The sequence below is a fragment of the Pseudodonghicola flavimaris genome (genome assembly GCF_030164425.1).
Lineage (GTDB): Bacteria > Pseudomonadota > Alphaproteobacteria > Rhodobacterales > Rhodobacteraceae > Pseudodonghicola > Pseudodonghicola flavimaris.
In genome coordinates, this window is the sequence record NZ_JASNJD010000019.1 from 1 (window position 1) to 98,213 (window position 98,213).

Below are 98,213 nucleotides of genomic sequence, written 5' to 3' on the forward strand. Positions count from 1 at the left end.
GGAAGTTAAGTGCCGTCGCGCCAATGGTACTGCGTCTCAAGACGTGGGAGAGTAGGTCACCGCCAAACCTAATAAGCGCTCTTGTATCTCTATATACGATAAAATTTACCCAAACATAAAAGCAATCTCAGTTCTTAATCGCGTCGCTTCGGTCCGATGCGCAGAACGCTTCCCTGGCTGACAGCTCGAAACCCTCGCGCTATACCTCACACACACATCGTGAGACCAAAGCCATGAGCCTGATCGACATTCGCAAACGCGCCCTGCAGACCGAGACCATCTATCGCGAAATCGGCCCGGCGCCGTCGGCACCGGTGCGGATGGCTGCCGCCCTCGCGGTGATCGCCAACCCCTATGCCGGCCGCTATGAACCCGATCTGATGCCCTTCATGGCGGAATTGCGCAGCCTCGGCACCGCGCTTGCCACCGAACTGGTGGAGACGTTGGGCGGGGCCGAACACATCGAAGTCTATGGCAAGGCGGCCATCGTCGGGCTCAATGGCGAGATGGAGCATGGCGCGCTCTGGCACGAAGCCGGCGGCTGGGCGATGCGCGAGGTATTGGGCGCTCCCAAGGCGATCGTGCCCTCGAACAAGGCCGTCGCCGTTGCCGGGTATCGGCTGATGGTACCGGTCCACAACATCCACGCCGCCTATGTCCGCAGCCACTTCAGCAGCATGGAGATCGGCCTGCAGGACGCGCCCCGGCCAGATGAAATTCTCTATGCGCTGATCATGGGCACCGGCGGGCGGATCAACCCCCGCGCCGGCGGATTGCGCAAACAGGATATTCAGGGCGAGGACGGCCAGCGCTGAGGTCATCGGCTTTTGCCCCGGGCGACCAGCCTGTGCTAGACCAAGGCCGGAAACCGGCAGAGGAGGCCCCGGCGCATGACCCAGGAAATCGAATGTTATCGTGGGGTTGTCCACCCCTGGCTATGCGACGCCATGGGCCATATGACCACCCGCCACTATACCGCGATGTTCGATGACGGGTCCTATCACCTGCTGGCGGAACTGGGATTCGGGCCGGAGATGCTGGCCCGTCGTCAGGGCTTTGCCGATGTGAATCTGAACATGACCATGCAGGCGGAACTGGCGGCCGGGGATCTGACGGTGGTCTCCGGTCGGGTGATCCGCATCGGCGGCAAATCCATGGTCCTCGGCTACAGCATGCGCAACCGGACGACCGGCGATCTGGCGGCGGAGCTGATCGCGACGACGGTGCAGTTCGATCTGGAGGCGCGCCGCGCCATCGAGGTTCTGCCGGTCATCCGCGACACGGCCCGCCGGCTGTTTCCCGAGGCCGAGATCGCCCCGGGATCGGCGGCGTGACCGCAGGCCGGATGTGACGCCGGTGCCGCAGAGCCCTGTTGCCGCGCAGCCGCGGGCGGAAGGCCAGCTGACCCTCTCTGCCAAGCGGCAGGGGGCGAACAGTGTGCTTGATCGCTATCGGCCGAGTGGTGCGATGAAGGCGATGTTCCCGCGCCGCCCCGGGCCGTTGCAGGCCATCGCCATCAACAGCGCCGGAGGTATCACCGGCGGCGATCGCCTGGCCATCGCGGCAGAGGCGGGGCCGGGCGCGCATCTGATCCTGACCACCCAGGCGGCGGAGCGCGCCTATCGCGCCGCCAGCGGCTGGGGCCGGTTCGACACGGAGCTGCGGGCGCGGGCCGGATCGACCCTGTTCTGGCTGCCGCAGGAGCTGATCCTCTATCAGGGCGCGGCGCTGTCCCGCAGCCTGACCATCGCGCTGGAGGCAGACGCCCGCCTGTTGATGGTGGAGCCGGTGATCTTCGGTCGCACCGCGATGGGGGAGCGGCTGACCGAGGCGGCCTTTCGCGACCGGATCGCCATCGACCGCGACGGCAAGCCGCTCTATCGCGATGGGCTGCGGCTTGAGGGCGATCTCTCTGCCCGGCTCGCCCGGGCCGGAATTGGCGGTGGCGGCGGTGCCATGGCTTCGGTTCTCTATGTCGCACCGGATGCGGATGCCCATCTGGCAGCGCTTCGGGCGGAAATGCCCCCCACCGGGGGCGCAACCCTCTTGCGTCAGGGCGTTCTCGCGGTCAGGCTGATCGCCGAGGACGGGTTTCACCTGCGCCGCCATCTTCTGCCGGTCCTGGATCGGTTGAGCCAAGACACACTGCCGACGTCCTGGAGACTGTGACCTATGCAATTGACCCCACGCGAGAAAGACAAGCTGCTGATCGCCATGGCCGCCGAAGTGGCGCGCAAGCGGTTGGCGCGGGGCGTCAAGCTGAACTACCCCGAGGCGATCGCGCTGATCACCGATGCGGTTGTCGAAGGCGCCCGTGACGGCCGCTCCGTCGCCGACATGATGGAGGCCGGCGCCGAGGTGATCACCCGCGACCAATGTATGGAAGGCATCCCCGAGATGATCCACGAGGTTCAGGTCGAGGCCACCTTTCCCGACGGCACCAAGCTGGTGACCGTCCACAACCCCATTCGCTGACCAGCCAGGAGAGCCCAGATGATCCGTCCGCTGAAACACCTGATCCCCGCCCTCGCCCCCGCCCTGCTGATCGCCCAGCCGGCGCTGGCGCATCTCAACCCGGGCGAGCATGGCTCTTTCCTGGCCGGGGCGACGCATCCGATCTCGGGCGCCGATCACGTTCTGGCGATGGTCTGCGTCGGGCTCTGGGCCGCGCTGCTGGGCGGCCGGGCGCTGTGGATGGTGCCGGCGGCCTTTGTCGGGGCCATGAGCGTCGGTTTTCTCACCGCGCTGGGGGGCCTGCCGCTGCCCTTCGTTGAACCGGTGATCCTGGCATCCTCGGTGGTGCTGGGGCTGCTGGTCGCGGTGGCGGCACGGCTGCCGGTTGCCGCCGGCGCGGCTGTTGTCGCGGGTTTCGCGCTGTTCCATGGCCACGCCCACGGGGCGGAGATGGGCGGTGCCCAGGCGATGAACTATCTGGCGGGCTTTGCCGCGGTCACCGCCGCGCTGCATGTCGCCGGGCTGGGCTTCGGCCTGCTGCTGGGCAAGGCCAGCCGCCAGCCGATCCTGCGCGGGACCGGTCTTCTGGTTGCCGCCGCTGGTTCCGCCCTGGCGCTGGCCGGCTGAGGAGGCGCGGCGATGATCCCCGGAGAGCTGTTTCCCGCTGAGGGGGCTCTGACCCTCAATGCCGACCGCGAGGCCATCACCCTTATGGTCGCCAATACCGGCGACCGGCCGGTGCAGGTCGGCAGCCATTACCACTTCGCCGAGACCAACCCGGGGCTGGACTTCGACCGCGAGGCCGCCCGGGGCATGCGTCTGGATATCGCCGCCGGTACCGCCGTGCGGTTCGAACCGGGTCAGCGCCGCGAGGTGCGGCTGATCCCGATGTCCGGAGCCCGGCGCATCTACGGCTTCAATCAGAAGGTGATGGGGGCACTGTGACGGGGAATGTGCCCTTCGCGCCCCTCGCCTTGTCGAACACGCAACAGAGGGTCGCGCCCTCCCAGGGGGGAGGAGCGGGCGTGATCCGGATCGCAGGCGATCCGGGACGTCCTGTTCGTTTCCCCGTCTTTCGCTTCAGCCCAAAGGGGATGTTCTGATGCCCACCCAAATCTCCCGCGCCTCCTATGCCGCCATGTTCGGGCCCACCGTGGGCGACCGGCTGCGGCTGGCAGATACCGATCTGATCATCGAGGTGGAGCGTGACCTGATCGCCGAACGTGCCGGCGCCGCCACCAGCGGTGGCTCGGGTGCCAATGCGCTCTCCTACGGCGAAGAGGTCAAGTTCGGCGGCGGCAAGGTGATCCGCGACGGTATGGGGCAATCCCAGGCCACCCGTGCCGAGGGTGCCGTCGATACCGTCATCACCAATGCGCTGATCGTCGACTGGACCGGCATCTACAAGGCCGATGTCGGTCTCAGGAACGGGCGCATTCACAAGATCGGCAAGGCCGGCAACCCCGACACCCAGCCCGGCGTCGATATCATCGTGGGCCCGGGAACCGAGGCGATCGCGGGGGAGGGCAAGATCCTCACCGCCGGCGGCATGGACAGCCATATCCACTATATCTGCCCGCAGCAGATCGAGGATGCGCTGCACTCCGGCCTGACCACCATGCTGGGCGGCGGCACCGGCCCCGCGCACGGAACGCTTGCCACCACCTGCACCCCCGGCCCCTGGCACCTGGGGCGGATGTTGCAGGCGGCCGATGCCTTCCCGATGAACCTGGCCTTCGCCGGCAAGGGCAACGCGTCCTTGCCCGCGGCGCTGGAGGAACAGGTGCTGGCCGGCGCCTGCTGCCTGAAGCTGCATGAGGATTGGGGCACTACCCCCGGCGCCATCGACTGCTGCCTGGGCGTCGCCGACGACATGGACGTGCAGGTGATGATCCATACCGACACGCTGAATGAATCGGGTTTCGTGGAAAACACCGTCGCCGCCTTCAAGGGCCGCACCATCCATGCCTTCCATACCGAAGGCGCCGGCGGCGGCCACGCCCCCGATATCATCAAGGTCTGCGGTGAGGAGTTCGTGCTGCCGTCGTCGACCAACCCGACCCGGCCCTTCACCCGCAACACCATCGAGGAACACCTCGACATGCTGATGGTCTGCCACCATCTGGACAAGTCGATCCCCGAAGATGTCGCCTTTGCCGAAAGCCGGATCCGGCGGGAAACCATTGCGGCCGAGGATATCCTGCACGACATGGGGGCGTTTTCGATCATCGCCAGCGACAGCCAGGCCATGGGCCGGGTGGGAGAGGTGCTGATCCGCACCTGGCAGACCGCCGACAAGATGAAGAAACAGCGTGGCCGGCTGGCTGAGGAGACCGGCGACAACGACAATTTCAGGGTGCGCCGCTATATCGCCAAATACACCATCAACCCGGCCATCGCCCATGGCATCGCCGGTGAGATCGGCAGTATCGAGGAGGGCAAACGCGCCGATCTGGTGCTCTGGTCGCCGGCCTTCTTCGGAGTGAAACCGGATATGGTGCTGATCGGCGGAACCATCGCCATGGCGCAGATGGGCGATCCCAATGCCTCGATCCCGACGCCGCAGCCGGTCTATTCCCGGCCGATGTTCGGTGCCTATGGCCGCAGCGTCGAAAACTCGGCAGTGATCTTCGTGTCGGAGGCGGCGCAATCCGACGGCATCGCCGCGCGGCTGGGGCTGGCGAAACAGACGGTGGCGGTGAAGAACACCCGCGCCATCGGCAAGAAGGACCTCAAGCTGAACGACGCCACCCCGAAGGTCGAGGTCAATCCGGAGACCTATGAGGTGCGCGCCGACGGGGAACTGCTGACCTGTCAGCCGGCGGAGGAGCTGCCGATGGCACAGCGGTACTTCCTGTTCTGAGGGGGAGCGCAGCTAACCCGAACCCGTTGTTTCCAAGAGACCGAAGCTTCGTACTCGGCCTCTGGTCGGGTGCGGATCGGGGCTGAAGTCCCGGGGGACAGCCATTCGATGGGGGAGGGTGTTTCAACTCCTCCCCCATTCGCCCCTTTGCCTTCCCGACAGGAAGGGGCCAAACTGACAGAAACCGCATGCCGGGGATTGGCCCGCCGTCGCCACGCCGCCCCGGACACTTCCAAGGACGACCCAGATGACCGATCTTCCCCTGGCCCAGAGCTTTCACCGCAAGGGTGAATGGCAGGGCGATGCCGAAACCGTTTCGCTCGATTACGACGGCCGCTTTCTGCGGCGCAAGAAACTGGTAACCGCGGCGGGGCTCGCCTTCGTTGTCGATCTGCCTCAGACCACCTCTCTCGACGATGGCGATGCGCTGATCCTCTCCGACGGTCGGCTGGTGGCGATCCGCGCCGCGGCGGAGGAGGTGCTCTGCATCACCGGCCCGCTGTTGCCGCAGCTCGCCTGGCATATCGGCAACCGGCACACCCCCTGCCAGATCGCCGCCGACCGGTTGGTGATCCAGCGCGACCCGGTGATCCGGCACATGCTGGAGCATCTCGGCGCCACGGTGACCGAGGAAATCGTCCCCTTCACCCCCGAGGGCGGCGCCTATGGCCATGGGCGCACCCACAGCCACGAACATGTGCATACCGCTCATGGCGACCACGCCCATACCCACGCGCATGGGCACAGCCATTCCCACAGCCATGACCATGACCACGGCCACGCGCATGACCACGGCCCTGAACATTCCCTCTGACCCTGCGATGGCGGGGTTCGACGCCGGGCTGCTGACGCTGGCACAATGGATGTCACCGGCCTACCCGCTGGGCAGTTTCGCCTATTCCCACGGGTTGGAAAGTGCGATCCGCGCTGGCTGGATCGCCACGGCCGCCGATCTTCGGGGCTGGCTCGAAGATCTGCTGCAGGACGGCTCCGGCCGTGCCGATGCCAGCTTTCTCTGGGCCGCCTGGCGGGCGGAGACCGAGGCGGCGCTCCTCGCCCTCGATGCCGAGGCGCGGGCCTTTTCCCCGGCGGCGGAGCGGCAGCGGGAAGGCGCGCGGCAGGGGGCGGCCTTTGCCCGCTCCACCGCCGCCGTCTGGGGGATCGCCCTGCCGGAGCTGCTGTTGCCGCTGGCCATCGGTCGGGCGGCACGGCTGATGGGGCTGGACCCGCAGGCCGCCTGCGCGCTCTACCTGCAGTCCTTCACCTCGAACCTGGTGTCGGCGGCGGTGCGGCTGATCCCGCTGGGGCAGACCGAAGGCCAGCAGGTTCTGGCGGCGTTGTCGCCGCTCTGCCCGCGCATCGCGGCCGAGACATCGGCAGGCGATCCGGCGGCGGTTTACTCCAACGCCTTCCTGTCGGATATCGCCGCCATGACCCATGAAACCCTGGAACCGAGGCTTTTCCAATCATGACCCAGATGAACGGCCCCCTGCGTATTGGTATCGGCGGCCCGGTGGGCGCCGGCAAGACCACGCTGACCGCCCGGCTGGCCGAGGCGCTGAAAGATGACTATTCGATCGGCGTGATCACCAATGACATCTACACCCAGGAGGATGCCGAGGCGCTGATGCGGATGCAGATCCTGCCCGGCGACCGCATCATCGGGGTGGAGACCGGCGGCTGCCCGCATACCGCCATCCGCGAGGACGCCAGCATCAACCTAGCGGCCGTGGCCGAGATGCAGGCGCGCCATCCGGAGGTGGAGATCGTGCTGATCGAATCCGGCGGCGACAATCTTTCGGCCACCTTCAGCCCGGAACTGGCGGATGTGACCGTCTATGTCATCGATGTCGCCGCGGGCGAGGAAATCCCGCGCAAGGGCGGGCCGGCGATCACAAAATCCGACCTGCTGGTGATCAACAAGACCGACCTGGCCCCCTATGTCGGCGCTTCGCTCGACGTGATGGACCGCGATGCCGCCCGGGTGCGCAGCGGCCGGCCGTTTCTCTTCACCGCGCTGAAGCAGGCGGAGGGGGTCGACCGGGTGGTCGGGGAGCTGAAGTCCATCGCGGGCCTCTGATCCGGGAGGCCCCGGCCTGCCCCGTCCCGATCTGTCACGGGGTGCCGAGGATCTCCTCGACGATGGCGGAGAAGATGGTGGCGCCGATCGGGATCAGATCGTCGGGAAAATCGAAATCGGGGTTGTGCAGCGCCGGGTGATCCTCGCCGGAGCCGAGCAGGAGAAATCCCAGCACCGCCTCCGCCCCGAAGCGGCCGAAGTCCTCGGAGGCGCGCATCGGCAGCGGCTCGGGGCCATGCGGCCGGCCGATCCGATCCAGCGCCCGGGTGACGATGACGGCGGCCTCGGCATCGGTGCTGGTGGTCAGGAAGACATCCTCATAGCCGATCTCGACCGCCAGCCCATGAGCGGCGGCCTCGGTCGCGACCAGCGTCTCGGCCTCGGTCACCAGCCGGTCCATGCGCGGATCGCTCAGCGCCCGCAGGGTGACGAAGATCTCGGCCTCGCCGGGGGCGATACCGAAGGCGGGTTCGCCCATCCGCGCATGGGTGACGGTGGCCAGGGCGAAATTCCCGCCGGTCTCGGCGCCGCCGGATCCCAGCGCGGTCAGCGCGGGCATCAGCGCCGCCATCGCCGGCATCGGCGACACCCCGCGTTCGGGTTGCGAGGCATGGGCCGTGCGGCCGGTCAGCCGGATCCGCATCCCACGAGAGGCGCAGGCCCCGGGCCCGGCATTCACCGCCACATGGCCCAGTCGCATGCCTGGCATGTTATGGATGGCAAAGGCATAATCCGGACGCAGCGGTTCGAACCCGGGATCGGCCAGCACCCGCGCGGCGCCGGCGCCGTCTTCCTCGGCCGGCTGGAACAGCAGCACGACCGATCCGCGCGGCGGCCGCTGCCGGCCCAGCAGCCGCGCCATCGCCGCGAGCATTGTCATATGGCCGTCGTGTCCGCACAGATGCCCCTTGCCCGGTAGCTCGGAGGCATGCGCCGCGCCGGAGGTCTCCTGGATCGGCAGCGCATCGAGCTCGCAGCGCAGCAGCACCCGCGGCCCGGGCTCCACCCCTTCGTAGAGCGCAGCAACCCCGGTGCCGCCCAGCCCGGTCACCAGACGCTCCGGCCCTGTGGCCGCCAGCATCGTCGCGACCCGGCGGGCGGTCTCCACCTCCTCACCCGACAGCTCGGGATGGCGGTGCAGCGCCCGTCGCCAGGCGGTGAGCTCGTCGATATCGGTATTGCTCAGGCGCGGTGTGGTCATGATCCCTCTCCGGCGGTCGCTGCCGGGGTCAGAGCAGCTTGCGCTCCAGCCCCTTCAGCATGTCGATACAGTGCCCCAGCTGCTCAAGGCTGAGGTATTCATTGGCCTTGTGGGCCTGGGCGATGGACCCGGGCCCGCAGACCACCGCGCTCATCCCGATGGACTGGAACAGGCCGGCCTCGGTGCCGAAGGCGACCAGGTCGGTGTCATTGGCGCCGGTCAGCTCGCGCAGGATGTCACGGGCCTCGTTGGCCTCCGCCGGTTCCAGCCCGGCCACCTCGCCGATGGTTTCCAGATCGATCCGCGCCTGCGGGTGCACCGCGCGCATCGCCGGCAGCAGCACCTCCCGGCAATAGGCGTCGATCTCGCCCCGCACGTAATCGCGGTCGCTGGCGACCACCGGGCGCATCTCCCAATCGACGCTGCATTGCCCGGCGATGACGTTATGGGCGACACCGCCTTCGATCCGGCCCACCTGCAGGGTGCTCCACGGCGGCTCGAACCGGCTGTTCACCGGCACCCGGGTCTTCAGATCGTCGCGCAGCTCCAGCAGCCGGCCGATATAGCGGGCGGCATATTCCACCGCCGAGACGCCACGGTCGGGTTGCGAGCCATGGCCTTCGAGCCCGTGAAACCGCGCGGTGTACTCGCAGCAGCCCTTGTGGCCCTCGATGATCCGCATTTCGGTCGGTTCGCCGATGATCGCCACCGCCGGTCGGACGCCGACGCGGTCGATCTCCGCCACCAGCTGGCGGGCGCCGAGACAGCCGACTTCCTCATCGTAGGTGAAGCAGAAATGCACCGGGCGGCGCAGCGGCAGATCGGCATAGGCCGGCGCCATCGCCACGGCGGCGGCGATGAACCCCTTCATGTCACAGCTGCCCCGGCCATAGAGCCGATTCTCGGCCCGCCGCATCCGGAACGGATCGGACAGCCAGCCGTCTTCCTCCGCCGGCACCACATCGCTGTGGCCCGACAGCACGATCCCGCCATCCGTCTCCGGTCCCAGCGTGGCGAAGAGATTGGCCTTTATCCCGCTGTCGTCGGTCATCAGATGCACCCGCGCACCGCTCTGTTCCAGGCGGTCGGCGAGATAGGCGATGATATCCAGATTGCTGTCGGCAGAGACCGAGGGGAAGGCGATCAGATCGGCCAGGATATCGGCGGCGGTTTGGGTGTCGGGCATTGCGGGGCCTCTCTCGGTGGGGGGAAAGGGCGGGCAGGGCGGCATGGCCTCTCTCTGCGGTCGCAGAAGTCGGGCGATATTGCAAGGGGCGGGGGCCGCGACGGCGCCGCAAAGGCGGGCGTCCGGGCGCAGCCGCCGGGAGGACGACCAGACCGGCGGGGCCTTTGCCCGGCGGCGGGGTTCCCCGGCGGGCCGAAATCTGCACACTGGCGGATATGACGCTGACGCTTGCCGATATCTTCGAGGCCGCGCGCCGCCTGCGCGGGGTGGCCGATAATACGCCGCTGGTGCCGTCGCCGGCGCTCTCCGCCCGGGTCGGGCAGGAGGTGCTGCTGAAGCTGGAGATCGCCCAGCCGATCGGCGCCTTCAAGCTGCGCGGAGCGCTGAACGCGGTGGCGGCGCTGCCGGCGGACTGTCCCGGCGTGACCTGCTGTTCCACCGGCAACCACGGGCGCGGGGTGGCCTGGGCGGCGGCGCAGCGCGGTCTGCGGGCGGTGATCTGCATGTCCGCCCTGGTGCCCGAGGCGAAGGTGGCCGGTATCCGGGCGCTGGGGGCCGAGGTCTTCATTCACGGTCGCAGCCAGGACGAGGCGATGGCCGAAAGCCGGCGGCGCGCCGCGGCGGAGGGGCTGGTGGAGATTTCCCCCTTTGACGATGCACGGGTGATCGCCGGGCAGGGCACCATCGGGCTGGAGCTGATGGCGGCGCGCCCGGATCTGGAGACGATCCTGGTGCCGCTGTCGGGCGGCGGGCTGGCGGCCGGGGTGGCGCTGGCCGCCCGGTCCATCAAGCCGCAGCTCCGGGTGATCGGGGTCAGCATGGCGCGGGGCGCAGCGATGGCGGCCTCTCTGGCGGCGGGCCATCCGGTCGAGGTGACCGAGCAGGCCAGCCTCGCCGACAGTCTCGGCGGCGGCATCGGTCTGGACAACCGGCTGAGCTTTGCGCTCTGCCGCGCTCTGCTCGACGACGTGCTCCTGGTGACGGAGGAGGAGATCCGCGACGCCATGCAGCTGCATTTCTTCGAGGACCGGCTGGTGACCGAGGGCGCCGGCGCGGTCGGGGCCGCGGCGCTGATGTCGGGGCGCCTGCCGCCGTCACAGGGGCCGGTCGCCACCATTCTGACCGGGCGCAATCCGGACATGGCCGGTTTCCTCGCCCTGATGGCAGGGGAAGACATCGCGCTCGGCGATCTGATCATCCGGGGGAAGACCTATGGCACATGATATCCGCATCGTGACGGAGGCGGAGTTGCGCGCCGCGCTCAGTCTCGATCTGACCATGGTGGAGGTGATCGAACGCGCCTTCGCGGCACTGGCCGAAGGTGGTGTGGTGATGCCGCCGATCCTGTCGATGGAGCTGCCGCAGGTGCATGGGGAGGTCGATGTGAAGACCGCGTATCTGCCTGGTTTCGACGGTTTCGCCATCAAGGTCAGCCCGGGGTTCTTTGACAATCCCAAGCTGGGCCTGCCCAGCCTCAATGGGCTGATGATCCTGCTGTCGGCGCAGACCGGTCTGGTCGAGGCGGTATTTCTGGACAACGGCTATCTCACCGATCTGCGCACTGCCGCCGCCGGCGCCGTCGCCGCCCGCCATCTGGCACCGGAGCGGGTGGAGACCGCCGGGGTGATCGGCACCGGGGTGCAGGCGCGGCTGCAGATGCAGGCGGCGCATCTGGTGCGCCCCTTCACCCGCCTGCTGGTGCATGGCCGCGATCCGGCCCGGGCCGAGGCCTGCGCCGCCGATCTGTCCCGGCTGCTGGGCGTTCCGGCGGAGGTGCGGGCAGAGGCCGCCTCGCTGCTGGCTGACAGCCAGCTGGTGGTCACCACCACGCCGGCGCGCAGCCCGGTGGTGATGGCCGACTGGCTGCACCCGGGGCTGCATATCACCGCCATGGGATCGGATCAGCCCGGCAAGAACGAGATCGAACCCAGGGCGCTGATCGCCGCCGATCTCTATGTCTGCGACCGGGTCAGCCAATGCGAGCTGTCGGGGGAACTGGAGGCGGCGGTGTTGCAGGGGCTGTGGACCCGCGGCACGCCGCCGGAGCTGGGCCAGATCGTCGCCGGCCAGCATCCCGGGCGGCAGCGGGTGGAGGAGGTCACCATCGCGGATCTGACCGGAACCGGGGCACAGGACACCGCCATCGCCAGCCATGTGCGCCGGCTTCTGGGGCAGACCGGCACGCTGATCCGGGCCTGAGCGCGGCCCGGGAACCGGCGCTGTTTCGCGCGCCTGCCGGCTCTGCTACCAGCGGAGAGAGGGTTTGGAGAGTGAGACGGGATGAGCGGTCCGGACAAGCGTGATATCGACATTCTCAAGGTGCTGGCCGCAGAGGGGCGCATCACCAAGACCGAATTGGCCGCCCGCGTCGGCCTGTCGCCGACGCCGGCCTGGAACCGGCTGAAAAAGCTGGAAAAGGCGCGGATCATCGAAAGCTATCAGGCGCGGATTAATCTGAAGAGGGTGGCGCCCTCGGTCACTGTTTTCGTCGCCGCCGAACTGGCCGATCACACTGCCGCCAGCTTTCGCGCCTTCGAGGACGCGGTGCAGCAGCACGACCGTATCGTCGCCTGCTGGGCGCTGGGCGGCGGATACGACTACCTGCTGCAGATCGTCGCCCGCGATATCGACGATTACCAGCGGTTCATCGACGATCTGCTGGAGGCCCGGCTGGGGCTGGCGCGCTATTTCACCTATGTGGTGACCAAGCCGGTGAAATCCGGGGGGGTGCCGCCGCTGGAGCTGTTGCTGGGCGATCCCGGCGCCGCCGACTGAGCCGGAGAGGAATCCTCTGTCAGAGCCACCCGGGGCAGAGGATTTTTCTGCATGGGCGGCGGAATTCGGTCCCGATCGCTGCCACGGCTCTGCCATGTTCCGGACATCTCCGCTGCGCAACCCCGCGCGGACCGGCCGGGGGCATCCTGTGTCGGCCCGTGCCGGTGTCCGGTTCTTGCCGACGGGCGCAGCGGATCCACCGCCACAGGAGCCGCCGCGATGCTGAAGAACGATCAACTCGAGACCTGGGATCGGGAGAATTTCTTTCATCCCTCCACCCATCTGGCGCAATTCGCCCGGGGTGAGCTGCCGCAGCGGGTACTGACCGGCGGTTCGGGCTGTCATATCGAGGATCGTGACGGGAACCGGCTGCTCGACGCCTTTGCCGGGCTCTATTGCGTCAACGTCGGCTATGGCCGGAGCGAGATCGCCGAGGCCATCGCCGCCCAGGCGAAGGAGCTGGCCTATTACCACGCCTATGTCGGCCATGGCACGGAGGCCTCGATCACCCTGGCCAAGATGATCCTGGACCGTGCCCCCGACCACATGAGCCGGGTCTATTTCGGCCTTGGCGGTTCGGACGCGAATGAGACCAACATCAAGCTGGTCTGGTATTACAACAACGTGCTGGGCCGTCCGGAGAAGAAAAAGATCATCTCGCGCTGGCGCGGCTATCATGGCTCCGGGCTGATGACCGGATCGCTGACAGGGCTGGAGGGGTTCCAGAAGACCTTCGATCTGCCGCTGGACCGGGTGATCCATACCGATGCGCCCTACTATTTCCGCCGCGCCGACCCGGGCCAGAGCGAGGCGCAGTTCACCGACCAATGCGTCGCCAGTCTTGAGGCGCTGATCGAACGGGAGGGCGCCGATACCATTGCCGCCTTCATCGGCGAACCGGCGCTGGGCACCGGCGGGCTGGTGCCGCCACCCGAAGGCTACTGGCCGGCGATTCAGGCGGTGCTGGACCGGAACGACATCCTGCTGATCGCGGATGAGGTGGTCACCGGTTTCGGCCGGCTCGGCAGCATGTTCGGCTCGGGCCACTATGGCATCCGCCCCGATCTCATCACCATCGCCAAGGGGCTGACCTCGGCCTATGCGCCGCTGTCGGGCTCGATCGTTTCCGACCGCATGTGGAAGGTGCTGGAGCAGGGGACCGACGCCTATGGCCCCATCGGTCACGGCTGGACCTATTCGGCGCATCCCATCGGGGCGGCGGCTGGGGTCGCGAACCTCAGGCTGCTGGACGATCTCGGCCTGGTGCGCAACGCCGGCGAGATGGGCGCCTATCTGAAGGCGGCGCTGACCGAGGCGCTGGGCGATCACCCGCATGTGGGCGATATCCGCGGCGAAGGCCTGCTCTGCGCGGTGGAATTCGTCCGCGACCGCGACAATCGCAGTTTCTTCGACGCGGCGGAGAAGGTCGGCCCGACGGTGGCGGCGCGGCTGCTGGATCAGGGGGTGATCGGCCGGGCCATGCCGCAGGGCGATATTCTGGGCTTTGCCCCGCCGTTCTGCCTGACCCGGGCGGAGGCGGATGAGATCGTCGCCAAGACGGTCCGGGCGGTGGCGGCGGCCGGGCTGTGACCCGGGGCTGATCGGGGCGGGCGGTGCCGGCCGCCCGCCTGCGAAATCAACCTTTGTCGTTTTGCGTAAAATGTCCCAGAATGCCGGGAGTATCTGTTCGGGTGGCATTTTACGGGGGCCGGGAATGAAAACGGGACTTGCACTGATCGTCGTGACACTTGCCCTGGCCGGCTGCGGCCAGCGCTATGCCGAGGCATGGTATCAGCGCAAGGCGCAATGCGCCGGCGGCGACTACACCGCCTGTTCCGAGATCGGCCATCAGGCCCGCGCCGCCATGGGCGGGCCATCGGTGTCGCCAGCGGCCAGCGCCGTACCGATGCCGCTGTCGACCCCGATCATCGACTGAGCTCGGGGCGCCGAGGCGCGGGCTCAGAACATCCCCAGCAGCCGCCACCACAGGTAGTCGAGCGGGATGAAGATCAGGAAGGTCAGCGCCACCAGCGACAGGGTCATCTTCAGCAGTGGCCGGGTGGATTCGCCGGCCAGCCCCATCGCCACGATCAGCGGGCCGATCTGATAGGGAAAGAACACCGTCGAGAAGCCGATCACCTGGGTCATCACCACGGTTTCGAGCGGAAGGCCGGTGGCATTGGACAGATCCTGTGCGATCGGGGTCAGCACCGCCGGCAGCCCGGCCATGGTGGTGAAGACGCCGGTCAGGATCCCGAGGGTGGAGATCGACAGGAAGTTCAGGAAATCCTGCCCCTGCTGCAGCGGCAGCAGCGCGGTGACGTGATGCGCCACGATCGGCCCCAGCCCGGTCGAGGTCACCACCGCTCCCAGCGCCAGCGCCCCGGAGATGAAGAGGATCACGCCGAAATCCACCGCGCCTTTGAACACCTTGGGCGGTACGAAGCCGGTTTGCGGTGTCAGCAGCACCAGAGAGGTGGCCAGCCCGATCCAGGCCGGGTTCAACCCGTGCATCTGGTCGGTGGCCCAGAGCGCCACGGTCACCAACAGGATGCCGAGCAGCGCCAGCTGCCGCCGCGCCGCCCCGGGCCGGTGATCGAAGCCGGGGGCGGGCCGGTCGGTGGTGACTTTGGCCGGGAAATACAGCAGCACCAGCAGCACGATGGCGATGGATTTGACGATGCCCAGCACCGGATAGTGCAGCAGCAGGTAATCGGCATAGCTGAAATGCAGCCCCAGCGTTCGCTCTGCCACCCCGGCCATCACCACATTGGGGATATTCGATGGCAGGATGCCGAAGCTGGGCATATTGGTGCCGAAGGCGATTACCACGGCCACGCCAGTGCGCCCCTTGCTGCCCTTGTCCAGCCCCAGCACATCGGCCAGTGCCATGCCGACCGGCACCAGCACCGCCGCCCGCCCCATCGAAGAGGGCATGAGAAAGCCCATGATGGCGCCGATCAGCATCAGCCCTGCGATCAGCACCGCGTAGCTGTGCGAAAGATGCGGCCGCGCCAGGGTGCCGATCCGGGCGCCCAGCCCGGAATGGGTGATCGCGGCGCCGATGACGAAACCGGTGACCACCAGCCAGATCGCGGTGGAGGAGAAACCGGAGAACACCACCGTCGGTGGCGCCAGATCCAGCAGCAGCAGCGTGGTGAAGAAGAAGGCGGAGCCGACATAGGCCGGCACGATCCCCGTCGCCCAGAGCCCGAGCGTGAGCAGCACCACGCCGAAGGTCAACGCCTGGCTCTGGTTCAGGCCGCCCGGCAGGCTGAGCGAGACGGCCAGCGCGACCAGCGCGATGACGATGATGATGAGTTCCTTGAAATATCGCATGAGGGGATCCTGGTGGCAGGGAAGGCGCGATAGAGACCTATGAAATCTCTCAGGAATGCTCTAGAACGACATTATGCCAAAACATGTCGAATATCCGTCAAGCCCCCTGCGTGAGCCCACCGGCGACGGGTTCGATCTGTCGCCGCGGCGGCCGGTGATCGCCCGCTGCGGCACGTTGGGCAGCGGTTTTGCGGTGCAGCCGCATGCCCATCCGCGGGCGCAGCTCGTTCTCTGTCTCGACGGAACGTTGCGGCTGCGGGCGGGAGAGGATGTCTGGATGGTGCCGCACAAGCACGCGGTGTGGATTCCCGGCGGTCAGCGGCACCAGCTGTCGACCCAGACGGCGCTGCGCGTGCGTCACCTCTATGTCGCGCCGCAATTTGCCGCCCGCGCCGGGCTGCCGCAGAGCTGCACGGTGCTGCGCGGCTCGCCGCTGTTGCGTGGCATTGTCGAGCGTCTGGCAGAGGTGGCCGACCCGGCGGCGCCGGCGGCCCGGCGTCTGGCCTGGGTCGCCCTGGACGAGATCGCCAGGCTGAGGCCCGCCGCGCTGCATCTGCCCGGCGCGCGCGACAGCCGGCTGGCCATGGCGATGGCGCATTTCCTGCGCCATCCCGAGGAACGCCGCAACCTGGCCGAGGTTGCCCGCGACATCGGCACCTCCGACCGCACGCTGGAGCGGCTCTTCGTGGCGGAGACCGGCATGACTTTTCGTGACTGGCGCGGCAAGCTGCGCTGCATGGTGGCGCTGGAGGGGATCGAGCGGGGCGAGACCAGCACCGCGCTGGCCGGGCGGCTGGGCTATTCCAGCCCCTCGGCCTTTATCGCCGCGTTTCGCCGGCAACTGGGGGCGCCGCCCTCGGCCTTTCGCAAGGATGCGGTCTGACCGGGGCGAGGCGCCTGCCCGGTCAGATCAGCGCCATCAGGATATCGGCAACCGACAGCACCAGCAGCAGGGCGAAACAGCTGAGAATGCCGTATTTGCGGCCCCAGCTGCGATCATCGCGCTGCATGCCATAGGCATGGGCGGCGCGCGACAGGATCAGCACGATCCCCGCCAGATGCACTGCCAGCGCCGGGGCGCCCTGCGCCTCCAGCGCGCCGATCAGGATCAGGGTGATCGGCGCGTATTCGGCGAAATTCGCATGGGTGCGCACGCGGCGGTTCAGCGTGTCGTCGCCGCCGTCGCCCAGCGACTGTTTCAGGACAACGCGCTGCTTGATCACGTGGAACGACAGGAAGAGATACATCAGGCCGGCGAGACCGGCGTAGAGGGCGGTGATGGTCAGGGTCATGGGTCCGTTTCGTCTGGCTGTGGGATATCCGCGCTCCAGCTCATATTCCGAAATCGTTGAGTGTCGATGCACAGCCGCCGTGCGCCGATGCGCTGTGACTCCTCGTCGCGGCGCGGGGATGAAAATTTCACCGCCCGAGGGGGAGGGGGCATCCGATTGCGGGCGATGGGAGGCACCGTGCCGTGACGGCGCGGATCGCCTTGGCCGTGTGGGCCGGCAGTCGAGGGAAGGAGGGATCGCAGACAGGCGGAACTGACCGGGCAGACTGGTGCGGCGGGATGTCGAGCCGCTGCCGCGCGGCCGAGGGAGGCCACGGGGCCGAAACCCCGCGGCGGAGCCGGGGTCAGGCAGATTTGGCCAGCGCGGCCGCTTCGGCCCGGGCCTTCAGCCAGTCTTCCAGCCAGAGGGTCGAGACCGCGCCGGCGCGCACATCCGGGTCCTGCACCAGCGCCCGGTGCAGGCTGGCAGTGCTGGGGCCGGGGCCGATGTCCAGCTCGCTCAGCGCACCGGCCATGCGGTTCAGCGCCCCGTCGCGGCTGCTGTCCCAGACGATCAGCTTGCCCAGCAGCGAATCGTAATAGGGCGGCACCTTGTAGCCGGGATAGACGCCGGTATCGAAGCGTACACCGGGGCCGCCGGGCAGGGTCAGGGTTTCGATCACTCCCGGCGCCGGGAAGAAGTGCCGCTCCGGGTTCTCGGCATTCAGCCGTACCTCGATGGCGTGGCCGGTGCAGCGGATGTCGTCCTGACGCAGCGATAGCGGTGCGCCGCCGGCGATCAGCAGCATCTCGCGCAGCAGGTCGACGCCGGTGATCATCTCGGTCACCGGATGCTCCACCTGGATGCGGGTGTTCATCTCGATGAAATAGAACGCCTCGCGCTGCATGTCGTAGAGATACTCCAGCGTCCCGGCACCGCGATAGCCGACCTCTTCGGCCAGCCGCACCGCCGAGGCGCAGAGCTCCTGGCGCACGGTCTCGGGCAGGAGCGCGGCGGGCGCCTCTTCCCAGACCTTCTGACGGCGCCGCTGCAGCGAGCACTCCCGTTCGAACAAATGCACCGCCCGGTTGCCGTCGCCGAGGATCTGCACCTCGATATGGCGGGCTTTCTGGATGAAGGCCTCGATATAGAGCCCGTCGTCGCCGAAGCCGGCGCGCGCCTCCGCCATGGCGGTGGGGACGGTGGCGATCAGCTCCTCGCGGGTTTGGGCGATGCGGATGCCGCGGCCACCGCCGCCGGCCGCCGCCTTGACCATGACCGGATAGCCGATCTGTTCAGCCACCGCGACGGCGCTGTCGAGATCGGCGATGCGCCCGTCGCTGCCCGGCACCACCGGCACCCCTGCGGCCAGCGCCGCGGTCCGCGCGTTCACCTTGTCACCCATGCGGTCGATGGTGTCGGCGTCGGGTCCGCAGAAGATCACCCCCATCTCTGCCACCCGGCGGGCGAAATCGGCGTTCTCGGACAGAAAGCCATAGCCGGGATGCACCGCGTCGGCGCCGCTGTCGCGCAGCGCCTGCAGGATCCGCTCCACATCCAGGTAGGACTTCGGCGCCGGGGCCGGGCCGATCACCCTCACCTCGTCGGCGAGCCGGGCGGCCAGCATGTCCTGATCGGCCTCGCTGACCACCTGCACGGTGCGGATGCCCAGATCGCGGGCGGCCCGGATGATGCGCACCGCGATCTCGCCGCGGTTGGCGATCAGAAGCTTGCGGATTCCGGACATCAGGCCTGCTCGATCTCGCAGACCGGGGCACCCGGTTCGATGCTCTCGCCATCGGCGGCGCTGTAGCCCTTGAAGGTGCCGGCCAGTTCGGCCTCCACCGGCATGAAGGATTTCATCACCTCGATCAGCGCCAGCGTATCGCCGACGGCAACGGCGTCACCGGGGGTCTTGAACGGCTCCGCATCGGGCGAGGGCTTGTGATAGAGAATCCCGGGAAGCGGTGCTTCGATGGTCTGCAGGGACATGGTCGGATCCTTTCGTTGTCTCAGGAGAGGCGGGCAAGAACGCGGGAGAGCGCGGCGATGAAATGGTCGGCGTCGGACTTCTTGAACACCAGAGGCGGCCGGATCTTCAGCACGTTGGCGGCCTTGGCACAGCCGGAGATCAGCACGTTTTCGTCCCGCATGCCGTTGACGATGGCCGTTGCGGCGGCGGCATCGGGGGTCTTGGCCGCGGCATCGCTGACCATCTCCACGCCGATGAACAGGCCGGCGCCGCGCACATCCCCGATGGCGGGATAGCGGGTCTGCAGGTCGCGGAAGCCGTCGCGCAGGTAGTCACCCATGACGCGGGCGTTCTCGACCAGCCCTTCGTCCTCGATCACGTCGAGCACGGCGGTCGCCGCGGCGATGGCCACGGCATTGCCTCCGAAGGTGTTGAAATAACGCGCCTTGCGGCCGAATTCCTCGACCACCTCGGGGCGCACGGCGACGCCGGCGACGGGAAAGCCATTGCCCATCGGCTTGCCCATGGTGACCAGATCGGGGATCACCCCGTGACGTTGAAAGCCCCACATCGCATCGCCGGTGCGGCCGAAGCCCGATTGCACCTCATCCGCGATATAGAGCGCGCCGGCGGCCCGGGCCGCCTCGACTGCCGGTTTCAGGAACCCGGCGGGATCGCCAAAGACGCCATCGCTGGCGAAGATGCCGTCGCAGATGAACAGCGCGGGCTTGATCCCGTGGCGCTTCAGATCGGCGAAGGCGGCGGCGACGCTGGCGCCGAAGCTTTCGGCCAGCCCCTCGGTCACCCGATAGCTGTCGGGCGCCGGCACGGTACGCACATGGGCGCCGAGGTCGACATTCTCGCCCAGCGAGGGGGAGAACTCCGACACCGCCTGGGTGATGCCGTGATAGGCGGTCTCGGTCACCACGATGCCCTTGCCGCCGGTGAAGCTCTGGGCGATGCGCACCGCCAGATCGTTGGCGTCCGACCCGGTGCAGGTGAACATCATGTGGCCAAGGGCATCGGGCATCGTCGCCAGCAGTCGTTCGGCGTAATCGAGGATGGCGCCGTGCATATAGCGGGTGTTGGTGGCCAGGATGCCGGCCTGACGCGCGATCGCCTCGACCACCCGGGGGTGGCAGTGGCCGATCGAGGTGACGTTGTTATAGGCGTCGAGATAGCCGGTCCCCTCGGGATCGTAGAGCCAGACCCCCTCGCCTCGCACCAGATGCAGCGGGCGTTCATAGAACAGCCGGTAGGCCGGGCCGAGCAGATCCTTGCGGCGGGAGATCATCTCTCCGGTGGCCGGATCCAGATCGGCGCGGCCCTCGACAAAGGCATTCACCATGCCGGTATCGGTCGTCATCTTGTCACTCCAGTTCGCAGGCGCGCAGCAGCCGGTCGGTGACGGTGCTGGGATCGAGCGTGGCGAAACGCTGCATCGCCAGCCGCGCGGGGCCGTTGTTGCGCAGGATATAGGCGGCATTCTCGGGGTAGCGGCGGGCACGCCACCCGGTGATGGTGATTGAGGTCACCAGCCGCGCCACGATCAGATCGCGCAGCACGGCGATCTCTTCTGGCAGCAGCGGGGTGACCGCGTGATAGGCCCCGACCATCCGCGCCACCGAGGTGAGCGGATCGTCGTGATGGGCCAGGTAGGAGGCGGCGACAGCCACGTCGATGGCCAGCTGGGTATCGACCATATCGCCGAAATCCAGCACGCCGGAGATCTCGCCGGGGCGGTCGGGATCGACCACCAGATTGTGGTGGTTGAGATCGTTGTGCACCACCTGATGGCGCAGCTCTGTCAGGCGCGGCAGAACCCCGCTCTCATAGGCGTCGAGCTCGGTACGGACGGCCTGTTCCAGCGCGTCGCCGGCCAGCGCCGACAGCAGCGGCCGCAGCCGCGGCGCATTGCGGATATCCCAGAGGATCTCGTGCCGGGCGCCGGGGTGGGTGAAATCGTGCAGTGCGCGGCCCAGCCGGGCGAGGATGGCGCCGATCCGGCGTTCCATCTCCGGTCCGACGCCGACACGGTAGAGCGGCTCGCCCTCGACCCAGGTCAGCACCCGCACCACGCTGGTGCGCCCGTCCGGCAGGGCCAGCGTCACTTCGAACCGACCATCGCGGGCGGCGACCATCTTCGGCACCGGCAGGGTCGGATCGGTTCGCTCCAGCCAGCGCAGCGCCTCGGTCTGGAAATTGGTGTTTTCCGGCGATTCCTGCGGGTTGGAGATTTTCAGCGCGAAGGCGCGGCCATCCCCGGCGACCATGTGGAAATTCTGGTCGCGCTCGCAGGCGATTTCCTTGGCGCGGGCGGCGATGCCGTAGGTCTCGCGCAAAAAGGCCTCTGCCTCGGCCGCCTGGATGCGCGGTGGCTGGCTGGCCAGCAGCCCGGCCAGCAGCGGATCCCCGCTCAGCAGCAGATCGTCCCGGTTCATCGTTTCAGACACGCTCCAGCACCTCGGGCCGGGTCATCGCATCCAGATGCGCCCGCAGCCGGCCGGCTTCGTCCCGGTCGATCCGGCGGAAATTCAGCACCTCTCCCGGTCGGGCCTGTGCCAGTTTCCAGAAGGCGGCACTGGCCACGGTGAAGGGGTTGATGAAACCGCCGGTGCTGGGGGAATCATTGACCAGGATGATCGGCGTCTGCCCGGCCAGATTGACCGCGCCCATCGGATAGCCGTGGTCGATGATGTTTGACGGGTCCTGCCCGTGATCGGGATTCTTGTCGGTGGCACGGGCGGAGAAGGCGAACTCCGGTCCGGTCAGGCGCACGCCGGTGCGGCTGCTCTTGGCCTGGATCGCCCAGTCGGCGGAAAAGAAGGTCTCGACTGTTTCCGGCGTGAGCCAGTCGTCGTTGGGCCCGGCCAGCGCCTCAACCTGCCAGCGTTTGTCGGAGGATATCACCGGGCGGGCGGCTTCTGGTACCTGCGACAGGGTGACATCGGTGGTCGGGGTGCCCAGCGGTACGCTCTGGCCGGCGGTCAGCGCATGGCCGCCGACTCCGGCCTGATGGAACACCGCGCGCGATCCCAGAACCGGATCGGTGGCGATGCCGCCGGAGATCGCGATATAGGATCGCGCCCCGCGCATCGCCGGCCCCAGAGCCAGCGTCTGGCCGGCCCGGATGGGCAGGGTGGTCCACATCGGCACCGGTTCGCCGTCGATCTTCGGGCGCATGTCGGCACCGGTCACCGCGACCAGCGCGTCGGTCTCCAGCGTCAGGGTCGGGCCGGCGAACTGGCACTCCAGCGCCGCGGTATCGCGGTCGTTGCCGACCAGGATATTGGCCTGACGGAACGACCAGGCGTCGAACGGCCCCGACAGCGGGAACCCCTGTTCCAGAAACCCGATGCGGCCGGGCAGTTCCTGAACGCAGGTCTGCAGGCCGGGTTTGTCGGTGGTGAAGCTGCGGCTCATGCCTTGCCCTCCTGTGCCTGCGCCTGTTCCTTTGCCCAGTCGAGGTAGAGATCGACGGAGAAGATCTGATAGTCGATGATGTCGTGCCGGAAGCTTCCTTCGGCGACGCGGGCCTTGATGTCTTCGTACTCGTCCATTCCCACGGGCAGGAAACGAACCCGGTCGCCGGCGCGGAACAGGGCCAGGCTGTCCTGGAAGTCGGGCAGGCGCTGGGCGCCGTCATAGGTCGGCGCCGGGGTGTGGCCGATCAGCTGATAGCCGCCCGGGGTCGCGTCAGGATAGATGCAGGTCAGCGCGCCGCCGATGCCGATGGCGCCCTTGGGGGTGTCGGTGCGCGGCGGGTTGTATTTTGGCGCGATGATCCGTGCCTCCGGGCGCAGCGGCAGCAGCGAACAGAGCCCGGGCCAGAACCCCAGCGCGGCCACCCAGTATTCGGAGCTGGAATGGCGCCGCCGCAGCGCTGCGCGGTCGGGCAGGCCGTTCAACTGGCAGACCAGATCCGGATCCGGGGTCTTGTCGGGATAATCCTTGCGATAGGCCGCGATGCAGGCGGTGGTCTCGGGGTCATCGTAGAGGACGGGGATGGTGATCAGCCGGCTCGGCAGCGATCCGGTCACGCCGCGGCCCATCTCGGCATAGATGGTTTCGATCTCGTTGCAGAGATCCTCATAGGATATCCGGTCGGGATCGTAGTTGACCTGGAAGGAGGCGAGTTCCGGGATCAGATCCTCGATCGCCGCGATCCCGGCGGCCCGCACCGCCGCGACCAACCGGTGGACGATGAAGTTGATGGTGAAATCCATGCCATCGCCCAGTTCGATTTCGATGGCCCGGTCGCCCCCCGGATAAAAACGCAAAGCGTCATAGAGCATGTGGCTGATATCTCCCTTCGGTTGGGCAGGCGGGTCCGGCACGTGGTCTCGGCTCTGGACGTCGCCCGCAATTTCGTATATCATATATCAAATAGCGTCAACGAGATTTCTGTGTATTTTCCGGGCCGATACAGTATTCGGGAGATGCGCAACGGGAAGGATCACATGAAGAAGATCGAGCATCAGCCGCTGAGTGACCGTGCCTATCAGGCCATCCGCGAAGGTCTGCAGGAGGGGGTGTTTCAGCCGATGCAGCCCATGGTGATACGGACTCTGGCGGCGGAATACGGTATTTCGGCCACGCCGATCCGCGAGGCGCTGCAGCGGCTGGTGGCGGAACGTCTGCTGATCGTCTTGCCCAACCGCTCCATCGTGGTGCCGCGGATGACGCGGCAGCGTTTCCTTGAGCTGATGCCGATCCGCACCTCGCTTGAGGGGATGGCGGCGCGACTGGCCACGCCGCAGTTCTCCAAGGCCGAGCTCGATGCGCTGCGCAATCTGGTGCAGCGGGTGTCGGAGACCACCCGCACCTACGATGCCAAGACCTATCTGCTGCTGAACCGGGAATTCCACTTCGCGATCTATGAAAAGGCCGGCAACCCCGAGCTTTTGCAGATGATCAACGATCTCTGGCTCAAGGTCGGGCCGGTCTTCACCGGTCTGTTCGACGACAATTACTACCGGCAGCATGCCAACGACGAACACCAGAACATCCTGGCCGCGATCGAGAAGGGCGATGCCGAGGCGGCGGAGCATTTCATGCGCCAGGATATCGACATCGCCGCCAAGGCGCTGCTGCCGCTGATGCCCGAAGAGGCGGAGGCCTGAGCGGATCGCCGCGGGGGTCGGGGGCATCTGCATCTGCGGCCGTCTCCGCCTCAGGTCCGGTTCAGCCGGACGAACAGCAGCCAGAACACCGCGCTCAGCAGGGGCAGGGTGATCAGCAGGATGATCGACGACAGAGAGAAGATGATCGGCACCTGGCTTTGCTGCGCGGCGGCCTGAATCCAGTTCCAGACCGGCATGGTTTCATCGGTGCCGCGCAGGAAGATCGTCCGCATCACCTCGTTGAACGACATCAGGAAGCCGAACAGCCCGGCGCTGACGATGCCCGGCATCAGGATCGGGAATTCGATGTCGCGGAACACCTGCCAGTCCGAGGCGCCCAGATCGCGGCCGGCCTCGATTAGCGTCCGGTCGAAGCGCAGGGTCACCACCAGCACGATCAGCAGCGCATAGGGGAAGGCCCAGACGTAATGGCCGACCGCGATCGACCAGAACCCCAGGTCGAGCCCGAGCACCGAGCGGCCGAAGATGAACAGCGCCGCGCCCATCGACATCCCCGGCACGAAGAGCGGCAGCACGAACATCAGCAGCACCTGACCCGGGCGTTTCATCGTCGGCACCGCGCGGCCGATGATGGTCGCGGTCACCGCGCTGATCAGCCCGACGATCAGCCCGATCACCACGCTCGCCAGCATCGGCATGTGCCAGGCGTCGCTGGCGAAGAGCGCGCGATAGTGCTGCAGCGAGAACGGTCCCGGGATGCCGGAGAGCGGGTCGCGCGAAATCGACAGGAGCACCAGCCAGAGCAGCGGGAAATAGATCAGCGCCAGCATCAGGTAGCCGGCCCATTTGCCCAGGGCTTTCCAGGCGGGGCTGTAGCTGATCTCGCGCCGGGTGTGGGCGGCATGGGCTGCGGTTGCATCGGTCATGGCAGGTCCCTTTTTCTCAGCGCAGGGTCAGCCCGGCACCGCCGAAGCGGCGCAGGATCAGCATCAGAAGGCCCAGAAGCACCAGCAGCAGGCCGATGACGAAGGCGGAGAGCGCCGCCACCACCGGATAGCGCAGCGCGGTATAGGCGCTCTCGATCGAGGAGGAGAGCAGGTTGACGAAGCCACCACCCAGCATGCCGGGTTCGACCCAGGCGGCCAGTGCCGGCCCCAGCGTGAAGACGAAGCCTGCGACGACGCCGGGCAGCGACAGCGGCACGATCACCCGCCACAGCGTCTGCGCCGGGGTGGCGCCCAGATCGTTGCTGGCCTCCAGCAGATTGTCGTCGATTAGGGTGATCGCCATGTAGATCGGCAACACCATCGGTGGGAACAGCGCCGGGATCATGCCGAAATGCACCGAGAATTCGGAATAGAGCAGCCAGTCGACCGGCTGATCGGTCAGTCCGGTGGACAGCAGGATGGTGTTGATCAGCCCGCCCTGTCCCAGGATGGCCCGCCAGACGATGGTGCGCGACGACAGATCCAGGAAGAAGGGTATGGTCAGCAGCGCCAGCACGATGGCGCGGCCCAGGCTGCTGCGGCAGCCCTTGGCCAGCCACAGCGCGAAGGGAAAGCCCACCGCCAGCTCGATCAGCGTGACGGTCAGCGCCACCCGCAGCGTCCGCAACGTCACCTCGAACCGGCCGGAGGAGAACAGCCCGGTCCAGGTGTCGAGCGAGGGCGTGTAGACGGTCTGGAAATATTCGGTGGTGAAGAAGCTGAAGACGAAGAGGATGATCAGCGGCACGATCACCAGCACGAACCAGGCGGCGGAAATCCCCCAGAAGGCCAGCTTCGCCACCGGTGGGCGCAGCAGCGGGCGCCGGCGCGGTCTGACCGCGGGCGCGGCTCCGTCGATTTCGGTATTCATCGTCATCTTCTTACCTGTGTGATCGCAGCGCGTGAGCCGCGCGGCGGCAAACCGGAGACCGGGGCCCGCAACGCTCAGGATCGCGGGCCGCCGGCGGGGAGACCGGCCCGCCACATAGGGGCGAACCGGGAGAGAGGCATCAGGCGTTCAGGAACCGCTGCCACTGGTCTTCGATATCGGCCGAATTCTGCGGCGTCGTGGTCGAGACGAAGGGTTTGGAGAACTTCTTGGCGACCTTGGCCTCGGTGGCCTTCAGCGCGGCGACTTCCTCCGCGCTCCAGCCGTTTTCCTCGGCATAGGCAACGCCCAGATCCATGTTCGGGCCGGCGTAGCCGCGGTCGCGGGCCTGCAGCGCGCGGTATTCGCCGCCGAGGAAATAGTTCAGCACCTTGTAGATCGCGTCGACGTTGTCGCGCTCCATCGCCTGTTTGGCGACATAGGCGCCATGGCCCCACTTGAAGTAGCCTTCCTTGGTATAGGCATAGCGGGTCGCATCCGGGCCCAGCACCAGGTTGGCCTCGCGCACGGCGGGTTCCCAGCAGTTGATGACGTCGACTTCCTCGTTGGTCAGCAGCTGGATCTGCTCTTCGAAGGCGCCGTAGAGGGTGCGGAACTGGCCGGCCTTCTTGCGTTCGATCAGGAAGTCTGCGACCACCTTGGCCTCATCCCCGGTCATGTCGGCGACATTGCCGATTTCGGCCTTGCCGGTGGACTTCAGGTAGAGCGCGGCGCTGGGGAAGGAATAGGCCCAGCCCTGACCGAAGGCGACGCGGCCACGGGTGTTCTCGTCGTCGAACATCAGCGACCAGGACAGTTCTTCTTCGCTGTCGGGTGCCATGCCCAGCTTGGCCGGGAAATAGCCGAAGCTGTCGGCGTTGCCGATCACCGGCACGCCCCATTGGGTGCCCTTGGGGTCGGTCACCACGTCAGAGCGTTTCCAGTCGTCCGAGGTGCGATCCCACAGCGTCAGCTCCGGGTTGTCGGTCTCGATCTCGGCATAGAAGCCGCGCGGGCCCAGGATGTCCTCGGTGCCGCTTTCGAAGATGAAGAGATCGGTGCTTTCGCCGAGGTTCGAGGCCATGATGTCGCGCATGAAGACGCCGACGTCGTTCGAGGTGCCGGACAGCTCGCAGCGCACGCCGATGCTGGCTTCCATCGGGCTCCAGTCCTTCAGCGCTGCGGTGGGCACGCCATAGGCCTTGACCACCGGCATATCGGCGGCGCGGGCGGCACCGGGCAGCATTGCCGCGGCGCTTCCCAGCGCGGCGGTGCCGGCCAGGGCGCTCATGCTCTGCAGCAGGCTGCGCCGGGTCAGCTGGACCTGGTCCGTGGTTGAGAATTTGTCTTTCATGTCAGGCTCTCCTGTTGATTGATTGTCTTTATTCGGGGTCTTTTCAGGTTCCGTCGGCGGCGAAGATCACCGCGTCCTCGACCTTCCAGCCGAGCCGGTGCAGCGTTTCGGTCTCGCCCGGGGCGCCGTGCCAGCTGCGCAGCCGCAGCTGCCCGGCCGGGGTCTCCACCAGCATGTCGGTGTATTTGCCGCGATAGACCTTGCTGCTGAGCGTTCCGTCGAGCCCTTCGGCCCCGGCGGCCACCGCGCCGATCCGCTCCGCCCGCAGCGCCAGGTTCACCGCATCGCCGGTTTGCAGGGCGGCATTGGTCAGGGTGCCGCGCACCCGGGTGCCGCCGGCCAGTTCGACCAGCCCCAGCGTCGCGTCGCGCTCGATCAGCCGGCCCGGCAGGATGTTCTCATAGCCCATGAAATCGGCGGCGAAGCGGGTCTGCGGCCGGTCGAAGAGATCGAGCGGCCGACCGCTCTGTTCGATCTTGCCGTGCCGCATCAGCACTACGCGATCGCTCATCGTCAGCGCTTCTTCCTGCGAATGGGTGATGTAGACAAAGGTCATGTCCAGCTTGCGCTGCAGCTCCATCAGCTCCAGCTGCATGTCCTGGCGCAGCCGCTCGTCCAGCGCCCCTAGCGGTTCGTCCAGCAGCAGCACCAGCGGCCGGGTGACCACGGCCCGCGCCAGCGCCACCCGTTGGCGTTCGCCGCCCGACAGCTGGCGGATCGACCGGTCGGCCTTGGCCTCCAGCTGCACCATCGCCAGCGCCCGGCGCGCCTGGGCGGCGGCGTCGGTGGCGTTGACCTTGCGGATGCGCAGCCCGTAGGCGACGTTTTCCAGCACGCTCATATGCGGAAACAGGGCGTAGTTCTGAAACACGGTGGTACAGCGCCGCTTGGCCGCGGGGACATCGGTGACGTCCTCGCCGCCGATCCGCAGCCGCTTGACCGAATAGGGTGTTTCCAGCCCGGAGATCACCCGCAGCATCGTGGTCTTGCCAGAGCCGCTGGAGCCGAGGATGGTCAGAAACTCCCCCTTCTGGGCCGAGAGGGAGACATTGGAAAGCGCCGTGACCGTGCCGTATTTATGCACGACATCGGTCACCTCTAGCATGGGTTCGGTGGTCGGGTCCGTCATGGGTATTCCTTGGCCTTGATGGTGCGGGTCATCGCCGCAACACGGCGGTTTCAAGCGTCAGAAGATGCAGCGCCAGCGACAGGCTGGTGTCGAGCAGGCTGCGGGACAGCCGGGCGGGGTCGGCCAGCGGTGGCAGGCTGCGCGCCCAGTCCGCGTGACCATCGTCAAATCCGGCGTTGCGGCGCAGCACCCGCTCTGGCGCGCGCAGCGCTTCGGCCACCAGACGCCGGGCGGCACGGTCGGCGCCGGCGGGCGCATCGGCGGGGGCGCCGGCCTCCAGCAGGTCGGCCACGGCGGCCAGTCCGGCGCCGGCGCCGGCGATCTGGCCGCCGGTCCTGGCAGAGCGCAGCGCGCTGAGCGCACGGGCCATCCGGCCGCGCAGCCCGGGATCGCAGCGGTCGGGGCCGATCATCAGTTCGACCCACCGCCCGGACAGCCGGGCGTGGCGGCGTTCGGCATGTTCGCGGTCATAGGCCAGATAGCGATGCCGTGCGATCTCGCCCGCGATCTCGCGCAGGCGCCGGGCGACGGCGGCGCTGTCGCCGCCGGGCTCGGTCAGGGTGAAGCGGTGGCCGTTGCGCTTGAGTTGGGCGGCGCTGCCCAGCATCTCTGGCTGCAGCGTGTCGAGTGGTTGGCCGGTTTCCTCCGCCACCAGGGTGGCGCCGGTGGCCACTGCCAGATCGGCCAGGATCTCGGCGGCGCGCGGGCCCTTGTCGCGCGGGGTCAGCGCCGCGACCCGCAGCACACCCGCGGTGCGGTTGCGTTCCAGCAATTGCCGGGCGGCGCCCTCGATGCCGCGGGCCGCGATCACCAGGCTCTTGTTGCTCCGGGCAAAGCCGTCGATCACCGGCACCAGCCGCGCGAAATCCGAGATGATGTCGTTGGCGACGATCAGATGCACCCGCTCCATGTGATCCAGCATGCCGGAGAGCAGCGGCTCCATCTCGACGGTGAAGCCGGTGACCTGGTTCAGCGCCACGCCGGGTTCGTCGCGATCCGAGAGCTCGACATGACCCTCGGGGCCGGCGGCGTCCAGCGCCTGCCCCAGCAGGGCGGCGGCGTCGGTGGGCAGATCGGCGGCGGTGAGCAGCGCGCCGGTCTCCTCCGTCACCTGGGTTTCCTGCGCGAAATAGGCGTCGAGCTCGGGTTTCAGGGCGGTCACCGCACGGCTCAGATGGGTGGGGTGTTCTCCGGCGGCCAGCGACCGGGCGCCCTGGGTCAGGGCGGCGTCGAACATCACCGCCAGCCGGGCACTGCCATCCTGCAGATCCTGTTCGGCGCTGACCAGCGCCTCGCGCAGCAGGACCTCGGCCGGGGCCTCGCCGCAGAACCGGCGGGCGATCTCGGTGCCGGTTTCGGCCCGGCGTACCGCGGCCCCGGTGCTGTAGAGCACCGCACGCCCCTCCGGCCCCAGCGCCGCGGCAATGGCCCGCAGCGCCGGCGCCAGAGAGCGGATCACCCCCCGGCGCAGGTCTTCTCCGGCGATGGTCTCTGTCGCGCTCATGCGGTCTCCAGCATGCCTTCTGCCTTGAGCGTCTCGAACACTGCCTTGGCGACGGCAATCGAATTGGGGGTGTCGGAATGGACGCAGATACTCTCGGCCACGACGGGCACATCCTTGCCGTTGACGGAGCGGGTGACGCCGTCCTTCAGCGCCCGCAGCACCTTTTCGGTCACCGCCTCGGCGCTGATCGGCGGATGCTCGCGCGAGATGATCTGACGGCCGTCGTCGCCGTAATCGATGTCGACGTAGAATTCGCAGGAGAAGGGGATGCCGCGGCGGGTGAAGACCTCGGACATGCAGCAGTCGGAATAGGCGATCACCGGCAGGCCGAAGGTTTCGGCGGCATCGGCGATGGCCTCGGCCACCGGCATTTCGTTTTGGGCCATTCCGAACAGCGCGCCGTGGGGCTTGATATGCGACAGCTCCATGCCCTCGGCCCGGGCGAAGGCCTGCAGCGCGCCGGTCTGGTAGATCACCAGCGCGGCGACCTCTTCCCGCGTCATCTGCATGCGGCGCCGGCCGAAGCCTTCGCGGTCGGGCAGCCCGGGGTGCGAGCCGATGGCGATGCCCGCCGCCTTGGCCGCGCGCACGGTCTTCTGCATCACCACGGGGTCGGAGGCATGGAAGGCGCAGGCGATATTGGCGTGGGTCACATAGGGCATGCAGGCGGTGTCGTCACCGAAGGAATAGATGCCGAAGGATTCCCCCATATCGCAGTTGATGGTCACCATGTTACGCGCCCCTAAATTGATATATCATGTAGCGTATATCAATTGTGGGAGGGGGAGCTGTCAAGCCCGCTGTTCCCGGGAGGCCGGTGCAGAGGGGCGTTGCGCCCAATTTAAGGCCATTCGGGAGCGGGCGCAGGCTGTCTGGCCCGGCGCGTCCGCCGCACCGGCGGTTGTGCGGTGCGACTCATCGGCAAGCGGCGGGTCGAAACGGATCGGGGCGCCCGAAGGGGCGCCCCGTTGGTATATTGGTGGTCTGTGAGACAGTCGGCGGGCGCAGAGCCCGCACCAGTGGCGGACGGGTCAGGCCAGCGTCGACAGCAGCCCGGCCATCATCCGGGTGCGCGGTACGATCATGTCCTCGTCGATATGTTCGCCCAGCGTATGCAGCCCGGCGCCCTTCACCCCCAGCGAACAGAGGCTGGGAATGCCCATCGCGCCGGTGAAGTTGGCATCGGAGCCGCCGCCCTGGCTGCCATGCGGCATGGCATAGCCCAGTTCTTCGGAAATCGCCTTGGCCTTCTCGTACAGCGCCATGGTGCCGGGCATGTCGGGTTCCCAGACCGGGCGGGTGACGCCCCGGGTGACGGTGAATTTCACCCCGTTGCGCTCGCCCGAGAGCGCCAGCATCTTTTCGATCCCGGCGTCCAGATCTTCCTGCTTCTTGGCCATCGACAGGCATTCGCCGCTGGCGAAGGAGGGCACGCAGTTCACCCATTGGCCCGAAGCGATGTTATTGCAGGAGAAGGTGCAATCCTCCGTCGTCATCTCCTCGATCTCGATGATCCGCTTGGCCAGTTCGCGCACCGCCGAAATCCCGCCTTTGACATTGGCGCCGGCATGGCTGGGCTTGCCCTCGGCGGTCAGGTTGAACCGGGCGATGGCATAACGGCCGGTGGTCACCCCGTTGTCGGGATGCGACGGCTCGGGGCAGAGCACGTATTTGGCGCGCTTCGCCTCGGTCTCGATCAGCGTGCGGGTGGCGGGCGTGCCGATCTCCTCATCCGGGGTGAAGAGGGCGACGATCGGCAGCGGCGTCTCGATGCCGGCGTCCTGAATCGCGCGGATCGCCTCCAGCGTGATGAAGTTGCCGCCCTTCATGTCCTGGATACCGGGGCCATAGACCTTGCCGCCTTCGCGGCGGAACGGGTTCTTGGCCAGCGTCCCGACCGGATGCACCGTATCCATATGACCGGTGATCATGATCCCGGGCGTGCCCATCTTGGGATGCGGGAAATGCGCCCGCACCGATCCGCCCAGCCCCATGATGCCGGGGATGCGTTCGATGGTGGCGCCCAGCTCGGCGCATTTCATCGCCACCAGATCCATCATCCGGTCGCAGGCGGCGCCGTCCCAGGTGGGGCTTTCACATTCGATCCAGGGCTTCAGGCCCTCGACAATGGTATGGGTGTCGAAGGAGAGGTCTTTCCAGGTGGTCATGCTGCGGCTCCGCGGGCGTTGATCAGGTTGACATAGATGCTGGCGCCCACCGGCAGGATCGCATCGTCCAGCACATAGCCGGGGTTATGCGGGGCGATGGTGCCGGAATGGCCGACGGTACAATAGGCGCCGGGCACCACCCGCAGCATGTCGGCGAAGTCTTCCGAGCCCATCGCCAGTTCTTCGCGCAGGCCGGTGTGATCGCCGCCGACAACCGGGCCGGCGGCTTCCAGAACGGCTTCGGCCAGGGCGTCGTCGTTCACCAGGACGTCGAAGACATTGCGGATGTCGACGTCGATATCCACCTCGTAGCCCTGTGCCGCACCGGCGCAGAGCGTGCGGATCCGTTCCGAGATCAGCTCCCCCACTTCCGGGTCGAAAAACCGGATGGTGCCGCCGAATTCGGCCTCGTTCGGGATCACGTTATAGGCCGCACCGGAGTGCAGCTTGGTGACCGAGACCACCGCCGGCTTGGTCGGCGGCAGGTTGCGCGAGACGATGGACTGGATCTGCTGGACCAGCGTGGTGGCGATGATGATCGGATCGCGGCTGCCCTCGGGATGGGCGCCGTGGCTGCCCCGCCCGGTGATGCGCACGTCGAAGAAGTTCGACCCGGCCATCGCCGTGCCCTTCTTGATCCGCACCACGCCGGGGTCGTCCATGGTGGAATTGTGCATGCCGTAGATTTCGTCGCAGGGGAAACGGTCGAACAGACCGTCGGCCAGCATCGCGCGGGCGCCGCCCAGACCTTCCTCCGCCGGCTGGAAGATGAAGACGGCGGTGCCGGCGAAATCCGGATTCTCACTGAGATACCGCGCCGCGCCCAGCAGCATGGTGGTATGGCCGTCATGGCCGCAGGCATGCATCACCCCGGGCGTTTTCGACGACCAGGGCAGGTTGGTTTCCTCCTGGATCGGCAGCGCATCCATATCGGCGCGCAGGCCGATGGTCTTGCCGGGCTTGCTGCCCTTGAGCACGCCGACGACGCCGGTCTTGCCGATGCCGGTGGTGACCTCGATGCCCCAGCTCTTCAGTTTCTCGGCGACGATGCCGGAGGTCCGCACTTCTTCAAACCCGAGTTCGGGGTGTTCGTGCAGATCGCGACGGATCGCGGTGAGATCGTCGGCATAGGCCGCGATATCTTCAATGACCGGCATGGCGGTCTCCTTCCTGTGGTCCTGAATTCCTAGGCGGGCTTGAACTCGGGCCCCAGCGCGCCGACGCGAACCCCCTCGCGCAGACGCTGCCAGGGCAGCAGCGCCGGGTCGACCGCCATCGGCCCGGGCGCGGCGCAGACCATCAGATGCGAGGCGATGGGTTCGAAATCGGCGCGGAAGTGGACCGAGCTCTTGACGATGAGAATGGGTTCCCCGGTCGGCTCGATTCCGACCTGACGGAACATCTCCTGATCGGCCATTTGCGCCTTGGAGGAGACCAGAACGATCCTGAGATCGCCGATCTTCAGGCAGGCGGAGAGCCCCATGTTCAGCACCCGGCCGCGATAGAACGGGCCGGTGGCGGTGAAAGTTCCGTCGGAGAGATGTTCGACCAAGAACTCCGCCTCGAAGGGGCTGTCGCCGGCGACGCCGGATTGGCCGCCGATGGACATGGTGATGCTGGCGCCTTCGCCGGCGGCATGTGCCAGCTTGGCGGCGGCCGGGTCATAGAGGTTGCCGATGGCGCCCTTCGCCCCAAGCGCCACCATCGCCCGGATCATGCCGGTGGTGTTGCTGTCGGCGCCGGCGCCGGGGTTGTCCTGGGTGTCGGAGATCACAACCGGCCCCTGGCGCCCCGGCTCTGCCGCCAGCCGCATCGCTTCGGCGACGCCGTCCTCCGGGGTCCAGACCTTGCCCTTGAAGGCGGGTTCGGCCGCCTCGATGGCGGCCATCATCTTGTCGGCGGCGTCATCCGCCTCGGGGCCATAGGCCAGAACGGTCATCTGGCATTCGGGGAAATCGGCGGCGGGAAAGCCCATGTTGAAGCTCATGTCGCGGTCGTCGCCGGACAATTCGCGCAGCAGGTCGTACAGCCCGCGCGCCGGTTCGGCATGGGTGCATTGCCAGGCGATGGCGGTCAGGAAGGGGGCGACGCGCATCGCCTTTTCCGGTTTCGGCGCGGTCAGCATCCGCTCCAGCGCCCTGGCACCGCGCAGCCCGGTTTCGGCCATGTCGACATGCGGATAGGTGCGGTAGCTTTCCAGCACATCGGCCTTGTCGAACATCTGCGCGGTGACATTGGCATGCAGGTCGAGACAGACGACAATGGGGATGTCGTCGCCCAGCTTTTCGCGCAGCCGTGCCAGAAGCTCGCCTTCGCCATCGTCGTGATGTTCGGTCACCATCGCGCCGTGCAGATCGAGAAACACGCCATCGAGCGGCAGCTCCGCCTCGATCAGCGCGATCATTTCCCCGGCGATCCGCTCATAGGCGTCCTCGGTCACATGCGCCGAGGGCGAGGTGGCGCAGAACAGCGTCGGACGCAGATCCCATCCCGCGGCCTCGCCATGGCGGATGGCGCCGGAAATCGCGGCGTTGATGTCGTGGCAGGTCTCGATGATCTCGGCCCCGCGCATCATCCGGCCCGACCCGCCGCCATGGGCGAAATCGTCATAGGTGGCCTTGGACGGGCCGAAGGTGTTGGTTTCATGCAGAAAACCACCGATCGCGATGCGGGGGGCAGTCATGGTCACTCCGTGAGAACAGGTTGGGGCAAGGAAAAGGGGCGGCCCGTCAGGCCGCCACCGGTCGGAAGTTTGCGAAATCCCAGTCGCGGCCCGGCGCGGCGGCCAGAAGCGATTGGGTATATTCGTGCTGCGGGTTGCCCAGCACATCGGCGGTTGCGCCCAGCTCGACCACCTCGCCGCGCCGCATCACGCAGACCTCATCACAGATCTGCGCCGCGACCCGAAGATCGTGGGTGATGAAGAGGATCGCGATGCCGGTGCGGCTCTGCACCTCGTCCAGCAGTTCGAGAACCTGCGCCTGAACCGAGACGTCGAGCGCCGAGACCGCCTCGTCCGCGACCAGCAGCTCGGGCTCCATCGCCAGCGCGCGGGCGATGGCGATCCGCTGTCGCTGACCGCCCGAGAACATATGCGGATAGCGCTGCGCCGCCGAGGCCGGCAGCCCCACCAGTTCCAGCAGTTCCGCCGCCCGGGTGCGGGCCTGTTCCTTCGGCGTGCCGTAGTTGACTGGCCCTTCGATGATGCTTTCCTCGATGGTCAGCCGCGGGTTCAGCGACCGGTAGGGATCCTGGAACACCATCTGCAATTTCTTGCGGAACGGATGCAGCCCCTTGCGGGTCAGCCCGCCGATCTCCTGATCGCCGACGCGGATGCCGCCCGAACTGGGGTCGATCATCCGCATCACGCAGCGCGCCACCGTGCTCTTGCCCGAGCCGCTCTCGCCGACGATGCCGAGGGTGCGGCCGGCCGTCAGGTCGAAGGTGACGTCACGGGCGGCATGGGTGGTCTTGGCCTTGGAAAGGAAACCGCTGCCGCCGTAGATCTTGTTCAGTTCGGTCACCCGCAGCGCCGGCTTCGGGCTGGTGGCGGGACGGGGGCTGCGCGGCACCAGCGAGGGCACCGAGGACAGCAGCCGCCGGGTATAGTCCTTCTTCGGCGCCGTGAGGATCTCCTTGACCGGGCCGTCCTCGACCAGATCGCCCTGGTTCATCACATAGACGCGGTCGGCGATCTCGGCGACAACGCCCATGTCATGGGTGATGAACAGAACCGCGGTGCCGTGGTTCTGCTGCAGGTCCTTCATCAGTTTCAGGATCTGCTTTTGCGTGGTCACGTCCAGCGCGGTGGTCGGTTCGTCCGCGATCAGCAGCCGCGGTTCCAGCACCAGCGCCATGGCGATCATGATCCGCTGCCGCTGGCCACCGGACAGCTGGTGCGGATAGCTGCGCGCCACCCGTTCGATATCGGGCAGCCCCACCTGCTCCAGAATATCCATCACCTTGGCGTGGCATTCCGTGTTGGACAGCTTGGTGTGGGCCTGCAGAACCTCGGTGATCTGTTCGCCGACCTTGATGACCGGGTTCAGCGCGGTCATCGGTTCCTGGAAGATCATCGACATCCGGGTGGCGCGGGCATCGCGCAGCTGTGCCGGCGTCAGGTCCAGCAGGTTTTCCCCGTCGAGCAGGATGCGCCCCGAGGTCACCTTGAGCGACCCCTTGGGCAGCAGCCCCATGGTCGCCAGCGAGCTGACCGATTTGCCGGAGCCGGATTCGCCCACCAGGCAGACGGTTTCGCCTTCGTTGATCTCGATCGAGATGCCGTGGACGACTTCGATACCGGATTTTGAATCGACGGAGACATGCAGGTCTTCGATTTGCAGGACAGGCATTCTCAGTCCTCCCTTTTGCCCATGCGGGGATCGAGGATGTCGCGCGCGGCATCGCCCAGCAGGTTGATCGACAGGATACACAGCGACAGCGCCAGACCCGGCCAGAGGATCAGCATCGGTTTCAGGCGGAAATAGATCCGCGCCTCGGCCATGATGTTGCCCCAGGTGGGCGTCTCGGTGGACACGCCGGCGCCGAGAAAGCTCAGGATCGCTTCGGTCAGGATCGCCGAGGCGCAGACATAGGTGGCCTGCACCGTCAGCGGCGCGAAGGTGTTGGGCATCAGATGGCGCCACAGCACCCGCGGCATCGAGGTGCCGAGCGCGATCGCGGCCTCGACATAGGGTTCTTCCCGCGCGGTCAGCACGATGGAACGGACCAGACGCACGACGCGGGGGATTTCCGGGATGGTGATGGCGGCCATCACGGTCCAGATGCTGGCGCCCATCAGCGACACGATGGCGATGGCCAGCAGCACCGAGGGCATTGCCATCAGGCCGTCCATGATCCGCATGATGATGGCGTCGGCGGTGCGGAAGAAGCCCGACACCAGACCGATGGCCAGCCCCAGCACCACTGCCATGATGGTGACGCCGATGCCGATCACCAGCGACACCCGGGCGCCGTAGATCACCCGGCTCAGCAGGTCGCGGCCGAAGTTGTCGGTGCCCAGCGGGAAGTCGCCCGAGGGCGGTTTCAGGCGCATCACCGGATCCTGCAGGATCGGATCATGCGGTGCGATGAAGGGGGCGAAGATTGCCGCCAGGATGATCAGCGACAGCACCACGGCGGCGATGATCGGCGCGGCGCCGACACGGGCGGCCAGCTGGCGGGTGGAGAGAGGGAAGGCGCCTCGCATGGTTTTTTCGGCCATCAGTACCGGATCCTCGGGTCGAGCAGGGAATAGGAAAGGTCGATCAGCAGGTTGACCATCACGTAAACGCCGGAGGTCAGCAGGATCAGCGCCTGGATCACCGGGTAGTCGCGGGCAAAGATGCTGTCGACGGTCAGCCGGCCGAGACCGGGAATGTTATAGACGCTTTCGGTTACCACCACGCCGGAGATCAGCAGCGCGAAACCGGTGCCGATCACCGTCATCACCGGCACCGCGGCGTTGCGCAGGGCGTGGCGGAACAGCACCCGGCGTTCGGTCAGCCCCTTGGCACGGGCGGTGCGGACGTAATCCTCGTTCAGCACGTCCAGCAGGCTGGCCCGGGTCATCCGCGCGATCAGCGCGATATAGATCGAGGCCAGCGTCAGCGCCGGCAGCACGGCGCGGGCGGCAAAGCCGGCGAAATCGTCAGAGGGCGCCTTGTAGCCCTGCACCGGCAGCCATTTCAGATCGATGGCGAAGAGCTTGATCAGCAGATAGCCGATCACGAAGACCGGGATCGAGAACCCGAGGACCGAGAAGGTCATCACCAGGTGGTCGACCCAGCTGCCTTGTTTCCAGGCGGCGAGAACGCCCATCGGCACCGCGATGGCGACCGACAGAGACAGGGTGATGATGGCGATCCAGATGGTCGGCCACATCCGGTCTGCGACCAGGTCGATCACCGGTTTGTTCGAAATCAGCGAGGTGCCGAAGTCGCCCTGCAGCAGCGCACCGATCCAGCGGACGAATTGCACCAGCAGCGGATCGTTCAGCCCCAGCGACTCGCGGATGCGGTCCAGCTGTTCGGGTGTGGCCATGTCGCCGGCCAGGATCGCCGCGGGATCCCCGGGCGTCAGACGCAGCAGCAAAAAGACGAAAACGGCCACGACAAGCATCACCGGGATGGCGGCCAGTACGCGGCGAAGTAGGTAGATGGGCATCTCGGGTCCTTCCGGCGGGGTCGTTGCCCGGCCGGAAGGATCCGGCCGGGGGGAGTGCTATTGGGTCAGGCGCGCGTCAGGTCGGCGCGCGCCCGGGTCACGAGAGGAGCGTGATCACTCCTTCTCGACACCCCAGAACACCGGGAAGGGCGCGTTGACGACGCCTTTCAGGCTGGTGCTCCAGCCCGAAGGGGCGAAGTACTGGCCGAGGTGGATGTAGTTCACGTTGTCCATCACATGCGCCTGGATTTTCTGCGCGATGGCTTTCTGCCCTTCCAGATCCGGGGTCGAGGCGAAGTCGTTCAGCATCGCTTCGATCTCGGGGTCGGTCGGCCAGCCGAACCAGGCCTTGTCGCCACGGCCGTTCAGCATGATGCTGGCCAGCGGGTTGGAGACTTCCGGAACGATCCAGCCGGTGAAGAACAGGTTCCAGCCGCCTTCCGACGGTTTCGCCTGGCTGGCACGGCGGGTCACCAGGGTCTGCCAGTCCATCGGCTGCAGGTCGACGTTGAAGCCGGCGTTGCGCAGGGCCTGCGCCGCCACGATCGGCTGGGCGGTCAGGGTGGCGACGTCGGTGGGCTGCATCAGGACAATCGGGGTGCCGTCATAGCCGGCTTCTTCCAGCAGTTTCTTGGCGCCTTCGATATCGCCGCCGGTGGTCAGGCTTTCCGACCCGTCGGAGAATTCGAACGGGGTGCCGCAGCCGAAGATCGCGCCGCAGACCTGGAAGTAATCGGGGTTGCCGATCATGGCGGTCAGCACGTCTTCCTGGCTGATCGCCTTCAGGGCCGCCTGGCGGATTTTCTTGTTGTCGAACGGCGGGTGCAGGAAGTTCATCCGGCCGATGGTGACAGCGCCGAGTTTCTTCAGCACGTCGACCTTGACGTTATCCAGCCCTTCCAGCAGCGGCAGCAGGTCGACCGGCACGCCTTCGACATAGTCGACTTCGCCGTTCATCAGCGCGTTGATGGTGGTCTGCGCGTCGGGCATGGTGACCCATTCGACGCGGTCGACCTTGACGTCCTTGGCGCCGGAGAACCAGCTCTGCGGGCCGGGGGCCGGCACGTAGTCGTCGAACTTCTCATAGACCACTTTCACGCCGGGCTGGAATTCATCTTCCACCAGCTTGAAGGGGCCGGAGCCGATATATTCGGTGATCGCGGTATCGGCGGGGGTGTTGGCGATGCGCTCGGGCATCATGAACAGCGCCAGACCCGACGGTTTGGCCATCGCCTGCAGGGTGTAGGGGAAGGCCTCTTTCAGCTTCAGAACGAAGGTCTTGTCGCCGGTGGCTTCCAGGCTTTCCATGCGGTCGTTGATCATCTGGCCGCCGCCGTCACGCACCATCCAGCGCTTGATCGAGGCGATACAGTCGGCCGGGGTCACTTCGCCGCCGTCGTGCCATTTCAGGCCGTCACGCAGGGTGAAGGTATAGGTCAGCCCGTCTTCGGAAACGTCGAAGTTCGCCATCTGCGGCTGAACCACGAAATCCGAGTCCACCGCGACCAGCGTGTCCCAGATCATGAAAGCGTTGTCGCGCGTGATGTGGGCGGTGGTGATCACCGGGTCCATCACACGCAGACCGGAGTGCATCACGGCCGTGATGGTGGTTTCGGCGGCTGCCGGCAGGGCCGAAAGCAGGGCCATCGCCGAAGCTCCGAGGATTCCGGTGCGGAGATTCCTCCAGATGGATGTCATCGTTATTCCTTCCTGTTGTCGTCTCGTTTTTTGAGCGGTCAGTTTCGGGGTGGCATCCCCAACGCGTGGAGCGCGTTTTCAGTATCGAAGCGGCGGCTTGTCGTTCGGAAGCGAAATGGCGTCGAAAAAGGGTCTTTCCTTAAACCGATTAAATATTGTGCAGTTTCCGGGCGGGCGCGGGAACGCCCCGGTCGGGGCGCGAATTCGCCCGGCTGTGCCGCCGGGCCGGGCGGCGCGAATCCGGTGTCGCCGCAGCGCGGCTTGACGCCGCAGGGGCCCGGATCCCAAGCTGGCTCCGCCCGAACTCCGCACCTTTGCGGGCGTTCCCCGGCCGTCCCGACCCTCTCAAGCCTCCTGCATCAGAAAGTGACTGACATGTCTCTCGACCAGCCTCTCGACCCCAGTTTGCGCGACACCCTGGCCCAGGCCGTGAAGGAGGGCTTCGACGATCAGATCGCTCTCACGCAGGAGTTCGTCCGCCGCCCGTCGCAGCGGGGAGAGGAGCATGCGCTGCAGGACTTCATCTTTGCCGAGCTGCGCGGCCGTGGCTATCAGATGGAGCGTTTCGCCATGGATCCGGAGGCGCTGGCCAACCATCCCGGCGCCGGGAAATGGAGCCCGCAGCATTCCGAAGCCCCGATCGTCGTCGGCATTCACCGTCCGCGGGAAGAGGCCGGGCGGTCGCTGATCCTGCAGGGCCATGTCGATGTGGTGCCGACCGGGCCGGCGCATATGTGGACCGATCCGCCCTATGGCGCGGTGATCCGCGACGGCAAGATGTACGGTCGTGGTGCCGGCGACATGAAGTCCGGGCTGGTCTGCGCCATCTCGGCGCTCGACGCGCTGCGCCGGGCCGGCTGGCAGCCGGCGGCGACGGTCTATCTGCAATCGGTGGTCGAGGAGGAAAGCACCGGCGACGGCGCGCTGATGGCGCATATCCGCGGCTATAAGGCCGAGGCCGCGCTGGTGCCCGAACCCACTGGCGAAACCCTGGTGCGCGCCAACCTCGGCGTGATCTGGTTCCGTGTCGAGTTCGAAGGCATCCCGCGTCACGTCAGCGAGATGGGCGAGGGCGCCAATGCCATCGATGCCGCCATCCGCACCATCGCGGCGCTGCGCGAGCTGGAAATGGCCTGGAACGACCGGCGCGGCGAACACCCGCTGTTCGGCGAGATGGCCAAGCCGATCAACCTGAATGTCGGGCGGATCGAGGGCGGCGAATGGGCCTCCTCGGTGCCGGCCACCGCGGCGGTGGATTTCCGCATCTCGCTGCTGCCGAACTGGGATGTCAAAGACTGCGCCGCCGAGATCGAGGCGCATCTGAAGGCCTTTGTCTCCGGGGATCCCTTCCTGTCGAACAACCCGCCTCGGCTGATCTGGAACGGCTTCATGTCGGATGGCTACGAGCAGCCCGAAGGCACCGAGGCCGAGGCGGTTCTGGCCCGCGCGCATGAGGCGGCGATGGGCCGTCCGCTGGAGGCGAAGGCGACCCCGGCCTATATCGACACGCGGATCTACGCGCTGTTCGACCAGATCCCGTCGCTCTGCTACGGGCCGAAAAACGCGCTGTCGCACGGGTTCGACGAATATGTCGAGATCGACTCGCTGGAGCGGGTGACGCTCTCCATCGCTCTCTTCATCGCCGAATGGTGCGGGCTGGAGCCGGTCGACCCGGCCTGAGCCCTTCCGCGCTGGACGCCGGGCCGCCTTCAGGCCCGGCCGATCGCCGCCACCGTCTGCATCAGCGACGGCGAGACCGCGCGGGCGAATTCCTCCGGCGTCCAGTCCGAGGACAGCCCGGAGATGGTCACCGCCGCCACCGGCCGGCCGAGCGTGTTGGTAACGGCCGCGCCAATGGCGATTTCCCCGGGCAAAAGCTGTTCCACAGCAACGGCATAGCCGGTTTCGCCGGCCTTCTCGACCTCGGCCATGATGGCGTCTTCGTCGATCAGCGTCTGGGCCGTATAGCGTTGCCGGTCAGACCGCCGGATCAGATCGCGGGCCTCATCCTCGGGCATTCGCGACAGCACGGACCAGCCCGCCGAGGTGCAGTAGATCGGCACACTCAGCCCCACCATCATCGCATGCAGCACCTCCCGTTTCGGCGGCAGGCGAAAGGCATAGACCAGACGGGTGTCGTCGATCAGCGACAGGTCGACCCGTTCGTTCACATTGCGCCGCAGGTCGAGCAGCAGCGGCACCGCCGGTTGCAGTTGCCGGTTCAGGCGCATGGCGTCGAAGATGTGATCGTAGATGCGGATGCCCGGCACATAGCCGCGGTCGTGCGGGTCGCGCTGCAGATAGCCGAGCTGGCGCAGCGTATGCACGATCCGCTGCGTGGTGCTGCGGTCCAGGCCGGCGGCGCGGGCGATTTCACTCAGGCTCATCGGCCGGTCGGTTTCGTGAAAGGCGGACAGCACCATCATCGTCCGCGCGGTGGCTCGGATGAAAAGGGGATCATTCTCCGCGGCCTCATCCAGGTGGCGGGCACCCGATTCGGTGTGGGGGCGGGAACGGTTCACAAAACGGGTCATGGCGGGCCCTCGCGCTGGAATTCCGGTAACGACAGGTGCCGTTCAAAAGTCGCCCAAAATTTGGGCACGGCGGGCTCTGGCGGGCGAAATCGCAAATTGTATCTGATTACGGTTTAAGCAGATTATTAACAGATCATCGGTGATCACACTGCAGTATAGCTGTATCGCTGAGTGATACGCAAGGCTTAGTGAGAAAGGCGTTCGAATCACGATTTGTTGGTGCGCGCGTTCCGCTGCCCGACTGGCGCCATCGGCCCGATCCGGCGTGGACCGGCCCACCCGGCCGGTAATCGACGGCTCGGGGACATGCTGACGCGGGCCTGGTCGTCGACCAAGCGGTTGCATTTTCATGTGATTGGTGACCCAGCGTCAGTTTGCCGTCCCGCCATCAAAGGTGGCGATTGCGCAGGGCCGCAGCAGGAGATGTCGACGGGCTGCTGCCGGGGGGGGACCGGGAAGGGGCCCGCGGGCCGGCGCGGGTCATGGGCTGGCCGGGCGGCGAGGGTGCCGCCCGGGGAAACGCGGGCGCGGCTCAGATCTTCAGGTGGTCCAGGATCCTGTCGCGGCTGCCGAGCTCGGCGGTGCCGGAATCGTCGATCTCGCCCAGTTTGAGAACCGCCCAGCGGTCGGCCACATCGAGGGCGAAGTTCAGGTTCTGCTCGACCAGCAGGATGGTGGTGCCGCGATCGTTTCGCTCGGCGCGCAGGGCAGTGGCGATCCGTGCGATCACCGTCGGCTGCAGCCCTTCCGAGATCTCGTCGATCAGAAGCAGATCGGGTTTCAGCATCAGCGCCCGGCTCAGGATCAGCATTTTCTGTTCGCCCCCCGACAGGGTTCCGGCCTTCTGTGTCAGCCGGTCGCGCAGGAAGGGGAAATGGACGAACACATGCTCCAGCGCGGCTTCCAGCTCCCGGTCGGACCGCACCGCCAGGCGCAGGTTGTCGCGGATGCTGAGATCGGTGAACAGCGGCTGCTCCTGCGGCGCATAGCCGACGCCGGACTGGATCAGCACCTTGGGTGCCGCGCCGACGATGGAGCGGCCATCCAGCCGGATGTCGCCGCTGCGCGCCGGCACCAGCCCGAGGATGGTCTTGAGCAGGGTGGTCTTGCCCATGCCGTTCTTGCCCATCAGGGCGAAGATCTCGCCCTTGCGGACCGACAGCGATAGCGCCTTGATGATGGCGACCGGGCCATAGCCGCTGGTCACCCCTTCCAGCGCCAGCTTGGTCTCGGACTGCGGGGTGTCAGACATGATCGCCTCCGGAATAGATGGTCTTCACGATATCGGAGTTCACGACCTCCTCGACCGAGCCGTCCAGTACCAGCCGGCCCTGATGCAGCACCACGATGCGGCTGGAGATATCGCGCACGAAGTCGAGATCGTGTTCGACCAGGATGGCGGCGAAGCCGAGCTCGTTGGTCAGTTTCTTCAGGATGGTGCCGATGGTGGTGCGCTCGGCCTTGGTCAGGCCGGCGGTGGGTTCGTCCAGCAGGATCATCCGCGGCTCCAGCGCCACCACCATGGCCAGCTCCAGGCTCTGCTTCTGGCCGTGGGACAGCAGCGACACCTCGGCCGTCAGCAGCTTGTCCAGCCCGGTCAGCTGCAGGATTTCGATGGCCGCCGGCGGCAGGCTCAGCCGGTCCGAGGCGGTGACGATGCTGGGGGCCTCCAGCGCGGCGCGCGACATCCGCAGGCATTCAGCGACGGTCAGGCTCTCGAACACGCTGGCAACCTGGAACTTGCGGCCGACGCCAAGGGCGACGATCTGGTTCGGCACCATCCCGGCGATGGACTTGCCGGCGATGCGCACCACCCCGCCCGAGCTTTCCTTGCCGTCGGTCAGGCAGCGCATCATCGTGGTCTTGCCGGCGCCGTTGGGGCCGACCAGGCTGACCAGCTCGCCCGGTGCCACGTCCAGCGTGATATCGGTCAGCACCTTCTGGCTGCCATAGGATTTTTCCAGCTTGTCGATGCTGAGGAGCGGCGCGTCGGAGGGGGCGGCATGGCTGCGTGGCGGCTGCGGCACCAGTTCAGGCCCGGCACCGGCCACCACCTCGCCACGGCCGCGCCGGGTCAGGCGGGTGACCAGCGCGGCCAGCCCGTTGGGCAGGAAGATGATCATCACCACGAAGAGCGCCCCGACCACCAGCTGCCACAGAAACGGCAGTTCGCCCGACAGGCTGGCGCTGAGGTAATCGATCCCGATGGTGCCCAGGACCGGGCCGAGGATGGTGCCGCGACCGCCCAGGGCGGTCCAGACCACCAGTTCGGTGCCAAAGACGAAACTGGTGTTTTCCGGGGCCACCACGCCGGAGGCATTGGCATAGAGAAAGCCCGCGAGCCCGGCGACTCCGGCCAGAACGGCGGTCAGCAGGATCTTGATGCGCTGGGTATTCAGCCCGAGATAGGCGCAGCGGGTTTCGTTGTCGCGGATCGCGGTCAGGATGCGGCCGCTGTCCGAGCGCACAAAGATCAGCGCCCCGAGCGCGACGATCACCAGGCTGATGCCGGACAGCCGGAAGAACCCCTCCAGCCCGAAGGGCAGGCCGAAGTAACCGACCATGCCGCTGCTCGACCCGGTCAGGGTGCCGCCGGAATAGATCAGCTGAGTCACCACGATGGGAAAGACCAGAGAGATCACCGTGGCATAGATCGGGGTCGAGCCGTAGTAGAACGACAGCCAGCCGACGATCACGCCCAGCACGATCGGCACCAGGATCGCCAGCAGCAGCGCCAGCGCCATCAGGCTGGGAGAGCTGCCGATATGGGTCAGCAGCATCGCGGTGGCATAGGCGCCGACACCGAAGAAGGCGGCCTGGCCGAAAGTGAGGATACCGGTGAAGCCCCACAGCAGATCGACCGTGATCGCCAGGATCGCGTAGATCATCGATCGCGTCAGCACGTTGATGCTGAACCGGCTGAGGACCAACGGGCCGAAAATTACCAGGGCCAGCGCGACCAGCGCCAGAAGACCCAGCAGGAGAACGCGGCGCCGGACGGCGGCGTTGCGCGGGAGGGAGGCGGCAAGCGTGTCAGGCACGGGCGAAGCCTTTCGAACTGATGCGGAGGACCAGCGCGCTCAGCACGGCGACGGTGATGCCCCCGAGAATCGGGCTGATGAAGGTGGAGACGAGAACCTGCGCGCCGCCGAAGACCAGGCAGGCGATGGCCAGCGCGCCGAAGGAGGAGCCGGCCACCATCACCAGCATGAAGGAGCCGATCAGCCAGGAGACGCCCATGGTGGGGTCGACGCTGGTCAGGGGCGTCAGCAGGACGCCGGCCAGCGCGGTCAGCCCGGTGCCGATCATGAAGGTGAAAAGCCGGATGCGGGTGGTATCGAGACCCAGCGCGCGCGCCAGCGGCTCGTTCATGATGATCGCGCGGGCCGACAGGCCCAGCCGGGTGCCTTCCAGCAGAAAGGCAAAGCCGAGGCCGATCACCAGCGCCGCCGCCAGGGCGAAGATACGATAGAGCGAATAGCTGATGCCGAGGACATGAATGGTCCCGGAGAGCAGGTTCTCGGTGAATTGCACGTCGCGGCCGAACCACAGGGTGATCAGCTGGCCGATGACGATGCCCAGTCCCCAGGTGGCCAGGATCGCATCCAGCGGCCGGGCATAGAGCGGCCGCACGATCAGCCGCTCGGTCACGCCGCCCAGCACCGCTCCGGCGACGAAGGCCAGCGGCAGGGCCAGCCAGGGGTTCAGCCCAAGCCCGCCGGTCACCACGGCGCAATAGGCGCCCACGGTCAGCCAGGCGCCATGGGCGAAGTTGACGATTTCCAGCACGCCGAAAATGGCGAGAAGACCCGCCGAGACGATAAACAGGATGGCCGCAGTGGTCACGATATCCAGGAGAAGGGTCATCACGCCGGGGTCCTTTCGCGGGTTCGGAGAGGCAGCCGGGGCAGGACCCCGGCCGCCGTTTCAGGTCAGAGCTTGGGGCACTGTTCGCCCGGGTCGACATCCTTGAAGGTCTCGACCACCACGACCGAGCCGTCTTCCTGCACCTGACCCAGGTACATGGTCAGCGGCGCATGGTGCTGCTTGCTCATCTGGATGGTGCCGCGCGGGCCGGTGAAGGACACCTCGGGAAGCACGTCCAGAACCGCCTTGGCGTCGGTGGAGCCGGCTTTCTCGACGGCGGCCTTATAGAGGTAGACGGCCTCGTACTGCGGCACCGACAGATCGTTGGGGGTGCGCAGCTCATCGCCGAACTTGGCTTTCATCGCGTCGAGGAAGGCCTTGTTCTCGGCGCTGTCGATGCCGGTGACGTAGGAGGCGGAGATCAGGATGCCGGCGGCATCCGCGCCCATGCTTTTCGCGGTGCCCTCATCCACGGCCAGGTTGGCGTAGGGCAGGTCGACACCGGCGCCGCGCAGCTGCTTGGTCAGGGTCACGTTGGGGGCGCCGCCCGCGGTGGAGGTGATCATCGCTTCGGCGCCGGAGGCCTTAAGCTTGGAGATGATCGCGGTCCAGTCGGTGCCGTCCATCGGCAGGTATTCCTCGCCGACGATCTCGCCACCGGTGCTTTCGACATAGCTGCGGGCGAAGTCCAGCATGCCGCGGCCGAAGGCATAGTCGCTGCCGATCAGGAAGTATTTCTTGGCGCCCTCTGCATTCAGGTAATCGACGATCGGCGGCACCTGCTGTTCCGGCACCCAGGCATCGACGAAGAGATAGGGGTTGCAGGACCGGCCTTCGTAGAAGGAGGTGTAGATGTAGGGCACGCGGCCACGCGACACGATCGGCAGGCCGGCGTTACGGGCGGCGCTGGTCTCCATCGAGATCAGCACGTCGACTTCCTTCTGGAAGACCAGCGAGTCGAAGGCCTTCTGCGCGCCCGCCGCGCCGGAGGCGTCATCGGCGATCACCAGCTCCAGAGGCCGGCCCAGAACGCCGCCGGCGGCGTTGATCTCCTCGACCGCCAGCTCGGCCGATTGCACCACCGACGGGGCGACGACGCTGTTGGCGCCCGACAGCCCGACCGGCACGCCGATGCGAATGGGATCCTCTGCGGCGAAGGCCGCGCCGGCCAGCATGACGCTGGTCACGGTTGCGATGAGAGAGGGGAGTTTCATTGTTCTAATTCCCTGTTTGGATTGAGGTTGAGGGGAGGAGGAGGCGGGGTCAGCTGTAGACGTCCGTGCGTCTGTCGCCGAATATATCGTTGAATTCATTCAGTTTTCGCTTGGCCGGGACATCGGCCGGGGTGATCTGCGCATAGAGGATGTCTTCGTCCTCACGGCTGGCGGGGCCAGCCAGCGGCCAGCCGGTGGCATCGATGATCAGGCTCTGGCCGATGAAGGGCTGGCCGCGCTCGGTGCCGACCCGGTCGGCGCAGGCGATGAACAGCCCGTTGGAATGCGCGGCCGCCTTGTGCAGGATGTTCGACATCGCTTCGGTCTGGGGATCCTGGTCCGGCATCGGCACCCAGTTGGTGGGCACGCAGATCACCTCGGCCCCATTTATCGCCAGCTGGCGGAAGGTCTCGGGGAACCAGCCGTCATAGCAGATGGCGATGCCGATCTTGCCCAGCGGCGTGTCGAAGACCGGCAGCCCCAGGTCGCCTTTCCTGAAAAACAGGTTCTCCCGATACCACAGGTGCATCTTGCGATAGGTGCCGATGTAGCCCTCCGGCCCGCAGAGCATGGCGGAGTTGTAGAAGCCGCCATCGGCGGCCTCGGCCAGCCCCGAGACGATGTGGATGCCGAGTTCGGCCGCAAGGGCGATCAGCCGCTGCGCGCTGATACCCTCCGGGATCGGTTGCGCCAGATCGGCCAGCTCTTCGGCGCTGTCAAAGACATAGCCGCTGTCGGCCAGTTCCGGCAGAACGATCAGCCGTGCCCCATTGGCATGGGCCTGGCGCACGCGGGTTTCGATGGCCTCCAGATTGGCCGCGAGTTCGCCGATCTTCGGTTCGAACTGGATGCAGGCGATGGTTACGGGGGCGGAATGATCAGTCTCAGGGGGCACGTCGGTCTCCAAAACGCAAAAAGCCCCCGCCCACGGTCGAAGACCGCGGTATCGGGGGCTGCATAGCCGGGATGTAGAGCGGCAACCTTGCCGCAGAGCAATCCTGCTCGTCGCCCCAAAGCTGTCACGCGGAGCGATCCGGTTCAATTTCAATATTTAGGCAAATGCACGATTTTTCAGCTCTATTTTTCAGCGCTCGTGAAACATCGGCGCCGTATCAGCGCTTCAGGCCCAACCGGCGCATGGTCTCATGCGCGGCGATCAGGTCCTCGGCGATGGCGGCCATGGTGATCCGCTCCGAGGTCGCCTGATCGCGCAGCAGGCGATAGGCGGCATCCTCCTCCAGCCCCTGTTCGTCGACCAGCAGGCGGATCGCCCGATCGACCAGCCGCCGGCCCTTCAGCGTGTCTTCCAGTTTGCGCACCTTGGCCGAAAGCCGCGCCTCGTAACCGTGTCGATAGCGGGCCAGGGTGAACTGGGTCAGGATGCCCAGCGGGCGCAGCGGCTTGCTCATCACCCCATGGGCGTTGAGATCGTAGATCGCGCGCAGCGAGGTCGGGCTTTCATAGGTGACGACGGCGATGATCGCCGGATCGTGGCCTTCGAAGACCTGAACCGCCTGATCGGTCGCGGTATCCTCGACGCTGACAAAGACGGTATCGGTGCCTTCGGGCAGCACGGCGGGCAGCGGCCAGGCGGCTTTCACCTCGCAGCCGAGCCGGCGCAGCTGGCCGATCAGAACCTCGCCATCCTCGTCGCGGGGATGGATCACCAGCACCCGCGCCCGACGCAGATCCTCGAGTATGCGGCGGGGGTGCCCCTTCATGCCCATTCCCGCAAGGACGGCTCGTCGAACCGGGTGGTGGCCAGGTAGGGATCGGGATGCACCGGGCTGGCGCCCTCCCAGACGATGTCGAACAGCCCGTCGGGCCGCGCCACGCCGATGCGCGGCGTCAGCCAGGTGTGCCGGGTCTCCGGGTCGACGTGAATCCGGCCGCCGGGAGCATCGAATTCCAGCCCCAGAACCTCCTGTCCGATGCGGCGGGTGTCCATGGTGCCGACCCGTTCCAGCGCCCGCGCGAAGAGATGCACCTGATTATAGGCCGGCTCGGACCAGACGCTGGTCACCGCCGATGCGCCGAAGCGCGCCTTGTAGGCCGTGACGAAGGCCCGGTTGGTGGCGGTGTCGAGGGTCTGGAAGTAGCTGGCCGCGAGGATATGGCCGGCGCATTTCTCCGGCCCGATGCGGGCGATCTCGCCCTCGGCCATGGTCAGGCTGGCGATCGGGCAGCGGCTGCGGTCGATCCCCGCCGCGTCGTAGAGCGTGTAGAAGGCCTGTGCCGAGGTGCCGACGAGAGTCGAGAACACCGCGTCGGGGCGTTTTTCCTCGATCTCGCGGATCAGGGCGATTTCCTCCGCCGCTGTGGCGCCCAGTGGCAGGTAGTGTTCGGCGACGGTCTCTCCACCGCGGGCCTCGATCAGGTCGCGCATGATCCGGTTGGATTCCCGCGGGTAGATATAGTCGGACCCGACGAAGACGATGCGGCCGCCGTAGCTTTGCAGCAGGTAATCGGCCAGCGGCAGGCACAGCTGGTTCGGCGTGGCTCCGGTATAGATCAGGTTTTCGCAATATTCGAAGCCCTCGTACATCGAGGGGTAGAACAGCAGCCCGTTGTGGCGTTCGACCACCGGCAGCACGGTCTTGCGGCTGCCCGACATCGAACAGCCGAAGATCACGTCCAGCTCCTCCTCGGACAGCATCTGCCGGGCCAGCATGCGATAGGCGTCGTTGTCCGATCCCGGGTCGCGGGCGATGGGAACGATGGGTCGCCCGAGAATCCCGCCCGAGGCGTTGATCTCGTCGATCGCCAGGACGGTACCGTTGTAATGCTCGGTTTCGGTGACGGCGGTGGTCCCGCTGCGCGAAAAGAGCACCCCGGCTCTCCAGCCGTCCCGTGCGGATGGGCTCATGTCAGATCGTTCCTCGTGTGAAGCCGCCCGGTCGGGGCTCCGGCCAACATAGGCGCCGCGCGGCGGGCGCCGCAAGCGCCAGAGGGGTTCTGGGGGGGAGGGGCGCCCATCGCCGTCAGGCGGGGAGGAGGCCGGAACCCGGTCGTAGCGCGAGGAGGCTAACCGATTGAGAAGGCTGAAAAAACAAACACTCCCGAAGGAGGCCTTCGGGAGTGTTTTATCGTTGGTTGCGGGAGCAGGATTTGAACCTGCGACCTTCAGGTTATGAGCCTGACGAGCTACCGGGCTGCTCCATCCCGCGCCAATGCGGCCTACCTAATTAAAAGCCCGGGGAACCACAAGGGCGCCAGAGCGACTTTTTTCAGCTTTTTGTCATTTTTCCGTTACAGCCGGCATCCGGCCGCGAAATCCTCTTTGACCGCGGGGGCGGGCGGCGAATTCCGGGCTGGTTTTTCGCCGGGTCGCGCTCCAGATTGGCGCCGGTGACCGGGTAAGGAGTGAACTGAGTGACCGAGGCAGGGGCGCATCCGTCGCCGGGCTGGCCGATCTACGATTCGGCACCGCCTTTCATCGATCTGGATCTGGGCGCGGGGCAACCGCGGCTGCGCGGTCAGCCGGTCTGTGACCTGGGCCGGCCGGTGCCGCGGCCGGACGGTGGGCGACCCGATGGCGTCTACGCCCGCTGGGCGTGGGACGGCAGCCGCCTGCGGGCCGAGGTCGATCCGCTGGGCTATTACTCTCTCTTTATCTATCGCAAGGGCAGCCGGGTGATGATCTCGCCCTCGATCCTGCAGCTGATCGCCGAGGGTGCGGATCCGGCACTCGACCCGGCGGCGCTGGGGGTATTCTATCGGCTGGGCCTGTTTCTGAACGACGATACGCCGTTTCGCCACATCCGGGCGCTGCCGGCCGGGGGAGCGCTGATCTGGCAGGACGGCGTGGTGACAGCGCCTGAGGATCGCAGTTTCATTCCGCCTCAGCGGCAGCTGAGCCGGGCCGAGGCGGTCGACGGGATCATCGAGATGCCGCGCCGGAGCCTGCGCCATATCCTGGACGCCTGGGACGGGCCGATGCTGATGCCGCTGAGCGGCGGGCGGGATTCGCGTCACATCCTGCTGGCACTGGATCACCTCGGGCGGCGGCCGGATCTGTGCGTGACGGTGCAGCAGTCCACCATGCGGCGCGACCCGGATGCCGATTCCGCCCGTGCCCTGACCGACCGGATGGGGATTGCGCACCAAGTGCTGAACCAGCCGCGCAGCCGGCCGCACGATCAGTTCCGCAGCCAGATCCTCAACAGCCTGTGTTCGGACGAACATATGCAGATGATGCCGCTGCATGATTTTCTGATCGGCGGGCCCTGGGCGGTGTTCGACGGCATCGCCGGCGACATCCTGACCAACCCCGATGACGATGCGGCGGGCTATTTCGCGCAGGCGGCGCGGGGGGATTTCACCGGCATCGCGCGCGATCTGATCGGTGGCCACGGTCGGGTGATCGGCAAGCCGGGGCAGGCGGATGCGGCGGGCCGCGCCTATGCGCCGGTGCCGCTGGAAGAGACCATCGCCTATGTCGGCGAGACGGTGGCACGGTATGGCGATGCCGCCGACCCCTATCAGGCGTTCTGGTTCTGGAACCGCACCCGGCGCGAGATCAGCCTGATCTCCACCGCGATGCTGGGATCGGCGCAGGCGGTGTTCTGCCCGTTCCTCGATCAGGACTATGTCCGCTTCTGCCTGTCGCTGCCCTTCGCGGTGACCCGCGACCAGCAGTTGCACAACGAGGCGATCCGCAAAGGCTATCCGGCCTATGCCGATATCCCGTTCTCCGAAGGATTCGCGCCGGATTACGGCCGGGGCAGCAGCCGGGCTGAGAAACTGCGGATGGTGTTGCAGGGGGCGGCAGTGCTGTTGTCGCTGCGGCCCGGGCATCCGGCGGCGGAGTTGCTGCGTTATCTGCGCGGGCATGAGACGCTGCACCGCCGCCCCGGTGAGGTCCTGCAGCTGCACCACCTGTTGCTTTCTGCGCTGGACGCGGATTTCGCCCGCGCCCTGCTGGAGCGCAATGCCCGGATGGCGGCGGGCTGAGCGGCCCTTCCCCACGGCGGGGTCTTTGGATAGACCCGCGGCCATGATCTGCCGCAGTCATATCAAGGGCGATGCGCCCTCAACCGCCGTTTACTCCGATTGCGAGACCTATCGTTACAGCCTGACGAGGGTCTGGGATCCGGCGGGGCGGCGGCTGCTGTTTCTTATGCTCAACCCCTCCACCGCGACCGAGGTGCAGAACGACCCGACCATCGAACGCTGCGAGCGGCGGGCGCGGGCGCTGGGTTTCGGCGGCTTCCGGGCGGCGAATATCTTCGCGCTGCGGGAAACCGATCCCCGGGCGATGCGCCGGGCTGCCGATCCGGTCGGGCCCGATAATGACGCCGCGATTCTCGACGGGCTGGATTGGGCCGATCAGGTGATTGCCGGCTGGGGCACACATGGGGCGCATCTGGGCCGCGGTGCGGCAGTCGAGGCGCTGCTGCGGGGAACCGGCCGAACGGTGCATCATCTGGGGCTGACCAGAGAGGGCCATCCGCGCCATCCGCTCTATATCGCCTATGCCCGGCAGCCGGAGCTCTGGTTTCCGACCTGAGCCCGGGGCGTCGCGGCGGCGGGCAAATTCCTTTGCCAAAGCCGGCAAAACCGCCTATACGCCCGCATCCCGTGGCGGAATCGCTGCGGGTTTTCTCCATGGGCCTGTGCTGGACGACATCCCGGCCTGCGCCATTCCTCTAACCTGTAAAGGAGACCCCGATGTCGATCACGCCGGAAGAAAAAGCCCGTGTCATGCAAGAATATGCAACCAAGGAAGGCGATACCGGTTCGCCGGAAGTCCAGGTTGCTATCCTCAGCTCGCGCATCGCGACCCTGACCGAGCACTTCAAGACCCATAAGAAAGACAACCACGGCCGCCGTGGTCTGCTGAAGATGGTCGCCCAGCGTCGTAAGCTGCTGGACTACCTGAAGGCCAATGACGAAGCCCGCTATCAGTCGCTGATCGCGCGTCTGGGCCTGCGTCGCTAAGCCTTTCGGTCTTGCGAAATTTCGGCGCCCGTTCCGGTTGGAGCGGGCGTTTTTCGTGGGCGGCAGGCAAACGGCCGCCCAATCGCCGCCGGAGCATGAGCGAGGCCTTGCCGGCCCGCGGTCTTTGCCGTTGAAGCGCCCGGCCGCTGCCCCAAATCTGCGTCTCAGACCAAGAGCCTGCCTGGAGTTTCGCATGTCCCCCGATCATCCCGACCGTCGTGCCGTCCTCGCGGCCGCCCTGAGCGCCGGGGCGTTCTGCGTCCTGCCCGAGGTCGCCCGTGCCCAGAGCGTGGATATCGCCTCCGGGGCGGCGTTGGGCCCGGCAGAGCCGTTTTCCTTCGCCCGGCTGCGCGATATGGCCCGGGGGCTGTCCAAGGCGCCCTTCGTGCCGATGCCGATCCCAGATGCCGCGGCAATCGACAGGATCGACTATGATGCGCACGGGCAGATCCGATTTCGCCGGGACCGGGCGCTCTGGGCCGGAGATCCGGCCGACAACCCGGTGCAGTTCTTCTTTCCCGGCCGCTATTTCCCGCAGCCGGTCCATATCTATGTGGTCGAGGACGGCACCGCGCGCGAAGTGCCGTTCTCCCGCGAATTCTTCGACATTCCCGCCGACAGCCCGGCGCAGGAGCTGACCCATACCGAGGGCTTTGCCGGGTTTTCGGTTCAGGACGCCCAGACCCGGCTCGACTGGATGGCATTCCTCGGAGCCTCCTACTGGCGCACGTCGGGCTATTCCGGGCAGTTCGGCCTGTCGGTGCGCGGGCTGGCGTTGGACACCGCCATCGCCGACGGGGCGGAGGAATTTCCGCGCTTCACCCGGTTCTGGCTGGAGCAACCGGGCGACGGAAGCCTGATCACCTACGCGCTGCTGGAAAGCCCGCGCGCCACCGGGGCCTATCGCATCACCTCGCGCCACGATCATGGCGTGGTGCAGGAGGTCTCGGCCGATATCTTCCTGCGCGGCGATGTCTCCCGACTGGGGCTGGCGCCGCTGACCTCGATGTACTGGTTCGGCAAGCACGACCGCCAGATCGCCGCCGACTGGCGGCCAGAGGTACATGACAGCGACGGGCTGGAAATTCACGCCGGCAACGGGGAGCGCATCTGGCGGCCGCTGAACAACCCGCCGCGGGTGATGGCCAACAGCTTCGCGACCCGGGGGCCGCGTGGCTTCGGCCTGATGCAGCGCGAACGCGATTTCGCGCAGTATCAGGACGATGGCGTGTTCTACGACCGCCGCGCCTCGGCCTGGGTCGAGCCGCTGGAGGACTGGGGCGAGGGCAGTGTCACCCTGATCGAACTGCCGACGGAGGACGAGACCTTCGACAATATCGTCGCCTTCTGGACCCCCGCTGAGGCGGCGGTGGCCGGGCGTGAATATCAGCTGAACTATCGGCTGAGTTGGCTGGAAGACGCCCCGTTGCCGCCGGCGACTGCGCGGTTCCGGGCGGTGCGGCTGGGCAAGGGCGGTGTGCCCGGCCAGCCGCGCCCGGCCGATACCGTCAAGGTGGTCTGCGATTTCGATGCCCTGGGTCTTGAGGGGGTGACGCGCGGGCCGCTGACCCGCCCGGTGGTGACCGCCAGCCAGGGGGTGGTGTCGGCGGAGGTGGCCTATCCCATCGTTGGCCAGAGCGGCTGGCGGGCGCTTTTCGATATCGACTTTTCGGCGCTGGCGCCCGAGGACGACAGGCCGATCGACCTGCGGGTCTATGTGGCGCATGACGGTGCCGCCAAGACCGAGACGATGCTGTTGCAGCTGTTCCCGAGCCAGCTGCGCGCCCTGCTGAAGGCGCGACCCTGATCTGGGCCTGACCCGCGTCTGATCCCGGCGTGACCCGGCTCTGACCGGGTCTTGCCGCCCTGACGCAGTGTTTCCCTTTCGCATCAGTCCGCCCGCCGCCGCGAGCTCCGGTCCGGGGCGGCGCATGAAATCCCTTGCGACGTGGTTTCACGGCAGATCATGGTGCCGTAAAGCTATTGTTTACCTAAGGGAATTCTCAGATGACATCTTTCCGCCGATGCCCGGAGGGCCGGATTGCCACGCCCCTGTCCCGGTGGCCCGGGCTGTTGCCGTTTCTGGCGCTGTCGGTCTGGATGCTGCTGGCGATCCTGCCCGGGCGCCTCGCCGCCGAGACCCTGCCGCGGGAGGTGCGCGTCGGCGTCTATGTCACCAGCGTCTTCGATGTCGAGCCGAGCGATGGCGGCTTCGGCATCGCCGGCTATGCCTGGTTCATCGATCCGGAGGGCACGTTCGACCCGGAACACGGCATGCAGCTGCTGGCGCGCTCGGCGCAGACGCGGATTTTCGTCGATACCGAGCTGGAGGATGGCGCCCGCTACGCGGTTATGGAATTTCAGGCGGTTTACGATCACGCCTTCGATGTGCGCAATTACCCCTTCGACCGGCAGAGCCTGCCGATGGTGATCGAGGCAGCCTCGACCGTCTCCGACATCGTCTTCGTGCCCGATACCAGGGATTCCCGGGTGGCCAGCAATGTCCGGGCCCCGGGGTGGAGCGTGGCGGGGTTCGATCTGGCCAGTTCTATGGCGACCTATGACACCGGTTTCGGCCATCGTGCGGGCCATCCCAGCTTTTCCCGGCTGACCGCGACGGTGTCGCTGGCGCGGAACATGTCGCCCTTGCTGTTCGAGAAATTCAGCGGGTTCTTCGTGGCCTTCGCGATCACCGCGCTGGTGATCTTCGTTCCGCTTGAAGAACTGGGGATCCGGGTGGGCATGTCCACCGGCTCGGTGTTCGCGGCGGTGTTCAACCGCTACCGGCTGGAGGATGCGGTGGGTTTCGATGCGGTGTTCGGCCTGATCGACCAGGTGTCCTTCCTGATCTTCAGCCTGATCATCGCGACGTTGTTCTTGTCGTTGTTCTCGCACCGTTTGAGCAAGCGCCGCGGGCCTGCCGTGGCGACCCGGACCGACCACCGGCTGGGGCTGACGATTCTGATCGTGCATGCCGCGCTGCTGGCGCTGGCCTTCGGTGTGGTGCTGTTCTGAGGGGAGGCAGCTACCGCTGCCGGGCCTGCGGGTCGGGCAGCGGGAAGATCAGATCGTAGCCCCAGTTGAAGACGAAGGCATAGACCAGGTAGAAACCGGCCAGGCTGATGTCCATCGTCAGCGCCTGCCACAGGCCGACATCCAGATACCAGGCAATGAAGGGCATCAGCCCGGCCAGCAGGGTGATCTCGAAGAGCACCGCATGCACCAGCCGGTGGCCCAGGCCCTTGCGGACAGAGCCGGTCAGCCGCAGCAGCAGCCGGTCGAAGGCGAGGTTGTAGCCATAGTTCAGCCCCATCGCCAGAGTCGAACCGGAGATGGCCACCACGCTGACGGCGTGGGGGGGCATGCCGAAGACCCACATGCCCAGCGGGGTCACCAGCGCCAGGCCGAGGATTTCGAACAGAATCACATGGCGGATACGGTCGCGGGGGCTGCGCATGGGGGTGTCTCGGCTCGGCTCGGGTCAGATGCTCCGGGCCGTCCCGTCTGCTGGTCCCGCGCCGGCCGGGCGCGGAGGAGGTCGTCCTCGCTTCCGCGTGACTATAGCGCCGGGGGGCGCGATCGCAACCGTCGCGCGGCGCCGATCCGGGGCGATGGCGGCGCGTTGCGTCAGCGGGGACTGCGGGAACTCCCTGCTTTCCAAACAGGGCAAACTCCTGTATGCGCGCCCCATCTGAGACGTGACGCCTTCAGCTCCTGGGCACATGCAAGAGGATAGGGGGCGGCGGCAATGGGGCCGCCAAGCAAACGGGAGACCCGGGATACGCCTGGGAGTGCTCTCTAACAGGATACCATGATGTTTGACGTAACGACGAAATCTATGCAGTGGGGCGAGGAAACCCTCACTCTGGAAACCGGTAAGGTTGCGCGCCAGGCCGATGGCTCGGTGATCGCGACGCTCGGTGAAACCAGTGTGATGGCCAACGTCACCTTCGCCAAGGAACAAAAGCCCGGTCAGGACTTTTTCCCGCTGACCGTGCATTACCAAGAGAAATACTATGCCGCCGGCAAGATCCCCGGCGGCTTCTTCAAGCGCGAGGCGCGCCCGACCGAGAAGGAAACGCTGACCGCGCGCCTGATCGACCGGCCCTGCCGCCCGCTGTTCGTCCCCGGCTTCAAGAACGAAGTGCTGGTGATGTGCACCGTGCTGAGCCACGATCTGGTCAACGATCCCGATATCGTCGCCATGATCGCCGCCTCCGCCGCGCTGACCATCTCGGGCGTGCCCTTCATGGGCCCGATCGCCGGCTGCCGCGTCGGCTTCGTCGATGGCGAATACGTGCTGAACCCGACCGTGGACGACATGCACCAGCTGCGCCTGAACCCGGAGCAGCGCCTGGACCTGGTTGTCGCCGGCACCAAAGACGCCGTTATGATGGTGGAATCGGAAGCCTACGAGCTGACCGAAGCCGAAATGCTGGGCGCCGTGACCTTCGCGCATGAACAGATCCAGCCGGTGATCGACCTGATCATCGCCCTGGCTGAAAGCGCCGCGAAAGAGCCGTTCGACTTCACCCCGCCGGATTACTCCGCGCTTTACGACGTGGTGAAAGCCGCCGGTGAAGAGCAGATGCGCGCCGCATTCGCCATCACCGACAAGCTGGAGCGTCAGGCCGCCGTGGCCGCCGCCGTCGAGGCGATCAAGGCGACGCTGAGCGAAGAGCAGCTGGAAGATGCGAACCTCGGGTCCGCTATCAAGAAGCTGGAATCGGTCGTGCTGCGCGGCGATGTGGTCAAGAACGGCCGCCGGATCGACGGCCGTGCGCTGGATCAGGTTCGCCCGATCGTGGCCGAAACCGGCCTGCTGCCGCGGACCCACGGGTCGGCGCTGTTCACCCGGGGCGAAACCCAGGGTCTGGTCGTGACCACGCTGGGCACCGGCGATGACGAACAGTTCATCGACGCGCTGCATGGCAACTTCAAATCGAACTTCCTGCTGCACTACAACTTCCCGCCCTATTCGGTCGGCGAAGTGGGTCGTGTCGGCTCGCCCGGTCGTCGTGAGATCGGCCACGGCAAGCTGGCCTGGCGCGCGCTGCAGGCGGTTCTGCCGGCTCCGACCGACTTCCCCTACACCATCCGCGTGGTCTCCGAGATCACCGAATCGAACGGCTCCTCCTCCATGGCTTCGGTCTGTGGCGGGTCGCTGTCGATGATGGATGCGGGCGTGCCGCTGAAGGCACCGGTTGCCGGCGTGGCCATGGGCCTGGTGCTGGAAGACGATGGCTCCTACGGCATCCTGACCGACATCCTGGGTGACGAAGACCACCTGGGCGACATGGACTTCAAAGTGGCAGGGACCGAAAACGGCATCACCTCGCTGCAGATGGACATCAAGGTCGCCGGCATCACCCCGGAGATCATGGAAAAAGCCCTGGCCCAGGCCAAGGACGGTCGTCTGCACATCCTCGGCGAAATGGCCAAGGCCCTGACCGAGGCGGCTGCCTTCTCGGTGCACGCACCGCGGATCGAGACCATGCAGATCCCCACCGACAAGATCCGTGAAGTGATCGGCTCGGGCGGCAAGGTGATCCGCGAGATCGTGGAAACCTCCGGCGCCAAGGTCGACATCAACGACGACGGCGTGATCAAGATCGCCTCGGCCGACGGGGATGCCATCCAGAGGGCCTATGACATGATCTATTCGATCGTGGCAGAGCCGGAAGAGGGCAAGATCTACAAGGGCAAGGTCGTGAAGATCGTCGATTTCGGCGCCTTCGTGAATTTCTTCGGCAAGCGCGACGGGCTGGTGCACGTCAGCCAGATCGAGAACCGCCGCCTGAACCATCCGTCGGATGTGCTGAAGGAAGGTCAGGAAGTCTGGGTCAAACTGCTGGGCTTCGACGACCGCGGCAAGGTCCGCCTGTCGATGAAAGTGGTCGACCAGGAGACCGGCGAAGAGGCCAAGAAAGAAGAGAAGAAAGAGGAAGAGGCGGAGTAATCTCCCCTTCCTTTCCCGCTTCGAGAGCCCCGGCAGTAATGCCGGGGCTTTTTTGTTGCGTCCATGCCGTGGCCTCCGGGTCACTGGGCCGATGGGGTGCGCGCCCGGGGCGGGAGCGGCTGGCGCAAGACGTCAACGGCTCTTGACGATGCGACTGGACCGCAGGCAGGAACAGGGCGATTATCCGGAGGTTCTCAGACCCTCAGGGACCCATAGAAACAGCCGTCCGCGGCGCATTCCCGAACTGGTCGGAAAGCACCACATGCACTCTCTCATCATCCATATGTCTTCCAGCACCGCCCGCCGCCCCAACGCAGAGCGGCTGTTGCGGGATCTGCCTGACGCGCAGCTGATCGAGGCGGTGGACGGGCGCGATCCCGGGGCGATTGCCGGGGTTCGGACGGCGCCGGGCAATCTTTATCGGCCGCAGTATCCGTTTCCGCTGCGCCCGGCAGAGATCGGTGTGTTCCTCAGCCATCGGCGTTGCTGGCAGCGGATCCTGGACGAGGGGTGGGACTATGCGCTGATCGCCGAAGACGATCTCTCGGTCGAGCCGGAACGGCTGCAGCGGGCGCTGGCGCTGATCGACCGCGCCGCTACGCCGGAGATGTATATCCGTCTGCCGGTGAAGCAGCGCGAGACCCCGGCCCGGGTGCTGGCGGAGGATGGCGATATCCGGTTCATCCTGCCGAAGGTGATCGCGCTGCAATGCATCTGCCAGGTGGTCGGGCGCGGGGCGGCGGCCCGGATGCTGAAGGCGACCGAGGCGATCGACCGGCCGGTCGACACCTTTTTGCAAATGCACTGGATCACCCACCAGCCGGTGCATGCGATCCTGTCGCTGGGCAGTCGTGAAATCGCCTCGGAAATCGGCGGGTCGACGATCCAGCAAAAAACCCGCGCCAGGGGCAAGCTGACGCGGGAATTCAGGCGGGCCGTCTATCGGACGCAGGTGGCCCTGCGCCCGCAGCACGGCTGAGACCGGGTTACGCCGGGTTCTTGGCGAAGCGCAGATAGGGCAGCTTCTTGTCCAGCGCGCCGAATTTCTCTTCGGCGGCGGCATCGTCCAGCGACAGCGCCACGATCACGTCCTGGCCCACGGTCCAGTTGGCCGGGGTGGCCAGCGGCTGCTGATAGGTGCGCTGCAGGCCGTCGAGCGCGCGCAGCACCTCGGCGAAGTTCCGGCCCACCGACATCGGGTAGGTCATGATCAGCTGCACTTTCTTGTCCGGGCTAACGATGAAGACCGACCGGACCGAGGCGCTGTCGGCCGCGGTACTGCCATCGGGCAGATAGGCGTCCGCCGGCAGCATGTCGAAGAGTTTCGACACTTTCAGGTCGGTGTCGGCGATGATCGGAAAACTGGCAGAGGCGCCCGAAAAGCCCTCGATATCGCTTTTCCACTGCACGTGCTCGTCGGCGCCATCGACGCTCAGACCGATCACTTTGGTGTTACGCTTGGCCCATTCGTCGGCCAGCTGCGACACGGCGCCGAATTCGGTGGTGCAGACCGGAGTGAAGTCCTTCGGGTGCGAAAACAGGATCGCCCAGCTGTCACCGATCCAGTCGTGGAAGGTGATTTCGCCCTGATCGGTCATGGCAGTGAAGTTCGGGACGATGTCGTTGATACGCAGGCCCATGTGTGTCTCCTCGTTGTTGGTCAGCGACGTTCGCGCGTCGCGGCAAATGTAGTATCCCGCATATAAGGTTTCACCCCCCGTCTTGTCCCCATTCATCTGCAATGACAGAGTGACGCAGAATCGCAGACCGGGTGGTCTGTGCACGAGTGACGAACTGGGAGACTCTGAGAGATGATCGAGAAGCGGAATTTTTTCATTAATGGCCAATGGGTCGCACCGCTGGCGGGCCGGGACTACGAGGTGATCAACCCCTCGACCGAGGAGCCCTGCGCCGTGATCTCTCTGGGCGGTGAAGCCGATGCCGATGCCGCCGTCGCCGCCGCCAAGGCGGCGCTGCCGGGCTGGATGGCAACCCCGCCGGCGGAGCGGATCGCGCTGGTTGAAAAGCTGCTTGAGCTCTATGTCGCCAAAGGCGAGGAGCTGGCGCAGGCGATGTCCATCGCCATGGGCGCGCCGATCGACCTGGCCCGCACCCAGCAGGTCGGCGCCGGCAGCTTCCACCTGAAGAACTTCATCACCGCCGCGAAGGAGTTCCAGTTCGACCGCCCGCTGAACGACCGTGCCCCCAACGACCGTATCATCTATGAGGCCGTCGGCGTCGCCGCGCTGATCACCCCGTGGAACTGGCCGATGAACCAGATCACCCTCAAGGTGGGGGCCGCTGCCATCGCCGGCTGCACCATGGTGCTGAAGCCGTCGGAGGAAAGCCCGCTCGACGCCATCGTCTTCGCCGAACTGATGGAAGAGGCCGGCTTCCCCGCCGGTGTCTTCAACCTGGTCAACGGCGACGGCATGGGGGTCGGCTCCCGCCTGACCGGCCATCCCGACGTGGACATGGTCAGCTTCACCGGCTCCACCCGCGCCGGTATCGCGATCTCGAAAAACGCCGCCGACACGCTGAAGAAGGTTCATCTGGAGCTGGGCGGCAAGGGCGCCAACGTGATCTTCGCTGATGCCGACGAAAAGGCGGTGAAGCGCGGTGTACTGCACATGATGAACAACACCGGCCAGTCCTGTAACGCCCCGAGCCGGATGCTGGTGCAGTCCGAGATCTACGACAAGGCTGTGGAAGAGGCTGCCGCTGTGGCCGCCAAGGTCACCGTGGGCCCCGCCTCGGAAGAGGGTAACCACATCGGCCCGGTGGTCAACGAAACCCAGTGGACCAAGATCCAGGGCCTGATCGAAAAGGGCATCGCCGAGGGCGCCCGCCTGGTCGCCGGCGGCCCGGGCCGGCCGGAGAACTTCAACAAGGGCTTCTATGTCCGCCCCACCGTCTTCGCCGATGTCACCCCCGACATGACCATCGCGCGTGAGGAGATCTTCGGCCCGGTGTTGTCGATCATGAAGTTCGACACCGAGGAAGAGGCGATCACCGTCGCCAATGACACCGAATACGGTCTGACCAACTACGTCCAGACCCAGGACCCGACCCGCGCCAACCGCATGGCCCGGGTGCTGCGCTCAGGCATGGTGGAAATGAACGGCAAGCCGCGGGCGCCGGGCGCCCCCTTCGGCGGCATGAAGCAATCCGGCAACGGCCGCGAGGCCGGCATTTTCGGGATCGAGGATTTCCTGGAAATCAAGGCCGTCAGCGGCTGGACCCCGGAATAACGCCGGGTCCCCGCGCCAGCGTTTCGTCAAAGGCCGCCCTTCGGGGCGGCCTTTTCTTTGGCGGTGGGGGGCTCACATCCCCTCGGCCATGACGATCAGCTGCGGCACCCCGTTCGAGGTCTTCTGCGGCGACTGGCCGGTCTCGTCGATGGTCGCGGTGACCCGCCGCCGGAACGAGGAGAAGCTATCGAAGGTGACGACATCGACGGGGTCGTCGAACTGCAGCGTGATGCGCCGGGGGCCGCCGTGGGTGCCGCCGCTCAGGCCATGGACAATGCCGGCAAAGGGCTGGCCGAGATAGCGGCCGACCACCCGGTCGCCCACCGCCAGCGGCCGGGCGTTGCCGCGGTCCGGGCGCGCCGCCAGCGCCCGCAGCGTGTTCCAGTCGCGCGCGCCCTGCTGATGCGCCACCAGTTCCAGCGCCTGTGAATGGCTGATCGGGGTGCCCTGTGCTGCCAGCAGCGCGCGCAGGGATTTCGCCTGCGCCTTGTAGGCGGTGATTTTTGCGGTGTCCTCGGATCCGGACATCCTGAACCTCTTTTCCATGCGGCATGACACGGGGGGAAGACGGGCGCTCGCATTGCCATCCGACGCATGCCTCGGGAAACGGCAGGAAGGATCGAACCGGGTTTCACCACAGCGTGACGCTTGCGAACGGCAGGGCACCCGAACCTTGCCCGGCGATTACGGCAGCTTGCGGCCTCCGGTCAAGCCCTCTGCGCGCCGCCGGCTCTGGCCCTGTGGCCGAAATCCCCCTAGAGACGGGGAAACGCACGCAGGAGAGCGCGATGATCTATACCCGCCTGCATGGCCGGCTGGGCAATCAGATGTTCCAATGGGCTGCCGGCCGCGCCCTGGCCGCCCGGCTGGGGGTGCCGCTGGCCATCGATCCGCGCAGCGCGCTGCACCGTGGCGAAGGGGTGCTAACCCGGGTCTTCGACCTGCCGCTGCAGACGCCGCCGCCACCGCTGCCGCCGGCCAAGCACGAAGGGTTCCTGTCCTACGCGCTCTGGCGCGGCTTCGGCCGGCATCCTCGGTTCCGGCGCGAACGCGGGCTGGGCTACAACCCCGCCTTCGAGAGCTTCGGTGACGACAGCTACCTGCATGGCTACTGGCAATGCGAAGGCTATTTCGCCGCCATCGCCGAGACCATCCGCCGGGATTTCACCTTCCCCGCCTTCAGTTCCGGCCAGAACGCCGAGATGGCGGCGCGGATCGGCGAAAGCCTGGCGATCTCGCTGCATGTTCGGCGCGGCGATTACCTGACCTTCGCCGCCCATGTGCTCTGCGATCAGGCCTATTACGAGGCCGCGCTGGCCCATGTTCTCGATGGCCTGCCGGGCACCCCCACCGTCTTCGTCTTTTCCGACGATCCCGACTGGGCCAGATCCAACCTGCCGCTGCCGGTGGAAAAGGTGGTGGTCGATTTCAACGGGCCGGAGTCCGATTTCGAGGATATGCGCCTGATGTCGCTCTGCCGGCACAACATCATCGCCAATTCCTCCTTCTCCTGGTGGGGCGCCTGGCTCAACGCCCATGCCGACAAACGGGTCACCGGCCCGACCAAATGGTTCGGTGATCCGAAGCTGCAGAACCCCGATATTCTGCCCACCGGCTGGACACGGATATCCACCTGAGCGGCCAGGGGGGGGCGGCAACGGGACCTCTGCCCGCGCCGTACCGCGGCGCCCCCGGTCCTGACCTCAGAACGGCGCCTTGGCGCGGAATTTCATCGACAGGCCGCCCTCGGGGTGGTTCAGCCGCAGTTCCTCAGAATGCAGCATCAGCCGGGGGAAGGCGCGGGCTGGCCCCTCGGCATAGAGCGGATCGCCCAGGATCGGATGCCCCAGCGCCAGCATATGGACCCGCAGTTGATGGCTGCGCCCGGTGCGGGGAAACAGCCGCACTCGGGTTTCCTCGGCACCGTATTTCAGCACCTTCCAATCGGTCACAGCCGGTTTGCCGGTGTCATGGCAGACCTTCTGCAGCGGCCGGTTCGGCCAGTCGACGATCAACGGCAGATCGACGGTGCCGGCCTTCGGCTCCAGCCGGCCCCAGACCCGCGCCACATAGGTCTTTTTGGTCACCCGCTGTTCGAATTGCATCGACAGGCTCCGCTGGGCATGCGGGGTCAGCGCGAAGACGATCACGCCCGAGGTGTCGCGGTCCAGCCGGTGTACCAGCAGCGCCTCGGGAAACACCGCCTGCACCCGGCTCAGCAGGCAATCGGCCAGATGCGCGCCGCGCCCGGGCACCGACAGCAACCCGGCGGGCTTGTTCACGGCGACCAGCTGGGCATCCTCATGCAGGATCTCCAGCGGGTCCATCGGGGGGGAGTAATCGCTCATGGCCCCGTGGTAGCTGACTTCGCCCTGACGTCAAGCTTGCCGCAGGGCCGCGGGGCGGCCACTCTGCCGCCGGATCAGGAGGAGGAGACCGGTTCATGAGCACAGATTTGCATCCCGACATGCATCCCACCATCGCCCGGGCGCTGGAGATCATCGCCTCGGGCGATCACGAAAAGATCGCCACCGTGCTGGCAGAGGACGTGCGCTTTCTGCCGCCGACCTACTGGGCGACCTGGGCCGGGCGCGCGCCGGTCGCGGCGGTGCTGGGCCATGTCGGCCAGGTGTTCACCGATTTCCGCTATCGCCGGGTGATGGGCGCCGGCCGCGACTGGGCGTTGGAATTCCAGTGCAAGGTCGAGGGGCTGGATGCCGTCGGGGTCGATCTGATCACCCTGAATGACGACGGGCTGATCGGTCTGTTCGAAGTGGTGATGCGGCCGCATAAGACCGTGGGCGCCCTGCGTGAGGCGATGAACGCCCGGGTCAAGACCGATCCGCGGTTCCTGGACTACCGCAAGGCGCTGTCCTGACGCGGCGCGCGGCGGGGGCGTGGCCTGTCAGGCCCGCCGCCGCCGGCTCTGGTGCAGCAGGGCGCCGGTATAGATTGCCAGCGCCGCCCAGATCAGCGGAAAGGCGATCATCCGGGCCCGCCCCATCGGTTCGCCGAACAGGAAGACGGCCGCCAGCATGATCATCGTCGGCGTGATGTATTGCAGGATGCCTATGGTCGATAGCCGCAGCCGCTTGGCACCATTGGCATAGGCGATCAGCGGGATCGCCGTCACCGGGCCGCAGGCCAGCAGCAACAGCGTATCGGCATCCATATGGCCGAAATGCCCGCCGCCGCTGGCCTCGAGATAGATCACATAGATCAGGGCGGGCGGCATCAGGATCAGAACCTCCAGCAGGAATCCCTGATTGGGGCCGATTGGCAGCGATTTCTTGAAGAAGGAATAAAACCCCCAGCTCAGCGTCAGGGTCAGCGCCAGCCAGGGGATGCGGCCGGTATCGATCGCCAGGATCGTCACCGCGACCGTGGCCAGGGCAATGGCGGCGATCTGCGCCCGGCCCAGCCGTTCGCGCAGCAGCACCGCGCCCAGAAAGATGCTGAACAGCGGATTGATGTAATACCCCAGCGCCGCGTCCAGTGCATGGCCGTTGTTGATCGACCAGATGTAGATGCCCCAGTTGATCGAGATCAGCGCCGCCGTCAGCGCCCCCTGGGCCAGCGTCTTTGGATGGGTCAGCGCCCGGCGCAGATCGCCGGTGCGCCCCATCGCGATCAGCAGCATGCCGGCGACCGGGATCGACCACAGGATGCGATGCGCCACCACCTCGACCGGGGTGATATGGCTCAGAAGCTTGAGGAAGAGCGGCAGCACCCCCCACATCAGATAGGCGGAGACGGCAAAGGCCAGCCCCTGCGGACTGTCCCCGCTGCCGGCAACGGGCGGGGGGGTGACGGCTTGCGATGTCATCGCGGGATCTCCTCTTACCCTATCGCTTTAGGGCAGCGGCGCGGGCTGTGCAATGCGGGCGGTCCGGTACCATGTTCCGGGGGCGTGCCGCCGGGGCCGGTGGGCTACCCGGCGATCTGCGGTGTCGCTGCCAGCCCCAGCAGCACACCGTAAAGGACAAAGCAGCTGGCCAGCACCCGGCGCACCCAGACGTTGAACACCGCCCCCAGCGCCGCCCGGCCCATCAGCGCCCCGAGCGCGGTGAACCCGGTATAGCTCAGCGTGGTCAGGGTCAGCGCCGTAGGTACGATCACCGCCATCTGATCCCAGATCGGCACGTCGGGCTGCACGAAGGCGGAGAAGGCGGCAAGATAGCCGGCGACGCTCTTGGGGTTGATCGTGGCGATCGCCAGCGCGTGCAGATAGATGTGCCGCGCTGGCCGCACCTCGGTCGGGGCGGGTTTGCTGGCATTGCGCCAGCCGCGCAGCCCCAGCCAGATCAGCACCGCGGCGCCGATGTATTTGGCGACGGTGAAACCTGTCGGCGAGGCGGCGAGCAGGGCGGTCACCCCGGCGGCCGAGAGCAGCAGGAAGCTGGCCGCCTGCGTCAGGATCGCCAGAACGCCGATCAGGGCTCGGCGAAACCCCAGTGCCATGCCGTTCGAGATGCAGTTGACCGCATTCGGTCCCGGCGTGGTGACGAAGGCGATCCAGAACAGGGCGAAGACGCTCCAGGCCTCGAAGGTCATGGGCGGACCTCGATCGTCGGCAGGCTGCCGGGGCAGCGGAGCAGGTGCGGATCGGACTGGGGCATCGTCGGTGGCATCGTCATGGCACGGTGGTCTGGTCGCGGCACCCTGCCGCATTTCCCCGGGGGATGCATCCCCCGTTTTGCCACGAGTCGGCAGGCGATCTGCACGGTTTTTGATCGGTTTCCCAAGTTTTAGGGAGTAATTGCTGCCCTACTTGCTGCGCCGCAGCATTTTATGGCTCGGTAGTGGATGACCCATGGTAAACTTAACGCAACGCGACTGTGGGAGGGGCAGCGCGCCTGACCGATCTGACCGAAGGAGACGCGACCCATGTGTCTGACCGCCGAAGCTCTGGCCCTGTTTCTCAACCTGCTGAACCCGGAGATGATCAGCTCCGAAGCCGGCCGGATCACCGTGCATGCGACCGAGGCGGATGCGGTCTGGGTGCTGACCGCAGAGGACGAGTGGTGCACCATGGCCCCGCAGATCGACCGGATGGCCCGTTTCGATTAAGCCCTCGCGCCTCAGCTGCCGGTCTTGTCGCCATGCAGCTGGCCAAAGACCCGGTCGAGGATCGCCGTTAGCGCCTCGGCATCTGCCGGTGTGAAGGCGTCGGGCAGGTCGCTGTCGATGTCGAAGACCGCGATCAACTGGCCGTTGCCGTCGCGCACCGGCAGCACCAGTTCCGACCGGGTCGAGCTGGCACAGGCGATGTGGCCGGGAAAGGCATCGACATCCGGAACCAGCATGACCGCGCCGCTGCGGGCGGCGGCCCCGCAGACACCGCGCGAAAACGGAATCGTCAGGCACCCGTGGCCCCCCTGGTAGGGCCCGATCTTCAGCAGTTCCGGCGCCACCACCCGGTAAAACCCGGTCCAGTTGAACCGCACGTCGGCATGATGCACCTCGCAGGCCAGCGTCGCCATCAGGGCGATGACATCGGTTTCACCCTCGGTCAGGGCGGCGATCCGCCGGGCGAGCGCCTCGTAGTCTCCGGTCATATGCCGAACCTTTCCTTCAGCCAGTCTGCTGCCCGGCTGATGGCATCCTCGCCCTCGGGGATGACGCGGGTCAGGTTGAGAAAGCCGTGCAGCTGCCCCGGATAAGTCAGAAGATCGGTGTCAACGCCAGCGGTTCGCAGCGCTTCGGCATAGCTTCGCCCATCGTCCCACAGCGGATCCTGCCCGGCGGCGATCACCAGCGCCGGCGGTTGACCGGCCAGATGCGGCGAGAACAGCGGGGAGACACGGGGCGCGCAGCGGTCCTGTCCGGGTGGAAGGTAGTGATCGAGATACCAGGCGATCCGGGTCGAGGACAGCAGCGGGTCGTCCCTGAGATCTGCCATCGACTGCGACGTCAGCCGGGCGTCGACGCCGGGATAGATCAGCAGCTGCGCCGCCGGTAGCGGCGCGCCCGCCGCGCTCAGGCTGTGCAGCAGGCTGGCTGCCAGATTGCCGCCGGCACTGTCGCCGCCGACTGCCAGGCGCGCCGGATCCAGCCGGTGCGGCCCGGCGGGATCGGTCAGTTGCAGATAGGCGGCAAGGATATCGTCCGGCGCGGCGGGAAACGGCGCCTCGGGCGCCAGCCGATAGTCATAGGAGATCACCCGCAGTCCGGCGCGGTCGGCCAGCTTGGCACAGACCGCGTCATGGGTGTCGAGGCTGCCCTGTATCCAGCCGCCCCCGTGGAAATAGAGCAGCGTCGGCGCGCCCTCGCCGCGCCCGCGCGGGGTATAGAGCCGGGCCGCGCGCGGGCCGGCGGCCCCGGCCAGCTGCAATGCCTGGCGCGTGACCGTCCGGGGACCGGGGCGGTCGAACTTGCGGACGAACATTGCCAGCTGCGCCCGGCTCTCGGCGACGCTGGGCAGGGCATCGGGATCGCGCAGCTGCGCGACCAGATCGGCCACCGCCTGCGCCTTCGGATCGGCGACGCGGCCGCTAACTGCCCGTGGCGATCCCGCAGGCAGGTGACGGGCGACCGGCGCCGGCGCCAGCACCCGCAGGAGCGAGTATAGGAGCCTGAGCTGTTTCATCGGCCTCTCCTTTGTCGGCCAGTCTCCGCCTCGGGGCGGCGGCAGACAAGGTGGCGGGCAACGGATGCCCCGGTGCCGCGGCGTCCGTTCGGAGGGTGCCGGGACGATCGCCGCGAAGGGGGCGGGCTCAGAGCGTTGTCAGAGCCGTTCGATGGCGATGGCCGTGCCCTCGCCACCACCGATGCAGATCGCGGCCACACCCCGTTTCAATCCACGTTTTTCCAGCGCGTTCAGCAGGGTGACGATGATCCGGGCGCCGCTGGCGCCGATCGGGTGGCCCAGGGCGCAGGCGCCGCCGTTGACGTTCACCCGGTCGCGGGGCAGGTCCATTTCCCGCATGAAGGCCATCGGCACCACGGCAAAGGCCTCGTTGACCTCCCACAGGTCGACATCGTCCTTCGACCAGCCCAGCCGGGCCAGCAGCTTCTGTGCCGCCGGGACCGGGGCGGTGGGGAACAGCGCCGGCGCCTGGGCGTGGCTGGCATGGCCGAGAATTCGGCCCCGGGCGGTCAGGCCGCGGGCCTCTGCCGCCTCGGCGGAGGCAAGCACCAGCGCCGCCGCCCCATCCGAGATCGAGGAGGAATTCGCCGCCGTCACCGTGCCGCCGGGCCGGAACGCCGGTTTCAACGTCGGGATCTTCTCGGGGCGGGCGGTCTGCGGCTGTTCGTCGATCTCGGTCACCACCTCGCCCTTGCGGGTCCTGACAGTGACCGGGGTGATTTCGCCGTCGAAGGCGCCGCTTTTCTGGGCTTCGAGCGCGTTCGAGAGGGATTTCAGCGCATAGTCGTCCTGCGCCTCGCGGGTGAACTGAAAGGCCTCGGCGCAGTCCTCGGCGAAAGTGCCCATCAGCCGGCCCTTGTCATAGGCGTCCTCAAGCCCGTCCAGGAACATGTGGTCGATGGTCTTGCCGTGGCCGATGCGGGCGCCGCCGCGCATCGCCGGCAGCAGATAGGGCGCGTTTGACATGCTTTCCATGCCGCCGGCGATCATCACCTCATTATGGCCGAGAGCGATCTGATCGAAGGCCAGCATCGTCGCCTTCATGCCGGAGCCGCACATCTTGTTGAGCGTGGTGGCCGGCACCTCTTCGCCAAGACCGCCGAGGAACCCGGCCTGCCGCGCCGGCGCCTGGCCCTGGCCCGCGGGCAGAACGCAGCCCATCAGAACCTCGTCCACGGTGTCGGCTCCGGCCCCGGCCAGCGCCGCGCGAATGGCTGCGCCGCCCAGCTCCGCCGCTGGTACGCCATCGTAGATCCCCTGGAATCCCCCCATGGGCGTTCTTGCCGCACCGGCGATCAAAACGTCTTTCATCCCCACTCCTCCCTAGTTATCGGGACAACCGATTGGTAAGACTTCATCACTAGCTTGATACTACCTGAAATACCACCTGAGGAGAGCCATGTTGCTGAGCAGTACGCAAAAGGGCGACGTGCGCATTGTCACCGTCAATGCGGATCGGATCGACGCGGCTGTCGCGATCCAGTTCAAGGAAGATATGCGCACGGAAACCGCAGGCGGACCGGATCGGGTGATTTTGAACCTGTCGCGGGTGACGTTCATCGACTCAAGCGGATTGGGCGCGATCGTCGCGGCAATGAAACAACTGGGTGAAGGGCGGCGGATGGAGCTCGCCGGGCTGAGCCCGATGGTGGACAAGGTGCTTCGGCTGACGCGAATGGACACGGTCTTCAAACTGTTTCCCTCGCTCGACGATGCCATGATCGGGATCGAAGGCTGACCTGAGTAGCTTGTGTCATAACGGCGGATAACCGCAATGCCAGAGCGTTTTACGCACAGGTTCAGGGCCACGGAGCTGGCCGCCCGCGGCGGGATCGTCGCGGTGATGGCGCGTCTGCGCGCCCTGGAACTGCCTGAGCATGTCGCGGGGGATGTCGAACTGGCGCTGGCCGAAGCGGTGAACAATGTGACCGAACACGCCTATCGCGGCCGCAGCGACGGCACGATCACCGTGACCGGCCGGCTGGAGGATACCCGGCTGGTGCTCCGGATCTCCGATCACGGGCTGCCGATGCCCGAAGGCAAATTGCCCAAACCCCGCGCCCATGACCTGAGCGATCAGGCAGAGCTGCCCGAGGGCGGCTTTGGCTGGGGTCTGATCCACGCGCTGACCAGTTCGGTCCGCTATGACCGGCGGGCGCAGCGCAACACCCTGTCGATGATGTTCGACTTGTCCAAGGATAAGTCCGAGAAGCGCACCGCGCCCTGAAACTGCCGCAATCGGAGCAAAGTTGCGCCCGATTGCGGCGCGATAACGGAACCGTAGCTGCAACAGGCTTCCCTCGGCGCCGTGCGATCATAGCCCCCACCCAATGCGCGGTGCCGAGGACTTGTCCCGATCTGCAGTTGCGGTTTCTCTTGATTTTCTACCCCTTCCGGACTTTCCCCTCTGCCTGGTGCAGAGGGGGCGGTTCCGGCGCTGGCGGTTGGCAACCCGGCGGGCCGGGCCTAATCTCCGCCGCGAAGACATGAAGGGAGACAACCGCAATGCGCGATTTCCAGAGCCCGGGCCGCTCCGAGGTGCTGACAACGAACGGGATGTGCGCCACGTCGCATCCGCTGGCCGCGCTGGTGGCGGTGGATATCCTGCGCCGGGGGGGCAATGCGATGGATGCGGCCATCGCGGGGGCGGTCCTGCTGGGAATTTGCGAACCGCAGATGACCGGGATCGGTGGCGATTGCTTTGTCCTCTATACCGATCCGGACAGCGGCGCGCTCAAGGCGCTGAACGGCTCCGGCCGGGCGCCGAAGGCGGCCAGTGCCGCCGCGCTGCGCGACCGGGGGCTGAGCGCGGTGCCGCTCCATGGGCCAGAGGCGGTGACGATCCCCGGCGCCATCGATGCCTTTTGCCATCTGTCGGAAACCGTCGGCACGCTCGGGCTCGATGCGATTCTCGCGCCGGCGATCCAGTATGCCGAGGCCGGCGTGCCGGTGGCGGCCCGCGTGGCCTTCGACTGGGCCACGGATCAGGGCACCCTGCAGGGTGTTGCGCGCGACCGCTATCTGATCGATGGCCGCGTCCCGCGGGTGGGGGAGATCTTTCGCGCCCCGGGCCAGGCCGAGGTGCTGCGCCGGATCGCCAGGCAGGGCCGCGACGGTTTCTATACCGGTGAGGTGGCCGAGGACATCTGTGCCGCGCTGACCGCGTTGGGCGGGGTCCACACGCTGGAGGATTTCGCCGCGACCCGCTGTACCGAGACGACGCCGGTGTCGGGGCAGTACAAGGGGGCCGATCTGTTCGAGCATCCGCCCAACGGTCAGGGCGCAACGGCGATCCTGATGCTGAATATCCTGAGCCATTTCGACATCGCCGGCATGGAGCCCTTCGGCGCCGCTCGTGCCCATGTGGAGGCCGAGGCCGCCAAGCTGGCCTATGACGCGCGGAACCGGTTCATCGCCGATCCCGACCGCACCGCGCGGTTGCAGCATATGCTGGCACCGGAAACCGCGGCGCAGTTGGCCGGGCGGATCGACATGGCCCGGGCGATGGCCAGCCCCGCGGCGCTGAGCGAGGCGGTGCACAAGGATACGATCTATATCACCGTGGTCGACCGCGACCGGATGGCGGTGTCGCTGATCTATTCGATCTTCCATGGCTTTGGCTCTGGCATTGCCAGCGACCGCTTCGGCGTGCTGCTGCAGAACCGCGGTGCCGGCTTCAGCCTGGAGGCGGGGCATCCGAACGAAATGACCGGCGGCAATCGCCCGATGCATACCATCATCCCGGCGATGCTGCGCGATGGCGACACGCTGATGCCCTTCGGGGTGATGGGCGGAGCCTATCAGCCCAACGGTCATGCTCGGGTGGTCAGCAACCTGCGCGATTTCGGCATGGACCTGCAGGCGGCGCTGGATGCGCCACGCAGTTTTGCCGACACCACCGGGCTGGAGGTCGAGCGGGGCTATAGCGATGCGGTGCGGCAGGAGCTGGCCGATCTGGGCCACAGCGTGGTGGTCCCGGAAACGCCGATCGGCGGGGCGCAGGCGATCCGCATACGTCCCGACGGGGTGCTGGAGGCAGCCAGTGATCCACGCAAGGACGGCTGTGCGCTGGGCTATTGAACGATGATATCGCCTGCCGGGTCCTGCGGGAGCCGGCAGATCGCAAGCGCCCGCTGCGACGGCTTCCCCGCCAGCGCGGTGCTGCCCGCCCGAGCTGGTAGATTTTAATTAAATTGGAAATGAAGGGGGTACGAACCGTCCTGGAACGGGCCGAACATCTCCGGGATATCGGGGTGATCCACCGGCTCGCCAGAGTAGTCGGCGACCAGATTCTGCTCCGACACATAGGCCACGTAGTAGGTGTGATCGTTTTCGGCCAGCAGGTGGTAGAACGGCTGTTCCTTCAGCGGCCGGCTGTCTTCCGGGATCGCCTCATACCATTCCTCGGTATTCGCGAACTCCGGATCGACATCGAAAACCACGCCGCGAAACGGGTGCTTCTTGTGGCGCACAACTTGGCCCAGGTGATATTTCGCGCGCGTCTTCAGCATTAAACATAGCCCTCAATGACATGTTCTTAACCGTAACACCTGAGCCTTGTCCAACCCCCGCAGCCGATTTTCCAAGAAACAGACTGTCGAATTGATTTTGACAGTGCCTGCCTCGCGGCCTGAGCGGGACGCTGCCGAAAGTCTCAGGCAAATGTGATTCCCACCGGGGCGTTTATCGGCTAAAATTCCCTCAAAAAAGGCATGAGGCAGATGAGCAGACCCCTCAGCATTCTTTTGCTGGTTCTGATTCTGGCGTCCTGTGGCGGTGGCTACAAGGCGCCCCCCAGCAATTTGGACAACGCCTGCAGCATCCTCAGTCAGCGGCCGGAGTATAAACGCGCCTTCCGTGCCGTCGAGCGGCGCTATGGTGTGCCGGCGCATGTGCAGATGGCGGTGATCTATCAGGAAAGCCGGTATCGTTCCGATGCGCGCACCCCCTATCGCTATGTGCTGGGGGTGATCCCCATGGGGCGGCAGTCCAGCGCATACGGCTACAGCCAGGCGCTGGACGGAACCTGGGACGAATACCGGCGTTCCACCGGTAACCAGCGGGCGAAACGCGATAAAATGCGCGATGCCGCGGATTTCATGGGCTGGTACATGACGCGCAGTTCGCAGCGCAACGGCATCGCCCTGACCGACGCGCGCAATCAGTATCTCGCTTATCACGAAGGGCACACCGGCTATGCCCGCGGCTCGCATCAGAGCAAGAGCTGGCTGTTGCGGGTCGCCGACGATGTCGAGCGGCGCTCGTATATGTACCGCGCCCAGCTGGCAAGCTGCTACTGACGGCAACGGGAGGAGACGCAGCCTCAGCGCTTGTCGGTGGGGGCGGAGCCGCCGACCGGCAGGAACAGGCTGCCGGGCAGGGACATCCCGGTTTCCAGTTTGCCCAGAATCACCGTGGTCTGACCGCCGCTGGCATCATGGATCACCCATTTGCGCAGCTCCACCGGCGTGTCGGTGAACATCAGTTCGATTCGCCCGTAATCGGGGTTATCGGGGTCCTGCGCGGTGATTACGGTCGAGGTGCCGTCGAAGGTGTGGCCAACCACCATATTGGCGCGGTCCAGATCGACACGGCTGGCCAGGATGATCGACAGCGGCGTGCGGCTGAGCGGATAGCTTTCCGGCGGCTGGTTCGATTTCGGATCGCGGATCACCACGGTGCCGGCGCCGACGATCACCGCCGCATTGCCGGGGGGATCGTACTGGAACCGCGCCTTGCCCGGACGGCTGAGATAGAGCGTTCCGGTGGTCAGCGTGCCATCGTCGTTGATCTGGGTGAACGGGCTTTCCGCCGTCTTCAGACCGTTGAGATAGGCCGATATCGCCGACAGCGGCAATTTCTCGGCGGCCTGCGCCAGCGGCGCGGCCAGGATCAGCGCCGGAAGGCTGAGACTGAGCAGTAGGTTTCTCATGGCGATTACATAGGCATTGCCGGACGGGATTGTCATCCCCGCACGGTCCACATCGGCGTGAAGGCGCGGAAGCGGGCCGGGGGGGTGGAAAATCGGGGGGTTAGAAAATCAGGTCCTCGGCCACCGTCAGAGCCGACGGGGCGACGCTCTCCAGCAGGAGGGTCAGGGGCGTGCCGATGCCGAAGCTCAGCAAGCTATCCGCGCCGCCGTGGCGGGGGGCAATCGTCAGGTCGTCGGGGGTGAGATCGAGGGCGCGCAGATCGATATGATCCCGCCCGGGAGTGAAATCTCTGATCCGGTCGCGTCCGGCGCCATCGTCCGGGGTGAAGATGAACAGATCCGCCCCGGCGCCGCCGGTCAGCACATCGCGCCCGGCACCGCCGGCGATCCTGTCGTCGCCGCCGCCGCCGGAGAGGGTATCGTTGCCGCCCTCGCCGAACAGGCGGTCGTCTCCGGCTCCTCCGGACAGCTGATCGGCCTGGCCGCCGCCAAAGAGCCGGTCGGCCCCCGCGCCCCCCTGCAGCAGGTTGCGGAAATCATTGCCCACCAGCAGATCGCGGCCGCTGCCGCCCAGAAGGGTATCGACGCTGCGGGCGAAGTCGGTCTCGTCGCTGGCGGCGCCGCCGGCAGTCAGCCGGTCCTGGCCCGGGCCGCCATAGAGCCTGTCGTCGCCCAGCCCGCCATCGAGCGTGTCCCGGCCGGCACCGCCGCGCAGGATGTCGTCCGCCTCGCGGCCGAACAGCCTGTCGTCGCCACCCCGGCCATTCAACCGGTTGGGTCCCTGGACTCCGATCAGGGCATCGTCCTGCCCGGCCGCGGTCAGGCTGAACCCCGCGTCGCCGAAGCCATAGCTCCAGCCGGTGGTGTCGATCGGCCCGCCATAGAGCTGTCCCAGGGCCAGTTTGTCCAACACCCCGAGCTGATCGTAGGGCGGTCCCGACAGCGTGTAGGACATCAGCGTCATCGACCGGTTGTCCAGATCGGGGGCCAGCGTGAAGCTGCCGTTGAAGGGATGGCTCAGACCCAGGCTATGCCCCAGCTCATGCAGGATGGATTGATAGCGCGGGCCGCTCAGCCGGTCGCCGTCGGTCAGATCCATGGTCAGGTCGCCGGAGTCGGTCTCGTCCCCGGTGACATAGGGATAATGCGCCCAGCCACCGTAGATCGAGCCGGTGACACCGAAGGCCCTGATCATCGCGGGGCCGGTGGTCTCGACGAACAGCACTCCGGTCTCGGCCTCGAAGGTGCTCATCGCCTGACGCACCGCCGCCCGTTGTGCCGCGGAAAACGCCAATACCGTCTCGGCCGCATAGGGCAGCGTGTCCAGCGCGGGCAGATCGGCGGTTTCGGTGAAGGAATAGCTGACGATGACCGGGATCGGCGTCTCGTGGCCATAGCTCCAGCTGTAATATGGATCGTCCAGCCGGGCCAGGATGGCCCTCTCGTCACGCACCACGGTCATATCGGCGACCTGTTCTTACCATTGAAAAAGCCGGGCCCGGTGATCGGGCCCGGCTGAAACCGTTTCGGGGCTACGGTACCGTCACTGCTGTTCGGGCACCAGGATTTCCCGTTTGCCGACGTGGTTGGCCGGGCTGACCAGACCCTCGTCTTCCATCTGCTCCACCAGCCGGGCGGCCTTGTTATAGCCGATCGCCAGTTTCCGCTGGATGTAAGAAGTGGAGCATTTGCGATCCTTGATCACCACCTGCACCGCTGCGTCATAGAGCGCGTCCTCGCCATCGGTATTGCCGCCGGTCGAAAGCCCCAGCACCGCGTCGATGCTTTCGGCCTTTTCCTCGTCCGGGCCGTCCAGCACATTGCCGACATAATCGGGCGGGCCGAACTGCTTGAGATGGGTGACAACCTCCTCTACCTCCTCGTCGGAGACGAAGGGGCCGTGGCAGCGGGTGATCTTGGCGCCGCCGGCCATATAGAGCATGTCGCCCATGCCCAGCAGCTGTTCGGCGCCCTGTTCGCCCAGGATGGTGCGGCTGTCGACCTTCGAGGTCACCTGGAAGGAAATCCGGGTGGGGAAGTTCGCCTTGATGGTGCCGGTGATGACGTCGACCGAGGGCCGCTGCGTCGCCATGATCAGGTGGATGCCCGACGCCCGGGCCATCTGTGCCAGACGCTGGATGCAGGCCTCGATCTCCTTGCCGGCGACCATCATCAGGTCGGCCATCTCGTCGACGATCACCACGATATAGGGCAGCGCGACGGGCTGGAATTCCTCGGTCTCGAACACCGGTTCGCCGGTCTCGTCGTCAAAGCCGGTCTGCACGGTGCGGCTGAACATCTCGCCCTTCGACAGCGCCTCGCGCACCCGGCCGTTATAGCCCTCGATGTTGCGCACACCCATCTTCGACATCTTGCGATAGCGATCCTCCATCTCACCCACCGTCCATTTCAGGGCGACGACCGCCTTCTTCGGATCGGTGACGACGGGAGAGAGCAGATGAGGGATGCCGTCATAGACGGAGAGTTCCAGCATCTTCGGGTCGATCATGATCAGCCGGCATTCCTCCGGCGTCAGCTTGTAGAGCAGGCTGAGGATCATGGTGTTGATCGCCACCGATTTCCCGGAGCCGGTGGTCCCGGCGATCAGCAGGTGGGGCATCTTGGCCAGGTTGGCAACAACCGCATCGCCGCCGATATCCTTGCCGAGCGCCAGCGGCAGGCTCATCTTGCTGTCGCCGAAGTCGCGGGCGGCGAGGATTTCGCGCAGCACCACCTTCTCGCGGTTCTCGTTCGGCAGCTCGATGCCGATGACCGACCGGCCCGGCACGGTGGAGACCCGCGCCGACAGCGCCGACATCGACCGGGCGATATCGTCGGCCAGGCCGATCACGCGGCTGGCCTTGAGGCCCGGGGCCGGTTCCAGTTCATACATGGTGACGACCGGACCGGGGCGAACGCTGACGATCTCGCCCTTCACCCCGTAATCGTCCAGCACGTTTTCCAGCATGCGGGCGTTTTCTTCCAGCGCCTCGTCGCTGAGGTAATGCCGTTCGATCTCGGCCGGGTTGGTCAGCAGGTTCAGCGGCGGCAGTTCGAAATCGTGGTGATGTTCTTCGAAGGCCAGGGCCGGCTGCGCCTCGGCCTGGGCGCGGCGCGACGGCTGCACCGGCTTGCGGTTCAGCGGCTGCACCACCTTGCGCGGCTCCGCCAGCGGCACCGCCATGGGTTGGGCCACCGGCTGCGGGGCGGGCCGGTCGGCCTGCGGCGCCTCTGCCGGTTGCGCGCGGTAGACCGGGGGCGCCGGCTGGGCCGGCTGCTCCGGCGCGGCGTATTCGGCATATCCGGTGTCGTCCGAATAGTCCTGATCGTGCTCCTGCGCCGGCGGCATCGGTGCCGCCTGCGGGGCAGGGGAGGGGGCGAGCTGCGGCGCGGCCATGGGGGCCTGCGTGGAGACGTGTGTGGGGGCCTGAATCGGGGCCGGGGCCGGCTGCGGTGCCACCGCCTGTACAGGCGGGGCGACCGGCGCGTCGGCGACGGTGGGCTGGACGGCCACATAGGGCGCCGCGGCGCTGAGCGGCGGCTCGGGCGGCAGGACGGCCTGGGCCGCGGTCACCGGCGGTTCCGGCGGCAGCACGTTGCCATGGCGCAGCGGGTTCAGCAGCAGCGGATCGGGTCCGCGGCCACGGCCCTTGGTCAGCGGCCGGCTGGGATCGGGTTCGACCGGGGCCGGCGCACCAGAGCGGGCACGGATGGCATCGGCGATCTTGGCGCGGATGCGGTCGTCGCCGGGCATGTCCTGTTCCGCCGCCGACATCTCGGGCTCGACCAGTTCGGGTTCGGGCATCGGCGCCGGTTCTGCGCGGCGCAGCAGCGACGGCATGCGGGCGAGGAAGCCCGTACGTTCCTCGCTCTGCGCGGCACGGCGGGGAGCCTCCGGCGCCGGCACCGGCGCGGCAACGGCGGGGGCCGCAACCGGGGCGGGAGCCTGAGGCTGGACCGGGGTCGCCTGTTGAACGGCGGCGGAATAGTGGGGGGCTGCGTGCTGGATCGGGGCGGCGGCGCGCGGGGCTGGAGTGGGCTGCGGCTCCATCGCGGGCTGCGGCCGGTGCACCGGGATCGGTGCGCTGCGCTGGACCGGCTGCGGTGCCGGTTCGGGATAGGGATCTTCGAACAGGGCTTCGGCTTCGGCCTCGGCAGCGGCCAGTTCCTGCGCGGCGCGCGCGGCCTCGGCATCCGCCGCCAGTTGCTGGCGATAAGCCTTTTCGGCGGCGGCCTTCTCGCGCCGGGCGCTGCGGTGGGCAGCGAAATCGCCCACTTGCTTGCGGGCGGCCTGGGCGGCGCTGACCCCGCCCTTGCCGAGAAGGTTGACGAGGAAGCCATAGACCATCACCACGCCGATCAGCACGAAGCGCAGCGCGCGCGCGATCTCGGGCCGGGTGAAGCCCAGCACATAGGCGCCCATCCCCAGCATGGCGACGGCGGTCAGAAGCGACATCAGCTTGACGGCGAAATGCGAGCCCAGCGGCAGCAGCGTCAGCAGCGCGGCCACCACGGTATCGCCGAACAGACCGCCCAGCCCGAAGCTGTGCGTTGCGCTCCACGCGGCACTGGGCACCAGCGTGGCGGCATAGACCGAGCCGACGGCGATGGCGATCGGGGCGAAGATCAGGCGGGACAGCGCGCGCTCCTCTCCCCGGTGCAGCGCATAGCGCAGGCCCCAGCCGATCAGCGCGATGGCCAGCCCCCAGCTGCCGCCACCGACCACCATGAACAGCGGTGCCGCGACCGAGGCGCCGAAGCGGCCCAGCCAGTTCTGCACCGGCGCATCGGTCGAGACCATCCAGTTGGGATCGTCCGGCGTGTAGGAGCCGATCATGGCCGCCGCCGCGAGGCCGATGCAGATCAGGACGATCCCGATCAGCTCCTTGCCCCGTTTTTCGATGGCCGCCTGCATGTTGCTGTCCAGCAGAGGGTCGCGGCTGCGAGTGTGATATGCCATGCCTGTCCTCGGTCCTGCTCGTTTCTTGTTATCCGTAGAGGCAATCGCGCAGCCGCGTCAGCGCCTGGCGGAGTTCGTCTTCGGGAGCCACCATCGCCACCCGGATATAGCTTTTGCCGGGGTTCTCGCCCGCGACCTCGCGCGCCAGATAGCTGCCCGGCAGCACCCGCACCCCGGTTTCCTGCCAGAGCTTCAGCGCCGCGGCCTCGCCATCCTCGACCGGCAGCCAGAGGAAGAATCCGGCCTCCGGCGGCATGTAGCCCTGAGCGCCGGCGAAGACCTCGTCGGCGATGCGGTATTTGGTCTGATAGAGCGCGCGGTTCTCGGCCACATGGGTCTCATCGGCCCAGACGGCGGCGGCGGCGGCCTGCAGCGGTCCGGGCAGCGGTGCCCCGGAATAGGCCCGCAGCGTCTTCAGCCGTGCCATGCTGGCCGGCCCGCCGGCGACGAAGCCTGAGCGCAGCCCGGGCAGGTTCGACCGTTTCGACAGCGAATTGAACAGGGTCACCCGTTCCGGATCGGCGCCCAGTTCGGCTGCCACCGCGAGCGCCCCGGTGGGGGCGGCATCGCGGTAGATCTCGGAATAGCATTCGTCGGCGAAGATGCGGAAATCGTATTTCTCCGCCAGCGCGATCAGGTCAGCCCAATAGTCCCGGCTGGCCACCGCGCCCTGTGGGTTCGCGGGTGAGCAGATATAGGCGATGGCGGTGCGGTTCAGCACATCCTCGGGCAGGGCGGTGAAGTCGGGCAGATGGCCGGTGGCGGCGGTCGCCGGCAGGAACACCGGATCGGCGCCGACGGAAATCGCCGCGATCATATAGACTTGGTAGAAGGGGTTGGGGATCAGCACTGCGGGCTTCTGGCCGTTCTTGCGTTCGGGGCAGAGCGCCATGGCGGCGTTATAGAGCCCCTCGCGGGTGCCGTTCAGCGCCATGACCTGGCTGTCGGCGTCGAGGTTGACGCCATAGCGCCGCGCCGCCCAGTCGGAAATCGCCCCGCGCAGCGCCGGGGTGCCGTCGTTCGCCGGGTAGCTGTTGAAACCGGCAGCATTCTCGGTGATCACCCGGGTGACCCAGTCGGGAAAGGCGTGCTTCGGCTCGCCGATGGTCATATGCACGACGTCGCCGCCGGGCGCATGATCGTCCAGCAGCGCGCGCAGGCGCGGAAATGCGTATGGCGGCAGGTTCGAAAACCGCTCAGGATAGTCCATAATGTCTGCCTCTGGGTCGGGATCATTGGCGTCCCGTTTGCGAGGCAGGTTACCGCGATGGTGTCTCTCCGTCCAGCCTAAGCCGGTGAGGACTCGGGGAAATGTGGCAATCCGGCCAGATCAGCGCAGGGCTGCTTCTGCCGCGGCCCCCAGCCGCAGCAGCGCGGCCTCGGTCTCCGGCGGCGCCAGCAGTTGCAGCCCGCAGGACGGCGTGCCGGTGGGCAGGCTTAGCGCGCAGAGCCCCATCAGGTTGCCGATCCGGGTGTTGCGCAGCGTCAGCAGGTTCTCGGTCACGTAATACTCCGAATCCTGTGCCAGCCGGTCCAGATCGGGCGGCAGGATCGGCGCCGTGGGGCAGATCACCGCGTCGAAGCTGGCGGTGGCGCGATCCCAAGCCATCCGCGCCGACTCGAGCCGGGCCCAGGCGGCGACGTAATCGGGGGCGGAGAAGTCCTTGCCGGCGCGGAACCGGTCGCGGATTTCGCCGAACATCACATCGGGGTTGGCCTCGATCACATCGCGCCAGAGCCCATAGGCCTCTCCGGTATAGAGCACCGGGGCAAGCGTGAAGGCCTCGACCAGTTCCGGCACCTCGATCTCGACCACCTCGGCGCCGGCGGCGCTGAGCTTGGTGATCGCCTCGGCAAAGGCGCGCTCCGGTGCCTCGCGCAGATCGTCGAGGGCAACGGTCTTGAGGATCGCTAGCCGCTTGCCCTCCAGCGTGGCGCCGCGCAGATCGGGCGCCTTCGCGCTGCCGTCGAGCAGGGCGAAGAGCTGGGCGGCATCCTCCACCGTCCGGGTCAGCGGTCCGACGGTGTCGAATTTCAGGCACAGCGGCACCACGCCCTCCAGGCTCAGCCGGCCGGAGGTGGTCTTCAGCCCCACCAGATCGTTCCAGGCCGAGGGGATGCGCACCGAGCCGCCGGTGTCGGAACCGATCGCCGCCGCCGCCAGGCCGAAGGCGACCGAGGCCGCCGCGCCGGAGGAGGACCCACCCGGCGCGCCATTGGGGAAATTCACGTTGGGCGAGGTCGCGGTGATCGGATTGAGGCCGAGGCCGGAAAACGCCAGCTCGCTCATATGCGTCTTGCCGAGACAGACCAGCCCCAGCGCGGTGGCGTTCTGCAGCACCACGGCGTCATGCTCGGGCACCCGCCCTTCCAGCAGGGCAGAGCCGGATTCCGTCGCGGTGCCGGCGGTGTCGAAGAGATCCTTCCAGCTGACCGGCACCCCGTCGAGCGGTGACAGCCGAAACCCGGCCTGGGCGCGCGCCTTGGCCGCGGCGGCCTCGGCCCGCGCCCGTTCGGGCGTCAGCCGGGCATAGATGCGGTCGGACAGCGGATGCGCGGCGATCGCCTCCAGAAAGGTTTCGGTCAGCGCGACCGGGTCGATCGTTCCGCTTTCGATGCCGCGGCCCAGATCGCTCGCGCTCATGCTCAGCCAGTGCTGCATTGTGATCTCCCTTGAGGACGACGGGGCGCAGCGGCGCCCCGGTTTTCGGTGTTTTCCGGACGGTAGCGACAGCGCCGCGCATGGACAATCCCGAAGCCTCGGTCATATTGCAGGGCATGAGCGCAGATTCCGATATCCTGATCGTGGGCGGCGGCCTGAACGGCCCGGCCCTGGCACTGGCTCTGGCCCGGGCGGGCCAGCGCGTGACCGTCATTGACGCCCTGCCGGAGACGGCCCGCAAGGATGCGGGGTTCGATGGCCGGGCCTATGCGCTGGCGCTGGCCTCGCAGCGGCTGCTGGCCGGCATCGGCATCTGGGATCAGATCGCCGATCAAGCACAGCCGATGCTGGACATCAAGGTGACCGACGGGCATGCGGGCCTCGGCCCCTCGCCCTTCTTCATGCATTTCGACCATGCCGAGATCGAGGAAGGCCCGATGGGGTATATGGTCGAGGATCGTCACCTGCGTCGCGCCTTTCTCGACGCGATGGATGCGGCGCCGCTGATCACCCAGGTCGATGGCCGGGTGGTGGCGCAATCGGTTGCCCCGGGCGCGGTCACCGTGACACTGGAGGACGGGCGCAGCCTGTCGGGCCGGTTGCTGGTCGGCTGCGACGGGCGGGCCAGCGGCACCGCGCGGCGCGCCGGCATTTCCCGCACCGGCTGGGACTACGGCCAGACCGCGCTGGTCTGTGCCATCGAGCACGAGAAACCGCATCACGGTGTGGCGCATCAGTTCTTCATGCCGCCGGGGCCGCTGGCGATCTTGCCGCTGACCGGCAACCGTTCCTCCATCGTGTGGAGCGAGAAGACCGCGACCGCGGCGGCGATCAACGCGCTGCCGGAGGCAGAGTACCTGGCCGCGCTGAGGCCGCGGTTCGGCGATTTCCTGGGCGAGATCCGGCTGGCCGGGCCGCGCTGGACCTATCCGCTGGGGCTGACCATCGCCAACAGTTTCATCGCCGACCGGGTGGCGCTGGTGGGCGATGCCGCCCATGGCATGCATCCGATTGCCGGGCAGGGGCTGAATGCCGGGCTGCGCGATGTCGGCGCCCTGGCCGAGGTGGTGGTGGACGCTGCCCGCCGTGGTGAGGATATCGGCGCTTTGGCCGTGCTGGAGCGGTATCAGCAATGGCGCCGCTTCGACACCGCCGCGCTGGCGCTGGCCACCGACACCTTCAACCGGCTGTTTTCCAACGACAACCCGCTGCTGCGGTTGGGCCGCGATCTGGGCATGGGGCTGATCAACTCGGTGCCGGCGCTGCGCCGCGGCTTCGTGCGGGAGGCCGCCGGCCTGACCGGCGATCTGCCCCGGTTGCTGCGCGGCGAAGCGCTCTGACCGCCGCGGGCTGAGGGCGCGCGGACGGCTCAGTCCAGCTTGCGTGCCTCGTCGATCAGCAGGATCGGGATGCCGTTGCGGATCGGAAAGGCGATGCCTGCGGCTTTCGACACCAGTTCCTGACGCTCGGCATCGTAGTCCAGCGTGGTATGGGTCTGCGGGCAGATCAGCGCCTCCAGCATCCGGCGATCGAAGGCCGGCTGCGGGATGCCCGAGTCCGGGGTGGTTGCGCTCATGTCGTTCATTGCAATGTCTCCTCGCTCGATCCGCCGCGCATCGAGAATTCGATCAGCGTGATCAGCGTTTCGCGCCGGGTGCGCAGCGATGGCGCCTCAAGCAGCGCCTGTTTGTCCTCGGGGGTGAAATCCAGCAGCATCGACAGGGAATTCACCAGCAGCTCGTCCTCGGCCTCTTTCAGCGTGTCCCAGTCGGTCTGCAGCTGGCGGGCGCTGAAGAACCGTTCCAGCAGCGCCATGAAACCGTCGCGGTCGAAGCAGGGGTCTTGCTCCGCCGCGCCCAGATCGCGGTCGAACCCCTCCCACGACACGGCACAGCGGCGATAGGGGCAGAAACCGTCGACCTCGCGCTGAATGCGATAGCGGCTGATCCCGGTCAGGGTGATCAGATAGCGCCCGTCCTCGGTTTCCGAAAACTGGGTGACCCGGCCGGCGCAGCCGATGGCATGCAGGCTGTCGGCCTGCCCGGGCATCGGGCTGGGCTGAATCATCCCGATCAGTCGCTGCGGTGTCCTCAGCGCATCCTCCAGCATCTGCAGATAGCGCGGTTCGAAAATATGCAGCGGCAACCGTGACCGGGGCAGCAAGAGCGCCCCGGGCAGGGGAAAGACAGGGATGATATCCGGCAGATCGGCGGCTTGCATCATGGGGATGACTCTAGCCCCGCGATCGCGTTAGGCAAATATCATCGAGCTGAGCTTGCGCCGACCGTGCAGCACGATCGGATCGTTCGGCTTGAGCGCGTCGAAAATGGTGAAAAGCTGGGCCTTGGCGGCACCGTCGTTCCACTCCCGATCACGGCGGAACAGTTCCAGCAGCTGATCGACCGCCTCTTCGACCTTGCCGGAGGCATGCAGCGCCTGCGCCAGATCGAACCGTGCCTGAAGGTTGTCGGGATCGGCGGCGACGGCGGCTTCCAGCTCGGCCACCGGGCCGGCATCGGCGGCCTGGCGCGCCAGTTCCAGTTGCGCATGTGCGGCTTCCAGCTCGGGGCTGTGCGAAATCTCCGCTGGCGCGCCGTTCAGCACCGCCTCGGCCTGATCCAGATCGCCGGCGGCGATATGGGCGCGCACCAGCCCGCCATAGGCGGCGGCATGCAGCGGGTCCTCGCCGAGGATGGCTGCAAAGGTCTGGGCGGCATCCACCGCGGCACCTTCGGCCAACATCTCTTCGGCGGCGGCCACCGCCTCATCAAGCTGCCCGCCTGGCGCTTCGCCCCCGGCGGCGGCGATCACCCGGTCGACGAAGGCCTGCACCTCGGACCCGGGCAGCGCGCCCTGGAAGCCGTCGATCGGCTGGCCCTGGTAGAAGGCATAGACGGTCGGGATCGACTGAATCTGCAGCTGGGCGGCAATCATCTGCGACTGGTCGACATTGACCTTGACCATCCGCACCGCGCCCTTGGCGGCCTTCACCGCGCTTTCCAGCAGCGGCCCGAGGGTCTTGCAGGGGCCGCACCAGGGGGCCCAGAAATCGACGATCACCGGCACGTCCTTGGACGTGTCGATCACATCGGCCATGAAGGTCGCCTCGGTGATATCCTTGACCAGATCGGCCTCTGCGGCGCCGTCCTGGGCCTGTCCGAATTCCAGCATGGGTCAGACTCCTCATATTTTGCTCGCCCCTATATGATGGGGCGTCGCGAAAAAACCAAGGGAAGATCGGGAAGGGACGGGGAGAATCGCGGCGGACGCGGCGGGGTGTCACGCGTCGGAGCGGCAGTCAGCCGCTTGCGTTGTGCCCGCATCGTGCGTGAGCCATTCCCAAGTTGTTCCCACGTCAGGCGCGGGCCTCCACCACATGAGACACATGCGGGAAGGTCATCGCGGTGCCGTCATAACAGGGGCCGAGCGCTGCCAGAAACGCCTCTATCGCCTGTTCGATGCGGGTTTCGCTCAATCCGGAGAGCTTGTCACCGGTGTGCATGCCGCCCATGGCGCCGGCGGCGAAGGCGCGTGCGTTTGGGTGGGACAGGGTCAGGCTGACGCTGTCGATGCGGATATCGCGAAACCCCGCCGCGGCGAACAGCCGCTGCAGCACATCCGCCTGCGGCAGGCCGCAGATGGCGCGGACGGCGGCGCCGGCCTCGGGTCCGACGCAGGTTTCCAGCGCGCTGGCCTGCGCGGCCAGCATCGGGTTGACCGCCAGATCGCGCTGGACGCAGAAAATCGCCCGGCCTGTCGGTTTCAGCACCCGGTGCAGATCGCTGAGCGCCGCCGCCCGGTCGGGAAAGAACTGCAACGCCTGCTGGCACAGTGCCAGATCGAAACTGTCGTCCGCAAAGGGCAGCCTGGCGGCGTCGGCCTCGATCCATTCGACCGGCGGCTCTGCCGCCGGGCTGAGCCTGCCGGCCACGGCCAGCATGTCGGCGCTGTGATCGACGGCGGCAAGCCGTCCGGGGCGGACGGCCTGGGCCAGAAGCCTGCGGGTCACCACACCGGTGCCACAGGCCAGATCGAGGATGTGCTCGCCCGGTTGCGGATCGGCACGGCGCACCATCTCCTCCGCCCAGGGTTCGAAAATCACCGGCACCAGAACCGATTGATAGCGGTCGGCGAAGGTCGCGGCAGCAGAGGCGTCCGTGTCGTGCATGGTCCCTTCCTCCTTCGGAGCGGGCGACAGGGAAGGCGCGCCAGTGGTCACGCCACCGGCGGCTGCTGCGAGCATAGCAGATTTTGCCCGATCCCCCAAGCGGGGGATCAGAGGCGGGGGATCAGAGATCGAAGCTGGCGAAGACCGGTGCGTGATCGCTGGGTTTCTCCCAGCCGCGGGCGTCGCGCAGGATGCGGCTGCCATGAGCGGCGGGCGCGATATCGGGGGTGGCCCAGACGTGATCCAGCCGGCGGCCCTTGTCAGCGGCGTCCCAGTCCTTGGCGCGGTAGGACCACCAGGAGTAGAGCTTGCCCTCGGGGATGTCGGCGCGGGTCACGTCCACCCATTGGCCGGCGCCCATCACATCGGCCAGCGCCTCGACCTCCACGGGGGTATGGCTGACGATCTTCAGAAGCTTCTTGTGATCCCAGACGTCATCCTCACGCGGGGCGATGTTCAGATCGCCCACCAGGATCGACTTGCCGAACTGTTCCTTGTGAAACCAGTCCCGCATCTCGGAGAGGTAATCGAGCTTCTGGCCGAATTTCTCGTTCACCGTCCGGTCCGGTACATCGCCACCGGCGGGCACATAGAAATTGTGGATGGTGACGCCGTTTTCCAGCCGGCCGGCGACATGGCGGGCGTGGCCCAGATCGGCGAAGTCCATATCGCCCATGTCCTCGATCGGCAGCCGCGACAGGATCGCCACGCCGTTATAGCCCTTCTGGCCACGGGCGATCATGTGCTCGTATCCCAGCGCGCGGAAGCCCTCGACCGGGATCTTCTCGACCGGGCTCTTGCACTCCTGCAGGCAGAGCACATCGGGAGCCTGTTCCTCCAGCAGCTTCAGCACGATGGGTTCGCGCAGGCGGACGGAGTTGATGTTCCAGGTGGCGAGGGTGAACGACATGGGGGATCTCCTGGGCCGGGTCGCGTCAGATTAGGGGCAGGCGGGGCGGGGTCAACCTCTCGGCATCAGTCCAGCGTCTGGCCCCAGTCCTTGTCCTGCATCTCGCGCAGGCGGCTGGCGGTGCGTTCGAATTCGAAAACGCCCTCGCCCTCGACATACAGGGTTTCCGGTTCCGCCGCAGCGGAGCAGATCAGCCGCACCTTGGCCTCATAGAGCGCGTCGATCAGGGTGACGAAGCGTTTCGCCTCGTTGAAGTTCGACCGCGACAGCCGCGGGATATCCTCGATGATCAGCAGCTTTACCGCATGGGCGATGGCGAGGTAATCGCCGGGCCCGAGGTAATGCGCGCAGAGATCGTAAAAGCTCGCCCGGGCGATGCCGTTGCGGTACTGCGGCAGCCGGACCTCGCGGCCCTTGACCTCCAGCAGCAGCTCAGCGCCGGGACCTGCGGCCAGATCGTCCCAGATCCCATCGATGGCGGTGCGGGCCTCTGCCCCGGCGGGTGTGAAATAGACCCGGGCGCCGGCCAGCCGGTTCTGGCGGTAATCCTTGGGGCTGACCAGTTCGTGCACCACCATCCGCTCCTTGATGAGCGCGATGAAGGGCAGGAACAGCTGCCGGTTCAGCCCGTTCTTGTAGAGATCGTCCGGTATCCGGTTCGAAGTGGTCACGATCACCACGCCGGCGTCGAACAGCATTTCGAACAACCGCCCGACCACCATGGCATCGGTGATATCGGTGATCTGCATCTCGTCGAAGGCCAGCACCTTGACGCTGTCGATCACCGCCTTGGCGGCCGGCGCCAGCGCATCGGCGATCTCCTGTTTGCGGGCCTCGTGCATGGCGGCCTGGATTTCCTGCATGAAGGCATGGAAATGCACCCGTCGGACCGGGATATCGCCCAGCGAATCCACGAAGAGATCCATCAACATCGACTTGCCGCGCCCGACCCCGCCCCAGAGATAGAGCCCCTTTGGCGGCGGCGGCGGCTTGCGGAACAGGCCCCGCTTGACCGGGGCGGCGAGGGCGCTGCGGATCCGTTCGAATTCGGGCAGGACGGCCTCCTGGGCGCTGTCGTGATGCAGCGAGCCATCGGCGATCCGGGACTGATAGAGGGCGTGGATATCGGACATGGCGCAGCCATAGCGCGGCGCTGCGGCATTGAAAAGCACCCTGCGCCCCGTCGCCCGCCGTCAAACGACCGATCGGCCGGTCGATGATCACGTTCGGTGATGGGCTGCCCCACATTTCCGCGATTGAACCTGCCGGTCCCATCCCTAGTATGCAACTGGAACGGGAAGGGAGGATACGATGACCGACACCCGCACGACGCTGACGCCGGTTCTTGTCGCGGGCTGCATCATCATCACGGTGAGCTTTGCGATCCGTGCCTCGTTCGGGGTGTTCCAGATCCCGGTGGCGGCCGAATTCGGCTGGGCGCGGTCCGAATTCTCTCTGGCCATCGCGATCCAGAACCTGGCCTGGGGCATCGGCCAGCCGGTCTTCGGCGCGATCGCGGAGAAGATCGGCGACCGCAAGGCGATCTTCCTCGGCGCGCTGACCTATGCCGCCGGTCTGGTGCTGACCGCCGGGTCAACCACCCCGGCCGAACATCAGCTTTATGCTTGGCTGGTGGGTCTGGGCATCGCCGGCACCGGCTTCGGGGTCATCCTGGCGGTGGTCGGACGCGCCGCGCCGGACGACAAACGCTCGATGGCGCTGGCGATCACGACCGCGGCGGGCAGCTTCGGCCAGATGATCGGCGCCCCGGTGGCCGAGGCGCTGATGAGCGTCCTGAGCTGGCAGAACACCTTTGTCGTCTTCGCCGTCGCCATCCTGGCCCTGGTGCTGAGCCTGCCACTGCTGCGCGCGCCGGAGGCTGCCGGCGGCGCGGCGGAGCCGGAGCAGAGCATGGGCCGGATCCTGCGGCAGGCGCTGCGCGACCCCTCCTTTACGCTGATTTTCCTCGGTTTCTTCAGCTGCGGCTATCAGCTGGGCTTTATCACCGCGCATTTCCCCGCCTTCGTGACCGAGCTTTGCGGGCCGATCGCGCCGGGCGGGCTGCTGCATGGTATCGGCATCACCACCACCTCGGCGCTGGGAGCGGTGTCGATCTCTCTGATCGGGGCGGCCAATGTCGGCGGCACCCTGCTGGCCGGCTGGGCTGGCAAGTATTATTCCAAGAAATACCTGCTGTCGGGCATCTATCTGGGCCGCACGCTGGTGTCGGCCGCCTTCATCCTGTCGCCGATCACCCCAGGGTCGGTCCTGCTCTTCTCGGTGGCGATGGGGGCGATGTGGCTGGCGACCGTGCCACTGACCTCGGGGCTGATCGCCCAGATCTACGGGCTGCGCTATATGGGCACGCTCTATGGCATCGTCTTTTTCAGCCACCAGCTGGGCGGTTTCCTGGGGGTCTGGCTGGGCGGCCGGATGTACGACAACTTCGGCGATTACACTTTCGTCTGGTGGATCGGCGTCGGGGTCGGTGCCTTCAGCGCGCTGGTGCACCTGCCGGTGCGGGAACGCCCGCTGGCGTTGCGCGCCGCCGCCGTCTGACCCCCGCCTGAGAGAGGGGCGCCGGCCGGTCGGCAGGACCGGCGCCGGCGCCCTGTTTCCGTCGCCCGCCGTTTCAGCCAGCGGCCTGCGCCACTTCCCAGCGGTCGAGGATATAGCGGCTTGTCATCAGGTCGAGATGCGCACCGCCGCCGTTCTTGAACAGGGTGATCTCGTCCTCCTTGCCGGGTTCGAAGGAGTCGAGCTGATAGAAATCGGCAAGGATATCGGCCTCGGTGATCACGCCCTGATCCAGCGGCATCTGGATTTCGCCGATATGGCCGATGGTGGTGTCGCGGCTGTCGACATAGATTTTCGCCCGCCGCATCGCCTCGTCATCGGTCTCGCGCATGTCAGGGCGATAGGCCCCGATCAGGTTCAGGTGCTGGCCGGGATGCAGCCATTCACCGCGGATCACCGGCTCCGCGGACATGGTGGCGGTGACCACGATATCCGCCGCGCGCACCCCGGCCTCCAGATCGGCGGCCAGATCGACGGTGCCGATATCCTCGGCCAGCGCCTCGGCCTTGGACAGGGTCCGGTTCCAGACCGAGATCTTCGCCTTGGGAAAGGCTTCGGCAAAGGAATCGCACAGCGACCGGCCGACGGTGCCGGCGCCGCAGATCAGGATCCGCTCGCTGTCGGGCCGCGCCAGTCGCCGCGCCGCCAGCAGGCTGTCGCCGGCGGTCTTCCATTTGGTGACCAGGTGAAAATCCACCAGCGCCTCCAGCTGACCGTCGAGATCGGAGAACAGCGTCACCGATCCGTTGACCATCGGGGTGCCGCGTTCGGGATTGCGCGGGAACACGGTCGCGGTCTTGACCAGGCTCCCCAGCCCGTCGATCCAGGCGGCGCGCGACAACAGCGTATCGGGATCGCGGTACAGGAAGGTATCGCCGATCTCTGCCCTGGGCAGGCTGTGGCCATCGGCCAGCGCCTCGGTCAGTTCCAGCCAGTCGAGAAGCTTTTCGCCCTCGGCGAAGGGGATGATGGGGATCTGAGTGCTCATTTCGCGTCTTCCTCGGTCAGCAACCCGGCCGCGACAAGGCGATCCGCCCAGCCGTCGGGCCCGGTGAAGAGATGGGTCTGCCAGCCGCGTGCTCGGGCGGCAGTGATATTGTCAGGGCGGTCGTCGGTGAAGAGCAACGCCTCCGGCGCCACCCCGCAATCCTCCTCGACCATCCGATAGATCTGCGGATCGGGTTTGATCACCCCCATGTGGCCGGAGATATAGGGCCGGTCGAATTCCAGCAGAAAGGGATAATGGGTGGCGGCGTAATCGAAGCTCTGAATGCCGAAGTTGGTCAGCGAGAACACCGGCACCCCCTTCGCCCGCAGCGCCCTGAGCAGCCGGACCGACCGGTCGATCACCGGGGTGGCCAGTTCGATCCAGCGGTCGTGCCACATGCGGATCTCGTCGCGCCACGCGGGGTATTCCTCGGCAGTGGCATAGATCGTCTCGGTGAAATGCTCGCCCCGGTCGACCCGGTCGTTCATGCCATGCAGATCGACGCTGGCGAACATCTCGCGCCGGCGGTCCTCACCGATCTCCGCGTCGTAAAAGCGTTCGGGCTGCCATTCGATCAGCACATTGCCGATGTCGAAAATCACCGCCTGAGGTTGCATCCTGTCGGTCCCTTCCCGCCAGGAAAATTCCGGATTTTCCTGGCAAATTTCTTCGAGGAAATTTGCGGCAGGCGCGTTATCGCGCGGCCGCTCTGATCTCCCGTTCCAGCGCCTCCAGAAAACGGGAGCGATCCGCCTTTGTAAAGCCGCGCCCGCTTCCCCCCGCGCCCAGCGGATTGGCCGCGCGGAGATCCGCCATCAGATCGCGCATGGCAAGCTGCTGGCCGATATTGGCCTCGGTAAAGACCTCTCCGTTGTGGCGCAGCACCCGGGCGCCGGTGGCGATGCATCTGGCCGCCAGCGGGATATCGCCGGTGACCACCACATCGCCGGGCCCGCAGCGCTCGGCGATCCACTTGTCGGCCTCGTCGGCGCCCTCGGCCACGATCACGGTCTCGACCAGCGGGTTCTGCGACAGCCTGAGCCCGCCGTTCGAGACCAGATACATCTTCAGCCGGTGGCGGCTGGCGACCCGCTCCGCCTCGGCCTTCACCGGGCAGGCATCGGCATCGATGTAGAGCGCGGCCAAGGCTCAGCGCCAGAGCGCGTTGGCGTGGAAGGTGACGTGATCTTCCATGAAGGAAGACACGAAGAAGTAGCTGTGATCATAGCCTTTCTGCATCCGGAAGGTCGCCTCCTGCCGGCGCGCGGCGATGGCATCTGCCAGCGCCTCGGGCTTCAGCAGCTCGAGAAACTGGTCGCTGGCGCCCTGATCGATCAGCACCGGCCCGTCGAAGCCCTTGTCGCGCATCACCAGGCTGGCGTCATGCGCCGCCCAGGCGGTTTCGTCGTCCCCCAGATAGGCGCTGAGCTGCTTGCGGCCCCAGTCGGAGCCGGTGGGATTGGCGATCGGCGCGAAGGCGGAGACCGAGCGGAAGCGGCCCGGCAGCGCCATCGCCAGCGTCAGCGCGCCGTGGCCGCCCATCGAATGGCCGGTGATCGCCTGACGCTCCATGTCGAGGGCGAAATTCTCTTCCAGCAGGGCCGGCAGCTCGTCGGCGATATAGTCCCACATGCGGAAATGCGGCGCCCAGGGGTCTTGCGTCGCGTTGACGTAGAATCCGGCGCCCTGGCCGAGGTCATAGGCCGCGTCGTCGGCGACGCCTTCACCACGCGGGCTGGTGTCGGGAAAGACCAGCGCGATCCCCTGTTCGGCGGCCCAGCCCTGGGCGCCCGCCTTGGTCATCGCATTCTCGTGGGTGCAGGTCAGCCCGGAAAGATACCACAGCAGCGGCACCGGCCCGTCCTGCGCCTCTTCCGGCAGGAACAGCCCGAAGGTCATGTCGCAGGCGCAGGCCTTGGAGCTGTGTGTGTAGACGCCTTGCACACCGCCGAAAGCGGCATTTTCAGAGAGGGTTTGCATGATCTTTCGCTCCCGTATCGGTTTGCCTCTGGCTATCGGGCCGGGGCGCCTGCGTAAAGGGCGGGAGCCTCCGGCGGGGATATTTAGGGCCAGAAAAAGACGCGGCCCCCGGTCTTCTTTCCCGGTCTTCTTTCCCGGCAATCTTCTTCTCTGCCGAAATACTCCGGGGTCCGGGGCAGCGCCCCGGTCCGGTGGCTGCCCTTCGCGGTGCGGCCGGGTTGCCTGGCTCTAGCCGGTGAGCAGGGCGATCACCGCGGGCAGCGACAGGATGCTGACCATGGTGGAGATCAGGATCGCGGCGGAGGCGCGGTGCGGCGCGGTGCCGTAATGCTGTGCGATCATATAGACGTTGCTGGCCACCGGCAGCGCCGCGATGGTGATCACTACGGTGGCGGCGAAGGGATCGACGGGGAAGATCACGAGAAGGGCAAGAGCCACCGCAGCCGGGTGCAGCACCAGTTTGCAGAACGACAGCCAGCCGGCGATCTGCACCCGTTCCGCGGATTTCCCGGCCAGAGAGGCGCCGATGGCGAAGAGCGCGCCGGGCGTGGCCGCGCCGCCGAGGATCGAGAGGAAATCGTTCACCGGCACCGGCACCGGCAGGGCGGCGGCGGACCAGATCAGGGCGGCGACCAGCGAAACGATCATCGGGTTGCGGAGCAGCCCCATGCCCATCATCCGGAAGGTGGACAGCTTGATCCGCCCGTCGCGGGCGCCGTTGATCAGCATCACCACCAGCGACGAGAACACCAGCAGATCGACCACCAGAACCAGCATCAGCGGTGCCACCGCCTGCGGGCCGAACATCATCGTCAGCATCGGCAGGCCGAGAAAACCGGTGTTGCCGATCACCGCGCATTGCGCCTCGATCGCGGTGGTGGGGATGTCCTGGCGGCGCAGCAGCGCCACCGCGGTGGCCAGCAGATAGATTGCCCCGGTGCCGCAGAGATACCCCAGCATCAGCCGCAGATCGAGCACCTCGGGCAGCGACAGGTTGATCACCACCCGGAAGATCAGCGCGGAAAGCGGGAAGAAGAAGACGAACTTCGTCAGATAGGCAGTCGCGTCCTGGCTGATGAACCGCGTCCGCCCGGCCCAATAGCCAAGGCCGATGATGGCGAAAAAGGGCAGGGTTCTGAGAAAGATATCGATCATGCGCAACCGCTAGCGGCAGGGGCGAGGCGCCGCAAGCGCAACGGGCTGTCGGGGCGGCGGATCGGCGGCTTAACCGCTGCCGATCAGAATCCCTGCCGCCAGAACCAGCGCCCCGCCCAGTACCACCTGGATCGCGGCGCGGAAGAAGGGGGTTTCCATATAGCGTTTCTGAATCCAGGCAATCGCCCAGAGTTCGCAGAACACCACCGTGAAGGCGATGATGGTGGCGACCCAGAAGTGCGGGATCAGATAGGGCAGCGCATGGCCCAGCCCGCCGAGCGCCGTCATCACCCCGGAGGCGATGCCGCGCTTGATCGGCGAGCCGCGCCCGGAAAGCTGGCCATCGTCCGAGGCGGCCTCGGTAAAGCCCATGGAAATCCCCGCCCCGACCGAGGCGGCGAGCCCGACCAGAAAGGTCGTCATGGTGTTCTGGGTGGCGAAGGCGGTGGCGAAGATCGGCGCCAGGGTCGAGACCGATCCGTCCATCAGCCCGGCCAGCCCTGGCTGCACCCAGGTCAGGACGAACTGGCGATGCGCCACGATGTTTTCGTCGTGGCGGTCGTCGTCGGTGAGGTATTCATCCGCCAGATTGCCGGCGAGCGTTTCATGCTTCGCCTCGGCGGCGGCCAGATCGCCCAGAAGCTTGCGGGTCGAGGCATCCTGACAGCGCGCCGCAGCGTTGACATAGAAGGTCTCGGCATCGCGCTCCATCGTCACCGCCTCTTCGCGGATCCGTTCGATGCCCAGATTTTCAACCAGCCAGATCGGCCGGCGGGTGTAATATCCGGCGACATGTTCGCGCCGGATCAGCGGGATGGTGTCGCCGAACCGCGATTTGTGCAGGTCGATCAGCCGCTGGCGATGGCCGTCCTCTTCTTCGGCCATGCCGTCGAACATCTTGGCGGTGGCGGGGAATTCCGCCCGCAGCCGTTCGGCATAGCCGCGATAGATGCGCGCGTCGTCCTCTTCCGAGGAGATCGCCAGCGCCAGGATTTCTTGCTCGTTCAGATCGCTGAATCGCTTGCGTGAGAAAATTTGCATCTGCCCGCCTCAATTTAGATCGATTCTAAATACTGTGCAGCCGCGATCTCCGCAAGCCTGTGAAGGCAGGCAACTGTTGCGCCAGAGGCAGGCGTTTCCTATCACGGTTGATATTGCCAAACCGGGCATCAACCGGAGAAAAAAATAATGGGTGAGGTTTCAGACGTCGTCCGGACGGGCCGCAAATTCCATCAGGTCCTTTCCGGCGCGCGTGAAGTGTTCATGGCCGATGGGTTCGAAGGCGCCAGCGTCGACGATATCGCCCGCGCCGCCGGCGTCTCCAAGGCGACGCTTTACAGCTATTTTCCCGACAAGCGGATCCTGTTCATCGAGGTGGTCACCAACGAATGCAACCTGATGGCGGAGCGCGCCCTGAACGAGCTCGACGCCAGCCGCCCCCCGCGTGAGGTTCTGACCACGGCGGCCCACCATATCCTGTCTTCGCTGCTGTCCGAATTCAGTCAGCGGATCTTTCGTATCGTGCTGGCCGAACGGGAGCGGTTTCCCGAGCTTGGCAGCGCCTTTTATGCCTGCGGCCCGGAAATGGGGACCAGGCGGCTCAGCGAATATCTGGCGGAGGCGGTGGCCCAGGGATCGCTGGTGATCGACGATATTCCGATGGCCGCCGAGCAATTCAGCGAGCTGTGCAAGGCCCGGCTCTGGGTCCGGGCGATGTTCGGGGTTCAGAACCGGTTTTCCGAGGCCGAGATCGACGAGGTCGCGCGCAACGCGGTCGACATGTTCATGTCGCGCTATGGCGCGTGATCCGGGTCAGTCGATCCTCCGCACCAGCAGCTGGTTGCCGTCGCCATGCTTGGTCTCGAACCGCTTGAGTTCCTTGATCAGGTCGGACAGCTTCTTCTTGCCATAGCTGCGGGTGTCGAAATCCGGGTTCGAGGCGGTGATATACTGGCCGATCTGCCCGAGCGAGAACCACTCGTCCTCCTGTTCGATCGCATCCATGGCGCGGATCACCAGTTTGGCGGGATCCTCCAGCTCTGCCGGAGCCTCGGCATCGCCGGCCGGCTTGCTGACCGGTTTCGGTTTTTGCCGGCTGGGTTCCTGCAGCAGGTTCTCGACATAGATGAACCGCTTGCAGGCGCGCACGAAGGCGGCCGGCGTCTTGCGCATGCCGATGCCGTAGACGTCCAGCCCCTGTTCGCGGATACGGCTGGCCAGGCGGGTGAAATCGCTGTCCGAGGAGATCAGGACAAACCCGTCGAACCGGCCCGAATGCAGGATATCCATGGCGTCGATCACCAGCGCGATGTCGCTGGAGTTCTTGCCGGTGGTATTGGCGAATTGCTGATGCGGGATGATCGCCAGCGCCGCCAGCTTGTCCTTGCTCCAGCCCTGCGGGCTGCCTCCCGAGAAATCGCCATAAATGCGCCGGATACTGGCCTCGCCGAAAGAGGCGATCTCCTCGAAGATCGCTTCGGCGTATTTGGCCGAGATATTATCGGCATCGATCAGGACCGCGAGCAGCGGGGCCTGGGACATGGCGGAACTCCCTTGCGCTTGGGGCAGTCTAGGCGGGCGGCCGCCGTCTGCACAACCGTAACGACCGGTATTTATCTGTCGGGTCATAGCGGCCGGAACATCACCAGCGCGTCGACATAGCCGTCGCGGGGATGTTGGAACGCCCCGGGCAGCCGACCGACGATCTCGAACCCGGCGCGGCACCAGGTGTCGATCGCACGGTTGTTGGTGGAAATGACGAAATTATACTGCATCGCGCGAAAGCCCGCGTCTTTCGCCCGGGTGAGCGAATCCGCCAGCATCGCGCGGGCGATGCCGCGCCCCTGGGCCTCCGCGGCGGTGACATAGCCGCAGTTGCAGACATGGGCGCCGCCGCCTTTCTGGTTGGCGCAGAGGTAATAGGTGCCCAGTATCTCGCCGCCGGCCTCGGCCAGCTGCACGCTGTGACCGGGCAGGAACCAATACTCCAGAGCCGCCGCGCGCGGCATGTCGCGGGGCAGGGCATAGGTCTCGCCGCCCCGGATCACTGGCTCCAGCATGGCCCAGATCGCATCGTCGTCGTCCCGCGTCGCGGTCCGAAGCCTCACGTCGTTCATTGTCTTGTCCGAAGGAAGGCGCCGGCCTGTCAGCGGGCCGGCGCGCAGGGTGTCAATATTCGACGACGGCGCGGATGGATTTGCCCTGGTGCATGAGATCGAAGCCGTGGTTGATCTCCTCGAGGCTCAGCTTGTGGGTGATCATCGGGTCGATCTCGATCTTGCCGTCCATGTACCAGTCGACGAATTTCGGCACATCGGTCCGCCCCTTGGCGCCACCGAAGGCGGTGCCCTTCCAGACCCGGCCGGTGACCAGCTGGAACGGACGGGTGGAGATCTCCGCCCCCGAGGGCGCCACGCCGATCACCACGCTG

Annotated in this window: 96 protein-coding genes, 1 tRNA gene and 1 pseudogene; 36 read left to right on the plus strand and 62 right to left on the minus strand. The window is 66.6% G+C overall.

The genetic code is table 11. The annotated features are described in order from the left end of the window. Window positions 1-233 precede the first annotated feature (233 nt). The 10 genes from QO033_RS19340 to ureG all read left to right on the plus strand — a co-directional run bounded on the left by QO033_RS19340 (window position 234) and on the right by ureG (window position 7,397). Complete coding sequence (locus QO033_RS19340; RefSeq protein ID WP_284482612.1) at window positions 234-815, plus strand: amino acid synthesis family protein; 582 nt, start codon at window positions 234-236, stop codon at window positions 813-815. Window positions 816-890: 75 nt separating this feature from the next. Then, window positions 891-1,334, plus strand: a complete 444-nt coding sequence (locus QO033_RS19345; protein ID WP_284482613.1) for an acyl-CoA thioesterase — start codon at window positions 891-893, stop codon at window positions 1,332-1,334. A 22-nt stretch (window positions 1,335-1,356) separates the two neighbouring features. Beyond that, entirely contained in the window at window positions 1,357-2,169 is an 813-nt protein-coding gene (locus tag QO033_RS19350; RefSeq protein WP_284482614.1) for an urease accessory protein UreD, read from the plus strand. 3 nt (window positions 2,170-2,172) lie between these two features. Continuing rightward, window positions 2,173-2,475, plus strand: coding sequence for an urease subunit gamma (locus tag QO033_RS19355; protein WP_284482615.1), 303 nt, complete (start codon window positions 2,173-2,175; stop codon window positions 2,473-2,475). A gap of 18 nt (window positions 2,476-2,493) precedes the next feature. Next, window positions 2,494-3,081 carry a HupE/UreJ family protein gene (locus QO033_RS19360; protein ID WP_284482616.1) on the plus strand — a complete coding sequence of 196 codons (588 nt, stop codon included), beginning with the start codon at window positions 2,494-2,496 and terminating at the stop codon, window positions 3,079-3,081. Between the two features lie 12 nt (window positions 3,082-3,093). Next, window positions 3,094-3,399, plus strand: a complete 306-nt coding sequence (locus QO033_RS19365) for an urease subunit beta (RefSeq protein ID WP_284482617.1) — start codon at window positions 3,094-3,096, stop codon at window positions 3,397-3,399. Window positions 3,400-3,556: 157 nt separating this feature from the next. Next, on the plus strand, window positions 3,557-5,317 hold the full coding sequence (gene ureC / locus QO033_RS19370) for an urease subunit alpha (RefSeq protein ID WP_284482618.1): 1,761 nt from the start codon (window positions 3,557-3,559) through the stop codon (window positions 5,315-5,317). A 247-nt stretch (window positions 5,318-5,564) separates the two neighbouring features. Next, the gene (ureE, locus tag QO033_RS19375; protein WP_284482619.1) at window positions 5,565-6,131 is read left to right on the plus strand and encodes an urease accessory protein UreE; all 567 of its coding nucleotides are present in this window, start codon (window positions 5,565-5,567) and stop codon (window positions 6,129-6,131) included. Then, window positions 6,103-6,789 carry an urease accessory protein UreF gene (locus QO033_RS19380; RefSeq protein WP_284482620.1) on the plus strand — a complete coding sequence of 229 codons (687 nt, stop codon included), beginning with the start codon at window positions 6,103-6,105 and terminating at the stop codon, window positions 6,787-6,789. Before ureE ends, QO033_RS19380 begins: the two co-directional genes overlap by 29 nt. Continuing rightward, window positions 6,786-7,397: an urease accessory protein UreG gene (ureG, locus tag QO033_RS19385; RefSeq protein WP_284482621.1), complete on the plus strand. Its 612-nt coding sequence runs from the start codon at window positions 6,786-6,788 to the stop codon at window positions 7,395-7,397. The genes QO033_RS19380 and ureG overlap by 4 nt, the downstream gene beginning before the upstream one ends. A gap of 34 nt (window positions 7,398-7,431) precedes the next feature. On the opposite strand, the gene QO033_RS19390 is transcribed toward ureG, so the two are convergent. Together QO033_RS19390 and argE are read right to left on the minus strand one after the other, a co-directional pair. Beyond that, complete coding sequence (locus QO033_RS19390) at window positions 7,432-8,598, minus strand: amidohydrolase (protein ID WP_284482622.1); 1,167 nt, start codon at window positions 8,596-8,598, stop codon at window positions 7,432-7,434. A 28-nt stretch (window positions 8,599-8,626) separates the two neighbouring features. Beyond that, window positions 8,627-9,784: an acetylornithine deacetylase gene (gene argE, locus QO033_RS19395; protein ID WP_284482623.1), complete on the minus strand. Its 1,158-nt coding sequence runs from the start codon at window positions 9,782-9,784 to the stop codon at window positions 8,627-8,629. Window positions 9,785-9,999: 215 nt separating this feature from the next. Here argE and eutB point away from each other — a divergent pair, with 215 nt between their 5' ends. The 5 genes from eutB (at window position 10,000) to QO033_RS19420 (ending at window position 14,495) form a co-directional block, all read left to right on the plus strand. Further along, a complete protein-coding gene (gene eutB, locus QO033_RS19400) occupies window positions 10,000-11,007 on the plus strand; it encodes a hydroxyectoine utilization dehydratase EutB (protein WP_284482624.1) in 1,008 nt (335 codons plus the stop codon). Further along, complete coding sequence (locus tag QO033_RS19405; protein WP_284482625.1) at window positions 10,997-11,983, plus strand: cyclodeaminase; 987 nt, start codon at window positions 10,997-10,999, stop codon at window positions 11,981-11,983. Before eutB ends, QO033_RS19405 begins: the two co-directional genes overlap by 11 nt. Window positions 11,984-12,064: 81 nt before the next feature. Then, entirely contained in the window at window positions 12,065-12,559 is a 495-nt protein-coding gene (locus QO033_RS19410; protein ID WP_284482626.1) for an Lrp/AsnC family transcriptional regulator, read from the plus strand. Between the two features lie 219 nt (window positions 12,560-12,778). Continuing rightward, the gene (locus tag QO033_RS19415; RefSeq protein ID WP_284482627.1) at window positions 12,779-14,149 is read left to right on the plus strand and encodes an aspartate aminotransferase family protein; all 1,371 of its coding nucleotides are present in this window, start codon (window positions 12,779-12,781) and stop codon (window positions 14,147-14,149) included. Between the two features lie 124 nt (window positions 14,150-14,273). Then, on the plus strand, window positions 14,274-14,495 hold the full coding sequence (locus QO033_RS19420) for a hypothetical protein (protein WP_284482628.1): 222 nt from the start codon (window positions 14,274-14,276) through the stop codon (window positions 14,493-14,495). 23 nt (window positions 14,496-14,518) lie between these two features. Here QO033_RS19420 and QO033_RS19425 read toward each other — a convergent pair whose 3' ends face one another. Beyond that, window positions 14,519-15,898: an SLC13 family permease gene (locus tag QO033_RS19425; RefSeq protein WP_284482629.1), complete on the minus strand. Its 1,380-nt coding sequence runs from the start codon at window positions 15,896-15,898 to the stop codon at window positions 14,519-14,521. A gap of 73 nt (window positions 15,899-15,971) precedes the next feature. On the opposite strand from QO033_RS19425, the gene QO033_RS19430 reads away from it, so the two are divergent. Then, window positions 15,972-16,781, plus strand: coding sequence for an AraC family transcriptional regulator (locus QO033_RS19430; protein ID WP_284482630.1), 810 nt, complete (start codon window positions 15,972-15,974; stop codon window positions 16,779-16,781). A 22-nt stretch (window positions 16,782-16,803) separates the two neighbouring features. Here the strand turns inward: QO033_RS19430 and QO033_RS19435 are convergent, their stop codons facing one another. The 7 genes from QO033_RS19435 to QO033_RS19465 all read right to left on the minus strand — a co-directional run bounded on the left by QO033_RS19435 (window position 16,804) and on the right by QO033_RS19465 (window position 23,436). After that, window positions 16,804-17,190: an MAPEG family protein gene (locus tag QO033_RS19435; protein ID WP_284482631.1), complete on the minus strand. Its 387-nt coding sequence runs from the start codon at window positions 17,188-17,190 to the stop codon at window positions 16,804-16,806. A 343-nt stretch (window positions 17,191-17,533) separates the two neighbouring features. Next, window positions 17,534-18,916, minus strand: a complete 1,383-nt coding sequence (locus tag QO033_RS19440; RefSeq protein WP_284482632.1) for an acetyl-CoA carboxylase biotin carboxylase subunit — start codon at window positions 18,914-18,916, stop codon at window positions 17,534-17,536. Beyond that, window positions 18,916-19,161, minus strand: coding sequence for an acetyl-CoA carboxylase (locus QO033_RS19445; RefSeq protein WP_321170054.1), 246 nt, complete (start codon window positions 19,159-19,161; stop codon window positions 18,916-18,918). Before QO033_RS19445 ends, QO033_RS19440 begins: the two co-directional genes overlap by 1 nt. A 20-nt stretch (window positions 19,162-19,181) precedes the next feature. Beyond that, window positions 19,182-20,507 (minus strand): aspartate aminotransferase family protein, encoded by a 1,326-nt coding sequence (locus QO033_RS19450; RefSeq protein WP_284482633.1) that lies wholly within the window; start codon window positions 20,505-20,507, stop codon window positions 19,182-19,184. A gap of 4 nt (window positions 20,508-20,511) precedes the next feature. Further along, window positions 20,512-21,594, minus strand: coding sequence for a phosphotransferase (locus tag QO033_RS19455; protein ID WP_284482634.1), 1,083 nt, complete (start codon window positions 21,592-21,594; stop codon window positions 20,512-20,514). Continuing rightward, window positions 21,587-22,564, minus strand: coding sequence for a 5-oxoprolinase subunit C family protein (locus QO033_RS19460; protein ID WP_284482635.1), 978 nt, complete (start codon window positions 22,562-22,564; stop codon window positions 21,587-21,589). The genes QO033_RS19455 and QO033_RS19460 overlap by 8 nt, the downstream gene beginning before the upstream one ends. Further along, a complete protein-coding gene (locus QO033_RS19465; protein ID WP_284482636.1) occupies window positions 22,561-23,436 on the minus strand; it encodes a 5-oxoprolinase subunit B family protein in 876 nt (291 codons plus the stop codon). The genes QO033_RS19460 and QO033_RS19465 overlap by 4 nt, the downstream gene beginning before the upstream one ends. Window positions 23,437-23,601: 165 nt before the next feature. Here QO033_RS19465 and QO033_RS19470 point away from each other — a divergent pair, with 165 nt between their 5' ends. Next, window positions 23,602-24,264 carry a GntR family transcriptional regulator gene (locus QO033_RS19470; protein WP_284482637.1) on the plus strand — a complete coding sequence of 221 codons (663 nt, stop codon included), beginning with the start codon at window positions 23,602-23,604 and terminating at the stop codon, window positions 24,262-24,264. 50 nt (window positions 24,265-24,314) lie between these two features. Here the strand turns inward: QO033_RS19470 and QO033_RS19475 are convergent, their stop codons facing one another. The 13 genes from QO033_RS19475 to QO033_RS19535 form a co-directional block, all read right to left on the minus strand. Further along, window positions 24,315-25,151 (minus strand): ABC transporter permease, encoded by an 837-nt coding sequence (locus QO033_RS19475; protein WP_284482638.1) that lies wholly within the window; start codon window positions 25,149-25,151, stop codon window positions 24,315-24,317. A gap of 16 nt (window positions 25,152-25,167) precedes the next feature. Next, a complete protein-coding gene (locus QO033_RS19480; RefSeq protein WP_284482639.1) occupies window positions 25,168-26,082 on the minus strand; it encodes an ABC transporter permease in 915 nt (304 codons plus the stop codon). 139 nt (window positions 26,083-26,221) lie between these two features. Then, window positions 26,222-27,433: an ABC transporter substrate-binding protein gene (locus tag QO033_RS19485; RefSeq protein ID WP_284482640.1), complete on the minus strand. Its 1,212-nt coding sequence runs from the start codon at window positions 27,431-27,433 to the stop codon at window positions 26,222-26,224. 43 nt (window positions 27,434-27,476) lie between these two features. Beyond that, window positions 27,477-28,562, minus strand: coding sequence for an ABC transporter ATP-binding protein (locus QO033_RS19490; RefSeq protein WP_284482641.1), 1,086 nt, complete (start codon window positions 28,560-28,562; stop codon window positions 27,477-27,479). A gap of 28 nt (window positions 28,563-28,590) precedes the next feature. Further along, complete coding sequence (locus QO033_RS19495; RefSeq protein ID WP_284482642.1) at window positions 28,591-30,066, minus strand: TCP-1/cpn60 chaperonin family protein; 1,476 nt, start codon at window positions 30,064-30,066, stop codon at window positions 28,591-28,593. After that, a complete protein-coding gene (gene pxpA / locus QO033_RS19500) occupies window positions 30,063-30,797 on the minus strand; it encodes a 5-oxoprolinase subunit PxpA (RefSeq protein WP_284482643.1) in 735 nt (244 codons plus the stop codon). The genes QO033_RS19495 and pxpA overlap by 4 nt, the downstream gene beginning before the upstream one ends. 300 nt (window positions 30,798-31,097) lie before the next feature. Continuing rightward, the gene (locus tag QO033_RS19505; protein WP_284482644.1) at window positions 31,098-32,234 is read right to left on the minus strand and encodes a M20/M25/M40 family metallo-hydrolase; all 1,137 of its coding nucleotides are present in this window, start codon (window positions 32,232-32,234) and stop codon (window positions 31,098-31,100) included. Next, window positions 32,231-33,391 (minus strand): M20 aminoacylase family protein, encoded by a 1,161-nt coding sequence (locus QO033_RS19510; RefSeq protein WP_284482645.1) that lies wholly within the window; start codon window positions 33,389-33,391, stop codon window positions 32,231-32,233. Before QO033_RS19510 ends, QO033_RS19505 begins: the two co-directional genes overlap by 4 nt. A gap of 29 nt (window positions 33,392-33,420) precedes the next feature. After that, window positions 33,421-34,917, minus strand: coding sequence for a M81 family metallopeptidase (locus QO033_RS19515; RefSeq protein WP_284482646.1), 1,497 nt, complete (start codon window positions 34,915-34,917; stop codon window positions 33,421-33,423). A 46-nt stretch (window positions 34,918-34,963) separates the two neighbouring features. Next, window positions 34,964-36,586, minus strand: coding sequence for an ABC transporter ATP-binding protein (locus QO033_RS19520; protein WP_284482647.1), 1,623 nt, complete (start codon window positions 36,584-36,586; stop codon window positions 34,964-34,966). Window positions 36,587-36,588: 2 nt separating this feature from the next. Continuing rightward, window positions 36,589-37,458, minus strand: a complete 870-nt coding sequence (locus QO033_RS19525) for an ABC transporter permease (RefSeq protein WP_284482648.1) — start codon at window positions 37,456-37,458, stop codon at window positions 36,589-36,591. Continuing rightward, a complete protein-coding gene (locus QO033_RS19530; protein ID WP_284482649.1) occupies window positions 37,458-38,399 on the minus strand; it encodes an ABC transporter permease in 942 nt (313 codons plus the stop codon). The genes QO033_RS19525 and QO033_RS19530 overlap by 1 nt, the downstream gene beginning before the upstream one ends. Before the next feature lie 114 nt (window positions 38,400-38,513). Beyond that, a complete protein-coding gene (locus QO033_RS19535) occupies window positions 38,514-40,046 on the minus strand; it encodes an ABC transporter substrate-binding protein (protein ID WP_284482650.1) in 1,533 nt (510 codons plus the stop codon). 426 nt (window positions 40,047-40,472) lie between these two features. Here QO033_RS19535 and QO033_RS19540 point away from each other — a divergent pair, with 426 nt between their 5' ends. Next, on the plus strand, window positions 40,473-41,777 hold the full coding sequence (locus tag QO033_RS19540) for an ArgE/DapE family deacylase (RefSeq protein ID WP_284482651.1): 1,305 nt from the start codon (window positions 40,473-40,475) through the stop codon (window positions 41,775-41,777). Window positions 41,778-41,806: 29 nt separating this feature from the next. Here QO033_RS19540 and QO033_RS19545 read toward each other — a convergent pair whose 3' ends face one another. The 9 genes from QO033_RS19545 to QO033_RS19585 all read right to left on the minus strand — a co-directional run bounded on the left by QO033_RS19545 (window position 41,807) and on the right by QO033_RS19585 (window position 50,879). Further along, entirely contained in the window at window positions 41,807-42,631 is an 825-nt protein-coding gene (locus QO033_RS19545) for an IclR family transcriptional regulator (protein ID WP_284482652.1), read from the minus strand. 532 nt (window positions 42,632-43,163) lie between these two features. Then, the gene (locus QO033_RS19550; RefSeq protein ID WP_284482653.1) at window positions 43,164-43,883 is read right to left on the minus strand and encodes an ABC transporter ATP-binding protein; all 720 of its coding nucleotides are present in this window, start codon (window positions 43,881-43,883) and stop codon (window positions 43,164-43,166) included. Further along, window positions 43,876-45,672, minus strand: coding sequence for a branched-chain amino acid ABC transporter ATP-binding protein/permease (locus QO033_RS19555; RefSeq protein WP_284482654.1), 1,797 nt, complete (start codon window positions 45,670-45,672; stop codon window positions 43,876-43,878). The genes QO033_RS19550 and QO033_RS19555 overlap by 8 nt, the downstream gene beginning before the upstream one ends. Further along, window positions 45,665-46,498 carry a branched-chain amino acid ABC transporter permease gene (locus QO033_RS19560; protein WP_284482655.1) on the minus strand — a complete coding sequence of 278 codons (834 nt, stop codon included), beginning with the start codon at window positions 46,496-46,498 and terminating at the stop codon, window positions 45,665-45,667. Before QO033_RS19560 ends, QO033_RS19555 begins: the two co-directional genes overlap by 8 nt. Before the next feature lie 65 nt (window positions 46,499-46,563). Continuing rightward, window positions 46,564-47,712, minus strand: coding sequence for a substrate-binding protein (locus QO033_RS19565; protein WP_284482656.1), 1,149 nt, complete (start codon window positions 47,710-47,712; stop codon window positions 46,564-46,566). A 49-nt stretch (window positions 47,713-47,761) separates the two neighbouring features. Further along, entirely contained in the window at window positions 47,762-48,607 is an 846-nt protein-coding gene (locus QO033_RS19570) for a nitrilase family protein (protein WP_284482657.1), read from the minus strand. 217 nt (window positions 48,608-48,824) lie between these two features. Continuing rightward, window positions 48,825-49,433 (minus strand): ANTAR domain-containing response regulator, encoded by a 609-nt coding sequence (locus tag QO033_RS19575; protein ID WP_284482658.1) that lies wholly within the window; start codon window positions 49,431-49,433, stop codon window positions 48,825-48,827. Then, window positions 49,430-50,578 carry a transporter substrate-binding domain-containing protein gene (locus QO033_RS19580; RefSeq protein ID WP_284482659.1) on the minus strand — a complete coding sequence of 383 codons (1,149 nt, stop codon included), beginning with the start codon at window positions 50,576-50,578 and terminating at the stop codon, window positions 49,430-49,432. Before QO033_RS19580 ends, QO033_RS19575 begins: the two co-directional genes overlap by 4 nt. A 224-nt stretch (window positions 50,579-50,802) precedes the next feature. Then, a tRNA-Met gene (locus QO033_RS19585) sits at window positions 50,803-50,879 on the minus strand. A 205-nt stretch (window positions 50,880-51,084) separates the two neighbouring features. Here QO033_RS19585 and QO033_RS19590 point away from each other — a divergent pair. From QO033_RS19590 to QO033_RS19610, 5 genes are all read left to right on the plus strand, one after another. Next, complete coding sequence (locus QO033_RS19590) at window positions 51,085-52,665, plus strand: asparagine synthetase B family protein (protein ID WP_284482660.1); 1,581 nt, start codon at window positions 51,085-51,087, stop codon at window positions 52,663-52,665. A 43-nt stretch (window positions 52,666-52,708) separates the two neighbouring features. Beyond that, the gene (locus tag QO033_RS19595; RefSeq protein WP_284482661.1) at window positions 52,709-53,221 is read left to right on the plus strand and encodes a DUF1643 domain-containing protein; all 513 of its coding nucleotides are present in this window, start codon (window positions 52,709-52,711) and stop codon (window positions 53,219-53,221) included. A gap of 161 nt (window positions 53,222-53,382) precedes the next feature. After that, complete coding sequence (rpsO, locus tag QO033_RS19600; RefSeq protein ID WP_284482662.1) at window positions 53,383-53,652, plus strand: 30S ribosomal protein S15; 270 nt, start codon at window positions 53,383-53,385, stop codon at window positions 53,650-53,652. Window positions 53,653-53,845: 193 nt separating this feature from the next. After that, entirely contained in the window at window positions 53,846-55,459 is a 1,614-nt protein-coding gene (locus QO033_RS19605) for a glucan biosynthesis protein (RefSeq protein WP_284482663.1), read from the plus strand. 200 nt (window positions 55,460-55,659) lie between these two features. After that, complete coding sequence (locus tag QO033_RS19610) at window positions 55,660-56,667, plus strand: ligand-gated ion channel (protein WP_284482664.1); 1,008 nt, start codon at window positions 55,660-55,662, stop codon at window positions 56,665-56,667. A 10-nt stretch (window positions 56,668-56,677) separates the two neighbouring features. On the opposite strand, the gene QO033_RS19615 is transcribed toward QO033_RS19610, so the two are convergent. Continuing rightward, window positions 56,678-57,109, minus strand: a complete 432-nt coding sequence (locus QO033_RS19615; RefSeq protein ID WP_284482665.1) for a PACE efflux transporter — start codon at window positions 57,107-57,109, stop codon at window positions 56,678-56,680. A gap of 357 nt (window positions 57,110-57,466) precedes the next feature. Between QO033_RS19615 and pnp the strand changes: the two genes are divergently transcribed. Continuing rightward, window positions 57,467-59,611: a polyribonucleotide nucleotidyltransferase gene (gene pnp / locus QO033_RS19620; protein WP_284482666.1), complete on the plus strand. Its 2,145-nt coding sequence runs from the start codon at window positions 57,467-57,469 to the stop codon at window positions 59,609-59,611. 262 nt (window positions 59,612-59,873) lie between these two features. Next, window positions 59,874-60,590 (plus strand): glycosyltransferase family 25 protein, encoded by a 717-nt coding sequence (locus QO033_RS19625; RefSeq protein ID WP_284482667.1) that lies wholly within the window; start codon window positions 59,874-59,876, stop codon window positions 60,588-60,590. A 7-nt stretch (window positions 60,591-60,597) separates the two neighbouring features. On the opposite strand, the gene QO033_RS19630 is transcribed toward QO033_RS19625, so the two are convergent. Further along, on the minus strand, window positions 60,598-61,251 hold the full coding sequence (locus QO033_RS19630; protein ID WP_284482668.1) for a peroxiredoxin: 654 nt from the start codon (window positions 61,249-61,251) through the stop codon (window positions 60,598-60,600). Between the two features lie 171 nt (window positions 61,252-61,422). Between QO033_RS19630 and QO033_RS19635 the strand changes: the two genes are divergently transcribed. Then, on the plus strand, window positions 61,423-62,862 hold the full coding sequence (locus tag QO033_RS19635; RefSeq protein ID WP_284482669.1) for an aldehyde dehydrogenase family protein: 1,440 nt from the start codon (window positions 61,423-61,425) through the stop codon (window positions 62,860-62,862). A gap of 72 nt (window positions 62,863-62,934) precedes the next feature. Here QO033_RS19635 and QO033_RS19640 read toward each other — a convergent pair whose 3' ends face one another. Further along, window positions 62,935-63,390, minus strand: a complete 456-nt coding sequence (locus QO033_RS19640; RefSeq protein WP_284482670.1) for a glyoxalase superfamily protein — start codon at window positions 63,388-63,390, stop codon at window positions 62,935-62,937. A 260-nt stretch (window positions 63,391-63,650) separates the two neighbouring features. Between QO033_RS19640 and QO033_RS19645 the strand changes: the two genes are divergently transcribed. Then, the gene (locus QO033_RS19645) at window positions 63,651-64,499 is read left to right on the plus strand and encodes an alpha-1,2-fucosyltransferase (protein ID WP_284482671.1); all 849 of its coding nucleotides are present in this window, start codon (window positions 63,651-63,653) and stop codon (window positions 64,497-64,499) included. A gap of 66 nt (window positions 64,500-64,565) precedes the next feature. Here QO033_RS19645 and QO033_RS19650 read toward each other — a convergent pair whose 3' ends face one another. Next, the gene (locus QO033_RS19650) at window positions 64,566-65,210 is read right to left on the minus strand and encodes an RluA family pseudouridine synthase (protein WP_284482672.1); all 645 of its coding nucleotides are present in this window, start codon (window positions 65,208-65,210) and stop codon (window positions 64,566-64,568) included. Window positions 65,211-65,329: 119 nt separating this feature from the next. On the opposite strand from QO033_RS19650, the gene QO033_RS19655 reads away from it, so the two are divergent. Further along, a complete protein-coding gene (locus QO033_RS19655) occupies window positions 65,330-65,740 on the plus strand; it encodes a nuclear transport factor 2 family protein (protein ID WP_284482704.1) in 411 nt (136 codons plus the stop codon). 27 nt (window positions 65,741-65,767) lie between these two features. Here QO033_RS19655 and rarD read toward each other — a convergent pair whose 3' ends face one another. Together rarD and QO033_RS19665 are read right to left on the minus strand one after the other, a co-directional pair. Then, on the minus strand, window positions 65,768-66,688 hold the full coding sequence (rarD, locus tag QO033_RS19660) for an EamA family transporter RarD (protein WP_284482673.1): 921 nt from the start codon (window positions 66,686-66,688) through the stop codon (window positions 65,768-65,770). Window positions 66,689-66,792: 104 nt separating this feature from the next. Beyond that, window positions 66,793-67,416: a LysE family translocator gene (locus QO033_RS19665; RefSeq protein ID WP_284482674.1), complete on the minus strand. Its 624-nt coding sequence runs from the start codon at window positions 67,414-67,416 to the stop codon at window positions 66,793-66,795. A 333-nt stretch (window positions 67,417-67,749) separates the two neighbouring features. Between QO033_RS19665 and QO033_RS19670 the strand changes: the two genes are divergently transcribed. After that, the gene (locus QO033_RS19670) at window positions 67,750-67,932 is read left to right on the plus strand and encodes a hypothetical protein (RefSeq protein WP_284482675.1); all 183 of its coding nucleotides are present in this window, start codon (window positions 67,750-67,752) and stop codon (window positions 67,930-67,932) included. An 11-nt stretch (window positions 67,933-67,943) separates the two neighbouring features. Here QO033_RS19670 and QO033_RS19675 read toward each other — a convergent pair whose 3' ends face one another. From QO033_RS19675 to QO033_RS19685, 3 genes are all read right to left on the minus strand, one after another. Continuing rightward, window positions 67,944-68,420, minus strand: coding sequence for a GAF domain-containing protein (locus QO033_RS19675; protein ID WP_284482676.1), 477 nt, complete (start codon window positions 68,418-68,420; stop codon window positions 67,944-67,946). Then, on the minus strand, window positions 68,417-69,451 hold the full coding sequence (locus tag QO033_RS19680; protein ID WP_284482677.1) for an alpha/beta hydrolase: 1,035 nt from the start codon (window positions 69,449-69,451) through the stop codon (window positions 68,417-68,419). The genes QO033_RS19675 and QO033_RS19680 overlap by 4 nt, the downstream gene beginning before the upstream one ends. Window positions 69,452-69,589: 138 nt before the next feature. Further along, window positions 69,590-70,762 carry a thiolase family protein gene (locus tag QO033_RS19685; protein WP_284482678.1) on the minus strand — a complete coding sequence of 391 codons (1,173 nt, stop codon included), beginning with the start codon at window positions 70,760-70,762 and terminating at the stop codon, window positions 69,590-69,592. Window positions 70,763-70,850: 88 nt separating this feature from the next. Between QO033_RS19685 and QO033_RS19690 the strand changes: the two genes are divergently transcribed. From QO033_RS19690 to QO033_RS19700, 3 genes are all read left to right on the plus strand, one after another. Beyond that, window positions 70,851-71,189: an STAS domain-containing protein gene (locus QO033_RS19690; protein ID WP_284482679.1), complete on the plus strand. Its 339-nt coding sequence runs from the start codon at window positions 70,851-70,853 to the stop codon at window positions 71,187-71,189. A 36-nt stretch (window positions 71,190-71,225) separates the two neighbouring features. Next, complete coding sequence (locus tag QO033_RS19695) at window positions 71,226-71,678, plus strand: ATP-binding protein (RefSeq protein ID WP_284482680.1); 453 nt, start codon at window positions 71,226-71,228, stop codon at window positions 71,676-71,678. 278 nt (window positions 71,679-71,956) lie between these two features. Then, complete coding sequence (locus QO033_RS19700; RefSeq protein WP_284482681.1) at window positions 71,957-73,531, plus strand: gamma-glutamyltransferase family protein; 1,575 nt, start codon at window positions 71,957-71,959, stop codon at window positions 73,529-73,531. A 104-nt stretch (window positions 73,532-73,635) separates the two neighbouring features. Here QO033_RS19700 and hspQ read toward each other — a convergent pair whose 3' ends face one another. Further along, window positions 73,636-73,962, minus strand: a complete 327-nt coding sequence (hspQ, locus tag QO033_RS19705; protein ID WP_284482682.1) for a heat shock protein HspQ — start codon at window positions 73,960-73,962, stop codon at window positions 73,636-73,638. Between the two features lie 210 nt (window positions 73,963-74,172). Between hspQ and QO033_RS19710 the strand changes: the two genes are divergently transcribed. Then, complete coding sequence (locus QO033_RS19710; RefSeq protein WP_284482683.1) at window positions 74,173-74,751, plus strand: transglycosylase SLT domain-containing protein; 579 nt, start codon at window positions 74,173-74,175, stop codon at window positions 74,749-74,751. Between the two features lie 23 nt (window positions 74,752-74,774). On the opposite strand, the gene QO033_RS19715 is transcribed toward QO033_RS19710, so the two are convergent. The 5 genes from QO033_RS19715 to QO033_RS19735 form a co-directional block, all read right to left on the minus strand. Continuing rightward, window positions 74,775-75,383 carry a LolA family protein gene (locus tag QO033_RS19715; protein ID WP_284482705.1) on the minus strand — a complete coding sequence of 203 codons (609 nt, stop codon included), beginning with the start codon at window positions 75,381-75,383 and terminating at the stop codon, window positions 74,775-74,777. 100 nt (window positions 75,384-75,483) lie between these two features. Continuing rightward, entirely contained in the window at window positions 75,484-76,845 is a 1,362-nt protein-coding gene (locus tag QO033_RS19720; RefSeq protein WP_284482684.1) for a M10 family metallopeptidase C-terminal domain-containing protein, read from the minus strand. A gap of 81 nt (window positions 76,846-76,926) precedes the next feature. Continuing rightward, entirely contained in the window at window positions 76,927-80,343 is a 3,417-nt protein-coding gene (locus QO033_RS19725; protein WP_284482685.1) for a DNA translocase FtsK, read from the minus strand. A gap of 28 nt (window positions 80,344-80,371) precedes the next feature. Then, entirely contained in the window at window positions 80,372-81,553 is a 1,182-nt protein-coding gene (locus QO033_RS19730) for an aminotransferase class I/II-fold pyridoxal phosphate-dependent enzyme (RefSeq protein ID WP_284482686.1), read from the minus strand. Window positions 81,554-81,673: 120 nt separating this feature from the next. Then, a complete protein-coding gene (locus tag QO033_RS19735; RefSeq protein ID WP_284482687.1) occupies window positions 81,674-83,005 on the minus strand; it encodes an amidase in 1,332 nt (443 codons plus the stop codon). 116 nt (window positions 83,006-83,121) lie between these two features. Between QO033_RS19735 and QO033_RS19740 the strand changes: the two genes are divergently transcribed. Further along, the gene (locus tag QO033_RS19740) at window positions 83,122-84,345 is read left to right on the plus strand and encodes an FAD-dependent monooxygenase (protein ID WP_284482688.1); all 1,224 of its coding nucleotides are present in this window, start codon (window positions 83,122-83,124) and stop codon (window positions 84,343-84,345) included. A 29-nt stretch (window positions 84,346-84,374) separates the two neighbouring features. Here the strand turns inward: QO033_RS19740 and QO033_RS19745 are convergent, their stop codons facing one another. From QO033_RS19745 to zapE, 6 genes are all read right to left on the minus strand, one after another. Then, window positions 84,375-84,581: a Trm112 family protein gene (locus QO033_RS19745; RefSeq protein ID WP_284482706.1), complete on the minus strand. Its 207-nt coding sequence runs from the start codon at window positions 84,579-84,581 to the stop codon at window positions 84,375-84,377. A gap of 5 nt (window positions 84,582-84,586) precedes the next feature. Further along, entirely contained in the window at window positions 84,587-85,228 is a 642-nt protein-coding gene (locus tag QO033_RS19750) for an LON peptidase substrate-binding domain-containing protein (RefSeq protein WP_284482689.1), read from the minus strand. 27 nt (window positions 85,229-85,255) lie between these two features. Beyond that, window positions 85,256-86,176, minus strand: a complete 921-nt coding sequence (locus QO033_RS19755; protein ID WP_284482690.1) for a thioredoxin family protein — start codon at window positions 86,174-86,176, stop codon at window positions 85,256-85,258. Window positions 86,177-86,360: 184 nt separating this feature from the next. After that, window positions 86,361-87,173, minus strand: coding sequence for a class I SAM-dependent methyltransferase (locus tag QO033_RS19760; protein ID WP_284482691.1), 813 nt, complete (start codon window positions 87,171-87,173; stop codon window positions 86,361-86,363). 121 nt (window positions 87,174-87,294) lie between these two features. Further along, a complete protein-coding gene (locus tag QO033_RS19765; RefSeq protein WP_284482692.1) occupies window positions 87,295-88,083 on the minus strand; it encodes an exodeoxyribonuclease III in 789 nt (262 codons plus the stop codon). A gap of 65 nt (window positions 88,084-88,148) precedes the next feature. Beyond that, on the minus strand, window positions 88,149-89,216 hold the full coding sequence (gene zapE / locus QO033_RS19770; RefSeq protein WP_284482707.1) for a cell division protein ZapE: 1,068 nt from the start codon (window positions 89,214-89,216) through the stop codon (window positions 88,149-88,151). Between the two features lie 178 nt (window positions 89,217-89,394). On the opposite strand from zapE, the gene QO033_RS19775 reads away from it, so the two are divergent. Then, window positions 89,395-90,642 (plus strand): MFS transporter, encoded by a 1,248-nt coding sequence (locus tag QO033_RS19775; RefSeq protein WP_284482693.1) that lies wholly within the window; start codon window positions 89,395-89,397, stop codon window positions 90,640-90,642. 73 nt (window positions 90,643-90,715) lie between these two features. Here the strand turns inward: QO033_RS19775 and QO033_RS19780 are convergent, their stop codons facing one another. The 6 genes from QO033_RS19780 to mbfA form a co-directional block, all read right to left on the minus strand. Then, complete coding sequence (locus QO033_RS19780) at window positions 90,716-91,648, minus strand: ornithine cyclodeaminase family protein (protein ID WP_284482694.1); 933 nt, start codon at window positions 91,646-91,648, stop codon at window positions 90,716-90,718. Then, window positions 91,645-92,265 carry an HAD family hydrolase gene (locus tag QO033_RS19785; RefSeq protein ID WP_284482695.1) on the minus strand — a complete coding sequence of 207 codons (621 nt, stop codon included), beginning with the start codon at window positions 92,263-92,265 and terminating at the stop codon, window positions 91,645-91,647. Before QO033_RS19785 ends, QO033_RS19780 begins: the two co-directional genes overlap by 4 nt. 76 nt (window positions 92,266-92,341) lie before the next feature. Next, window positions 92,342-92,794: a YaiI/YqxD family protein gene (locus QO033_RS19790; RefSeq protein WP_284482696.1), complete on the minus strand. Its 453-nt coding sequence runs from the start codon at window positions 92,792-92,794 to the stop codon at window positions 92,342-92,344. Between the two features lie 3 nt (window positions 92,795-92,797). Then, window positions 92,798-93,628, minus strand: coding sequence for an S-formylglutathione hydrolase (fghA, locus tag QO033_RS19795; protein ID WP_284482697.1), 831 nt, complete (start codon window positions 93,626-93,628; stop codon window positions 92,798-92,800). 228 nt (window positions 93,629-93,856) lie between these two features. Then, on the minus strand, window positions 93,857-94,783 hold the full coding sequence (locus QO033_RS19800) for an AEC family transporter (RefSeq protein ID WP_284482698.1): 927 nt from the start codon (window positions 94,781-94,783) through the stop codon (window positions 93,857-93,859). 69 nt (window positions 94,784-94,852) lie between these two features. After that, window positions 94,853-95,824, minus strand: a complete 972-nt coding sequence (mbfA, locus tag QO033_RS19805) for an iron exporter MbfA (protein ID WP_284482699.1) — start codon at window positions 95,822-95,824, stop codon at window positions 94,853-94,855. Between the two features lie 147 nt (window positions 95,825-95,971). On the opposite strand from mbfA, the gene QO033_RS19810 reads away from it, so the two are divergent. Continuing rightward, a complete protein-coding gene (locus QO033_RS19810; RefSeq protein WP_284482700.1) occupies window positions 95,972-96,589 on the plus strand; it encodes a TetR/AcrR family transcriptional regulator in 618 nt (205 codons plus the stop codon). Between the two features lie 6 nt (window positions 96,590-96,595). Here QO033_RS19810 and QO033_RS19815 read toward each other — a convergent pair whose 3' ends face one another. The 3 genes and pseudogenes from QO033_RS19815 to QO033_RS19825 form a co-directional block, all read right to left on the minus strand. Then, entirely contained in the window at window positions 96,596-97,324 is a 729-nt protein-coding gene (locus tag QO033_RS19815) for an NYN domain-containing protein (RefSeq protein ID WP_284482701.1), read from the minus strand. Between the two features lie 83 nt (window positions 97,325-97,407). Further along, the gene (locus tag QO033_RS19820; protein WP_284482702.1) at window positions 97,408-97,899 is read right to left on the minus strand and encodes a GNAT family N-acetyltransferase; all 492 of its coding nucleotides are present in this window, start codon (window positions 97,897-97,899) and stop codon (window positions 97,408-97,410) included. 52 nt (window positions 97,900-97,951) lie between these two features. Then, window positions 97,952-98,213 (minus strand): annotated as a pseudogene (locus QO033_RS19825) (S-(hydroxymethyl)glutathione dehydrogenase); the annotation flags it as partial.

What these genes read in the sequence shown, in the direction of transcription:
- QO033_RS19430 (WP_284482630.1), top strand. Translation starts at nt 15,972, where the DNA reads ATGCCAAAACATGTCGAATATCCGTCAAGCCCCCTGCGTGAGCCCACC.
- QO033_RS19595 (WP_284482661.1), top strand. Translation starts at nt 52,709, where the DNA reads ATGATCTGCCGCAGTCATATCAAGGGCGATGCGCCCTCAACCGCCGTT.
- QO033_RS19415 (WP_284482627.1), top strand. Translation starts at nt 12,779, where the DNA reads ATGCTGAAGAACGATCAACTCGAGACCTGGGATCGGGAGAATTTCTTT.
- QO033_RS19625 (WP_284482667.1), top strand. Translation starts at nt 59,874, where the DNA reads ATGCACTCTCTCATCATCCATATGTCTTCCAGCACCGCCCGCCGCCCC.
- QO033_RS19490 (WP_284482641.1), bottom strand. Translation starts at nt 28,562, where the DNA reads ATGACGGACCCGACCACCGAACCCATGCTAGAGGTGACCGATGTCGTG.
- QO033_RS19635 (WP_284482669.1), top strand. Translation starts at nt 61,423, where the DNA reads ATGATCGAGAAGCGGAATTTTTTCATTAATGGCCAATGGGTCGCACCG.
- QO033_RS19630 (WP_284482668.1), bottom strand. Translation starts at nt 61,251, where the DNA reads ATGGGCCTGCGTATCAACGACATCGTCCCGAACTTCACTGCCATGACC.
- QO033_RS19675 (WP_284482676.1), bottom strand. Translation starts at nt 68,420, where the DNA reads ATGACCGGAGACTACGAGGCGCTCGCCCGGCGGATCGCCGCCCTGACC.
- QO033_RS19520 (WP_284482647.1), bottom strand. Translation starts at nt 36,586, where the DNA reads ATGCCTGTCCTGCAAATCGAAGACCTGCATGTCTCCGTCGATTCAAAA.
- rpsO (WP_284482662.1), top strand. Translation starts at nt 53,383, where the DNA reads ATGTCGATCACGCCGGAAGAAAAAGCCCGTGTCATGCAAGAATATGCA.
- QO033_RS19575 (WP_284482658.1), bottom strand. Translation starts at nt 49,433, where the DNA reads ATGAAGGGGCACCCCCGCCGCATACTCGAGGATCTGCGTCGGGCGCGG.
- QO033_RS19685 (WP_284482678.1), bottom strand. Translation starts at nt 70,762, where the DNA reads ATGAAAGACGTTTTGATCGCCGGTGCGGCAAGAACGCCCATGGGGGGA.
- QO033_RS19740 (WP_284482688.1), top strand. Translation starts at nt 83,122, where the DNA reads ATGAGCGCAGATTCCGATATCCTGATCGTGGGCGGCGGCCTGAACGGC.
- QO033_RS19545 (WP_284482652.1), bottom strand. Translation starts at nt 42,631, where the DNA reads ATGACCCGTTTTGTGAACCGTTCCCGCCCCCACACCGAATCGGGTGCC.
- QO033_RS19760 (WP_284482691.1), bottom strand. Translation starts at nt 87,173, where the DNA reads ATGCACGACACGGACGCCTCTGCTGCCGCGACCTTCGCCGACCGCTAT.
- QO033_RS19820 (WP_284482702.1), bottom strand. Translation starts at nt 97,899, where the DNA reads ATGAACGACGTGAGGCTTCGGACCGCGACGCGGGACGACGACGATGCG.
- QO033_RS19505 (WP_284482644.1), bottom strand. Translation starts at nt 32,234, where the DNA reads ATGACCACCTGGAAAGACCTCTCCTTCGACACCCATACCATTGTCGAG.
- QO033_RS19810 (WP_284482700.1), top strand. Translation starts at nt 95,972, where the DNA reads ATGGGTGAGGTTTCAGACGTCGTCCGGACGGGCCGCAAATTCCATCAG.
- QO033_RS19410 (WP_284482626.1), top strand. Translation starts at nt 12,065, where the DNA reads ATGAGCGGTCCGGACAAGCGTGATATCGACATTCTCAAGGTGCTGGCC.
- QO033_RS19715 (WP_284482705.1), bottom strand. Translation starts at nt 75,383, where the DNA reads ATGAGAAACCTACTGCTCAGTCTCAGCCTTCCGGCGCTGATCCTGGCC.
- pnp (WP_284482666.1), top strand. Translation starts at nt 57,467, where the DNA reads ATGTTTGACGTAACGACGAAATCTATGCAGTGGGGCGAGGAAACCCTC.
- argE (WP_284482623.1), bottom strand. Translation starts at nt 9,784, where the DNA reads ATGCCCGACACCCAAACCGCCGCCGATATCCTGGCCGATCTGATCGCC.
- QO033_RS19340 (WP_284482612.1), top strand. Translation starts at nt 234, where the DNA reads ATGAGCCTGATCGACATTCGCAAACGCGCCCTGCAGACCGAGACCATC.
- QO033_RS19640 (WP_284482670.1), bottom strand. Translation starts at nt 63,390, where the DNA reads ATGTCCGGATCCGAGGACACCGCAAAAATCACCGCCTACAAGGCGCAG.
- fghA (WP_284482697.1), bottom strand. Translation starts at nt 93,628, where the DNA reads ATGCAAACCCTCTCTGAAAATGCCGCTTTCGGCGGTGTGCAAGGCGTC.
- QO033_RS19755 (WP_284482690.1), bottom strand. Translation starts at nt 86,176, where the DNA reads ATGCTGGAATTCGGACAGGCCCAGGACGGCGCCGCAGAGGCCGATCTG.
- QO033_RS19680 (WP_284482677.1), bottom strand. Translation starts at nt 69,451, where the DNA reads ATGAAACAGCTCAGGCTCCTATACTCGCTCCTGCGGGTGCTGGCGCCG.
- QO033_RS19445 (WP_321170054.1), bottom strand. Translation starts at nt 19,161, where the DNA reads ATGTCCCTGCAGACCATCGAAGCACCGCTTCCCGGGATTCTCTATCAC.
- QO033_RS19420 (WP_284482628.1), top strand. Translation starts at nt 14,274, where the DNA reads ATGAAAACGGGACTTGCACTGATCGTCGTGACACTTGCCCTGGCCGGC.
- QO033_RS19560 (WP_284482655.1), bottom strand. Translation starts at nt 46,498, where the DNA reads ATGACCCTTCTCCTGGATATCGTGACCACTGCGGCCATCCTGTTTATC.
- mbfA (WP_284482699.1), bottom strand. Translation starts at nt 95,824, where the DNA reads ATGCAAATTTTCTCACGCAAGCGATTCAGCGATCTGAACGAGCAAGAA.
- QO033_RS19460 (WP_284482635.1), bottom strand. Translation starts at nt 22,564, where the DNA reads ATGAGCCGCAGCTTCACCACCGACAAACCCGGCCTGCAGACCTGCGTT.
- QO033_RS19665 (WP_284482674.1), bottom strand. Translation starts at nt 67,416, where the DNA reads ATGACCTTCGAGGCCTGGAGCGTCTTCGCCCTGTTCTGGATCGCCTTC.
- QO033_RS19540 (WP_284482651.1), top strand. Translation starts at nt 40,473, where the DNA reads ATGTCTCTCGACCAGCCTCTCGACCCCAGTTTGCGCGACACCCTGGCC.
- QO033_RS19765 (WP_284482692.1), bottom strand. Translation starts at nt 88,083, where the DNA reads ATGTCGTTCACCCTCGCCACCTGGAACATCAACTCCGTCCGCCTGCGC.
- QO033_RS19405 (WP_284482625.1), top strand. Translation starts at nt 10,997, where the DNA reads ATGGCACATGATATCCGCATCGTGACGGAGGCGGAGTTGCGCGCCGCG.
- QO033_RS19580 (WP_284482659.1), bottom strand. Translation starts at nt 50,578, where the DNA reads ATGAGCCCATCCGCACGGGACGGCTGGAGAGCCGGGGTGCTCTTTTCG.
- QO033_RS19725 (WP_284482685.1), bottom strand. Translation starts at nt 80,343, where the DNA reads ATGGCATATCACACTCGCAGCCGCGACCCTCTGCTGGACAGCAACATG.
- ureE (WP_284482619.1), top strand. Translation starts at nt 5,565, where the DNA reads ATGACCGATCTTCCCCTGGCCCAGAGCTTTCACCGCAAGGGTGAATGG.
- QO033_RS19710 (WP_284482683.1), top strand. Translation starts at nt 74,173, where the DNA reads ATGAGCAGACCCCTCAGCATTCTTTTGCTGGTTCTGATTCTGGCGTCC.
- QO033_RS19775 (WP_284482693.1), top strand. Translation starts at nt 89,395, where the DNA reads ATGACCGACACCCGCACGACGCTGACGCCGGTTCTTGTCGCGGGCTGC.
- QO033_RS19785 (WP_284482695.1), bottom strand. Translation starts at nt 92,265, where the DNA reads ATGCAACCTCAGGCGGTGATTTTCGACATCGGCAATGTGCTGATCGAA.
- QO033_RS19345 (WP_284482613.1), top strand. Translation starts at nt 891, where the DNA reads ATGACCCAGGAAATCGAATGTTATCGTGGGGTTGTCCACCCCTGGCTA.
- QO033_RS19615 (WP_284482665.1), bottom strand. Translation starts at nt 57,109, where the DNA reads ATGCGCAGCCCCCGCGACCGTATCCGCCATGTGATTCTGTTCGAAATC.
- ureG (WP_284482621.1), top strand. Translation starts at nt 6,786, where the DNA reads ATGACCCAGATGAACGGCCCCCTGCGTATTGGTATCGGCGGCCCGGTG.
- rarD (WP_284482673.1), bottom strand. Translation starts at nt 66,688, where the DNA reads ATGACATCGCAAGCCGTCACCCCCCCGCCCGTTGCCGGCAGCGGGGAC.
- QO033_RS19800 (WP_284482698.1), bottom strand. Translation starts at nt 94,783, where the DNA reads ATGATCGATATCTTTCTCAGAACCCTGCCCTTTTTCGCCATCATCGGC.
- QO033_RS19605 (WP_284482663.1), top strand. Translation starts at nt 53,846, where the DNA reads ATGTCCCCCGATCATCCCGACCGTCGTGCCGTCCTCGCGGCCGCCCTG.
- eutB (WP_284482624.1), top strand. Translation starts at nt 10,000, where the DNA reads ATGACGCTGACGCTTGCCGATATCTTCGAGGCCGCGCGCCGCCTGCGC.
- QO033_RS19535 (WP_284482650.1), bottom strand. Translation starts at nt 40,046, where the DNA reads ATGGCCCTGCTTTCGGCCCTGCCGGCAGCCGCCGAAACCACCATCACG.
- QO033_RS19380 (WP_284482620.1), top strand. Translation starts at nt 6,103, where the DNA reads ATGACCACGGCCCTGAACATTCCCTCTGACCCTGCGATGGCGGGGTTC.
- QO033_RS19750 (WP_284482689.1), bottom strand. Translation starts at nt 85,228, where the DNA reads ATGATGCAAGCCGCCGATCTGCCGGATATCATCCCTGTCTTTCCCCTG.
- QO033_RS19475 (WP_284482638.1), bottom strand. Translation starts at nt 25,151, where the DNA reads ATGACCGATGCAACCGCAGCCCATGCCGCCCACACCCGGCGCGAGATC.
- QO033_RS19550 (WP_284482653.1), bottom strand. Translation starts at nt 43,883, where the DNA reads ATGTCTGACACCCCGCAGTCCGAGACCAAGCTGGCGCTGGAAGGGGTG.
- QO033_RS19470 (WP_284482637.1), top strand. Translation starts at nt 23,602, where the DNA reads ATGAAGAAGATCGAGCATCAGCCGCTGAGTGACCGTGCCTATCAGGCC.
- QO033_RS19515 (WP_284482646.1), bottom strand. Translation starts at nt 34,917, where the DNA reads ATGACTGCCCCCCGCATCGCGATCGGTGGTTTTCTGCATGAAACCAAC.
- QO033_RS19655 (WP_284482704.1), top strand. Translation starts at nt 65,330, where the DNA reads ATGCATCCCACCATCGCCCGGGCGCTGGAGATCATCGCCTCGGGCGAT.
- QO033_RS19480 (WP_284482639.1), bottom strand. Translation starts at nt 26,082, where the DNA reads ATGAATACCGAAATCGACGGAGCCGCGCCCGCGGTCAGACCGCGCCGG.
- QO033_RS19360 (WP_284482616.1), top strand. Translation starts at nt 2,494, where the DNA reads ATGATCCGTCCGCTGAAACACCTGATCCCCGCCCTCGCCCCCGCCCTG.
- QO033_RS19815 (WP_284482701.1), bottom strand. Translation starts at nt 97,324, where the DNA reads ATGTCCCAGGCCCCGCTGCTCGCGGTCCTGATCGATGCCGATAATATC.
- QO033_RS19720 (WP_284482684.1), bottom strand. Translation starts at nt 76,845, where the DNA reads ATGACCGTGGTGCGTGACGAGAGGGCCATCCTGGCCCGGCTGGACGAT.
- QO033_RS19745 (WP_284482706.1), bottom strand. Translation starts at nt 84,581, where the DNA reads ATGAGCGCAACCACCCCGGACTCGGGCATCCCGCAGCCGGCCTTCGAT.
- pxpA (WP_284482643.1), bottom strand. Translation starts at nt 30,797, where the DNA reads ATGGTGACCATCAACTGCGATATGGGGGAATCCTTCGGCATCTATTCC.
- QO033_RS19610 (WP_284482664.1), top strand. Translation starts at nt 55,660, where the DNA reads ATGACATCTTTCCGCCGATGCCCGGAGGGCCGGATTGCCACGCCCCTG.
- QO033_RS19465 (WP_284482636.1), bottom strand. Translation starts at nt 23,436, where the DNA reads ATGCTCTATGACGCTTTGCGTTTTTATCCGGGGGGCGACCGGGCCATC.
- QO033_RS19510 (WP_284482645.1), bottom strand. Translation starts at nt 33,391, where the DNA reads ATGCCGGTCATTGAAGATATCGCGGCCTATGCCGACGATCTCACCGCG.
- QO033_RS19690 (WP_284482679.1), top strand. Translation starts at nt 70,851, where the DNA reads ATGTTGCTGAGCAGTACGCAAAAGGGCGACGTGCGCATTGTCACCGTC.
- hspQ (WP_284482682.1), bottom strand. Translation starts at nt 73,962, where the DNA reads ATGCTGAAGACGCGCGCGAAATATCACCTGGGCCAAGTTGTGCGCCAC.
- QO033_RS19670 (WP_284482675.1), top strand. Translation starts at nt 67,750, where the DNA reads ATGTGTCTGACCGCCGAAGCTCTGGCCCTGTTTCTCAACCTGCTGAAC.
- QO033_RS19700 (WP_284482681.1), top strand. Translation starts at nt 71,957, where the DNA reads ATGCGCGATTTCCAGAGCCCGGGCCGCTCCGAGGTGCTGACAACGAAC.
- QO033_RS19440 (WP_284482632.1), bottom strand. Translation starts at nt 18,916, where the DNA reads ATGTCCGGAATCCGCAAGCTTCTGATCGCCAACCGCGGCGAGATCGCG.
- zapE (WP_284482707.1), bottom strand. Translation starts at nt 89,216, where the DNA reads ATGTCCGATATCCACGCCCTCTATCAGTCCCGGATCGCCGATGGCTCG.
- QO033_RS19450 (WP_284482633.1), bottom strand. Translation starts at nt 20,507, where the DNA reads ATGACGACCGATACCGGCATGGTGAATGCCTTTGTCGAGGGCCGCGCC.
- QO033_RS19735 (WP_284482687.1), bottom strand. Translation starts at nt 83,005, where the DNA reads ATGCAGCACTGGCTGAGCATGAGCGCGAGCGATCTGGGCCGCGGCATC.
- QO033_RS19435 (WP_284482631.1), bottom strand. Translation starts at nt 17,190, where the DNA reads ATGACCCTGACCATCACCGCCCTCTACGCCGGTCTCGCCGGCCTGATG.
- QO033_RS19525 (WP_284482648.1), bottom strand. Translation starts at nt 37,458, where the DNA reads ATGGCCGAAAAAACCATGCGAGGCGCCTTCCCTCTCTCCACCCGCCAG.
- QO033_RS19650 (WP_284482672.1), bottom strand. Translation starts at nt 65,210, where the DNA reads ATGAGCGATTACTCCCCCCCGATGGACCCGCTGGAGATCCTGCATGAG.
- QO033_RS19695 (WP_284482680.1), top strand. Translation starts at nt 71,226, where the DNA reads ATGCCAGAGCGTTTTACGCACAGGTTCAGGGCCACGGAGCTGGCCGCC.
- QO033_RS19530 (WP_284482649.1), bottom strand. Translation starts at nt 38,399, where the DNA reads ATGCCCATCTACCTACTTCGCCGCGTACTGGCCGCCATCCCGGTGATG.
- ureC (WP_284482618.1), top strand. Translation starts at nt 3,557, where the DNA reads ATGCCCACCCAAATCTCCCGCGCCTCCTATGCCGCCATGTTCGGGCCC.
- QO033_RS19355 (WP_284482615.1), top strand. Translation starts at nt 2,173, where the DNA reads ATGCAATTGACCCCACGCGAGAAAGACAAGCTGCTGATCGCCATGGCC.
- QO033_RS19645 (WP_284482671.1), top strand. Translation starts at nt 63,651, where the DNA reads ATGATCTATACCCGCCTGCATGGCCGGCTGGGCAATCAGATGTTCCAA.
- QO033_RS19390 (WP_284482622.1), bottom strand. Translation starts at nt 8,598, where the DNA reads ATGACCACACCGCGCCTGAGCAATACCGATATCGACGAGCTCACCGCC.
- QO033_RS19485 (WP_284482640.1), bottom strand. Translation starts at nt 27,433, where the DNA reads ATGAAAGACAAATTCTCAACCACGGACCAGGTCCAGCTGACCCGGCGC.
- QO033_RS19365 (WP_284482617.1), top strand. Translation starts at nt 3,094, where the DNA reads ATGATCCCCGGAGAGCTGTTTCCCGCTGAGGGGGCTCTGACCCTCAAT.
- QO033_RS19495 (WP_284482642.1), bottom strand. Translation starts at nt 30,066, where the DNA reads ATGAGCGCGACAGAGACCATCGCCGGAGAAGACCTGCGCCGGGGGGTG.
- QO033_RS19425 (WP_284482629.1), bottom strand. Translation starts at nt 15,898, where the DNA reads ATGCGATATTTCAAGGAACTCATCATCATCGTCATCGCGCTGGTCGCG.
- QO033_RS19730 (WP_284482686.1), bottom strand. Translation starts at nt 81,553, where the DNA reads ATGGACTATCCTGAGCGGTTTTCGAACCTGCCGCCATACGCATTTCCG.
- QO033_RS19780 (WP_284482694.1), bottom strand. Translation starts at nt 91,648, where the DNA reads ATGAGCACTCAGATCCCCATCATCCCCTTCGCCGAGGGCGAAAAGCTT.
- QO033_RS19565 (WP_284482656.1), bottom strand. Translation starts at nt 47,712, where the DNA reads ATGAAACTCCCCTCTCTCATCGCAACCGTGACCAGCGTCATGCTGGCC.